Consider the following 115,343-nt stretch of genomic DNA (forward strand, 5'->3'; position numbering starts at 1 on the left):
ATGAACACCGTAGAAAAAAATTGGGAGCAGATCCTAAATAAGATGAAATTAGAGTACTGTTCATCGAATATTTCATACAATACGTGGATTGCACCACTTACTGTTTATGAAGTTACCGATGATACGGTATACATTCTTGTGAAATTAAAAGCAAGTCTGGAACACATTGAAGATAAATATCTTCTTCCTTTTAAGGTATGTATTGCAGAAGTGACCGGTACGGAATATGAGGTCTCTTTTGTAACTGAAGACAGTGTTATTATTAAGAAAAAGAAAGAAACAACAACAAAAAAACAACAGTCGAACGCTATTTTCGAGAATGCTAATCTAAATCCTCGCTATACTTTCGATACATTTGTTGTAGGAAGCAACAATAATTTTGCACATGCAGCTTCCCTTGCAGTAGCGGAATCACCTGGAGAAATCTATAACCCTCTCTTCTTATATGGAGGTGTTGGACTTGGAAAAACCCATTTGATGCACTCTATTGCACATTTTATATTAGAAAATGATCCATCAAAAAAGGTTCTTTACGTAACAAGTGAAACTTTTACGAACGAACTGATTGATGCTTTGAAAGTCGGTAAAAACGGAAATGAACTGGCAATGACCACGTTTCGCGAAAAATATAGGAATAATGACGTACTTTTAATCGATGATATCCAGTTTATTATAGGAAAGGAAAGTACGCAGGAAGAATTTTTCCACACATTTAACCATCTGCATGTAGCAGGAAAACAGATTATTATCTCCAGTGATAAGCCACCAAAAGACATTGAAACTTTGGAGGCTCGTTTGCGTACCCGTTTTGAATGGGGACTGATCGCAGACATTTCGTCTCCTGATTACGAAACCAGAATGGCGATTCTTCGCAAGAAAGAGGAATTGGACGGATTAGAGCGCTACCATATTCCGGATGATGTTATGCAATATATTGCCAATAACGTAAAATCCAATATTCGAGAACTGGAAGGTTCTTTAAATAAACTGATTGCTCTGGCTAATCTTGAGAAAAAAGAAATCGATATTCCTCTTGCAGCTGAAGCTCTTAAAGATATCGTATCTCCTGATAATAATAGAGAAATCACACCTGAATTGATCATTGATGTTGTTTCCGAGCACTTTAATGTACCGGTAACAGAAATCAAAGGTAAAAAAAGAAACGCTGAAATTGTACTTCCACGTCAGATTGTCATGTACCTCTGCCGTTGTATGACAGATACGCCATTGAAAGCAATCGGCGCTATCCTTGGAGGGAAAGATCATGCTTCTATCAGCCATGGAGTTAAAAAAATAGAACACGATATTACTACCGATGAAGCGTTAAATAATACTATCAATATTATAAAAAAGAAGATAAATCCCGTATAAATGTGAATAACTATGTTAAAACTCTGTGGATAAGCAGTGGAAAGCTTCATTTCTGTGGATAACGCAAAATTTTTATCCCCATTTACTTTCCACCTTATCCCATGGAATTCAACATAGTTATCAAAGTGGCTCAGCCCTTGTGTTTCAAGGCTTGCGGATAGTTATCCACTTTTCCACAGTCCCTACGACGATTACGGCGGAAAAGTTTTCTTTTTAAATACATAAATGCACACGCTGAAAGTTTTATCCACACTTTCACGAAAGGAGATCTCGACATGAAAATTATATGCAGTAAATCAAATCTCGTTAAAGGAGTTGGTATTGTATCTAAAGCAGTTCCTTCAAAAACAACAATGCCTATTCTTGAATGTATTCTGATTGATGCATCCATGAATGTTATTAAATTAACAGCTAATGATATGGAACTTGGAATCGAAACACGTATTGAAGGTGAGATTCTTGAACATGGAATTATAGCTTTGAATGCTAAGATTTTTTCAGAAATTGTTCGAAAACTTCCAGACAACGATGTAGTGATTGAAGTTGGTGCTGATAATCAGACATTAATCACTTGTGAAAAAGCAAAGTTTACGATTGCAGCTCAATCAGGTGAAGATTTTTCTTATTTACCGGCAATTGAAAAAGAGGATTCCATCACAATTTCTGAATTTACACTGAAAGAAGTAATCCGTCAGACCATTTTTTCTATCGCTGACAATGATACAAACAAGATGATGAGTGGTGAACTTTTTGAAATCCATGATAATTTATTGAAAGTTGTATCACTTGATGGTCATAGAATTTCCATTCGCAATATCGAATTGAAAAATTCTTATGGTTCTCGAAAAGTAATTGTTCCTGGGAAGACTCTTCAGGAAATAAGCAAAATTATTGGGGGCGAATCCGAGGCTGAAGTTGAAATTTCATTTACTCAAAATCATGTCGTCTTTGAATTTGGCAATACTTTGGTTGTATCGAGACTGATCGAAGGAGAATATTTCAGAATTGATCAGATGTTATCCAGTGATTATGAAACAAAAGTGACTGTAAATAAACGTGAACTTTTAGATTGTATCGACCGTGCAACTTTGTTGATAAAAGAAGGTGATAAAAAACCAATTATTATCAACATTGCGGATGGTTCAATGGAACTAAAAATCAAATCGCAGATTGGATCAATGGATGAAGAAATCATTATCTCGAAAGAGGGAAGAGATCTTTTGATCGGATTTAATCCTAAATTTTTGATCGATGCACTTCGTGTTATTGAGGATGAACAGGTTGATTTATATTTCATGAATGCAAAAGCACCTTGTTTTATCAAGGATGAACAGCAATCATATATTTATTTGATCCTGCCGGTTAACTTTAACGCTGTCGCATAAAAAATTAAAATGCATAAATATGCATAATACGCAGAATGCAAATTGTCAGATAATTCTAAAACGACAAAGTGTGTTTAAAAAGTGAACTATTAACGAAATTGCATGAAAGGAATAGAGATGGAACATATAAAAATCAGACAAAATGAAGAATTTATTAAACTTGGTCAGGCATTAAAGGCTGTTGGAGCAGTTGAGTCCGGCGTAGAAGCAAAAGAAGTGATCCAAGAAGGGCTTGTTTTAGTGAATGGCGAGATTGATACCAGAAGAGGACGCAAGTTATACGAGGGAGATTTAGTCGAATTTGATGGTATTCAAATAAAAATTGAAAAATAATGCAAAAGCGTGTAGAATAATTACGTACCTATACGCTTGGAACGTTAGGAAAAAATTATGATAATTAAGTCGTTAAAGCTTAAAAATTATAGAAACTACGAATTGTTGAATATGGCGTTTGATTCCAGAACCAATATTTTGTATGGGGATAATGCCCAGGGAAAGACCAATATCCTAGAGGCATTGTATTTATCCGGAACAACAAAATCTCATCGTGGGACAAAAGACCGGGATATGATCCGGTTTGGTGAGGAAGAATCTCACATTGAGACTATTGTTGAAAAAAATGGAGTGGATTTTCAAATCGACATGCATTTGAAAAAAAACAGTCCAAAGGGAATTGCAGTCAATAAAATACCAATCCGAAAAGCCAGTGAATTATTTGGCTTGATTCATTTTGTCTTTTTTTCACCGGAAGATTTGAATATTATCAAAGAGGGACCGGCTGGAAGAAGACGTTTTGTTGACTTGGAATTATCTCAGTTGGACAGGGTATACCTGAACAATCTGGCGAATTATAACCGGGCGGTTAATCAACGGAATTCCTTGCTCAAGGAAATTGCTTATCAGGAGCATCTGATCGATACATTGGATATATGGGATATGCAATTAGTTGAATACGGAACGAAAGTAATCGAAGCAAGGAAAAGATTTATAGAACAGGTGAATGATATTATTTCTGACATTCACTACAAGTTGACGGGTGGAAAAGAAACGCTTGTTTTGTCCTATGAATCTTCTATTGGGGACATGTCTTTTGAGGAGGCTGTAAAGAAAAACCGAAATCGGGATATTAAGTTTAAAAGCACTTCTGCGGGACCACATCGTGATGATGTGTGTTTTCGTACAGATGGGATTGATATTCGCAAATTTGGTTCTCAAGGGCAGCAAAGAACAGCCGCATTATCTTTGAAATTGTCAGAGATTGAGCTGGTGCGTATGCTGATCAAAGATACGCCGATTTTATTATTGGATGATGTGTTGTCTGAACTTGACAAACATAGGCAAAACTATTTATTGGATAGTATCCACGATATACAGACTGTCATTACCTGTACAGGGCTGGATGAGTTTGTAAATCACAGGTTTTCTATAAACAAAATATTCCATGTAGAGCATGGAACTGTAGCAAAAGAAAATTAGGAGGTTTTTAGATGGGTGCAACAGGTACAGAATTTGACGCTGAATATGGAGCGGATCAAATCCAGATTTTGGAAGGATTAGAAGCGGTTCGAAAAAGACCGGGTATGTACATCGGCAGCACCTCGGGGAGAGGACTTCATCATCTGGTATATGAGATTGTCGACAACTCTGTTGACGAGGCACTGGCAGGATATTGTGATATAATCACAGTTACGATCAACAAAGAAAACTCTATTACGGTTGTTGATAATGGTCGAGGTATTCCGGTTGGAATCAACCATAAGACAGGACTTCCGGCAGTAGAAGTTGTATTTACAGTCCTTCATGCCGGCGGTAAATTCGGTGGCGGAGGATACAAGGTATCCGGAGGTCTGCATGGAGTAGGTGCATCTGTTGTAAATGCACTTTCAGAATGGCTTGAAGTAGAAATTTATCACGAAGGAAAGATTTATAAACAGAGATATGAGCGTGGTAAAGTTATTTATAAATTAAAAGTGATCGGAGAATGTGACCCGGAATTATCAGGAACAAAAGTTACATTTTTGCCTGATAAAGAGATATTCGAGGAGACAATATTTGACTATGACACATTAAAACAGCGTTTCCGCGAGATGGCATTTTTGACAAAAGGACTGAAGATCATTCTTCGTGACGAACGTGAAGAGGAATTGGTTGAGCGGACATTCCATTACGAAGGCGGTATCAAGGAATTTGTTACTTACCTGAACAAAAGTAAGACACCGTTGTACGACCAGATCATTTATTGCGAAGGCATGAAAGATAATGTGTATGTAGAAGTTGCAATGCAGCACAATGATTCGTATAGCGATAATACGTATGGATTTGTTAATAACATTACAACGCCGGAAGGTGGAACCCATGTGGTTGGATTCCGTAATGCATTGACAAAGACATTTAATGATTATGCAAGAAAGAATAAGCTGCTTAAAGACAGCGAACCGAATCTGACAGGTGAGGATATCCGAGAGGGTCTTACAGCCATTATCAGTGTTAAGATTGAGGACCCTCAGTTTGAAGGACAGACAAAACAGAAATTAGGAAATAGCGAGGCAAGGGGGGCGGTAGATAATATCGTTAGTACTCAGCTTGGTATTTTCCTTGAGCAGAATCCGGCTGTCGGTAAAATGACAGTTGAGAAGTCTGTAATGGCACAGCGTGCAAGAGAAGCTGCCAGAAAGGCAAGGGACCTGACAAGAAGAAAATCCGCGTTGGAAGGCATGTCACTTCCTGGAAAGCTGGCTGACTGTTCGGATAAAGATCCGGTTAATTGTGAAATTTACATCGTCGAGGGAGATTCCGCCGGCGGTTCTGCAAAGACGGCAAGAGATCGTGCAACGCAGGCTATTTTGCCACTGCGAGGCAAGATTCTGAACGTAGAGAAAGCACGTCTGGATAAAATTTATGCAAATGCAGAGATCAAAGCGATGATCACAGCATTTGGAACAGGTATCCATGATGATTTTGATATTAGCAAACTGCGTTATCACAAAATTATTATCATGACCGATGCCGATGTGGATGGTGCCCATATTAGTACACTGCTGTTGACATTCCTGTATCGTTTTATGCCGGAACTGATCAAACAGGGATATGTATATCTGGCACAGCCTCCGTTGTATAAGCTGGAAAAAAATAAAAAAATCTGGTATGCATACAGCGATGAAGAATTGAATGATATTTTAGCTGAAGTAGGACGAGATGGAAATAATAAGATCCAGCGATACAAAGGTCTTGGAGAGATGGATGCAGAGCAGCTGTGGGATACAACAATGGATCCTGAGCATCGTGTACTGCTTAGAGTTACAATGGATGATGAGACATCATCAGAACTTGATTTGACGTTTACAACCCTGATGGGTGATAAGGTTGAACCGAGACGTGAGTTCATTGAAGAAAATGCAAAATTCGTCAAAAACTTAGATATCTAACAGAAGGAGATAAACGATGGAAGATAATATTTTTGATAAAGTTCATGAAGTCGATTTGAAAAAGACGATGGAAACATCTTATATCGACTATGCCATGAGCGTTATTGCCGCACGTGCGCTTCCGGATGTAAGAGATGGATTAAAACCGGTACAGAGAAGAATTCTGTATTCGATGATAGAATTGAATAATGGTCCGGATAAGCCGCATCGTAAATGTGCACGTATCGTCGGAGATACGATGGGAAAATATCACCCACATGGTGATAGTTCAATTTATGGTGCCTTGGTAAACCTTGCTCAGGAATGGTCTACCAGATATCCTCTGGTAGATGGTCACGGAAACTTCGGTTCAGTAGATGGTGATGGTGCTGCTGCCATGCGATACACAGAAGCTCGTTTGAGTAAGATTTCCATGGAGATGACAGCGGATATCAACAAAGATACTGTTGATTTCGTGCCGAACTTTGATGAGACAGAGAAAGAGCCAACTGTACTGCCATCAAGATTTCCAAATCTTTTGGTTAACGGAACATCAGGTATTGCAGTAGGTATGGCAACAAATATACCACCACACAATCTTCGTGAGGTTATCAGTGCTGTAGTAAGAATCATTGATGATCAGATTGAAGATCGTCCGGAGACAACGCTGGAAGAGATTCTCGAGATTGTAAAAGGTCCTGACTTCCCGACAGGAGCAGAAATTCTGGGAACAAAAGGAATCGAGGAATCTTATCGCACAGGACGTGGAAAGATTCGTGTACGTGCAATTTCTAATATTGAGCCAATGCAGAATGGAAAGAATCGTATTGTTGTAACAGAACTTCCATTCATGGTAAATAAAGCAAGATTAATTGAAAAAATCGCAGAGCTGGTAAGAGACAAAAAAATTGATGGAATTACAGATTTGAGTGATCAGTCAAGCAGAGAAGGTATGAGAATCTGTATTGAACTGCGTCGTGATGTAAATCCGAACATTATTTTGAATCAGTTATATAAACATACGCAGCTACAGGATACATTTGGTGTAATTATGCTTGCGCTGGTCAATAATCAGCCAAAAGTAATGAATCTGCTTGAGATGCTAAATTATTATCTGCAGCATCAAGAAGAGGTTGTTACAAGAAGAACCAAATATGATCTGAATAAAGCAGAAGAACGTGCGCATATTTTAGAGGGATTATTGATCGCCTTAGATAACATCGATGAAGTGATCCGTATTATCCGTGCGTCTAAAAATGTGCAGGAAGCAAAAGCAGAATTAATAGAAAAATTTGAACTGACAGAAGTACAGGCACAGGCTATCGTAGATATGCGTCTGAGAGCTCTGACAGGTTTGGAACGCGAAAAGATTGAAAATGAATACGCAGAATTGATGAAAAAGATTGAGGAATACAGAGCTATTTTGGCAGACCGTAAAGTTCTTCTTGGCGTTATCAAAAAAGAGATTCTTGTGATTTCTGAAAAATATGGTGATGATCGAAGAACACAGATTGGCTATGATGAATATGATATCTCGATGGAAGATATGATTCCAAGACAGGATGTCGTTATTACAATGACAAAATTGGGATACATTAAACGTATGACAATCGACACATTCAAGAGTCAGAATCGTGGAGGAAAAGGAATCAAGGGTATGCAGAAACTGGATGATGATTATATCCAGGAATTATTCATGACCTCTACACACGATTATATTATGTTCTTCACAAATACAGGACGTGTATATCGTTTGAAAGGATATGAAATCCCGGAAGCTTCCAGAACATCAAGAGGTACAGCAATCATTAATATGCTGCAGCTGATGCCGGAAGAAAAGATTACAGCAATGATCCCAATTAAGGCATATGATGATAATCTGTGCTTATTTATGGCAACAGAGCAGGGTCTTGTTAAGAAGACACCGCTTAGAGAATATGTCAATGTGCGCAAGAAAGGTCTTGCTGCAATCACGTTGCGTGATGACGATCAGTTGATCGAAGTAAAAATTACAGACAATGAAAAAGATATTATTCTTGTAACCAAATATGGTCAGTGTATCCGCTTTGACGAGAAAGATGTCCGTACTACAGGAAGAACTTCTATGGGTGTACGCGGTATTAATCTCAGTGATGGTGATGTAGTGATCGGTATGCAGGTAGACACACAGGGAGATTGTCTGTTGATTGTATCTGAAAAAGGTATGGGTAAACGTACAGCTATGGGTGAATTTACTGCACAAAACCGTGGCGGTAAAGGTGTAAAATGTTACAAGATTACAGAGAAAACAGGTAATGTAGTTGGTATGAAGGCTGTAAATGAAGACGATGAAATTATGATGATCAACAGCGATGGAATTATCATCCGTATGGCTTGTGATACAATTTCTAAGTATGGCAGAATTACATCCGGTGTGAAACTTATTAACCTGAAAGAAAATGAGACTGTAGTAAGCATTGCGAAAGTACGCAGAACATCTGCGGAAATTGATGGTGAAGAAGTGGAGATTTCTGAAGAAGAATCACAATAGGAAGAAGAAAATTAAAAAATGTATTGACAAATCAAAAGATTTGTACTAAATTGTGTGTATATTCATAAACCGTTGAGAAAGAGGAGTAAGCTTTTCATCAACATTTCAGAGAGCAGCAGGTGGTGGGATTGCTGTATGAAGAGAATTGCTGAATGGACTTTCGAGGGCAGCCTGAAATGTAATCTACAGAGTAGGCGTTGTCGGGAACCAAACCCGTTATCAATGAGGAGCGTATGACAGTACGTGGAAAGTGGACGATTCGTCAATTTGAGTGGTACCGCGATAATAATACATGATATTATTAGCGTCTCAAGCATAAGGCTTGGGGCGCTTTTCTTTATTTCATGAAGAATGAACCCTCAATCTTTCCTAAAATGTCAAGATTAAAAATCAAATCAAAAGGAGAGAACAAATTATGAAAAAGAAAGTATTAGCAGTTGTATTGGGAATGAGCATGGTAGTAGCAATGATGACAGGATGTGGAGCATCAAAAGAAACTTCTGATAGTGCAAACAGTGCTGAAAAGACATATACAATCGGAATCAGCCAGTTTGCTGAACATGGTTCGTTAGATAACTGTCGTGAAGGCTTTATTGAGGGTTTAAAGGAAGAGGGACTCGAAGAAGGAAAAAATTTAAAAATTGTAACAAATAACGCAGATGCAGATACAGGAACAGCAGCCCAGATCGCAGATCAGTTCGTAGCTGATAAAGTTGATATGATTTGTGCAATCGCAACACCAAGTGCACAGGCAGCATACAACGCAGCAATGGAAACGGATATCCCGGTTGTATACACAGCAGTTACAAATCCGGTTGCAGCAGAACTTGCAAATGATGATAAATCTCCAGTTGGAAATGTAACAGGAACAAGTGATGAACTGCCGGTTGAAGCACAGCTTAAGATGATTAGAGAAATCTTGCCGGATGCAAAAACAATCGGTATTCTCTACACAACAAGCGAAGCAAACTCTGTATACAGTATTGAACAATATGAAAAACTGGCTGACAAATATGGATTCAAAATTGAAAAAACAGGTATCACAAATACATCAGAAATTCAGCTTGCAGCATCTGATCTGCTCGGAAAAGTAGATTGTCTTACAAACCTGACAGATAATACAGTTGTAAGTGCACTTCCTACAGTTCTGGGATTGGCAAACGAAAAGGGAATCCCGGTATTTGGAAGTGAAATTGAGCAGGTTAAACTTGGATGTCTGGCTGCAGAAGGAATCGAGTATACACAGCTTGGAAAAGATACAGGAAAAATGGCAGCAAAAATCTTAAAAGGCGAAGCCAGTGCATCTGAAATGGATTATGAACTGATCACAGAAAGCAGCCTTTATGTAAATGAAAAAGTAGCAGAAAATCTTGGAATCACAGTACCGGATACAATGAAAGAGCGTGCTGTAGAATCATTCACAGAGATTACAGAAAATTAAAAAAAGAAAAAAGTTCCTGTTCAAAAAATGTGAGCAGGAACGATTTTTAAAGTTGTAAGGTAGAGAGGTTGACAGATATGGATTTTTTAATCAGTGTATTAGAACAAGGTATGATTTATGGAATCATGGCACTTGGAGTATATATCACATATAAAATTCTGGATTTTCCAGATTTAGGAGTAGACGGAACATTTCCAATGGGCGCGGCTGTTACGGCAGCATTATTGAAAGTTGGTGTCAATCCATATCTGACATTGATTATCGCATTTGCAGCAGGAATCGTTGCCGGAATATGTACAGGATTGATTCATGTAAAGTTTAAGGTAAGAGATTTGTTATCAGGTATCATTATGATGACAGGATTATATACAATTAATTTGTATATTGCAGGAACAAACAATGTGCCATTATTTTCCTGCAATACAATTTTCAGAAATGAAATGACAAAAAAACTGTTCGGAAACCAGGTTCCGGCATGGATGGATATTGTAATTATTTTGGTTCTTGTATTAATCTGTAAAATATTAATGGACTTGTACATGAAAACACAGTCAGGATATTTGCTTCGTGCGGTTGGCGATAATGATGTAATTGTAACATCTCTTGCCAAAGATAAGGGAAATGTAAAGATTCTTGGGCTTGCAATCTCAAATGGACTTGTTGCTTTGAGTGGATGTGTATTTGCACAGCAATCAAAAGTTTTTGATATTTCAATGGGAACCGGTGCACTTGTCATAGGTCTTGCCAGCGTTATCATCGGAATGAGTTTCTTTAAGAAAATGTCATTTGTAAAAGCAACAACAGCAGTTATTATAGGTTCTATATTTTATAAATTATGTGTTGCACTTGCTCTCAAATTCGCAGGAGCAACAGCAACAAAATTAGTTACAGCAATTCTGTTCCTTGTGATTTTAGTTGTTAGTGTAGACAGAAAGAAGAAGGTGAAAGTCAATGCTTGAGTTAAAAAATATTCATAAATTTTATAATCATGGAACAATCAATGAAATGTGTTTGTTTGAAAATTTCAACTTAACAATTGATGATGGCCAATTTGTTTCTGTGGTGGGAAGTAATGGCTCCGGAAAAACATCTATGCTGAATTTAATTTGTGGAAGCATTCCTCTTGATTCAGGAAGTATTATCATTGACGGAAAAGATATTGCAAAAGAGAAGGAATTTAAGAGAAATCAATATATTGGCCGAGTATTTCAGAATACGGCAATGGGAACATGTCCAAGTATGACCATTGCAGAGAATATGGCACTTGCAGATAATAAGGGTAAGATATATGGTCTTCGTATGGGAAAAAATAAAGCAAGACTGGATTTTTATCGCGAGCAGCTTAGTCAGTTAGGTCTTGGTCTTGAAGACAAGATGGATGTTAAAGTAGGTGTATTGTCGGGCGGACAGCGTCAGGCAATGGCACTTTTAATGGCAACCCTCACACCAATCCGTTTTTTGATCTTAGATGAGCACACTGCGGCATTAGATCCTAAAACAGCAGATTTGATTATGGAATTGACTGATAAGGTTGTGAAAGAGAAGCATTTGACAACAATTATGGTAACACACAATCTTCGATATGCAGTAGAGTATGGCGACAGACTGTTGATGTTACATCAGGGAAAAGCAGTTATGGATTACTCCGGAGAAGAAAAAAAGAAAATACAAATTGAGGATATTCTTGGAAAATTCAATGAAATCAGTATTGAATGTGGAAATTAAGAATAACGAGGGTGAGGATACGGGTGTGTACTCATCCTTTTTTCTTGCGAAGTGTATCAATGTGGTAGTATGATAGTAAAAGAAAAATACAAAAGCAAAGTGATTGGAGGAGCTATGGTGCGTACAATAAATGTAAATGAAATCACGAAAAATATAAAGGAAATGTGTATTGAAGCAAATCATTATCTGTCACCGGATATGGATAAAGCAATGAAACAGGCGGAGCAAACAGAAAAATCTCCACTTGGAAAACAAATCTTAGGGCAGTTACAGGAAAACCTAAAAATAGCAGCAGAGGACATGATTCCGATTTGTCAGGACACAGGAATGGCAGTTATATTTTTAGAAATTGGCCAGGATGTACATTTTGAAGGAGGTTTGCTTGAAGATGCGGTCAATGAAGGTGTGCGACAGGGCTATGTAGATGGATACTTGAGAAAATCTGTTGTGAAAGATCCATTGATTCGTGAAAATACAAAAGACAATACACCGGCAATTCTGCATACAAAAATCGTTGCCGGCAATAAGGTAAAAATAAAAGTCGCACCAAAAGGATTTGGAAGTGAGAATATGAGCCGAGTGTTCATGCTGAAACCGGCAGAAGGAATTGAAGGAGTGAAAGAGGCAATTCTTACAGCTGTGAAAGATGCTGGACCAAATGCATGCCCGCCAATGGTAGTTGGTGTTGGTATCGGTGGTACATTTGAAAAATGTGCATTGATGGCAAAAGAAGCACTGACTCGTGAAGTAGGAACACATTCGGATATTCCATATGTTAAAGAGATGGAAGAAGAAGTGTTGGAGAAAATTAATGGCCTGGGAATCGGACCAGGAGGACTTGGTGGTACAACGACAGCATTGGCTGTTAATATCAATACATATCCGACTCATATAGCAGGACTTCCGGTCGGGGTAAATATTTGTTGTCACGTAAACAGACATGCAATCCGGGAAATTTAATATTTTCATAGATAAAGAGAAAGGATATAAAAATGGATAAACATATAACAGCTCCGATTACAAAAGAAGTAGCAAGAACATTAAAAGCAGGAGATTATGTATACATAACAGGAACAATCTATACTGCACGTGATGCTGCACATAAAAGAATGTATGAAATCCTTGAAAAGGGTGAAGACTTACCAATAGATATTAAAGAACAGATAATCTATTATATGGGACCGTCTCCTGCAAGAGAAGGCAGACCAATTGGTTCAGCGGGTCCGACAACAGCAAGCCGTATGGACAAGTATGCACCGCAGCTATTAGATCTTGGACAAGGTGCAATGATAGGAAAAGGAAAACGTTCACAAGCTGTAATTGATGCAATTGTGAGAAATGATGCAGTATACTTTGCAGCAGTTGGAGGAGCAGGAGCATTATTATCAAAATGTATTACGAGTTCAGAAGTTGTTGCGTATGAAGATCTTGGAACAGAGGCTATTCGTAAATTAACAGTAGAAAATTTCCCTGTTATAGTAGTAATTGACAGCGAGGGTAATAATCTTTATGAAACAGCTATTAAACAGTATTGTGTTGAAAAATAGACAAAAATAAAATTAATGCAAAAATGAAGTAAAAAAATTTGAAAAAGACGTTGACAAGTGCAGGATTCTCTTATATAATAAATTCTGCGCTGTTGCGTTGAACTAAATAATCCTATTGGTATATAGGTGTTATTCAGTACTAGGAGAAATACTCAAGAGGCTGAAGAGGCGCCCCTGCTAAGGGTGTAGGTCGGGTGACCGGCGCGAGGGTTCAAATCCCTCTTTCTCCGTTTGATGCAAGACAATGCATCGAAAGAATATCAAACTTGAAAACATTAAAAAAGTTGTTGACAAGAGATGAAAAACATGATATTCTATTTTAGCTGTCGCAAACAAGACATCGAGAGAGTGACTTGAAGCGAAACAGAAAAAATAAAAAAGTTGTTGACAAACGACAAAAGATGTGATAATCTATTAAAGCTGTCGCTTGAGACGACAACAAAATAAAGAACATTGATAACTAAACAATAGACAACAGATCCTTGAAAATTTCTTTAAGAGAAAATTTTTTAAGAACGGTTTATAACAAACCAAAACAACAGTAAAAGGATAGATTAGCTAGAGTTAATCTTGACTAGAACAAACACTTTTAACGAGAGTTTGATCCTGGCTCAGGATGAACGCTGGCGGCGTGCTTAACACATGCAAGTCGAGCGAAGCGCTTTACTTGGATTTCTTCGGAATGACGAGTATTGTGACTGAGCGGCGGACGGGTGAGTAACGCGTGGGTAACCTGCCTCATACAGGGGGATAACAGTTAGAAATGACTGCTAATACCGCATAAGACCACAGCACCGCATGGTGCAGAGGTAAAAACTCCGGTGGTATGAGATGGACCCGCGTCTGATTAGCTGGTTGGTGGGGTAACGGCCTACCAAGGCGACGATCAGTAGCCGGCCTGAGAGGGCGACCGGCCACATTGGGACTGAGACACGGCCCAAACTCCTACGGGAGGCAGCAGTGGGGAATATTGCACAATGGGGGAAACCCTGATGCAGCGACGCCGCGTGAAGGAAGAAGTATTTCGGTATGTAAACTTCTATCAGCAGGGAAGAAAATGACGGTACCTGACTAAGAAGCCCCGGCTAACTACGTGCCAGCAGCCGCGGTAATACGTAGGGGGCAAGCGTTATCCGGATTTACTGGGTGTAAAGGGAGCGTAGACGGAGAGGCAAGTCTGATGTGAAAACCCGGGGCTCAACCCCGGGACTGCATTGGAAACTGTTTTTCTAGAGTGTCGGAGAGGTAAGCGGAATTCCTAGTGTAGCGGTGAAATGCGTAGATATTAGGAGGAACACCAGTGGCGAAGGCGGCTTACTGGACGATGACTGACGTTGAGGCTCGAAAGCGTGGGGAGCAAACAGGATTAGATACCCTGGTAGTCCACGCCGTAAACGATGACTACTAGGTGTCGGGTGGCAAAGCCATTCGGTGCCGCAGCAAACGCAATAAGTAGTCCACCTGGGGAGTACGTTCGCAAGAATGAAACTCAAAGGAATTGACGGGGACCCGCACAAGCGGTGGAGCATGTGGTTTAATTCGAAGCAACGCGAAGAACCTTACCTGCTCTTGACATCCCGGTGACCGCTCCGTAATGGGAGCTTTTCTTCGGAACACCGGAGACAGGTGGTGCATGGTTGTCGTCAGCTCGTGTCGTGAGATGTTGGGTTAAGTCCCGCAACGAGCGCAACCCCTATCTTCAGTAGCCAGCGGTTTGGCCGGGCACTCTGGAGAGACTGCCAGGGATAACCTGGAGGAAGGTGGGGATGACGTCAAATCATCATGCCCCTTATGAGCAGGGCTACACACGTGCTACAATGGCGTAAACAAAGGGAGGCAAACTCGCGAGGGTAAGCAAATCCCAAAAATAACGTCTCAGTTCGGATTGTAGTCTGCAACTCGACTACATGAAGCTGGAATCGCTAGTAATCGCGAATCAGAATGTCGCGGTGAATACGTTCCCGGGTCTTGTACACACCGCCCGTCACACCATGGGAGTCAGTAACGCCCGAAGTCAGTGACCCAACCGTAAGGAGGGAGCTGCCGAAGGTGGGACCGATAACTGGGGTGAAGTCGTAACAAGGTAGCCGTATCGGAAGGTGCGGCTGGATCACCTCCTTTCTAAGGAAGAAAAAAGTAAAGAGAACTGCTGTCTATTGTTTAGTTATCAAGAAACAACTTGATAATGAAACCTTTTGGTGGCGATGCGTTTAGGGGTAACACCCGTTCCCATCCCGAACACGATGGTTAAGACCTAAACGGCCGATGGTACTGCACTGGAGACGGTGTGGGAGAGTAGGTGGCCGCCAAATCTAAAAAAAGAAAACTGGATTTACCAGTGATCAGAGATAAAAAATGATTTTTGTTTCTGATGACTGATAAACATCAGTCAGAATTGTACCTTGAAAATTGCATACAAAGAAATATAGATGATAAGATTAAAAAATATCTAATCAAGACATCCGAGGTAATGTTAACAAACATTAACTAAAGTCTGAAGAAAACAGACTTAAAAGAAATTGACCTATTACCAACGCATACACGCTAGTATGTGTCGATGAGAAACCAACCCGTGTTTCTTGTCTGTTGGTTATGCTGATAAGAGCGTATGGTGGATGCCTTGGCACTAAGAGCCGATGAAAGACGTGATAAGCTGCGAAAAGCTTCGGGGAGGAGCAAATATCCATTGATCCGGAGATTTCTGAATGGGGAAACCTACTTGAGCAAACCTCAAGTATCCTAACGCCAATCCATAACGTTAGGAAGGGAACCCGGTGAACTGAAACATCTAAGTAGCCGGAGGAAGAGAAAACAACATGTGATTCTGTGAGTAGCGGCGAGCGAAAGCGGAAGAGCCCAAACCGGAGTGCGTGCACTCCGGGGTTCGGACCGTATAATTGATTCAATGAGTCTAGCAGAATGGTTTTGGGAAAGCCAGCCAGAGAGGGTGAAAGCCCCGTAAGCGAAAGACGAGTTGACATGGCGGTATCCAGAGTACCACGAGACACGAGAAACCTTGTGGGAATGAGCGGGGACCACCCCGTAAGGCTAAATACTTCTTAGTGACCGATAGCGCATAGTACTGTGAAGGAAAGGTGAAAAGGACCCCGGGAGGGGAGTGAAAGAGAACCTGAAACCATATGTTTACAAGCTGTGGAACATCTTTATATGATGAACCGCGTACTTTTTGTAGAACGGTCCGGCGAGTTACGCTGGCTGGCGAGGTTAAGCACTGAAGGTGTGGAGCCGAAGGGAAACCAAGTCTGAATAGGGCGTGAAGTCAGTCAGAGTAGACCCGAAACCGGGTGATCTATCCATGTCCAGGTTGAAGTTGCCGTAAAAGGCAATGGAGGACCGAACCCACATCCGTTGAAAAGGGTGGGGATGAGGTGTGGATAGGGGAGAAATTCCAATCGAACCCGGAGATAGCTGGTTCTCCTCGAAATAGCTTTAGGGCTAGCCTCATACGAGTCTTGCGGAGGTAGAGCACTGAATTCTTAAGGGGGCGTCAAAGCTTACTAAGAGATATCAAACTCCGAATGCCGCGTAGATGATGTATGGGAGTCAGACTGCACGAGATAAGTTGGGTAGTCAAAAGGGAAAGAGCCCAGACCTACAGCTAAGGTCCCAAAATGTGTGTTAAGTGGAAAAGGATGTGGGATTTCGAAGACAACTAGGATGTTGGCTCAGAAGCAGCCATCCATTAAAAGAGTGCGTAATAGCTCACTAGTCGAGAGGTCCTGCGCCGAAAATGTCCGGGGCTGAAACACACTACCGAAGCTTAGGAATTAACGAATGTTAATTGGTAGAGGAGCATTCTTAAAGAGACGAAGCTGTACCGAAAGGAGCAGTGGATTTTTAAGAAGAGAGAATGCCGGAATGAGTAGCGAGAGGAAGGTGAGAATCCTTCCGGCCGAATATCTAAGGTTTCCAGCGTAAAGCTGATCTGCGCTGGGTAAGTCGGGGCCTAAGGCGAGGTCGAAAGACGTAGTCGATGGATAACAGGTTGAAATTCCTGTACTATGATATAACAGAACTGTGGGGACGCAGGGAGAGAGCGCGAGCCGGGAACGGAAAGCCCGGCGCAAGCGAGGTACCGGTCTGTCAGGAAAATCCGGCAGGCAACGGGAAGACGTGATGCGGACCGAAAAAGAGTAGGGAAGAGCGTGAGCTAACTGCCAAGAAAAGCCGCTATTGTTTATATCATACCCGTACCGTAAACCGACACAGGTGGATGAGGAGAGAATCCTAAGGCCGACGGGAGAAGCATTGTTAAGGAACTCGGCAAAATGACTCCGTAACTTCGGGAGAAGGAGTGCCATGCGAATGGCCGCAGAGAATTGGCCCAAGCAACTGTTTAGCAAAAACACAGGTCTATGCAAAACCGAAAGGTGAGGTATATGGGCTGACGCCTGCCCGGTGCTGGAAGGTTAAGGGGAGAGGTTAGCGCAAGCGAAGCTTTGAACTTAAGCCCCAGTAAACGGCGGCCGTAACTATAACGGTCCTAAGGTAGCGAAATTCCTTGTCGGGTAAGTTCCGACCCGCACGAAAGGCGTAATGATTTGGGCACTGTCTCAACAATGCACCCGGTGAAATTGAAATACCAGTGAAGATGCTGGTTACCTGCGCCAGGACGGAAAGACCCCATGGAGCTTTACTCCAGCTTGATACTGGGATTCGATATTGCATGTACAGGATAGGTGGGAGACTAGGATACGGTAACGCCAGTTGCCGTGGAGTCGATGTTGGGATACCACCCTTGCAGTATTGGGTTTCTAACCAGCAGCCGTGATCCGGCTGGGGGACAATGTCAGGTGGGGAGTTTGACTGGGGCGGTCGCCTCCGAAAGGGTATCGGAGGCGCTCAAAGGTTCCCTCAGAATGGTTGGAAACCATTCGAAGAGTGCAAAGGCAGAAGGGAGCTTGACTGCGACACCGACGGGTGGAGCAGGTACGAAAGTAGGACTTAGTGATCCGGTGGTATAAAGTGGGATTGCCATCGCTCAACGGATAAAAGCTACCCTGGGGATAACAGGCTTATCACTCCCAAGAGTTCACATCGACGGAGTGGTTTGGCACCTCGATGTCGGCTCATCGCATCCTGGGGCTGAAGTAGGTCCCAAGGGTTGGGCTGTTCGCCCATTAAAGCGGTACGCGAGCTGGGTTCAGAACGTCGTGAGACAGTTCGGTCCCTATCCGGCGTGGGCGTAGGATATTTGAGAGGAGCTGTCCTTAGTACGAGAGGACCGGGATGGACTGGCCGCTGGTGTACCTGTTGCATCGCCAGATGCATGGCAGGGTAGCCAAGCCGGGAAGGGATAAACGCTGAAGGCATCTAAGCGTGAAGCCCCCCTCAAGATAAGATATCCCATAACGTCAAGTTAGTAAGACCCCTTGAAGACGACGAGGTAGATAGGGCAGAGGTGGAAGTGTGGTAACACATGGAGCTGACTGTTACTAATAGGTCGAGGGCATAACCAGAACAGGTGATAGGAACAAGATGGATGAAAAACTTTGTATGCAGTTTTGAAGGTACAACCTTCAATTTAATACGGCCTAGTGGCTCAGTTGGTTAGAGCGCCGCCCTGTCACGGCGGAGGTCGAGAGTTCGAGTCTCTTCTGGGTCGTTATGTGGGATCTTAGCTCAGCTGGGAGAGCATCTGCCTTACAAGCAGAGGGTCACAGGTTCGAGCCCTGTAGGTCCCACTTAAAAAAATAATATGGATGGATTCCCGAGTGGCCAAAGGGGACAGACTGTAAATCTGCTGCAAATTGCTTCGGTGGTTCGAATCCACCTCCATCCATTCCGATTTTTAATCGGACTTGCAAATGCAAGCCGATGTGGCTCAATTGGCAGAGCAGCTGATTTGTAATCAGCAGGTTATCGGTTCGAGTCCGATCATCGGCTTTCTCTTTTTGAGAGTTAACTTCATATCGCGGGGTGGAGCAGTCTGGAAGCTCGTCGGGCTCATAACCCGAAGGTCGTAGGTTCAAATCCTGCCCCCGCAATTCAAGACTTTTAAGTCTTATGCCCAGATAGCTCAGTCGGTAGAGCAGAGGACTGAAAATCCTCGTGTCGCTGGTTCGATTCCGGCTCTGGGCATTTTCACTGCAATAATAGCTGTGAATATGGGCGTGTAGCTCAGGTGGTAGAGCACTTGACTTTTAATCAAGTTGTCCGGGGTTCGAATCCCCGCACGCTCATTGTAAATGATCAACGTTGAATAGACGTTGATTTTTTTTTATTTAAGTTTAAGGAGCGCTAAAAACAATGTCAGAAACCTTATATAAAAGATTAAAAAAATACAGTGACTCTGATTATTATGGATTTCATATGCCGGGACATAAAAGAAATAAAGAGCTTATAAAAGCGGATATTCCATATGCATATGATATTACAGAAATTACAGGATTTGATGACCTTCATCATTCAAAAGAAATTTTAAAAGAAGAACAGGAACGAGCGGCAAAGATTTTTCATGCTGAAGAAACAGCTTTTTTAGTAAATGGAAGTACAGTCGGTATTTTAAGTGCTATTTTAGGATCGACAGAAAAAGGAGATCGGATTCTTGTTGCAAGAAATTGCCACAAATCGGTATATCATGCTATTTACATGAATGAATTGCATGTTGATTATATTTATCCTAATTATGATCCGGAAGTAGAATTGAATGGAGAAATAGATCCGGAAAAGATTCGGAAGAAGTTAGAGGAAAATTACAAATCTGATTGTGAAAATAAAATAAAAGCAGTTATGATAGTTTCGCCTACATATGATGGTGTTTTGTCAGATATAGAAACAATAGCGAAGATTGTTCATGAATATGGAATCCCATTGATCGTTGATGAAGCTCATGGAGCACATTTTGGATTTCATCCATATTTTCCAAGAAATGCGAATGAAAAAGGTGCCGATATTGTAATCCAGAGTATACATAAAACACTCCCTTCTTTGACACAGACAGCATTGATACATATGAATGGACAAATCGTAGATAGAGAATCGGTGAGAATGTATTTACATATGCTTCAGTCGAGCAGTCCATCTTATATATTAATGGCCTCTATAGATGAATGTATAGATATGCTGGAAAATTATAGAGATGCTTATTTTCAAAGCTATGTAGAAAATTTAGATAATGTGAGAAAAAATTTACGACATTTGAAACATTTGAAATTGGTAGAGACCGGCAAGGTAGAATATGATAAATCCAAATTAGTTATTTCTGTGAAAGATACCAAAATGACAGGAAAAGAATTGCATCGGATATTATTAAAGAATTATCATTTGGAAATGGAACTGTCAGCAGGAAGTTATGTACTGGCTATGACTTCTATAGGGGATAAGAAGGATGGAATGGATAGACTGGTGAAAGCCTTATATGAAATAGATGAAGAGTTAGATAAAAAAGAGTTATTCAATAAAAAAGGTGAAAAAGAACCGAATAATGTGGATAACATTTCAAAAAAAACAGACAGTTGTGAAAAAAACATTAAACTCCACAGTTATCAATTACCAGAATTAGAGCAGGTTTATCCGAGTGCTGAAGCAATAAAAAAAGCAAAGAATAAGGAAAATGTGGTATCGTTAGAATATAAAAATTGTGTGGGATATATTTCAACAGAGTATGCTTATCTATATCCGCCGGGGATTCCGATTATAGTTCCGGGAGAGCAAATTTCAAACAAAGCAATTAAAATTCTCATACAGTATGAATGTGCAGGTTTTGATATTGAGGGTGCAAAAGAAGAAGGTAAATTAGAAGTGTTAAAGTAAGTACCCAAAATGTAGTTATCTCAGTCGGAGATTGGACTCCCACTGAGATAAACGCTCCGCGAGGATGCGCAGTGATTCTGTAAAGAATGTGTCAGCTTACGCTGACCAGAATCACACGCCAAGTCTTGCGGTTGCTCGACTTGAATTTAGTAAAATAGAACAACTATAATGTATGTAACAGTGAGAGAGGAAAAAGCATGGGAAAGATTTTTTATTTAATGGGAAAAAGCTCATCTGGGAAAGATTCTCTTTTTAAGAAAATAAAAGAAAGAATACCGGAATTGAAAAATATAATTTTATATACAACAAGACCAATCCGCGAAGGAGAACAAGATGGGGTGGAATATCATTTTGTAGATGAAAATAAACTTCAGGAATTGGAAAAAAGAGGTTGTGTTATTGAGCAGCGTGCTTATCAGACAAAACATGGAATTTGGAAATATTTTACGGCAGACGATGGACAAGTTGATTTGTCGCAATATAGTTATCTGGTGATTGGCACGTTGGTGTCTTATAAGGAAATGTGTAAATATTTCGGAAAAGAAAATATGATTCCGTTATATGTAGAGGTAGAGGATGGATTGCGATTAAGCAGGGCTCTGGAAAGAGAGCGACAGCAGGCAGCACCTAAATATGCAGAAATGTGCAGAAGATTTTTAGCAGATTCAGAGGACTTTTCGGAGAAAAATTTACAGGATGCGGGAATTACAAAGCGTTTTCAAAATTTTGATTTTCAAAAATGTGTAAGTGAGATTTGTAATTATATTGGTATACAGGAAAACGGATTTACGTAAAATTAGATAGTATATAGTGAATATAAAAGAATGCTTTTTCGTATTTGCGGGTATGACTCCCTTAAAAACTATGTTATAATACGAATGTCGAAGTGGCTGAATGGCTGTGGGAATAAATTTAAAGAATGTGGGTGATAGAATGAGCGGATTTAAAGACGTTGTAGGACACAAAAATATAATACAGTACATTGGGAATGCTGTGACATCGGATACTGTCTCCCATGCTTATATACTCAACGGAGAAAGAGGGTCTGGAAAGAAACTACTGGCAAATCTATTTGCAATGAGTCTTCAGTGCCAGAACCGAGAGGCAGACGGAGATGCATGTGGAAAATGCCAGTCTTGTAAACAGGCAATGAATGGTAACCAGCCGGATATTATCCGTGTTGTTCATGAAAAACCGACGACGATCAGTGTAGATGATATTCGTGAACAGGTAAATAATGATATTGTGATAAAACCTTATAGTAGTAAATATAAGATTTATATTATTGATGATGCAGATATGATGAGTGTACAGGCTCAGAATGCGTTATTAAAGACGATTGAAGAGCCGCCGGAGTATGCAGTGATCATGCTTTTAACACAGAATGCAGAAGTATTATTGCCAACAATACGTTCTCGATGTGTTATGTTGAAATTGCGTAATATTAGAGATCAATTGGTGAAAAAATATCTTATGGAGCAGTTGGAGATTCCAGATTATAAAGCAGATATCTGCGTAGCATTTGCACAGGGGAATATGGGAAAAGCAATTTCACTTGCAACTTCTGAATATTTTAATGAGATTAAAGAAGAGGCAATCAGACTGCTTAGAAATATTGATGAGATGCAGGTAGAAGAGTTGATGGCTGCGGTGAAAAACTGTATGTCATATAAGCTGGAGATTCAGGATTATCTGGATATTATTGCAATCTGGTATCGTGATGTTTTATTATTTAAAGCAACAAAAGATCCGGACAGGGTTGTATTTTCAGATCAGCTGAAGTATATCAAGCAGCGTGCCAGTAAAAGTTCCTATGAAGGTATTGAAGTAATACTGGAGGGTATCGAGAAAGCAAAGGCAAGACTAAATGCAAATGTAAACTTTGAGCTGACAATGGAATTGCTTCTGCTGACAATAAAGGAGAACTAGAAGAATGATAAAAGTAATAGGTGTGCGTTTTCGAACTGCAGGAAAGATATATTTTTTTTCGCCGGGAGAACTGGAAATAAAGCAGGGAGAATATGTCATTGTTGAGACTGCGAGAGGCATAGAATACGGGCGTGTTGTAAGCGGTCCGAAGGAAGTGAGCGATGATGAAGTCGTACAGCCGTTAAAATCTGTTATTCGTATTGCAAATGAACAGGATAAAAAAACGGTTGAGAAGAATAAAGAAAAAGAAAAAGAAGCGTTTAAAATTTGTCTGGAAAAGATTCGCAAGCACAATTTGCAGATGAAACTGATTGATGTAGAATATACATTTGATAATAATAAAGTATTATTTTATTTTACAGCAGATGGAAGAATTGATTTTAGAGAGCTTGTCAAGGATTTGGCGGCAGTTTTCCGTACAAGAATTGAATTGCGTCAGATTGGTGTGAGAGATGAGACAAAGATCCGTGGAGGGATTGGAATCTGTGGCAGACCATTGTGCTGTAGCACATATTTATCTGAGTTTGCAGCAGTTTCAATTAAGATGGCAAAGGAACAGAATCTTTCACTTAATCCAACAAAGATTTCTGGTGTTTGCGGACGTTTGATGTGTTGTTTGACAAATGAAGAAGAAACGTATGAAGAGTTGAACAGTCAGCTTCCATCAGTCGGAGATATGGTGACAACACCGGATCAGTTAAGTGGAGTAGTGCATTCGTTAAGTGTTTTACGTAAGCAGGTTAAGGTGATTGTAAATCTTGAAAATGATGAGAAAGAGATTCGAGAGTATTCTGCTGATGAGTTGAAATTTAAACCGAGACGAAGAAAAACAAAGGTTTCAAAGGAAGAGATGAAACAATTTGCCAAATTGGAGAAAAATGAAGGAGCATCCAAGTTAGATGACAATTAAGAATCAGGATGTACATTTGTATCCGGGAGAGCGATTGGATGATTTGCAGTTAAAAGGTTACGAGATCATACAAGATCCGAAGCGTTTTTGTTTTGGAATCGATGCAGTACTTCTTTCTAATTTTGCAAAAGTAAAACCGGGAGAACGGGTGCTGGATCTTGGAACAGGAACAGGAATATTGCCAATTCTATTAGAAGGCAAGACAAAGGGAAGTCATTTTACCGGTCTTGAGATTCAGGAAGAGAGTGCAGATATGGCACGAAGAAGTGTGGCATATAACCGGTTGGAAGATAAGATTGAGATTGTAACAGGAGATATTAAAGAGGCAGCAACGATTTTTCCGCCTGCCTCTTTTGATGTTATCACTACGAATCCGCCTTACATGTTAAATCAGCATGGCCTGAAAAATGAGGGCGATGCAAAGACAATAGCAAGACATGAGATACTTTGTACTTTAGATGATATTTTAAGAGAGAGTGAAAAGATTCTTGCAGATAGCAAGGGACGTTTTTATATGATTCATAAACCATTCAGGCTTGCTGAGATTATGGCGAAGATGTGCCAGTATCGAATTGAGCCGAAACGTATTCAGTTTGTACATCCTTATATAGATAAGGAACCGACAATGGTTTTGATAGAGGGACTGCGAGGCGGAAAATCGCGTGTGACAGTTGAGCCGCCGATAATCATGTATGAGCATTAGAGAGGAATTATTATGTCAGGAACATTATATCTGTGTGCAACACCGATCGGTAATCTGGAAGATATGACATTTCGTGTGATACGGACGTTGAAAGAAGTAGATCTGATTGCAGCGGAAGATACAAGAAACAGTATTAAATTGCTGAATCATTTTGAGATACAGACGCCAATGACGAGCTACCATGAATATAACAAATATGAAAAAGGTCGTAAACTGGTTGAAAAATTGCAGGATGGTATGAACATTGCATTGATTACAGATGCGGGTACGCCAGGAATTTCAGATCCAGGGGAAGAACTTGTAAAGATGTGTTATGAAGCTGGAATTTCGGTTACGTCGCTTCCGGGGGCAGCAGCCTGTATTACAGCACTTACATTATCTGGATTATCGACAAGAAGATTTGCTTTTGAAGCGTTTCTTCCAACGGATAAGAAGGAAAAAGAGCTGGTGCTTCAGGAAATAGAGCGGGAAACAAGAACAATTATTATGTATGAGGCTCCACATCGCCTTTTAAAGACGTTAAAGATGTTAAGTGAACGATTGGGCAAGGAACGACGGATAACGGTCTGTAGGGAGCTTACAAAGCGTCACGAGACAGCATTTGCGACGACATTAGAAGAGGCGTGTGCATATTATAATGAGCAGCCGCCAAAAGGTGAGTGCGTACTTGTGATCGAAGGAAGAAGCCGTGAGCAGATTGCTCAGGAAGAAAAAGCTCAGTGGGAAGAAATGAGTATTGAAGAACATATGGAGCATTATCTCTCACAGGGGATTGATAAGAAAGAAGCTATGAAGAAGGTGGCTAAGGACAGAGGGGTGTCCAAGAGAGACATCTATAATACGTTGATATAAACAAGCGAGGGAAACCAATGGGGACGGGGAACCAGTAGGGACGGAGTTAATGGCTCTTTTTTAATAAAAAAAGCCATTAACTCCGTCCCTACTGGTTCCCCGTCCCTACTAGTTTCTAGCGCTGTACGCGTCCTGCCCCGTCACTATCCATCAGTGCAAGAACTTCATTTTCTGAGATAAAGTTTAAATCGCCAGGAATAGTGTGTTTGATTGCTGCGGCAGCAAGTCCGAATTCCAGAGCTTTTTCAGCACCCATATCGGATAGAATTCCATGAAGTACTCCAGAGGCAAAGGAATCTCCGCCGCCAACACGGTCGACAATATGAAGATTGTAATTGCTTCCCTGATAAAGTCCTGAACTGGTACATATAGCACCGGACCAACCATTATCAGAAGCGCTTATGCTGTTTCTGAGTGTTGTGATCAGGTGAGTAAATCCATAATGTTTCATTACGTTTGTCATGTGTTCTTCATCGACACAAATGCTGTAATCACCATTAATAAAGTCAGTATCACCTTCTGTATAACCAAGACATTTTGCAGCATCTCTTGCATTTCCAAAGCAAATATCTACATAAGGCATCATATCAGAAAGCATTTTCTGTTTTCCTTCTACATCTTCTGTCCAGAGTTTTGCACGATAGTTCAGATCAAAAGATACTGTAACACCATGGTCTTTTGCTTTCTTTAAAGCTGTCATAGTAAGTTCGGCAGCAGTATCGCTAAGAACAGGAGTTATACCGGATACATGAAACAAGTCAACTCTTTCGAAAATAGTGTCGAAATCGAATTCTTCTGCGAGTGCCTGAGTAATAGCCGAATCCGCTCGATCATAAACAACGCTGGAAGGGCGGACAGAAGCACCATTTTCCAGAAAATAAATTCCGAGACGTTTACCGCCTCTTACAATGTAGCGGCAGTCAACACCGAGCTTTTTCATTGTTGCAACTGCGGCATCACCGATTGCGTTAGCAGGAATCTTAGATACGAATGCAGCATCATTTCCAAATTGTGCTAAAGAAGCAGCAACATTGGCTTCAGCACCGCCGTAATTGATTTCAAAATCAGAAGCCTGTGCAAAACGCTGATATCCCGGAGGGGAAAGTCTCAGCATAATTTCTCCTAAAGTAACGACCTTAGCCATTATTTCACCTCCCGGGCAGAATGAACAAGTTCAACGGCCTCTTTTGTAAGAGCTGTAATTTCATTAAATTTTCCTTCAGAAACAAGACTTCCTTTTACCATCCAGCTTCCGCCGCAAGCGATGATTTTATTATACTGGAGATAAGGTGTGATGTTTTGTGGGTTTATTCCGCCGGTTGGCATGAATCTTAACATAGTGTATGGTGCTGCGACAGCTTTGATCATAGCCAGTCCGCCGGATGGTTCAGCAGGGAAAAATTTAACTACTTCTAATCCAAGTTCAATAGCCTGTTCCATTTCGCTAGGAGTAACAACTCCAGGTGTAACAGGAATATTTTTCTCCAGACAATATTTTACAACTTTTGGATTCAGTCCTGGGCTGACGATGAATTTAGCACCTGCAGAAACGGCACGGTCTACCTGTTCGGTTGTGAGAACAGTACCGGCTCCAACAACCATGTCAGGATATTCAGATGTCATGATGCGGATAGATTCTTCAGCAGCATCTGTGCGGAAAGTTACTTCCGCACAGGCAAGACCACCATCACAAAGTGCTTTTGCAAGAGGTGCTGCATCTTTTGCATCATCAAGTACAACAACAGGCACGATACCAAACTGTTCTAATTTTTCTAATGTTGAATTCATAATATATCTCCTTGATTTCATATATGATGATGAGTTATTTCTAAAAAATATTACAGAAGAGATTTCATAACCTCGTAAGTACCTTTTTCACGAATCTGTGTCAGATAATTGCAAACTGCAGCTTCAAATCCTTCCAGTGCTGTAAGATCTTCGCCCCAGAAATCTGTATTTGTGCAAACTGCGTGAACGAGATCTTCTACGGAATCATCTTTGTGTGCAAGATAGAATTCCAGTACATTTTTGTCATCTTTTACTGTGTAATCATTTCCTTTTCTGCTTGCTACAAGACCATCTTCTGTCAAGGTATGACCATTGAAGAAAGCAATGTAAAATGCAAAGGAAGCAGTAATGCAAGCAGGAAGAGAACCCTGGCGTTTGATGTACTCTTTTAATGATGGCATTACACGAGCTTTCCATTTAGATGTAGAGTTTAATGAAATTGCAAGTAAAGCGTGATCGATAAATGGGTTTTTGAAACGTTCTGTTACAGCTGATGCAAAATCAAGTAATTCTTCTTTTGGAAGATTCAGTGTAGGGATGATCTCATCATAAATTGTTTTGTTCATGAATCCGCAGATTACATCATCATGCATACAATCTCTTACAATATCCTGTCCTGCAAGGTAAGCACCGAGAACAAAGGAAGTGTGAGCTCCGTTTAAGATACGGACTTTACGCTGTTTGTAAGGTTTATGGTTATCTGTGATCAAGATAGGAAGTTCTGCTTTATCTACAGGGAACTCATCTTTGATAGACTGAGGACCTTCAATTACCCAGAATCCGAAAATCTCACCTGTATCAATTAAGTTGTCTTTGTATCCGAGTTCTTCGCAGATTGCATCTGCTTCATTTCTAGGATACCCTGTAACGATACGGTCAACTAATGTAGAACAGAAAGTATTTTCTTTTTTGATCCATGCAATAAAATCTTCACCGAGATTCCACTGCTCAGCATACTTCAGTACGCATTTTTCAAGCTCTTTTCCATTGTCATCAATCAGCTCACATGAAAGAATGATGAATCCTTTTCCTTCTTCCTGACCAAATTTCTGGAAACGACGATATAAGAACTGAGTCAGTTTTCCAGGATAAGAATTGGCAGGAGTATCTGTAAACTGGCAGGAAGGATCGTATGCGATTCCAGCCTCTGTTGTATTGCATGTGATAAATCTTAAATCAGGATTAGAAGCACATTCAAGAACAGCTTCGAAATCACTATATGGGTTCAGGCAGCGGCTAACGCATGAAATCACACGTTTTTTGTTTACTTCCTGTCCGTCCTGAAAACCTCTTAAGAAGAGAGTGTAAAGTCCTTCCTGTTCATTTATCATATCAGAAAGTCCGGATCTGATTGGCTGGCAGAGGACAACCTTGGAATTAAATCCAGCTTTTTCATTCATAACGTCGATGAAATAGTCAACAAATGCACGAAGGAAATTTCCTTCACCAAACTGGAGTACACGTTCAGGAGCATCCTCGAGAAGATATCCTGAATAATTTTGTTCTTTTAATGTTTCGTAAGAAAGTTTTTTCATGATTATTATATCCTTTCAATAAAGAGTGTTAAAAAATACTCGACTTGAATATTTGTTTTTTGTGTTTTTAGAGTGTTACGCCTTGTTTAAAAATTGCCATGTCGTGGAATCCTGCTTCTTCAGATTTTGATTTCTTACCGGATGCAATATCAATGACGAAATCAAGCAGTTGGTCTGCAAGCTCATCAGCCGGTGTATCATCAACGAGAACACCACAGTTAAAATCAATCCAGTTCTTCTTTTTCTGAGCAAGAAGATTATTGGAAGAAATCTTTACGGTTGGTACCGGACAGGCAAATGGTGTTCCGCGTCCTGTTGTGAAAAGGACAATGTGTGCTCCGGAAGCAGCCAGGGCAGTCGCGGCAACAAGATCATTTCCAGGGGCACTTAAAAGGTTTAACCCTTTTGTACATACAGGTTCTCCATAAGCAAGCACACCTTTAACGGCAGCAGTACCAGATTTCTGTGTGCATCCGAGAGATTTGTCTTCCAACGTAGAAATTCCACCTTTTTTATTTCCAGGGGATGGATTTTCGTAAATGGTTTGTCCGTGACGTTTGAAATATTCTTTAAAGTCATTAATGAGAGTTACTGTCTTATCAAAGAGTGCTTTGTCTTCACAACGATTCATCAGCAATGTCTCAGCACCAAACATCTCTGGAACCTCAGTGAGGATTGTAGAGCCTCCCATTGCAATCAGTCTGTCAGAGAATCCACCGACAGTTGGGTTGGCTGTGATGCCGGAAAGTCCGTCGGAACCTCCACATTTCATACCAATCACAAGCTCGCTGCAGCTGATAGGTTCTCTTTTGAATTGATTTGCATAAGCGGCAAGTTCACGTACAACTTCGATTCCGTCTGCAATTTCATCTTCACATTCCTGAGCAACAAGGAAACGGACACGCTTAGGATCGTATTCTCCGATATGTTTCTTTAATTCGTCAATGTTGCTGTTTTCACATCCAAGTCCGAGAACAAGAACGCCTCCTGCGTTTGGATGGTTGACAAGATCAGCCAGAATCTGGCGAGTGTGATCCTGATCATCGCCCATCTGGGAACATCCATAAGGATGAGTAAAGGCAATGACTCCTTCTACATTATCAGTTACAAATGCCTGAGAGCCTTTTTCAATTGCCTGAGCTACGTTGTTTACGCATCCGACAGTCGGAATAATCCAGACCTCATTGCGGACTCCGGCACGTCCGTCATTTCTTCTGTATCCATTGAAGAAACGGGATTCTTTTTCAGCAAGTGGAGCTGTTTCTTTGTTATATGTATAAGTAAGAAGATCTCCGAGTCCTGTTTTCATGTTATGAGTATGGATCCAGGAACCTTTCGTGATGTCAGTTTTAGCAACTCCGATGGAATTTCCATATTTAATGATTGAGTCCCCTTCGGTGATGTTTGTTAAAGCAAATTTGTGTCCCTGAGGGATGTCTTCTGTTAATACTATTATCTGATCGTCGATTTGAATTTCTGTTCCTTTCTTTAAAGGAGACAGTGCAACTGCGACTGTATCAGCAGGATGGATTTTAATAAATGGTTTCAAAGGTTAATTAGTCCTCCTTTCAATATTTTAGAACTGTTAAATGCAATTACTCACAAATATGTAAGAGCTTACATATAAAGTATAACGAAATAGGAAAAAGGTCAATATCAAAATGGAAAAAACAAGTGGATTTGTGAAAAAGAGACAAAAATAGAAGGAAAATATTGTGGAAAAATAAAGGGAAAATGTTTGCATTATGCAATTGGAAAGAGTATACTATAGCTGTCTGTGTAAGAGCTTACAAAAACAGAGACGAAATAGGAGAAAACAAACATGAAAGCATTTATGGATAAAGACTTTTTATTATCTTCAGAAACATCACAGAAACTTTTTCACGAGTATGCAGAGAATATGCCAATTGTAGACTATCACTGCCATATTAACCCACAGGAAATAGCAGAAGATAGAAAGTTTGAAAATATTACACAGGTATGGCTTGGCGGAGATCATTACAAATGGCGTCAGATGCGCTCAAATGGAGTGGATGAATATTATATTACAGGCGGTGCAAGCGACCGTGAAAAATTCCAGAAATGGGCAGAGACTCTTGAAAAGGCAATCGGAAACCCTCTGTATCATTGGAGTCATTTAGAGTTGCAGAGATATTTCGGATATACAGGACATTTGTGCGGAGAGACAGCAGAAGAAGTCTGGAATCTGTGTAATGCAAAATTACAGGAAGATGGAATGTCTGTAAGAAATCTGATCCGTCAGTCAAATGTGAAATTAATTTGTACTACAGATGATCCGGTAGATTCGCTGGAATGGCATAAAAAACTGGCAGAGGATGATACTTTTGAAGTTCAGGTACTTCCAGCATGGCGTCCGGATAAAGCTATGAATCTGGAAAAACCAGAATATGCAGATTATATGAAAACTCTTTCGGAAGTAAGCGGAATCGAAGTAAAAGATTTTGCTACTATGAAAGAAGCTATTTTGAACAGAATGGATTTCTTTGCTTCTATGGGCTGCTCTGTATCAGACCATGCGTTGGAGTATGTAATGTACGCACCTGCTACAGAAGAGGAAGTTGATGCGATTTTCAAAAAAGCATTGGCAGGTGAAAGTATCACAAGAGAAGAAGAAATGAAATTTAAGATGGCATTTATGCAGTTTGTTGCAAGAGCTTATCATAAGAGAAATTGGGTAATGCAGATTCATTATGGATGTAAACGTGATAATAATGCACTGATGTATGCAAAGCTTGGACCGGATACAGGATTCGATTGTATCAACAATTATGCTCCAAGTGCACAGACAGCGGATTTCCTGAATTCTTTGATCGCAACAGATGAACTTCCGAAGACAATCTTGTATTCGTTGAATCCTTGTGACAATGAAGCAATTGGAACAATTCTTGGATGTTTCCAGGGAACAGAGGCAGCAGGAAAGATCCAGCAGGGAAGTGCATGGTGGTTCAACGATCACAAGACTGGTATGATCGCTCAGATGACATCTCTTGCAAACTTAGGGCTTTTGTCTAACTTTGTAGGAATGCTTACAGATTCCAGAAGTTTCTTGTCTTACACAAGACATGAGTATTTCAGAAGAATTCTCTGCGAACTGATTGGAGGATGGGTTGAGAACGGAGAATATCCGGCAGATTATAAAGTGCTTGAGCAGATTGTAAAAGGAATTTCTTATAATAATGCAGTCAAATATTTCGGATTTGATATTTCTGAATAATTAAATTATAATAAATTTAGGCGTGGTGTCTATTTTGAAAGTTCAAGTCGAGCATCCGCGAGACTTGGCGCGTGATTCTGGGCAGCATAAGCTGACACATTCTTTACAGAATCACTGCGCATCCTCGCGGAGCGTTTATCTCAGTCGGAGATTGGACTCCCACTGAGACAAATTTGCTGTTACTCACCACCTGAAAGAGGTGGGAGTCTTCTCGACTGAGATAAAACTGTTGCGACGTTTACATATGAGGATACCATTTACGGATGACAGAAAATAGAAAGAGAGGACACGGCAATTAATATATATGATATAGCAAAACTTTCAGGTGTATCCATTGCGACCGTATCCAGAGTGGTAAATGGAAGTCCGAGAGTCAGCGAAAAAACAAAACAAAAAGTATTGGCTGTAATGAAGGAAAATGATTACACGCCGAATGTCTTCGCGAGAGGACTTGGACTTGATTCAATGAAAACAGTAGGAATTATTTGTCCGAATATTGCAGATAGTTATATGGCGAAAGCGGTTGCGTATCTTGAGAGTAGTTTACATAGTTATGGATATGACTGTATTTTAGGATGCAGCGGTTTTGGTCAGGAAGAAAAACAAAATTATGTGAATATGCTTTTGTCAAAAAGAATTGATACTCTGGTACTTGTCGGTTCTACTTATGCAGGAAATGGAAAAGATGAGTATGATACGGATTATATCCGGGAAGCAGCAAAAAAAACTCCTGTTTTTATGATTAATGGGCGTGTCAGAGGAGACAATATATATTGTGCATGTGCAGATGATTATCAGGCAACTTATGAGGTGACAAAATCCATGATCCGCAGAGGAAGAGAGAGAATCCTCTTTATGTATGATTCGGATTCCTTCAGTGGACGTCAGAAAATGAAAGGGTATGAGGCTGCACTCGCAGACGCAGGATATCCAATCAGAGGCGAGCTGAAATTCCGCACGAAGAATGATATCGAATATACGAAGAATCTTCTTTTGGAATACAGTAGAACGCTGGAGTTTGACGGAGTACTTGCAACAGAGGATGCGATGGCTATCGGAGCAGTGAAGTATGCCAAAGTAAAAGCTATTTCCGTTCCGGAAGAATTGTCGATCAGCGGATATAATGATTCTATTATGGCAATCAGCAGCGAACCAGAGCTGACTTCCGTGGACAGTAAACTTAACGTACTTTGCAAGACAACCGTAGATCATATGATCAGCCTTCTGGAGAAGCAGGAAGAGATTGAGAAAAATGTAGTTGTGCCGTGCGAGATCGTGAAGCGGTGCACAACAGATTTTTAGGACCATTGGGGACGGAGTTTTCCGGCTTTTTTTGTAGAAAAAAGCCGGAAAACTCCGTCCCCAATGGTCTCTTTGGTCTACTGATTGGTAATCTGTCCATCCTTCATCAATATAAGTTTTCCATCGAGGCTGGTTGCCTCTTCATAGTTGTTGGTGACGTAAAGCACGGTCAGATTTAGTTCTTTATTGATTCTTTGAATATCCTGTAGCATATCAGCACGAAGTTCGTCGCTGCCGTGAGCGAAATCTTCATCTACAAGTAAAACTTTTGGATGGCAGACAGTGGCACGGCAAAGTGCAATCTTCTGCTTTTGAGCATCTGTTAATTCTGTTACTTTTTTATTTAAAACATCCTCAATACCAAAAAATTTCACAGCGGTTTTTACGCGTGTGTCAATGACATTGCGAGGCATATTACGAAGTTTTAAGCCAAGTGCAATATTTTCATAAGCACTTAAGTAGCCGTAAAGACGATAATTTTGGAATGCCATTGCAAGTTTACGATCTCTAGGCAAAATGTCATTTAATAATTCATCACCGAGATAGATTTGACCGGAAGAAATATCTTCCAGACCTCCAATCATTCGTAAGATGGTAGATTTTCCGCATCCGCTTGGACCATGAAATGTTACAAATTCGCCGTCTTCAATTGTAAGAGAAACATCCTTGACGGACACAAAACCATTCGGATATATTTTATTTAAATTTTTTAGAGTAATACTTGCCATAAGGATTACCTCCCCAGTTAAAATAAATTTATTACTACATATAAATTTCGACCTGCAGTAATATAGAAAATGAGTAAAAACACTTGCATTTGATAGCTTTATTCTACTACAATCATGTAAGGAAGACAATTATGGAGTCTATATAAAAAATGAAAATTTGATTAACCAAGTCACCGCTTATAGAAAATAGGTAAATCAAGAGATACAAAAGAATGAACGAAGGGAAAGAGATAACGATGTTATACGATGAGATTATAAATATTGTGACACTTGCAGGGGAGATGATTTTACAGGCGCATGAAGAAGAATTAACGATATATGATAAAGCCGGAATATCTAATTTTGTGACAAAGCATGATAAAGATGTACAGTCTTATTTGATCCGTAATTTAAGAATTATTCTTCCAGAAGCAAATTTCCTGGCGGAAGAAGATGGAATTCAACAAGAATTGGGTGAAGGATATTGTTTTATTATTGATCCGATAGACGGGACAACTAATTTTATTTTTGACTATAAGCATAGCTGTATTTCGGTAGGGCTGGCATACCATGGAAAGATGCAGTTTGGTTGTGTATACAATCCATATACAAGAGAAATGTATACTGCGATAAAGGGAGAGGGAGCAAAACTCAACGGTAAGGAAATCCACAGTTCAGATAAAGGACTCTCAGAGAATCTTGCAGCCTTCGGTTGTGCTCGTTATCAGACAGAGGACACAGACAGAATATTTGATTATGCAAAGAAATTGTACTTAAACAGCCTTGGAATCCGAGAAGGTGGTTCAGCGGCACTTGATATTTGCAGGGTTGCTTCGGGAGCAAACGGAGTATATGTGGAATTAATGTTGCAGCCGTGGGATTATGCGGCGGCATCGTTGATCGTAATGGAAGCAGGTGGATTTATATCTACGGCAGAAGGTGGTTTGATTTCTTTGGAACAGCCAAGTTCGATTCTGGCAGCAGGACGCACATGCTGGAAAGAAGCGATGAAGTTGTTAAATTAAGTGGCAAGATGTTTTTAGCACAGGACATGAAATTGGAAGCAATCAATCCGATTTTGATAACAATAAAATAAATTTAAATACCGTAGAATATAGGGCTTATCCAATCCATAAGATAAAAATAACTCTATAGTCTGCGGTGTTTTTATGTCTTTTTTTAATGGAATACAAGAAAATAAAATAGAGAAAGGAAAAAAGAACGTTAATTATATAACAACTCAAAAAATAAGAGCATTTTCAGTAATCGCCGGCACAATAGGAATTCTGTTACTATCCGGCTGTCAATCTGAGACTTCTGCAGGGCAGAATCGACAATTCCGTCAATTTACGAAGCAATTGTTTTGCCAGGAATTGTCGTCAAATACGATAAGTTTACATTACACATTGAAAAATCCGAAAGAGTATGATATTCGGGAAAATGAAGTGACTTTTGGGACATTTCCGACAGATAATAAAAATCTACTTGCAGCGGTGGAAAACTTAGAAGAAGTGTTGAAAACTTTTGACTACAACAAGCTTTCGGTGAAAAACTCTTTAACTTATGATGTTTTGAAATGCTATTTAAATATGACCGAGCGTGATGCGGAGTATATTTTGTATGACGAGCCTATGGGATTGGTCAGTGGCGTGCAGACACAGTTGCCGGTTATTTTATCGGAATATCCGTTTTATGAGCAGTCTGATGTGGATACATATTTACAGTTGATGAAAACAACACCGGAGTATTTTGCGTCTTTGTTAAAATTCGAGCAGAAAAAATCAAAGGCTGGCTTATTTATGTCGGATAAAATGGCAGAGCAGGTAATCGAGCAGTGTAAGGCATTTCGAGATATGGGAGAAAATAATTATTTGTATTCTACATTTGCAGAGCGGGTTTGGACAGTAACTTCCCTTTCGGATAAACAAAAGAGTGACTATATACAGAAAAATGCAAGAATGATGAAGGCATATGTACTTCCGGCATATGACAATCTGATTTGTACGATAGAAAAATTAAAAGGAAGTGGAAAAAATGAGCAGGGCTTGTGTTATTTGCCAAAGGGAAAAGACTACTATGAACAGGTAGTTGAGGCTTCAACCGGTTCAACGCGTTCAGTCGAGGAAATCCGGGATATGACGAGGCGGCAAATGATGGAAGACTTAGAGGCAATGGAGCGGGTGATACAAAATTCCGAGCGAGAAGTGAATGCTGCGATCCCGCAGAATCCGGTATCGATTTTACAGGATCTTCAGACGAAAATATTGACCAGTTTTCCAGAACTTCCGGATACAACTTATGAGGTTAAATATGTTCCGAAAGCAATGCAGGAGCACTTAAGTCCGGCATTTTATATGATACCTGCAATTGATGCGTATAATGAAAATGTTATTTATGTAAATGAAGCACAGATAGGAAATACAATGGCTTTGTTTACGACATTGGCACACGAAGGATATCCGGGACATTTATATCAGACAGTTTATTTTGCAAATACAAATCCTGATCCTATCCGTACAATTTTAAATTTTGGAGGATATGTAGAAGGATGGGCAACTTATGCGGAAATGTGCAGTTATTATCTTGCACCGCTGACAAAGGATCAGGCAACGTTGTTGCAGAAAAATAGTTCAATCGTATTAGGGCTTTATACTCTGGCAGATATCGGAATACATTATGATGGATGGAGCAGGGAAGATGCAATTTCATTTTATAAAAAATATGGAATTGGTGATGAGGATAATATAAATCAAATTTATGATCTGATATTAGGAAGCCCGGGGAATTATTTGAAATATTATGTGGGTTATGTGGAATTTCTGGAATTAAAAAAAGACTGGGTGAAAGCATACGGAAGTCAGGCATCACAAAAAGAATTTCATAAGGCTGTGCTGGATGTTGGACCGGCACCATTTAAAGTAGTGGAAAAATATATTGGAAGGAAGCTCGATAAATGAATCGATTAGGGGAAGGGGTGATATTTATACAATAAAAAATGGTAAAAAAGGACATTTTTTAACCTCTAATAGACAATCTTGGCTAAATGCTGAAAATGGGGTGCATAAGACAGATTATGTGATACAATGTAGCCAATTAATAATCTGTGAAAGGCGGTAATAACATGTTAGAAGAACTGAAAAAACGAGTATATGAGGCCAATATGCTTTTGCCAAAGTATAAATTGATTACATTTACATGGGGAAATGTAAGTGAGATAGACCCGGAGACAGGATATTTTGCAATCAAGCCAAGTGGAGTGGAGTATGATGAACTGACACCTGACGATATGGTTATCATGGATCTGGAGGGAAATAAAATCGAAGGAAAATACAATCCATCTTCTGATACTGCTACACATATCGAAATTTATAAAGGAATGCCGGATGTAAAGGGAATTGTGCATACACATTCTCCATGGGCAACAAGCTGGGCACAAGCAGGAAGAGGAATTCCTTGTTATGGAACAACACATGCTGATTATATGTATGGAGAAATTCCATGTGTTCGAAATTTGACAAAGGAAGAAATCGAAGAAGCTTACGAGAAGAATACGGGAGTTTTGATCGTAGATCATTTTAAAGATACAGAATATATGGCAATGCCGGCAGTATTGTGCAAAAATCATGGAACATTTACATGGGGCAAGAATGCAAAAGATGCTGTACACAATGCGGTTGTATTGGAAGAGGTTGCGAAGATGGCGGCCAGAACAGAGATGTTGAATCCGCAGGTACAGCCGGCTCCACAGGAATTACAGGATAAGCATTATTATCGTAAGCATGGGGCGAATGCTTACTATGGACAGAAGTAGGTAAAATTGCTATTTAGTTCATTAAGTTGGATAAGCGTCCCTGAGAAAAATATTGGATATGAATTTCTGTTCAGACTCCGTCAGCGGGAAATACATAAAGGTCAGAATTATTACTAAAAAACAGAGCTTAGAAACCAGCAACTCGGGCTACGCCCTCAAACAGCAAGTTTCTAAGCTCTAACGTAAAATTCTGACCTTTTAGTATTTCCAATCGCTTCCTTTGTATTCACCGAAATTCATATCCAATATTTTTTCTCAGTGCGTTATCGTAAATCTAATGAATTAAAAAGCAAAACTTTACTGGGGAGTATCCGCAAGGTCTAGAAAGTGCAGGTTGAGGATGCAGAATTTCAATGAGAAGCATCCTCACGTTATCGAAAACGTGAGATGTAGATGCAAAATTTGCGAAGGAAGTATCTTTAAATCCCAGAAAAAGCAAGATGTAGATGCAATTGTGCATGACAGGCAGGCTGAAAAGTATCTGCAAGTTTAAAGAAAAGTAGGTTGCGGATACATCGGTCTCAAAAAAAGCATCTGCAACAGCGAATATCAAGCTAGTGCAGATACAACAGTTGTCAAAAAAGCATCTGCGACAGCAAATAAACCCAGGATATAGATACATCAGACACCAGAAAAGTAAATCCATCATCGCTTCACCTATTTCAATTACGGTACACCACAAAGCAAGAAAAAGACTATGCAATCCAGCGAATTGGAGTCGGGCTTGCCCGACGAAGCTCCCGCAGGAATGCATAGTCTTTTTCTTGCTTGGGGCTGTCGTGAACTAAATAGCAAGAAGCTCTTGACAATTCAAAAAAATTTGCTATAATAACTCACGTTGAAAAAATAATAATTTTAGTACAAATGGTAGTGAAATAACGGCGGGTGCTGTTCAAGCGAAAGTTTGGATCAGCATCCGTTTTTTGTCGAGAAAGTTTCATGGCAGAGATATCTGCATGAAAGAGTATCTGTAAAATGTCTGAAATGATACCGTGAAATAAGCTGTCTGCATTAGGAGGAGAAAAATGCCACAGAATAAGAGAGAGAGTTTGATTTTTACTGTCATGATGTGTTTCACAATGGTTTTTGTAATGAGTATTTACAATGTTTCACTTCACATGGGAGGGCTTTCTGTAGCGTCTGTACAGCAGGCATGGATGGGATTCCCAATCGCGTACATTTTCGCAATGTGCTGCGACTGGTTTGTTGTATCAAAAGCTGCGAAAGGCTTTGCATTCCGTTTTCTTGTGAAACCGGGCGATAACGGTTTGAAAATTGCAATCTGTGTATCTTGCTGTATGGTAATCCCAATGGTTATCATTATGTCTTTATATGGTGCGTTGGAAGTTGCAGTAAGTCAGGGGTTATGGAGTCAGGTAGGAATTATTTGGCTGACAAATATTCCGAAGAACTTTATAGTTGCACTGCCATTGCAGTTGCTGATCGCTGGACCACTTGTAAGAAAAGTATTCCGTACATTGTTCCCGGAAGGAAAAGTATTAGCTTAATAAAATAGTATGAGAATGGATAAAATGAGTCTGTAATTTTTAGGTGAAAATTGCAGGCTCATTTTCTTGTTATACATATAACAAGAAGGTGTAAGGGAATAAAATATTATCTAATAATATGTCGGATTCTCAAAAAGAAACAACATGGACTTTCTATATTTGTTTCGGTACACTTATTTTAGAGTAAACAATTGTATGAAACGAAAAGGAAGTATAACGGTATGAGAATCAGCCAATTAAGAGTAAATAACGTGGAACATCCATTGGGATTTCAAGTAGAATCACTGAGTTTTTCGTGGAAAGTGGAAGAGGCGGGAAGTGCAAAAAAAATGCAGTCAGCCAGAATACGAATCTTTCAGGGAGAAGAGCAAATCTATGACAGCGGAGAAGATGACAAGGCAGGCAGCATGGATTATCAGGTGAACTTGGAGCTACAACCGAGAACACGTTATACATGGAGTGTGGAAGTAAAAGCAGACAATGGAGAAAGTGCAAAAGCAGAGTCTTATTTTGAAACCGGTAAAATGAAAGAAAGCTGGACAGCCAAATGGATTGCACCGCAGATAGAGGATGAGGATATCCATCCGATTATGTGGAAAACTTTCGAAGCAGGTCTGGAGGATGTGAATAAATCCGCAAGATTATATATGTGTGGTCTGGGAGTATACGAAGTATATATCAATGGAAAAAAGGTCGGAAAAGAGTATTTGGCTCCGGGATATCACTCTTATGATTTTCATTTACAGGTACAGACTTATGATGTGGCAGAATATTTGCAGGAAGGTAAGAATGAGATTCAAATTTGGCTTGGAAAAGGGTGGTTCAAAGGCAGACTTGGATTTGATGGTGGCTATACGAATCTGTATGGAGAATATTGCTGTGCAATCGGAGAATTGTATATCGGAAACACAGCACAACCGACAATCTGCACTGACGAAGAGTGGAAATATCGTCAGTCACCGATTGTAGAGAGTAACATCTATGACGGAGAAGTTTACGATGCCAGAATAGAAACTTCTATAAAAGAAGAATTACAGCGAGAGGCAGAAGGCGGAGACTCTGCATGGAAAGCGGTTTCAGTTCGCAGACCACAGCGATGTGGAGAACTTAATGACAGATATAGTCTTCCGATAGTAAAACATGAAGAATTCCATCCGGAACTCATTCAGACACCGAAGAAGGAAATGGTATTGGATTTCGGACAGAATCTGACCGGTTGGGTGGAGATTGACGCAGAACTTTCAAAAGGAATGACAGTGACGTTGTCTGCATCGGAAATTCTTCAGGATGAATGTTTCTATCGGGAAAATTTAAGAACTGCAAAGGCAGAGTTTACTTATATCTCAAACGGGAAAAAAGCACATGTAAGGCCACATTTCACATTCTATGGATTCCGTTATATGAAAGTAGAAATTAAATCCTTGGATGGAAAAGATGTTACGGAAGAATGGATTACTAAGATTTCATTTGCAGCATATCATCTGAGAAGTGATTTTGAACAGATTGGAGAGATTACAACCGGTGACAGTAAAGTAAATCAGTTGTTCTCCAATGCATTGTGGGGACAGAAAGACAATTTTCTGGATGTACCGACAGACTGCCCGCAGCGTGATGAACGCCTCGGCTGGACAGGAGATGCACAAATCTTTTCAGAAACAGCATGCTACAATATGTATATGCCGGCATTTTATCGGAAATATTTGTGGGATATGCGTGCAGAACAGAGTGTATTGGAGGGTTCGGTTCCAAATGTTGTACCTCGTTTAAAGGAGGGAATGGTATCAGAACATGGTTCGTGCCCGTGGGCTGATGCAGGGGTGATTATCCCATGGAATGTATATCGACAGTATGGAAATCGGACATTACTTGCGGAGTGTTATCCGGGTATGAAAGCATGGGTGGATTGTCAGCGAAAGAAAGAAGAAGCACTTGGTGGTGCACATTTGATTAAGAATGGATTTCATTTTGCTGACTGGCTGGCACTGGACAATGAACAGCCGGGGCCATTTGGTGCTACAGATCCACTTTATATTGCAAGTGCTTATTATTATAAAGATGTTAGGATCGTTGCAGCGTCAGCGGAGATTATAGGTAAAGCCGAGGAGGCAGAAAAATATCAGAGATTATCAGGTGAGATTTTGAAAGCGATTCGGGCAACTTACTTTGATGAAAATGGACTGTGTAACTGCAAGACACAGACCGGTTCCGCAATTGCAATCATGTTTGAATTAAATCCAACCGAAGAGGCAAGACAGCAGGAAGGAAATGTACTGGCACAAAGAGTTGAGGAGAATCATGGACATCTGAATACCGGATTTGTCGGAACAACGATGTTGTGTCCGGCACTTACTGAGACAGGACATCATGATATAGCAGTACAATTATTGCTCAATGAGGAATATCCGGGCTGGTTGTATAGCGTGAACATGGGAGCTACTACAATCTGGGAGCGTTGGAATTCGGTTATGCCGGATGGACATTTAAATAAGGATGGTATGAATAGTCTAAATCATTATAGTTACGGAAGTATCGAAGCCTGGATGTATGGAGAAGTGTGTGGTATCAAACCTGTTGAAGCCGGATTTAAGAAAGCTGAGATTACACCTCATGCGGACAAACGTCTAGGATATGCAGAATGTATATTGGATACTGCAGCGGGATGTTATAAGAGTGGTTGGAAATATGAAGGTGATACAGTTGTATATCGCGTGGAAGTTCCATTTGATGCAGAGGCAGAATTCCGTGTAGAAGGAATGGATTTACAAAAACTGGGAGCCGGAACATATGTATTTGAAGTGAAGGAGTAGCAAAATGATGAAAACAACAGAAATCAATATTCGTGACCCATATATTCTTGTACAGGGAGGTAAATATTATTTATATGGAACAAGAAGTGCAACCTGTTGGGGAACGGCAGATGGGTTTGATTGTTACGTGAGTGAAGATAAGGAAAATTGGAAAGGACCGATTGAGATTTTCCACAGACCGGAAGGATTTTTTGCTGATCAGAATTACTGGGCACCGGAATGTATTTATTATGAAGGGGCATTTTATCTGATTACGACACTTGGCGGTTCAGACAGAAAAAAGGGGATTTATGTATTACGTTCAGAGCAGCCGACAGGACCTTTTGAAGTGTACAGTGAACGGATTACACCAGAGGATTGGGCATGTATTGATGGAACGGTATACATTGAACAGGGAGTACCATATTTGATTTTCTCGCATTCTTTTGAAGATACGCCGGATGGAGATATGTGTCTTTTGAAAATGTCATCGGATTTAAAACAGGCAGAGGGAGAGCCAGTGACATTATTCTCTGCAGCAGAGGCAGTGTGGGCGAAGCCGGTTCCATTTGCAAAAGCAGAGTTTGGAATGGACGGAGACGTATACTTTACGGATGGGCCATGTGTGATGAAGATGGAAGATGAGAAGCTCTATATGACATGGTCGAGCTGGAGCACTTGTGGATATGCGGTTGGAGTAGCAGTATCAGATAGCGGTAAGGTGGAAGGCCCTTGGAGACAGTTGGAAGAGCCACTGTTCCCGGAGAATGGTGGTCATGGCATGTTGTATAAAGATGATGACAGTATGAAATTTACGTTGCATTATCCGAATGATAAATATAAAGAGCGACCAATTTTCAGAACGGTTGTTTTAAAGGATGGAAAATTAAAGTTGGAGGAAAGATAGATGATAGAGCAGAAATGGAATGAAGATTGGAAGTTTTGGGTAGATAAAGACTCATTTGCATTGGTGTGGGACATCCCGGAAATTGCAAGAGATATCACTCTTCCTCATGATGCAATGATTGAAAAACCGGCGAATCCGGACAGCTTAAATGGCGGAAATACAGGATTCCGCGACGGAGATGTCTATACATATGTAAAAATGCTTCACGCACCGGAAGAATACAAAGAAAAAACAATCATGTTAAAATTCGAAGGCGTGTATATGAATGCATTTGTATATGTTAACGGACAGCTTGCGGCTAAGAGTCCGTTCGGGTATACAACATTTTATGCACCGCTCAATGACTTCTTAAAATATGGGGAAGACAATGAAATCCGTGTGCAGGTGCGTGCCGGAGCGATGACAAACAGCCGTTGGTATTCAGGTGCTGGAATTTATCGAGATGTGTATCTTCTGGAATCCGGTCTTACGCATATTGTGCCGGAAGGTGTTCAGGTTAAAACAGAAAATGCAGATGAGACATATGCGACATTAAAAGTTGCAACAGAACTGGAAAATAAAACAGCAGTGACACAGGATTTGGTTATAGAGACAGTAATTAAAGATAATGAGGAAAATGTAGTTGCGAAAGAGTGTACATTTGCAACAATATTTGCTGGAGAAAACAGAACACTGCAACAAAGAATTCTTGTAGATAATCCAAAGCTTTGGAGTGCAGAGAATCCAAAACTTTACACTTTTGAGACAAAAGTATATGAGAATACAGAAGCAAAAGAGCTGTTAGATGAGGCTGTTGATACTTTTGGTATCCGTACACTTGCGGTTGATGCAAAACGTGGATTCCGCGTTAATGACAAAAGTGTAAACTTACGAGGCGGCTGTATTCATCATGACAGTGGACTTCTCGGAGCAGCTACCTATGAAGATGCTCAGTATCGTCAGATTCTGAAAATGAAAGAGGCTGGATTTAATGCAATCCGTATGTCCCATCATCCAATGGCACCTGCTATGCTTCGTGCTTGTGACGAGATTGGTATGTATGTTATGGATGAAACATTTGATATGTGGAATCGTCTCAAATCCAACTACGATTATGGATTGTATTTCCAGGAATGGTGGGAAAAAGACGTGACTGCAATGGTGAGAAAAGATTATAACCATCCATCCGTTATTCTCTATTCTGTGGGAAATGAGATTCCGGAAATCGGAACAGATAAGGGCGCGCAGACTTGTCAGGAAATCAGTGACAAGATTCGTTCTCTGGATGATACAAGATATACGCTTGCATCTATCAATGGTGTATTTGCTGCAGGAGATGCGGTGGATCAGATTGTAGCTGATGTAGCTGCAAACTTAAGCGCGGAAGATAAAATTGACGGAAATGTAAATGACTTTATGTCCTTGATGGATGCACATATGGATGAAATCGTGGTACATGATGCAATCAGTAAACGACTGGAAAAAGCATGTGCAGGAATCGATGTTGCAGGATATAACTACATGACAGCGCGCTATGAAAAGGATGGAGAGACTTATCCGAACCGTGTTATTGTGGGAAGTGAGACATATCCACCGGAGATTGCAAGAAACTGGGAGCTCGTAGAACGTCTGCCACATGTAATCGGAGACTTTACATGGACAGGTTGGGATTATATCGGAGAAGCAGGTGTTGGTATTCCTGCATATAAATGGGGAGAAGGCGGATTTGGAGCCGGATTTCCTGCACAGTTAGCATATCCGGGAGATTTTGATATTACAGGTTTCCGACGTCCTGCGTCTTATTATAGAGAAGCAGTATTCGGACTTAGCAAGAAGCCATATATTGCAGTGCAGAACCCGACACATTATGGAGAATTCTTGATCAAAACTCCGTGGATAATCAGCGATTCTACAGCAAACTGGAACTGGAATGGTATGGAAGGAAAACCGGCCATTGTGGAAGTATATGCACAGGGAGATGAAGTTGAACTGTTCTTAAATGAAACTTCACTTGGCAAGAAACCAGCCGGAAAAGAAGCAGGATTCCGTACATTATTTGAGACAACATATGAACCAGGAACACTGGTGGCTGTTTCTTATGAAAATGGACAGGAAATCGGAAGAAGTGAACTTGCAACTGCGGGAGCAGAGAGAGTACTTGCCGTAGAGCAGGAAGCATACGCCGGATTGAAACATTCAGAGCAGGAGCTGGTTTACGTTCAGGTTGAAATGCGTGATCAGAATGGCGTGCTGGCAGCTGATGACAACCAGAAGATTACATTGTCTGTTGATGGTGAAGTGGAAGTGCTTGGATTTGGAAGCGGTAATCCAAAACCGAACTATAACTTCAATGAAGGAGTGACAGAACTGTTCGGAGGACGTGCACAGATTATTATAAAGAAACCGGAAGAAGACGTAACATTAACAGTAACCACTGGGGACGGAGTTTGTGGCTCGATTCGTGTTCCGGGTGGAGCAAACTTTTAGACATTTGGTGGAACCATTTGGAGACGGAGATTAGGAGGCCATTTGGGGATGGTATGATTCCCCTTAAGTAGACAAGGTAAATAACCAAAATCTACTTAAGGGGGTTTTTTATGTCTAAATATTCAAAAGAAATAATTATAAAAGTATGTGAAGAATACTTATATGGAAACCTTTCAGAAATGGAATTATGTGATAAATATGGCATTCATTTCAAAAATGGCAATTCTATTATCACTGATTGGATTCCAAGATATCTTCAGGATGGAGTTGATGCATTTCTTCCTTCTAGTGGTAACAGAAATTATTTATCATCTGATAAGATTTCGGCGGTTGAAGATTATATTGCTGGAAAAGGTAGTTTAAGAACGATTGCTGCTCGATACGGAATTCCTTCAAAAGAAACACTTAGACGATGGGTTTTATTGTATAATGCTAATAGAAAACTTCGGGATTATAATCCTAAACGGGAGGTTTATATGGCAGAATCAAGAAAAAAAACAACCATTGAAGAACGTAAGAAAATCGTGGATTACTGTATTAATCACAACCACGATTATAAAGGAACAGCAAGTATTTATGGTGTTTCTTATAATCAGGTCTATTCTTGGGTAAGAAAGTATATTACACAAGGTGAAGAAGGATTAACTGATAGGCGAGGACAACATAAAACAGATGAAGAAGTAGATGAATTAGAACGCCTTCGTAGAGAAAATGCTCGCCTAAAAAGACAATTACAAGAAAAGGATATGTTGGCTGAATTATTAAAAAAAGTACAGGATTTCGAAAGGATGTGAGGCTTGGAAAACTCCGCTATGATTCAAAATTTATGGCAATAAAGTTTTTTTATGAAACAAAGAACTGGAGTATTAATTGGATGTGTAAGCAACTTGAAATATCAAGATCTGCCTACTATAAATGGTTGCATCGCGAGATTCCTGAACAAGAAGCAGAAAATATGAAATTGGCAGAACTTATAAAGGAGTATGACGAATGCTTTAATCATATCTTAGGATATAGAAGAATGACTTCATGGATTAACCATTTCAACCATACAAGCTATAATCCTAAACGAGTACATAGAATCATGAAAAAGTTAGGAATTCATTCTGCAATTAGAAGGAAAAAGAAGAACTATACTCCCTCGACACCAGAATCTGTTTCAGAAAATAAGTTAGGCAGAGATTTTTATGCGGATGCTCCTAATAAAAAGTGGACTACGGATGTGACTGAATTTAAAGTTCCAGGTACAAACAAAAAATTGTATTTGAGCGCAATACTTGATTTATATGACAGATATCCGGTTGCATATGTAATTGGCATACGAAATGACAGTAGGCTTGTGTTTAAAACCTTTGATAAAGCACTGGCTGCCAATCCTGAAGCAAGACCACTCTTTCATAGCGATAGAGGATTCCAATACACTAGTAAAATGTTTCAAAAAAAGCTCAACGAACATGAAATAGAACATTCTATGTCACGTGTTGGGCATTGTATAGATAATGGTCCAACGGAAGGGTTTTGGGGGATTATAAAAACGGAAATGTATCAAATGTACGAGATAACAGATGAGACATCATTAAGATTTGCAATATCAGATTACATTAAATTTTATAGTGAGAAACGACCTCAGGATAGGTATCATTGTAAAACCCCACTAGAAATAAGAACGGAAGCCCTTTCCACCGGACAACCAGTTGAATATTTAATTCCACGTAACAAACGAATTGAGAAATATAAAGAAAAATGGTGTGCATAGAAAAACGACCGCGCATTTCGTACGATCGTTCATCAGCACTTTATTTTAGTTATTTAACTTGTCTACTTGACAGGAATCAGATCAGGACGGAGTTAGTGGCTTTTTCGTAAGCAAAAAGCCACTAACTCCGTCCCCAAATGGCCCACGTCCCCAAATGGCCTCCTCCATGGTCCTGCAATGTCGCAATTTCCACTTTCAAATGTCCTCTGGTGCGCTGTTTACCAGAAATAATATTTGCTATGCTAAGCGCAGATACAACAAAAGTATACGGACGTGAGATGAAATATTTCTTAAAAAAGAAAGAATGTCGGATGTATATGAAAATATGTCGGGAATAAAAGATGAACAATAAAAAATGTCGTATTTCACTTAATTTTTTACATGTGAATATATGTCGGGTTGTAATACAATAAAGACATCTTAAGGGAGAGAAAGAAATCTCAACGTAAGTAAGTAAAATGAAAAGGAGTGTAGTAAAATGGCTAAAGAAAAGACAGTAAACACAGTCGTAAAAGACGAAATTAGCACAGCGTTTAAATGGTTCCATGCAACATCGGCAAACGGGGGAGCTATGTTGATGGCAGCTGTAATTGCCAGTTATTTCTCTGTGTATATGACAGATACATTGAAAATTCCGGCAGCAGCAGCGTCTGCTATTATGTTTGTAGCAACTTTATGGGATGCAATCAATGACCCAATGATGGGAGTTATTGCAGATAGAACAAAATCAAGATGGGGACGTTATCGCCCATATTTCATTTTTGCTCCAATCTTGTTGACATTCTTCGCAACAATGATTTGGATTGATTGGGGATTTGCATCAACAAGTACAAAAGTTGCATATGTATTAATTATGTATATCGGTTATGGAATGACAGTAACAATGTACTCAATGCCACATATGGCAATCCTTCCTGCAGCAGTTCGAAGCAATGAACAGAGAAATATGATCATTTCTTTAGGTGCAGGTGTATGTGCAACAGTATTTACAATTGGTAATACATTTACAGCAAATATTACAGGATTCTTCAATAATATCGGATTCAAAAATGGATATGTTCCATTTATGTTAATTTGTGGCGTGTTTGCATTTATCTCATTCTGGGGATTATTTGCAACATCAAAAGGAAAAGAAAAATATTTAGTAGAGCCAGAAAAAGGACATCCGTTAAAAGAAATCGGACGTGTGTTGAAATACAAAGAAGTATGGCCAAACTTAATTGCATGGGTTATGGCATCTATGGGATATGGAATGATGTTCTCAACATCGGTATATTACATAATGTATTACTGGGCAAGACCGGATCTTATCCCTGTATACATGGGAGTTATCTCTATCGGAGCTTTAATTTCAATGGTTGTATTAATGCCAATCTTCTTGAAAGTATTTAAGACAGGACAGAAAGCATTACTTGTATCACAGGCATTATCAATCGTATTGTATGTGATCTTATTCTTCGCTGGAAAAACAAACTTTGTATTCTTGTGCGTACTGACATTTATTTCAGCTTGTACAGCATCTATGCAGAATGCATTGGTTAACGTATTAGTAAATGATACAATCGACTTTATTATGTTAAAAGAAGGTAAATCTTCTAATGGAGTTATCTCTTCCATCAAAGGATTTGCACAGAAATGCGGTAACACAATTGTAAGTTCAGGTATTCTTGCAGTACTTTCTATCTCAGGATATATTGCAGGTGCAATTGGACAGCAGCCAGAATCAGCAATGTTCGCATTGAACTTCCTGAAATTCGGTGCACCATCTCTGACAGGTATTATCTTGATTATCTGTGTTGCTAAGAGCCCGATGAACAAATATGCAGAAGATATTGTAGATATGAAAGTGAAAATGGGTGAGAAGTAGACCAAACAGGTAGACCAAACAGGGACGGAGAAAAGTGGCTTTTAACCACTTTTCTCCGTCCTAATTAACATTATAGGAGATGTAGAGTATGAAAACATTCGGATTGAATCCATATTTACCATATTGGGAAAATGTACCTGACGGGGAGCCACATGTATTTGGAGACCGTGTATATATATTCGGAAGCCATGACAAACAAGACGGCAATTCATTTTGTGAAGAAGACTATGTAGGCTGGAGTGCATCGATAAATGATTTGGGAAACTGGAGATGCGAAGGCGTTATCTATAAGAAAGAACAAGATCCGATAAATGGGGCATCTTATGATAAAGAGATTCCTGCATATGATGATGCAATGGATGCAGAAGGAATGCTGCATAATTTGTATGCACCGGATGTGGCACAGGGACCGGATGGAAGATATTATCTATATTATGCTCTGGATTTTGTGAATGTGATTTCGGTTGCAGTGTGTGATACTCCGGCTGGACAATATGAATTTTTAGGATATGTGACAAGAGCAGACGGAAGTGTTCCGAATATCGGACGCTGGTTTGATCCGGCAATTTTATCGGAAGAAAGCGGCAATTACCTGTACTATGGATTCTCACCATCATTCAGATTTCCAGGAATGGAAACGTTGGAAATTCCGGGAGCAATGATGGTGAAACTGGCGGATGATATGCATACAATTATCAGTGAACCGGTTTGTGTTGCTAATGGATATGATACAGCGAAGGGAACAGACTATGAGGAACACCCTTTCTTTGAGGCATCCAGTATTCGTAAATTTGGTGAATGGTATTATTTTGTATATTCGAGTCAGCAAATGCATGAACTGTGTTATGGAATGTCAAAAACTCCGGAGGGTCCGTTTGAATTCAAAGGTGTGATCGTATCAAACGGAGATATCGGATATCAAGGAAATGAGCTGGCTACAAGCTATTATGGAAATAATCATGGCGGATTGGTTGAAATAAATGGAAAACATTATATTTTCTGGCACAGACATACACATGGAAGAGCATTTTCAAGACAGGGCTGTGCAGATGAAGTGCAGATACTAGAAGATGGTACAATCCCGCAGATAGAGATGACAAGCTGCGGATTGAACGATGGAGCATTGCCTGCAAGAGGAAAATACGAATCTTATATCGCATGCCATTTGACAGAGGCGGATAGAGAAAAAGTAGGACTTGTACTTGGAATGGGTGGAGGCCCTGGCGATTCCAGACCAGAACTTCCGGAGTCTATGCCATATATTACAGAGGAACGGGATGAAAACTATGAGCATGGATGCAAGCCGTATATTTGCAATATGAGAACAGGTGTGGTTGCAGGATTCAAGTGTTTTGAATTTGATGGAACGGAAAGAGAAATCGTACTGGAACTTCGTGGAGTCGGTAAAGTAGAAGTATCAGTTGACGCGCCGGATGGAAAAATTGTTGCAGAAGCAGAGAATACAAGTGAAATGTGGAATACTGTTTCAGTAGAATTGAAAAAGACAAAGGGAGTGCATGCGTTGTATGTGAAATGTGTGGATGGCAAGCTGGATTTTGCAAGTGTTGAGATGAAGTAGAGCAGTGATTTGAAGTAATGGGAGCTAAGTCGTTTGGCAGCTCCCATTTTTATGTTAATATACATCTTATCTCAAAGACAATCTTCCCTGTTGCTCTCGGATTTTTTTCCTGAATTCAGACGGGCTACAATGATTATATTGTTTGAAAGAACGACTAAAGTGATCGGTTGAATTATATCCGACTTCGATTCCAATTTCTTCAATTGTTTTTTCGGTATTTGCCAGAAAATCAAGCGCATGTCTCATCTTAATATTACGTAGAACATTTACAAAAGTCTGATTCATATTTTTCTTAAACAAACTGCTAAGATACGGCTTGCTGTAGTGGAAAAATTCAGAGAGTTCATCTAAAGTAACGGTTCGATAATGTTGGGTAATGTATTCCAGAATAAAAGTAAAATCAGTATCAATGGAATCTTGTTCATTGAATCCATAGTATAATGCAGATTTACCATATTTTCTTAAAAGTGTGCTGAACAGAATTTGAACATATCCATTGCAACAAGTACTGCTGTAGTTATCATCTGTATTTGCTTCGCGGACAATATTTTGTATTAACATTTTAATATTGTCGTTGTTGTCGGTATGAAAATAAAGATAGTTTGATTGATTTGTTTCATATAAAGTATTCTTAAAAAAGATGGCAAGTAAATCAGTTTTTGCAAGAAATGAGCCAAAAATAGCATCAAAAGTTGTTTTTCTTAGCTGGATACTGAGAACAAGACTGTCTTTTGCCGCAAGCACAGAGTGTTGCGTAAACGGAGAGATAATGCAAAAGTCTCCTTCGTTCATCAGTCGAGTTTCGTTTGAAATAATTTGTGTCAGTGCCCCGCGATATACATAGTTGATCTCAAAATAGTTGTGTTCGTGAAGAATATCGTTTTGGTAAGGAAGGTGAATAAAAGCAAAAACATCTCGTCCATATGGAATCAAAACTTTTTCAGTAATCTCAGAAGGTTTTTCGTTATTTAGGATATAGTCAACTTCGACCGGAAGTTGATTAATGTAAGATTCAAAGACCGAATCATCCCATTTTTCGGGCAGTTTGTTCCAGGAGTTTCTTGTTTTCTCGTCTGTGAGCATCCCGTTCTTTTTTAAAATTTTCAGAGCCTGAACAAAGTTTAGATTTGAGTGATGCACCTGATGATGTTGTTCGAGTGTGTGTGCAATGTCTTGAATGGTAGTGTATAGCATGGGGTCAACTCCTTTGAATTAAGGTTTTGTAATTCAGAGCATTATCATTTGCTCATAAATAGTTCAAGATTATTGTTGTAAAAGTTTTAGTATGATATAATTGGCGTGTTGTCGCACCCAATCTGGCAACAGAAAGGGGGTGCTTGCGTGGAATTTCTTATTTCTTTTCTTGTTTCCGTTATAGCAAGTGTAGTTGGCTACTATATTTGCAAATGGCTAGACGGAGACGATAGCGGCAACTAGCCTAAACGGATACTCAACCGTAAAAATGAGAAGAACCCTCAGTAGTTGCAGCTACTGGGGGTTCGTTTTTGCTTGCGCATTCTCATTTCTTTTCTTAGCTACTAAATAGTATAGCATACAAAAGTAGCTAAGACAAGTATATGATTTATAAAGGGCAAAAATGCATATCAAGAAAAACTTATAAGCTGTAAAAAGGGGCAATTCTTTGGCTATTTCCAGTCGGCATTCATAAATAATATCTGTATATGTTGTTCCTGTAAATTGATGAATCAGTTTACAGGAACAAGTCTTCATACTGAAAAGGAATGAGAAAGATGTTCAATATTAACAAAGGGATAGGTGGAGACGATAGTAATAACTGGTTTATATGGATAAAATATAGTATAATGAAATTAAAATTTTAGGGATAACAAGACAATAATAGTGTTATGGATCAAGTCTAAAGATTTATGGCATAGCTTTCAAGTTGAATATTGCACTGTGATTAACGGAAGAAAAATTATAATTTAAATGAGGGAGATTAACGAAGAAATGGAAGAAATGGAAGACATGGAAGAAATTATAAAAATCAAAGAATCCATATCAACGGCAAATAAGTTTCACTCCTCGGAGCTTTTTTATATAGAAGAGGAAAAATTACCATTTTCAGCAGGGGTGTATACTTTGGCAGGGTGTGCAATGCACTGGCATCACTCATGGGAAATTTTATGTCAGTTAGAGGGTGAAGCATATGTAAGATTTGGAGGAGAAAAAATTATTTCAAGACCAGGAGATATCACTGTTATTTCGGGTGAGGAACCTCATGAAACGGAAAAGATTACCAAGAGGCATAAAATATTATTGTTGCAGTTCCAAATGGAACCAATTTTACCCTATTTTTCTGTGGCCAAGGAATATCAGCACATTCCAAGCATATTACTAGATCCATTTCGAAAAGTTGGGCATTTTAATTTAAGAAGCAAAAAAGTGGAATCTATTATGTGGAAAATAGAGGAAGAATATAAAAAGAAGATTTTAGGATATGAGATTAGAATACCTGCATATATTATGGAATTAATAGTATATTTTATGCGAAATGATTATATTTACGTTAAAAGGCCTGAAACGGAAGTTATGGTGGCATTAGAAAAAATTAGGCCAGCATTGTCTTATGTAGAGGATAATTATAAAAATCATATAGAATTGCAAAGCGTGGCAGAATTGTGTTGTATGAGTATATATACATTTTGCAGAGTGTTTAAACAGGCAACGGATTGTACATTTGTAGAGTATTTAAATCATATTCGGTTAAAATCGGCAGAAAAATTATTACTTTCCACAAAATTACCTATTAGTGAAGTGGCATATGAGTCGGGGTTTTCAGGATTGAGTTATTTTAACCGAAAATTTAAAGAAGTATATTCTATGGGTCCAAGCAAATATCGAAAGATAAGTGGAAATGAAGAATTAAATTGTGAAGGTTATAATCATTCTAGAATCTAAAATACAGTGGTATATATAAGAGTCGAAAACACAAAATTATTAGTGGTTTTCGACTTATTTTTTTGAAAATAAAAAACTATCTGGCAAAATAGTGCAAAAATAAAGCAAAAATGGAATTGAATCAAGAATATAAAATCATTATATTAAAACTATAAGAGTAAGGAGAATATTAAAAAAAGGCGCCGAGAAGAAAAACAAAAAAGTATAAGTGTAAAAGGAGGAAAAAATGAAGAGATTAGTTGCAGCATTTTTATGTATGACGATGGTAGGAACAATGACAGCTTGTGGTAGCTCTGAAAAAGAAAATAATAAAGCAACAGGAGATAAACCAGAAAGTATTAATGTTATTTGTACAACAGATGAAGAAGGTCTTTATGAGTACGCAGGAAAAAAGTATGAAGAAATGTATGGTGTTAAAGTAAATTTGATTTGTCAGTCCTATGATAGCACGCACGAAAAAATAACTACAACATGGACTGGTGGAGGAGATGCAGATGTTTGTTATGTAGATATTCCATGGGTTGCAGAATTTGAAAGCAAGGGAGTAACCATAGATTTAAGTGATTATATGGACGAAGATGTGAAAAACAGTTTGATTGAGAGTTCGTTAAATCAGATGGTTTATAATGGAAAAACAGAAGCAATTCCATTTGCAAATGGTGGAAAATGGATGTTTTATAATAAACAGATGTTAGCAGATGCTGGATATGAGGAACCACCGAAAACTTGGGACGAATTAAAAGAAATGTCTAAAGATATGATAGACAAAGGTATTTGCAAGTATGGTATTGCGTGGGGAGCGTCTCAGGCAGAAGGGTTAATTTGTGATCTTACAACTATGATTTACAGTTTTGGAGGAACATGGCAGAAAGAAGATGCTTCATTTGATATTAATAGTGAAAGTGCAAATGATGCAGTACAGTTTATGTATGATTCAATGCAGGAGGGCTGGGCAGATCCAGCATCAATTACTTATACAGACAGAGATTGTTTAGATCCGTTCATGGCTGGAGATACCGCATTTGTTATGAATTGGGCTTATGTGTATGGATATGCAAATAATCCAGAAAATTCAACAGTTGCAGGAAATGTAGATATATGTTTAATGCCTGGAACTGATAAGGCAGAAAGTGCTTCAGTAACTGGCGGTGGTGGATTTGGAGTATTGTCTACGTCAAAATATCCAGATTATGCATATAAATATATTGAGCTATTCACTAATGAAGATATTCAGAAATATGCATATGAGAATTATAATGTGTTACCGACAATTGATGCATTATATAAAGATGAGAATCTGGTGGCTGAACATGAAGAGCTGGCTAAGTTTTATCCACAGTTTGCAACAGCACATCCAAGACCGCAGCTTGCTGATTACAGTGAATGGTCTAATACGGTACAGCCATTATTCTCAGCAGCACTATCAGGAGCAACTTCAATTGAAGATGCATTAAATCAGGCAGAAGAAGTATCAGAACGTTTTGTGAATTAAATAGAGAATGGCAGGTAGGTAAGCTTCCTGCCATTTTAAATATGAGGGTAAGAATATGAAGATGAATAAATCAAATATATCACAAGCACGAACTGCGTATGGAATGATTGCCCCTGCGATGCTGATTATTATGGGTTTAGGATTATTCCCTGCTTTGTTCACACTGTGGTTTAGTTTAAATGATGTAAATCCTGGAAGTCTGGCAATGAAATTTGTTGGGTTAAAAAATTATACAGAAGTTATGAGTACTAGTGCATTCTGGAACTCTTTAAAAATAACATTATATTTTTCTCTGGTATCAGTTGTTGTACAGATTATCATGGGAACATTAGTAAGTTTGCTTTTGAATCAGAATTTCAAAGGAAGAGGTTTTGTACGAGGGATTATTTTGATTCCATGGGCAGTTCCAACAATTGTAAATGCAAATTTGTGGAAGTGGATTTTTAATGCGAATGCAGGAGTTTTGAACAAGGTATTATTAAAATTACATTTGATAGATGACAATATAGTCTGGCTTGGAAGTGGTAAGCTTGCCATTAATATGATTATATTATCGGATACATGGAAAATGCTTCCTCTTGTTATAATAATGCTACTTGCTGGACTTCAGACCGTTTCTAATGATGCTAAAGAAGCAGCAATTATGGATGGAGCAAATGCATGGCAGAGATTTAAAGCGGTGTATTTTCAAGCATTGAAGCCAATGTACATAGTGGTTCTTGTTTTACGAACAATTCAGACGATTCGAGTTTTCGATATTGTATATTCGTTGACGTCAGGTGGACCAAATGATAGTACACAGGTAATAAGCTTTTATGCATATCATGAAATCTTTGATTATTTGCATTATGGAAAAGGATCGGCAATATGTGTAATTATAGCAGTTATTATATTGTTATTGAGTATTCTTTACCTGAAAGCAGGAAAAACGGAGGATTAGGATATGAATCGAATGATAAAAAGAAGAATAGGACGGATATTATTATATTTAGCAGTGACACTATTGTTGCTTTGGACATTATTGCCAATTATCTGGATGTTCATATCAAGTATTATATCAGAGAATGAATTATTAAGCAGTGACAAAATATTGCCTACATTAATTACATGGGAACGATACAAAACATTGCTATGGGATCAAAATCCAACAAAACAGGTTGAAGTATTTCGAATGGCAATAAAAAACAGTTGCATCGTTGCAGGGGTAACAACAATAATCAGTCTTGTGTTTGGTGCTGTAGCATCCTACGCATTTGCAAGATTACATTTTCGGATGAAAAGACCAATGTTATTTGGAGTAATGTTTTTTCAATTGTTACCACCAATTGCATTGGTAATACCATATTATATTATGATTAGTCGAATGGGACTGTTAGATCATTTGGGAACATTAATATTAATTAATACAAATGCGGTTCTGGCTTATGTAATCTGGGTTTTGAACGGATATTTTAAATCGGTTCCATTTGAACTTGAAGAAGCAGGAAGAGTAGATGGGTGTAGTTGGAATCAAGTGTTTTGGAAAATTATTATGCCAACAGCACTACCAGGATATGTTGCAGTAGGTGTTCTTGCCTTCCTTATGGCATGGGATGAATTTTTGTATGCATTAATTTTTACAACATCAAAAACTTCAAAGACGCTAACAGTTGCGGTATCGGAGTTTGGAACAAAGTATGGTATCGATTATGGAATGATGATGACAGCAGGACTGTTGGCAACGGTTATACCAATGGTATTAGCACTGATTTTTCAACGATATATCGTAGGAGGACTAACTGCAGGAGCAGTCAAGGGATAACAAGGAGTAAAGTATGGAACACGAATTTAATTGGAAATTTATTGATAAAAATGGAACGTTCATTTGTGAAAATGCTAGCGAAGTGAATCAATTATATTTTCCTATATGCAATGAGGCTGGAATGAAAGCTTCAGTGACACCTTTTTTAAATGGAGATGCGAAAAAGAATCAAAACGAATTTTTATATCTGCCTGTTTCAGTTGAGGACTTACATAACAACCGTTCTGCAAGAAATTTCTGGGTTTATACAAAAGAGCAAGGAGCTTTTTCAGTGGCAGGAAATTCTGCAAAACAGAGAGCAGAGCATTGTTTTAAGGAGGAAGAAAAAAGGGATAAAGTTGAGTGTGGATTACTTTATCACAGTTTATATTATACAATACCAGAATTGAAATTAAATTGTAGTTTCACCACATTTTGTCCGGCAAATGATGACGTAGTAGAAATTAATAGAGTAATTTTGGAAAATTATGGTTCGGAAATTCTAGAATTTGTACCAACAGCAGCATTTCCTATTTTTGGACGGTCGGCAGATAATTTAAGAGATCATAGACATGCAACTTCATTGATGCAGAGAGTAACAATGGAAAAAAATGGGATTGTTGTAAAGCCAACGATACATCATGATGAAAGAGGTCATGAACCAAATGATACGAGTTATTTTGTATATGGTTCAGATGAAAATGGGCAGGCACCAGTGGAAATGTTTCCGACAGTAGAGGAATTTATAGGAAAGGGGGGAACATTGGACTGGCCTGAAACTGTAGTAAAAAATAGTATACCAAAGCATGATTTTACATATCGAAAAGATGGTATGGAATGTATTGGTGCAATGCGTTTTGCACAAGTGAGATTAGCACCGGGAGAAAAAATAGAATATATTATTTGTGCTGGAATTACAGAAAAAGAAAATTTTAATAAAGAATTTGAAAAGTATAACAGTAAAGAAAAAGTTGAAGTTGCATGGAAGAAAAATGAAGAGTATTGGAATGGAGAAGCAGATAAGATAAAATTTCAGGGCAATTCAGACAAGTTTGATGGCTGGCTAAGATGGGTAGGTATACAGCCTGTTTTAAGAAAAATATATGGTTGTTCATTTCTTCCGTACCATGATTATGGAAGAGGGGGGCGCGGATGGAGAGATTTGTGGCAGGATTATCTGACTTTACTGTTGCAAAATCCAATGTCAGTTCGCAGCGCTTTTGTTCATAATATGAAAGGTGTTAGGCTGGATGGAAGTAATGCGACTATTATATTAGAAGGAAATGGTAATTTTCAGGCAGATAGAAACAAAATCTCTCGAGTTTGGATGGATCATGGTGTTTGGCCATTATTTACACTACTATTATATATCAATCAAACAGGAGATATTTCCATTTTAGATGAAGAGGTGACATATTGGAAAGATGCACAAATAGAGAGAGCGAAAAATATCGATATAAACTGGAAAAAAGAAGATGGAAATAATCAAAAGACGAAGAATGATATATGCTATGTAGGAACAATATTAGAACATTTGATTTTAGAAAACTTGATTTGTAGCTTAAATATTGGAGAACATGGGAATATAAAACTTGAAGATGGGGATTGGAATGACCAATTGGATATGGCTTCAGATAAAGGAGAAACAATACCATTTACAGCTTTTTATGGAAAAAATATGTGTGATATAGCAGATTTGTTAGAAATTCAAATGGAGAAAGAAGAAAGGAAAACGATTTCTGTATTTGAAGAAATGGAAATATTGCTTGATGGATTAACTGAAGAGTCTCAAAAAGAAATGGAAGTGTTAAAAAAATATTATGAACGCATAAGATATGGAATAAGTGGGGAAAAGAAAGAAATACCAATTTTGCAATTAGAAGCTATGTTGCGTCGAAAAGGAAAACAATTATTGCAACAAGTACGTGAAAATGAATGGATTGAATTATCGTCAAAAGAAGGTTTTTTTAATGGTTATTATAACAATGATGGAAAGAGAGTAGATGGAATTTTTACAGATGGAAAATTAAGATTTGGATTGACAGACCAGACCTTTTCTGTTATGTCAGGGGCGGCAACAGATGAGCAGATTCAAAAAATAATACATGCTGTAAATAATTATCTTCCAGATGAAAATACTGGAGGAATTAGATTGACTTTACCATTGGGAGATAATACTTGGAATTTTGGAAGAGGATTTGCACTTATTTACGGAGAAAAAGAAAATGGTGGTATGTTTAGCCATATGACAACTATGTATGCTTATGCATTATATAGTAGAGGATATGCAAAGGAAGGTTATAAGGTTCTAAAATCCATTTATGAGCTTTCTACAAATACTAAACTAGCACAAATATATCCTGGTGTACCAGAATATATCAGCAGCAGAGGAAGGGGGATGTATTCTTATGTCACGGGTGCGGGAAGTTGGACAATTTTTCTGATGTTAACACAAGTATATGGAATACGAGGAAAACTTGGAGATTTATTAATAGAACCCAAACTTGTAAAGGAACAGTATGATACAAGAGAAGTTTTGACGGTAGACATGTTATTTATGGAAAAAGAAGTGAGTATTTATTTTTATAATAGAAAACGTTTAGATTATGGGAAATATCAGTTGGGTGAACTTAGCATAAATGGAGAAGTATGGAAGAAACAGATAAATAGCACATCTGTTGTGCTGCATCAGTCTGAGCTAGAAGAAAAACTCGTAACAGGTAGAAAAAATAAAATTTGTATTGAATTAGAAGAAAGGAAGCGATGATGTAATGGGACTTAAATTTCCGCTGGGATTAGAAAAAAAAGAAGTTTTAATAGAAAGAAATGGAATAAAAATTGAAGCACCATGGCCTGTTCAGATTCAAATTTTAAAGGGAAGAAATAAGAAAGTAAAGTATGATAGTATAAGAAATCAAAAAAATACGTATATTGCAGAAGCAGAAGTAGAAATAAATAAAAAGAATAGATTCCACATTACTGATATATGGGAAGAAAATTTAAATAGTATAAAATTGAGCAGAAAGGTGACTTGCATTTTAGCAGAAGAGGAGACAGCTATTAGGGTATCCACGGAATTTCATTGTGGAGCAAAACAAGCAAAGAACTTTGAAGATTATCAATTTGTAATACCAGGTGCTTTTTATAATAAGAACGATACAGATCAGGATGGGCAGGACGATTATCTTGGAACTTTTGAACAAGATTATAAGGATGATAGAAATCCTAATTTGTCAGTCACAGGATTTTCAAAAAAAGACAAACAGTTTATTTCATTAATCCGAGCAGATATTCCAAAACTTGATACTACAATAACTAGAAAACAGATAGAGGAAAGACATTTCATTCATAACACAGATATTGGATCACTTGGAATTGCACCATCTGTAAACAGAATGGAAGAATTTTTACTGCGCTGTGATTATCCGTTTTATGAGAGAAATTCATTTTGCTTAAATGTAGATGGATCGGAGTGGGCTGCGTATCGAAAGATAAAACAAGGAGAAGAATTGGAGGTTTCATATATTCTACTGTTCGGGGAGGCTGAAAATCTGACTGAAGCATCATGGAAGACGAGTACATTTCAGATGGAGAGAATTCTTGATGATAATATAAAACATCCATTTAGCCTAGAAGAGACAATACCATATAGAAGAGAATTATTGCATAATAGTTTTAGAGATTTTCCGGAAAAAAAGAATCATCCGTGCGGTTATGTATGTCATTTCTCGCCTAGAGAAAATTATGGAAATCAGAACGTGTTGGAATATGGATTCTCGGGGAATCAGACGATGATTTGCTATGAAATGCTTCGAGGGACGGAAGAAACAGAAAATGAAGAATATAGAGAACGAGCATTAAAAACAATACAATTTTTTGTGGAACATTGTATTGCAGAGAGTGGTCTGCCAAATGCAATGTATAGTGTAGAAAAAGAAGATTTTGTATATTGGTGGACAGGGGTATTAATGCCATTTCAGTATTCAGAAAATAGGGAAGAATTAGAAAAATTTCTAGGTAATCAGGTTGTAGGTGCAATGATTGGAATTGCAGAAAAATTAAAGGGAACAAAAGGAAATTATTGCCGGACTATGACAGAGGCGATGTATTATTTAATGCTCTGTTTTCTTGAGGAAAAGGAGAATGGCACTTTACACAAAGACTGGGTAGATGTGGTGGTAGCTTTTTGTGATAAAATGATTGAAATTCAGAATGCAGATGGTTCTTGGTATCGGGCATATACGATGGAAGGTGTTCCAATGACATATCCAGAAGAATGGTTTGGAAGTAATGCTATTGAACAAGGATCAGGAACAATTTTCCCAGGAGAAGTATTAGCGTTAGTACATGAATATACAGGTAATGAGAAGTATAGGAGTGCATTGTGTAAAGCAGCTGACTTTATAATGAAGTATTATGTAGAAGACGTTTTATACCTGGGAGGGTTAAATGATACAACACATAAAAAGTCTGTAAAAATAGATGCTGTTGGAGTAATGTATAATATGCGGACATTGTTGTTGGCTTATGAAACAACAAAAAAAGAACGATATTTATATGGAGCAAAATCAGCAGCACAGATTCTTGCATCATGGACTTATCTTTGGAATATTCCGTTTGATGAAAATACACTTTTAGGAAAGAATGGTTTTGGAACGACTGGATGGGCTGGATGTGATGTTATTCCTGGGTGTAGCTATGTGGATGATGAATTTGTAGAGTTTGTACCGGATTTAATGAGAATTGCAGAGTATAGCAGGAATAAGCAGCTAGCTATCTTGGGGAAAATTGTGACATTAGGAATGCAACATGGTTTATCTATGCCGCAAAGGATGTATGGATATACGATGCCGGGTATTCAGTGTGAAGGATTTTTAACATCTCTATGGCTTTCAGATACAGAAGATTTAGAATTTTCAGGTGCTGTGGCAAAAAATAAAGGTGATGATAATGATACTTGTAACGGATTGATAAACGGGCAGGCACTGTACAATCTTGATTCATTAAAAAGGAGATATTATACGTTAGATTTTGATAAAATAATTGAGCAGGTTTTTGCAGAATAAAGGCATAATGGTTTATAGATATTTTATATGGCTATTAAATAGTTACTTTAGAAGTTTGTATTTCATGGATTAGTATTAGTAGTGTTCCTAAAATCTCAAATGAAGTTAGGAACATCCACTTAAAGAGAGTGCACTGACCAATTTAAAACATATAATAGAGGATATAGAAATTACGGCAAACCAAAATGCCGTAAGACCTATATCCTTATTTGATTTTTAGGGCAAGTGCATAGTTTGGTGGTGTTTCAAAAACAAATTTCAAAGTAAACACCGAACAAGGATGGATTTTTTTAAAATGAAAAAGTGTCGGATAAAGAGAAAGATACTACATAGAAAAAAACGGACAATTTAATTAAAATAACAGTATAAGAATTCAGATACTCGGAAGATATGAAAGGGAATTACAGCTATGAAAATCGAAACATTAAAACTATGGGAAGGAAGAGACGATGTGGAACTTACCACATTTCTTACCATGCCGGATTCATTTATTAAAAATCCAACACCGAAACCGGCGATTATCGTGTGTCCGGGAGGGGCATACCAGACTTGTCCAAGACATGGGAACGAAGGTGATCCGGTAGCAATGACATTTGCAGCGGATGGCTACCAGGCGTTTGTTTTGGAATACAGTGTTGCTACAAAAACTTCTCAGGAGAATACGACGTTTCCGGCACAGATTTTAGATTTGGGAAAGGCAATGCTTACGATTCGCGAACATGCAGAAGCGTGGAGTGTCGATGTAGATAAAATCAGCATCATTGGATTCTCGGCAGGAGCACATCTGTGCGGAATGTATGCATCTACATGGCATGAAGGATTGCTGGCAGATACATTTGGAGTAGAAAAAGAAGTCTTTAAACCATTATCTGCACTTTTGATGTATGGTGTGTTAGATTATGTGATTCAAGATGAATTTACGGCAAGCAATCAGAACCCGATGCTTCCGGATGATATGAATGTTCCTGTGATGGGGGCTGTCAGACCATCGAAAGAAGTATTGGAAAAATGGAGTCCAATCTGCCATGTGACAAAAGAAATGCCGCCGACATTTTTAGGGGCAGCAGTGGATGATGGCATGGTTCCGTCAATTCAGTCTGTAAAAATGGCGGAAAAATTACATATGGCAGGGGTTCCATATGAATTACATATGTTCCAGTATGGAGACCATGGATTTTCGTTGGGAAGAAATCTGTTTGAACCATTCAGAGAAGATAAAGCACATGCATGTGCACAGTGGGTATCACTTGCAAAGACATTTTTGATGCATCAGATTGCGGAAGAAAGTACAGAAAAAGAGAGGAATCCGTTTTCACAGTAAAGGAATAGAACCATTTAGGGACGGAGTTTTTATAAGTGAAAAAGTGTCGGATAGAGAGAAAAATATTACATAGAAAAAAGAGGACAATTTAATTAAAATCATAATATAAGGATTTAGATACTAGGAAGATGTCAAAGGAGGAAGTCAGACATGAGTGATTCATATTACAAAATAGAAGAAATGAATGGATACTATCGAATCGGCAGTCCAGAAGCGGTATTTTGTTATGTGATAGTCGGAAAAGAAAAGGCGATGCTGATTGATACAGGCCATGGGTATGGAAATTTAAAACAGGTTGTGAAATCAATTACAGATAAACCATTATATATCGTAAATACGCATGGACATCTAGATCATACTTCAGGCAATGCACAGTTTGAAGAAAAAGTATATATACATAAAAAAGATATGGAGCTTTGTAGAGAGCATACAGGAAAAATGATGAGGGAACAGTCGGTAGAACGTGCAATGCATAGTGTTAATTATGAAACACAGGAAGAATATAATGCATTGCCGGACAAGTTTGATAAGGAGAATTACATTAATCAAGGAACAGGGAATCTGGTAGAAGTAGCAGGTGGTCAGATATTTGATCTGGGTGGAGCAACACTTGAGATTGTTGAGACTCCGGGACATACACAAGGAGGTATTTCCGTTTGGTATAAGGAAAAGAAACTTGCATTTACTGGTGACACGACAGGATTTTTTGTCTGGCTGTTTGCTCCGGAAACAACCAGTAGAGAAATATATATTGATACATTAAATCGTCTGTTGAAATTACCGGTTGACTTTTATATCGGAGGTCATAATGAAAATGTTATGACAAAAGAAGATTTGGAACTATATATGCGAGCGGCAAAGGAAGCAGATTTTGAAAAAGGACAGAAGTTTGAATCTTTTGCGAATGGAGAGGAAGAAGTTCGCGTCTGTGCATTAGATGGCAAGACATTAGATGATATGTTCGAACCGGGATTTGCGGCATTGGTAATTACAAAAGATAAATAATGACCATTTGGGGACGGAGATTAGTGGCTTTTTTGCTACGCAAAAAAGCCACTAAACTCCGTGCCCCAAATGGTCCCCGGGGGGGGGGGGGTGGGGGCGGGGAGGGGGGAAGAGGGGGGGAGGGGGGGGGGGGGGGGGGGGGGGGGGGGGGGGGGGGGGGTGGGGGGGGGCGGGGGGGGGGGGGGGGTGGAATGGGCAAGAAGGGGGTGGGGGGGGGGGGGGGGGGAGGGGGGGGGGGGGGGGGGGGGGGGGGGGGGGGGGGGGGGGGGGGGGGGGGGGGGGGGGGGGGGGTGGGGGGGGTGGGGGGGGGGGGGGGGGGGGGGGGGGGGGGGGGTGGGGTGGGGGGGTCGTGGGGGGATTTGGGGCCGGTCTTTCTTTGTTTTGTTTCCACCCAAAAAACCCCACTAATCTCCGTCCCCAAATGGTCCCCTGTTCGGTTCTATTTTGTCGCAAATGGCACAAATGCGGGTTCTTTATCTTTATGCTGTTTTCGATACTCCTGCGGTGACATTTTATAAGCAGAGCGGAAAACTCTGGAAAAATGGTCTGCGGAGTTATATCCGATTCGCTCTGCGATTTCTCCGACTTTCATGGAAGTGTTCACAAGATAATCAATGGCATCGGATAAACGGAGTCGTTTAATTAATTCTGTGAAGGTGAGTCCTGTATTCTGCTTGATCAATGTACACAGATGAGGTTCGCTGTAATGAAACAAATCCGCCAGGGATGACAGTGTCAAAGTTTGGTAGTTATGCTGGATATACTGCAGTACAAGAGAAAAGTCAGCCCCCATCTCATAGTTGTAGAATTGAATTGTCTGACTGTAACTGCGTAGCAGTGCAGAAAACATCAGATTCACATAACTGATACAGCAGGCATTACTGTACATGTCTTTCTTGCTGCTTTCAATCATCATATTACGAATATATTTTTTTATAACAGAATTATTGTTCGTAAAGAACATGAGGTAATTCGCATGGTTATCTCCCTGTAAAATAGTTCGGAAGAAGTAGGATAGTAAATCCTTTCGCGTCATAAGCGAAAAGAATGTCGTATCAAACGTGCTCTTTCGAATACAAATGGTAAATACGGTTGAGTCATCTTCAATAAGAAAATCATGTTTGGAATTTGGAGCGATAATGCAAAGTTCTCCTTCTTTCATAAGATGCTCTTCCTGTTCGAATATAAATTTCCCTTGTCCATTGGCAACAAAGTTAATTTCAAAATAAGTATGTCTATGTAAATTCGGGCGTGTATATCGAGGATGCCGGATAACAAAAACATCCCTTGCATTTGGAATCAAATCCGCTTCTTCAACAGTTGGAGCCAGCGGAGAACCATCGTACATAGTAAGTGTTACCGGCAAAGAATCTACTACTTTATCAAAATCGGCATCGGTCATATTATCGTAATCCCCAGTTAAATCGGGAGCAGAAATAGAATCATACAGCATACCTTTGTTATATAAATATTCGGTCATTTCTGGAAATTGTAAACGATTTCCAGTTCTATAATAATATGCTTTCATGTGAGATTGAAATTCACCATAGGTCATATAGTAAGCCATCAAAACACCTCCAAGATAATAGTAAGTAATGAGCTATGATATGGATAAAAATATCCGGATGCGATATTTATATTGTAGCAGAGGGGGAGGTGGTTGACAAGAATAGAATCTGAAAAAAAGTCGGGTGGAGCCGAAAAAGGACGGAGATTAATGGCTTTTTTGCTCGCAAAAAAGCCATTAATCTCCGTCCCTTTCTGGTTATCTGAGCTGTTCTCTATAAGTAATAATACTTCCGTTTTTACCACGCACACGACAAAGTTTTGAGGCTTGAGGGTCCATTTCGATATAGCGGTGATTTAGTTTCTCATCTGGTTCTACTTCTTTGTTATAAATAGCGTGAATCAAATCAATATAATCGTTCAGATAACTTTTGGCAATTGGAGTGCCGTTATGGTTTGGAAGAAGATAATCGAATTCATTAGAAAGAGATAGGATTCGTTCTGTGTTTTCCAAAAAGTTATCAAGTATGGTTTTTAAATCATAATTAATGTATGGGTTGTGAGAGTTATCAAATAAATTGACCTGTGCAGCTTCCATATCATCTCCACAGAAGAACATACGATGACTTCTGTCTAGGAAGAATAAGCTGCTGTTACAGTGAGCCGGTTTAACATCCAGAATCTCGATTGTACGATTACCAAGTTCGATGGTGTCGCCATCACCAACATAGACTTTTTTATAATCTGCATGTGGTAGTTTAGTAATATCAAATGGAACCATGCCAGGATTTTCTACAGATGCCTTGTCGAGTTCAGCTCCTTTACTCATGTAGACCTGTTCAAATTCTCCATTACCTGCGGCGTGATCTGGGTGATAGTGTGTATTGGCGACAACAATAGGTTTATCAGTCAGTTTTTCAACATAAGCACGCAGATTACCGACACCATATCCTGTATCGATCAGGAGCGCTTTTTCGTCCCCTTCTAATAAATACATGTTTTCAGTTCCGTTCATAAAATTAATGATCCATGTCTGGTCGTCCAGCTTCCAGGACATATAACTCCCAAAGATTTCTTCTAATGATGGTTCCATAAAAATTTCCTCACTTTCTGATTTAAAATTATAGAGAAAATAGAAAGAAAATGCCATGTAGGATTTTATGGGAAATCCGGCATATTTTTAATTTATATCTGGGGTGCGGGGGAGAATATAAAAAATTATAAACATGTTTGCGGGACTTCTATTCATATGATAAAATAACTGTACGAAACATATGAGAGAAAATTTATGTTATGATAAAAAAGAATAGATTATATTATATAATGCTGTTTTGATTGTAAAAAACAAATTGGGGGATAGTTATATGAATGAAGATAAAGAACAATTGTTTTGGGGGATTTGGAATGAACAAGAAATTGCATCTTCTTACATCGCGGAATATGATTCTATACCGCACTTATATGGAGAATATGTAATGTATCAAGCAGAAGGGCAAATAATTGATTTAATCGCTCAAAATCATAATATTACATGTTCCGAGTTAGCTGAAATAACAAAAAAGACACCAAGTGCATGCTCACAAATTGTTAGAAAATTAAAAGATCGTGGTTTTGTAATACAGACAAGAAATGAAAAAAATAATCGAAAATATAATTTATCATTGAGCGATGTAGGGGAAAAAATTTATGAAGAAAGAAAGCATTTTACCAAGAACTGTCAGCTTATTATGATGAAAATGCTGGATCGATTTACAGAAGAAGAATTAATACATCACATAAAAGTACAACAAGTTATAAATGAAGCTTATGCTGGCGATGTGATTAGAAGTAAAGAACAATTAAAATAAGAAAATAGGATTTCATATTTTTTAGAAGAAAAGAATATGAAATCTTTTTTTGTCTAAAATCACAAATTATATATTAATAATATATAAAAAAGAGCAAGTAAAAATGTATATAATGACAAAATTAAACAAAAAACTTGAAAATAATAATTAACCATGTATAATTGTAAGTAACTTAATACTTTAGCACCTTAACAATTAAAAAGAGGGGGTGTACAATTGTTTAAAAATATAGAAAAGAAAATATTTATTCCGACATTTTTAACACTGATTATTTTTATATTATTAATACGTTTTTTTCCGAAAGAAACTAAAAATATAATTTCGTATCTATTTAATGTGTGTACTGAAAAGTTTGGATGGTTATATTTAGTAGTATGCCTGTTAGCATTTGTTTTTATGTTTTGCTTAACATTTAGTAAATATGGAAATGTAAAGCTTGGTGATCCAGGTGAAGTACCAAGATATAACAATATGTCATGGATTGCAATGCTATTTACATCAGGTGTTGGAAGTAGCCTTGTTATTTTAGGATTTTTAGAACCAATTTATTATGTCAGTAGTCCACCATTTCAAATAGAACCATTTAGTCAAAAAGCTTTTGAATATGCGCATATGTATGGACAATTTCATTGGGGACCAAGTGCTTGGGCACTTTATAATCCTGCAATTATAGCTATTGCATATATGTTATTCGTAAAAAAAGAAAACAAATTACGATTAAGCACAGCATGTAAATGTGTTCTGGGAAAACGAGTAGATGGTTTAATTGGAAATATCATTGATATATTAGTTGTATTTGGTGTTGTTGGTGGCATTTCAACCTCTTTAGGAATAAGTGCTCCTGTTATAGCAGATATTATAAGGCATGTATTTAAGATTCCTAACCAATATGAATTAATTGTACAGATAACTGTTCTTTTGATTTGGGTTGTATTATTTGGATCAGCTGTTTATTTAGGACTTGATAAAGGAATTCAAAAATTAAGTAATATTAATGTTATATTAGCATTTGGTTTTATGGTCATTTTATTATTAGTTGGACCAACCGTTGATATATTCAAAATGGAAGTTTCATCAATAGGACTTTACCTACAGGATTTTTGGAAAATGAGTACTTATGCCGATCCTTTTGGAGATGGTATATTTACAAAAAATTGGACTGTATTTTATTGGGGATGGTGGCTTGCATTTATGCCTATGATGGGAATGTTCGTAGGAAACATTTCTCGTGGTAGAACGATTCGAAATGTTATGTGGGGACAATTGATATGGGGCTCACTTGGTTGTTGTGTTAGTTTTATGATTTTTGGCGGTTACTCTTTATATTTACAATATACAGGAACTGTTGATTTAGCATTCATTTTAGAAACACAAGGACAAAGTGCAGCACTTATGGCAATTTTAGAGACGCTTCCATTGAAAAATGTAATGATGGTTTATTTGTGTATCGTGTGTTTTGTATATTTAGCAACTACTGTTGATTCTTGCGCTTATGTATTAGCTGGAACAACAACCAAAAATTTATCATGTACAGACGAACCAGCAAGATGGAATCGTATTCTTTGGGCTATTCTATTTTGCACATTATCAATTGGCTTAATGATGATAGACGGATTAGAAGCAGTAAAAACTATGTCAATCTTAACCGGATTACCATTAATTGGAGTTTTGATCTTATTAATGGTATCAGTAAGACGCATGTTAATAAATTCAGACAATCATTAAAAAAAGATAAGTGATTTCATTGATTGTTGATAGGAGAGGTGATGTAAAAAAGAAAATAGTTGTTTTCATTCATAAATTTTATGAATGAATAGTGTGACAGTATTATCTAAAAGTGAAGAAAGAGAGGAAAAAAAGTGAAGAAAAAAAACGAGAAAAATGTAAAGAAATATTTAGCGTTAATCCTCATGATGTTTGCTATGAGTACAATTTACACATTACCATATTTGCGATATTCATTCTTTACAGCTTTGCAAGATGCAATGGGATTATCAAATGATGCAACCAAATATGGAAACTTAATGTCTGTCTATGGAATTATGAATCTATTAATGTATTTACCGGGTGGAATTATTGCAGACAAATTTGATTCCAAAAAGTTGCTTGTATTCTCAATGGTTGGAACAGGAGCGCTAGGACTTTGGATGGCAACATGGCCTTCCTACAATGGATTATTAATTATCCATTTGTTATTTGGTATTACCACAGTTTTGACATTCTGGTCCTCATCTGTCAAAGTTGTAAATTTATTAGCATCTTCTGGTGAACAAGGAGAAACATTCGGATTCCTGGAAAGCGGACGAAATGTTATTGGTTTAGCTCTTAGTGCTATTACATTAGCATTATTCGCATATTTATCAAAAAAAGTTAATGAAGTAGCAGGAATTACTTTTGTTATTGTACTTTATTCTATTATTATGATTCTTGTAGGTATTGTACTTTATTTTATGCTCCCTAATTTTGCAAAAGACCCAGAAACAACAAATGCAAGTGTCAAAGATAGTTTGATTGCTATGGGGAAATGTTTCAAAATGCCAATTACATGGTGCTTATCCGCATTCATTTTTACATGTAGTATTATGACAGGATCTGGTTCTTATTATGCACCTTATTTACAGGAATTTTGTGGAATGACTGTTGCGGCAGCATCTACATATGCAGTAGTACGAACAACAGTAGCTCCTATTTTGGCCGGTCCTGTTGCTGGTAAAGCTTCTAAGAAATTTGGAAGATCTACACCAGTTATTATGTTTGGATGTATTGGGTTGATTATTACAAATATTTTGCTTCGCTTAGTACCAGGAAAGACAAATGTACTATTTTTGATAATGGTAATTATGGTTCTAACTGCATTTTCATATTCATGTAATAGATCTGTGTATTGGGCAACAATTGATGAAGTTGGAGCTCCAAAGAATGTAGTTGGAAGTATTACTGGTATTGCATCTATGATAGGATTTTTACCTGATGCATTTCTCGGAACATTATATGGTAGTTGGATTGATAATTTTGGTATGGAAATAGCATATAATAAAATCTTTACTTTCTGCGTTATTGTATCAGTACTTGGACTTTTTGTAGCACTATGTGGTGATCGTATTATTAAAAAGGCTCAGAAGACTCAAAAGACAATAGAAAAAAAATAATAACTCTGAAACAATATTAATATTTAATTTAAAGGAGTAAGATCGATATGAAATATAATTTTGATGAATACAAACTTAGAAACAATATGGAAGCTGCTAAATGGGATTCTATGGGACCTAATGCAAAAGAAGGTATTGTCCCACTATCTGTAGCGGATATGGAATTGTTAAGCCCACCGGAAATTATTAATGAACTTGTAAAGACAGCAGAATTTGGTATGTATGGATACACATGGTGGGGTGAGCGTTATGCTAATGCTGTACAGCATTGGATGAAGACAAGACACGATTGGGATATTCAGAAAGATTGGATTGTTCAGTTAAATGGTGTTGTTCAAGGATTAGCTTGTGCATGTAGAGCTTTTACAGAACCAGGAGATAATATTCTCTTATTAACACCTATTTACTATCCATTTTATACTGTTATTGCAAGAAACAAAAGAACATTAGTTGAAAGTACTGTTCAATTAAAAGATGGACATTATGAAATTGATTTTGAAGATTTTGAAGAAAAAGCAAAAACTGCAAAAATGTTTATGCTTTGTAATCCACATAATCCATTAGGACGTGTTTGGACAGAAGAAGAATTAAGAAAAATTGGTGATATCTGTCGCAAATATAATGTACTTGTTGTGAGTGATGAAATCCATTTTGACTTAATTATGCCAGGTCATAAACATACGGTATACGCAGCATTGGGTGAAGAATATGCTGATAATTGTGTGATTTTAAATGCGCCAAGTAAGACATTCTCACTTGCAGCATTATGTTTAGCAAATGCATTTATTCCAAATAAAGAATTAAGAGAAAAATTTGATTTTGAAGTAAATAATTCTGGTGCATATACATATAGTATTTTTGGAATCCGTGCTTTAGAAGTAGGATATACAGAATGTGCTGATTGGGTAGATCAGTTAAATGAACATTTATATGGAAACTATCAGTATTTTAAAAACTTCATGAAAGAAAAATATCCTGAGGTATGGGTAGCTGATCTCGAAGGAACATATCTTGTATGGTTCGATTGTAAATGTTTTGGATTGGATGGAAAAACACTTGGAGAATACTTACGAAACGAAGCTTCCTTATATTTGGATGATGGATATATTTTCGGGGATATAGGAGATGGATTTGAGCGTATTAATATTGCATGTACAAGACAAGTGCTAGTTGATGCATTGGATCGTTTTGATAAAGCAATGCAGAAGTTAAAAAACAACGCATAAAAAAGATACAAATAAAAAAGAAGCAAGGTGCTGTCAAATGATGATATGCTCCCTTCTAGGCAGACAAGTGAAATAATAAAAACTTGTCACTTAGGAGGGGGCATGCTTTATGTTCAGGGTGCCATTTGGGGACGGGGGTTAGTGGCTTTTTTTGCTCGCAAAAAAGCCACTAACCCCCGTCCCCAAAAGCTCTCTAAAAATGAAAATAAGTCGGATTAATAAGAAAATTCTACATGGAAGAAATGGTATTATTTAGATAAAATGATAGTGTAAAAACAGTACTGTTCATGGATATAGCAGTACACAAGCTTGAAATAATATGAAAAACAAAAAGCATAAAATAAGTAGAATAAAAACGGAGGTTTGAGAGATGTTTGATTACAAAGCAAAGCCATTTCATTTGACAGATGAAGAAGCAAAATGGGTGGAAGATACATATGAGGGAATGAGTCTGGAAGAAAAAATAGGACAATTATTTTGTCCGATTGTATTTACAAAAGATGAAAATGAGTTAAGAGAATTGGTTCAGACAAAACATATTGGTGGGATGTTATATCGAGAAGGTCCTGGAGAAGAACTTCGTCAGGCACATAAAATATTGCAGGATGCATCAAAGATTCCGCTTCTTACAGCATCAAATCTGGAGTATGGCGGAAATGGTTCTGCTATAGAGGGAACTTATTTTGGACGTGAGATGCTTGTCGCTGCAACTCAGGATGCAGAAAAAGCATATCAGCTTGGTAAAGTAAGCTGCAGTGAGGGTGCAGCAGTTGGTGTAAATTGGTCTTTCGCACCGGTAGTGGATTTGGATCAGAACTATCGCAATCCGATTACAAATGTTCGTACATTTGGGGATGATCTGCAGACAGTCATTAATATGGGTAAAGCCTATATTAAAGCTGCACAGGAAGAAGGTGTTGCAACTTCTGTAAAACATTTCCCAGGAGATGGAGTGGACGAGCGTGACCAGCACCTTTTAACCAGTGTGAATTACTTAAGCTGTGAAGAGTGGGACAAGACATATGGTAAAATTTATGAAGAAATGATTGATGCCGGAACTTTGACAGTGATGGCGGCACATATTGCGATGCCAGCATATGAAGAATATTTTGACAAGAAACCATGTGAGAAAATTATTCCGGCAACATTGTCTGAAAATCTGATGAAGCGTCTGCTTCGTGAAAAGTTAGGTTTCAATGGACTGATTACAACAGATGCAACACCTATGGTCGGATTTTGTAGTGCAGAAGAACGTGCTAAGGCAGTACCACTTTGTATTGAAAATGGATGCGATGTGATTCTTTTCAACCGCAACATGGACGAAGATATGCAGTACATGTTTGATGGCTATAAAAATGGACTTCTTTCAGAAGCGCGATTGGAAGAAGCAGTAAAACGTATTCTTGCTACGAAATCGGCAATGAAGCTGCCACAGAAAAAAGCCGAAGGAGCTCTAGTTCCGGGACCGGAAGCTCTGGATATCTTAAAATGTGAGAAGCATGATACATGGGCAAAAGAATGCGCAGATCAGGGCGTAACGCTTGTAAAAGATACACAGAATCTGCTTCCGTTAAATCCTGAAAAACAGAAACGTGTGTTATTGGAAATCATGGGAGATTTTCCATCCAATGAGCGAGTGACAGCATATTTTAAAGGAAAATTAGAAGCAGAAGGATTTGAAGTTACGGTATATGAAAAAGAAGGATTTGAAGTTATGGAAGATACCGTAGAAAGCTTCAAGAGTCGTTATGATCTCGTGCTGTATCTGGCAAATATTGAGACAGCTTCAAACAAAACAGTATCTCGTCTGAACTGGCATACAATGTTCGGTCTTGGAAACAACATGCCTTGGATGGTGCATGAGCTTCCTGTTGCATTTGTCAGCGTTGGAAACCCATATCATTTGCTGGATGCACCAATGGTAAAAACATACATCAACGGATATTGCAATTCTGAATATGTAATGGATGCTGTTGTGGATAAAATGATGGGAAGAAGTGAGTTTAAGGGAACATCACCGATTGATCCATTCTGTGGTAAGATTGATTTGAAATTCTAAGCATTAAAGCAAAACCAAAATCTAGCGGGTAAAAGCCGGCGGGGATGGGAACAGAGCCACTGTACCCGTCCCCGCTGGTTTTCTTTATCTGAAAAAAAGTCGGATAGATAATAAAAAACTACATAGCAGAAATCCTTTGATTTCGATACAATAAGTATTGTAAGAAGTCTATTATCGAGAAGTAATAGGAGGAAATAAATTTGACGATCACAAATGTAAGAATCAATGGAATAGAAAATCCAGTTGGGTTTGCTTATGATTATCTACTTTGTTCATGGAACGTGGAAGAAGCACAAGGAAAGAAACAGACAAATGTAGTCATTGAAGTTAGCGAGTCAGAAGATTTTGAAGAAATTTTATATAAAAAAGAAGCAGCGGATTTAAAGCAGAACGGTGAAAAACTGGATGTCGAATTAAAGCCTCGTACAACATATTATTATCGCGTGACAGTGACAACTGACGCAGGAGAATGTGTAACTAGTGATATCGCAACATTTGAAACAGGTAAAATGGATGAAGTATGGACTGGAAAATGGATTGCTCCGGCAAAAGAAGACACGATTCATCCAGTATTAGAGAAAACATTTGCGATAGAAAAAGAGGTGAAACGTGCTAGATTATATATGACAGGAGTTGGACTGTTTGAGACATATTTGGACGGAACAAAAATTGGAGAAGAGTATCTGGCACCATATATTAATGATTATGAGTCAGAAATCCAGGTGCTCACATTTCCAATGGAAGGTATTTTAAAAGAAGCAAAAGAATATACTTTGTCTGTAATGCTTGGAAAAGGCTGGTACATGGGTACGTTTGGGCTTGGGATGTCAGAGAAAAATTACGGAAGTAGAATGGCGGCAATCGGAGAATTACATCTGGAATACGAGGATGGAACAGAAGAGCTTATTGTGACGGATGAAAGTTGGAATTACTATGGTTCAGATATTGAAGATTCTGGAATCTATTTTGGTGAAATCCTGAATCGTCAGTTGTGGGATGGCAAAGAAAATGAGAAGAAACAGGTTGAAGTTTTAGAGCATCCGGAAGAACAAGAAGAGACAAAGAACCTTTCAGTAGAAAAATTGCAGGATCGTCTGAGCCTTCCGGTAGTTGAGAAAGAAACCCTTTCTGTACAGGATATTATCTATACACCTGCCGAGGAAATCGTGCTGGATATGGGGCAGAATTTTGCGGGATTTCTAGAATTTAAAGCAAACTTTCCAAAGGGGACAAAGGTTGTATTAGATTTTGGGGAAATTCTTCAGCAGGGTAATTTCTACAATAAAAATTATCGAGATGCAAAATCACAGTTCGTATATATTTCTGACGGAAGAGAAGAAGTGGTACGTCCACATTTTACATTTTTCGGATTCCGTTATGTACGTGTAACAGGATGGCCGGGCGAGTTGGATAAAGAAGATTTTGTGGGAAAAGTGATTTATTCAGATCTTCGCAGAACAGGTTCTCTTGAAACATCCGATGCAAAGATTAATCGTCTTTACCAGAATACGGTCTGGGGTCAGAAATCGAATTTTATTGATATGCCGACAGACTGTCCGCAGAGAAGTGAGAGACTTGGTTGGACCGGAGACGCACAGGTATTTGCACCAACGGCAAGCTATCATATGGACACAAGAGCGTTTTTCCATAAGTTCATCAAAGATTTAAGAGATGAGCAGAAAGTTCTGGATGGTGGTATGCCGAACTTTCTTCCAAACATTGGACATACAGAGAAGGCAGGTAGTGTATGGGGAGATATCGCAACATTTTTACCAAATACACTGTATACTTATTTTGGAAATGCAGAAGAAATGGAATACTGTTACCCGCTAATGAAGGATTGGGTAGACTTTATTGATAGAGGCGATGCGGCGAGGGGAGAACGCAAATATCTTTTTGATTTTATGGATACCTTTGGCGATTGGCTTGCATTGGATGGACCGACACCGACCAGTTTTAAAGGAAGTACAAATGATACATTTATTTCTTCAGTATATTACTATCGTTCCGTACAGATTGTGCGCCAGATGGCAGAAGTTTTAAATAAAGCAGAAGATGCGGTACATTATTGTGAGCTGGAAGAGAAAATTAAGAAGGCAGTATTGGATGAATTTTTTACACCGACAGGAAGACTTGCGATTGATACACAGGCAGCGTATGTGATTGCATTGAAATTTAAAGTTTATCTGGATCGTGAGCGAATTGTAGAACAGTTCAAGGCAAGATTGAAGCAGGACATGTATCAGATTAAATGTGGCTTCGTAGGAGCACCGCTTCTGTGTACAGTACTTGCAGAAGCAGGAGAATATGAATTGGCATATGATTTTCTGTTAAAAGAAGGATTCCCAAGTTGGCTTTACAGTGTAAATCTTGGAGCAACAACCATTTGGGAGCGATGGAATTCTGTTATGCCGGATGGAACAATCAGTGATACAGGAATGAATTCATTGAATCATTACGCATATGGTTCAGTCATGGAATTTGTTTATGCATACGTAGCAGGAATCCGTCCGTTAGAGGCAGGATTTGGAAAAGTTGCAATCGCACCGCATCCGGATGTGCGTATTCCGGAAATCGCATGCAGTTATGATTCTGTCAGCGGTCGTTATGTATGTAACTGGAAAATTGAAAAAGATGGAACATTTACAGTTCATGTTGAAGTTCCGTTTAATTGTGAAGCAGTAGTGGAACTTCCGGGCTATGAGAAGGAGCAGATGACATTGTCAGCAGGAAGTTATGACTTTTCATATGAACCAAAAGAAGATTTGAGAAAACCATACGGAAGAAATACCACCTTGTCGAGAATCGCAAAAGATGGACAGGCAATGGGAATTCTTGGGAAATATACACCTGCATTAGCAGGAATTGCAGCATCGGGAGATCCGGAAATGGGGGCTAATTCATTGGAAGATTTGTCACATATCGGATTCTTACCATTTGACCCGGCTGCGCTTGAGACAGCGATTGGAGAAATTTCCAATATTGTCGTGGAATAAATTTTGTGTAACTCCCACTGTTATGTGGGTAACGGAAAGAAAACAAGAGTGATATTCTGTTTTCTTTCTTGCATATAGAAGAAACAAGGAGTAACAAAATGGAAAGAAATTTGAAAGAACTGATTAGTCAGATGACACTGGAAGAAAAGGCGGGGATGTGTTCCGGACTTGACTTCTGGCATCTGAAAGGTGTGGAGAGACTCGGAATCCCGAGTACCACGGTAAGTGATGGTCCTCACGGACTGCGTAAGCAGGATGACAAGGCAGATCATCTTGGAATCAATGACAGTATCAAGGCAGTATGTTTTCCACCGGCTGTTCTTAGTGCATGTTCTTTCGATAGAGACTTGCTGGAAACTTTAGGAGAGACAGTTGGAGATGAAGCGCAGGCAACAGATTTGTCAGTTGTATTAGGACCAGCGGTAAATATCAAGCGCTCGCCACTTTGCGGAAGAAACTTTGAATATTATTCCGAAGATCCATATCTTGCAGGAGAATCCGCGGCAGCATTTATCAAAGGTGTACAGTCCAGACATGTTGGAACATCTATCAAACATTTTGCGGCAAATAATCAGGAATTTAATCGTATGAGTGCGTCATCGGAAGTAGACGAAAGAACAATGCGTGAGATTTATTTGCCAGCTTTTGAGACTGCTGTAAAGAAATCACAGCCATATACCGTGATGTGTTCCTATAACAAAATCAACGGAACTTATGCATCCGAAAATCCATGGCTTTTAACGAAAGTACTTCGCGATGAGTGGGGATTTAAAGGATATGTAATGTCTGACTGGGGTGCTGTAAATGATCGTGTAGAAGGCTTGAAAGCAGGACTGGAGCTGGAGATGCCTTCTTCAAATGGAATCAATGATGCAGAGATTGTGAAGGCTGTTCAGGAAGGAACATTGGATGAAGCTATTCTGGATCGTGCGGTAGAGCGTATCTTAAATATTGTATTTGAGTATGTGGATAACCGAAAAGAACAACCATTGACTTTAGAAGAAGATCATGAATTTGCACAGCATGTAGCAGAAGAATCCATTGTACTTCTAAAAAATGAAGAAAAAGTATTACCGCTTGAGAAAAATGAAAAGGTTGCATTTATCGGCGGATTCGTGAAGAATCCACGTTATCAGGGTGGCGGAAGCTCTCATGTAAATTCTTTCAAAGTAACAAGCGTCTGGGATGCACTGACAGAAAAAGAAAATGTTATTTATGCGGAAGGATTTTCATCAGAGACAGATGTATATGATGAGAAGCTGGCAGCAGAAGCGATCGAGGCAGCAAAACAGGTAGATAAAGCAGTTGTTTTTGCAGGACTTCCAGAATCCTTCGAGTCAGAAGGATATGACCGCAAACATATGCATTTGCCGGAGTGTCAGGATAAACTGATCGCAGAAATCGTAAAAGCACAGCCAAATACAATCGTTGTACTTCATAATGGTGCAGCGGTGGAGATGCCGTGGTTAAAAGATGTCAAAGGTCTGGTAGAGGCTTACCTTGGCGGGCAGGCTGTCGGACAGGCAGAGGCAAATATTTTGTATGGAAATGTAAATCCGTCCGGAAAGCTGGCAGAAACATTGCCGATTAAGTTAGAAGACAATCCATCATATTTGAATTTTGGAGATGGCGACAAGGTGGAATATAGCGAAGGCATTTTTGTAGGATACCGCTATTATGATAAAAAGAAAATGGAAGTAGCATTTCCGTTTGGATATGGACTGTCTTATACGACATTCGAGTACAGTAATGTCAAGACGGATAAAGATACACTGACAGAAGGTGAAACTTTACAAGTATCAGTAGATGTGACAAATACCGGGGACAAATTTGGAAAAGAAATCGTTCAGTTGTATGTGGCAGATAAGACTGAAGCAATCAGAAGACCAGAAAAAGAACTGAAAGGTTTTGAAAAGGTTGCATTGAATCCAGGAGAAACAAAGAGAGTAACATTTACGGTAGATAAGAGAAGCCTTGCATGGTATAACACGGAGATTCAGGATTGGTATGCAGCAAGTGGAGCGTATGAACTCCTGATCGCAGCATCCTCCCAGGATGTACGTCTGACAAAAACAATCCAGTGGAAGAGTACACAGGTACTGCCACTTCATCTGCATATGAATTCTACGTTAGGTGAGCTGCAGGCAGATGAAAGATCCAGAGACTTTGGAATTGAGTTGAAACTTAAAATGAATGCATTATTCGGACTGGGTTCATCAGAAGATTCAACGGACGCTGTTTCCGATGAAATGGGGGATGCAATCGCTTTCTCCATACCAGTTCGAAATGCAGTCGGCTTTGGATTATGTACAAAAGAAGAATTACAGAAGAAGCTGGATGAGCTGAATAAGAGATAGAAAAAGAAATGAAAGAGGAACTAATACTCGCGAGTGTGAGTGGCAGTTCCTCTTTTTCGTATTTAAAAACGTCGGTTCTTTGCGGCTTGCTTTCGAAATGCAGAAGGCGTGATACCGGTGTGCTTCTTGAACTGGCGAATATAATGTTCAGGGGTATCGTATCCAATTGCTTCGGCAATATTAGCGACCGTCATGGTTGTATTTGTCAAAAAGTCTTGTGAGCGTTCGATTCGAACGGTTCGTACAATTTCTGTGTAAGTCATCCCCATAAGATCTTTAATCAGGCGGGAGGTATATTCGTTAGAATAATGAAAGCGTTTAGCTACTGTGGATAAAGTTACATCACGATAATTATCTTGAATATATTGAATAATAGCATATCGCTGTACATCCATACGATCATTAAAAAGTGGCATTTGTACAGATTCTGAATAATTTCTCACCAATAGATAAAAGACTAACAAAAGAGTATTCGTAATGCAGTGATAAAAATATTCTTGTTTGTTTATGTTTTCCCAGAGCATCCAGATAAAAGACTCACGAAGTGTAGGGTCTATACCTGAATGAAAGAGGATGTAGTCATTTGCACGTTTTGCATAAATATTATTTAGAAAGAAAGACGACAATTTATTTGGTGTGTTCAGAAAATTATAAAACATACTGTGAAGCGTACTTCTACGCAGCATGATATTAATAACAATACTGTCATCAAATACGGAGATAGAGTGATCCACACCAGGGGGAACTACACAGAAATCTCCTGTTTTCATAGAAATTGTTTGTTCGGAAATTGTTTGCTTACATGTCCCATCATATATATATACAAGTTCAAAAAAAGTATGTGAATGGACAATGGCGGGACTATAACGATTATGCTTTTGAACCACAATACTATCTTTATCAGTTACATCAAAAAAGAAAGAGTCTAGAAATTCTGGAGGGATTGTTTCTGGAACTTCAGGAATTAATAGATGTCGTTTCGTAATTTCTTTAATATTCTGTCTGGCAATATAAGCATGAATCTGCCCTGCCTGTCTTGCTTCATACTGTTCTTTGTAAAATAATTCTTCACTATTCAATTGATAAATACAATGTCTTAATTCAGTAACATCCATTTAGAAATGATCCTCCACTTTAAAAATTTCTCATCTAAAATATCAAAATAATTCAATTTATATGACTTATTTTAATAAATAGAATCAAATAAGTCAACAAAACTGGGATGAATTGTGAATTTGAAAATAAAATAATCAGAATATAATTGAGACATAAACAGTTTTCAAGTGAACGGAGGGAAAAACATGAGTGGAGCAATTCTTGAGATGAAAAATATTTCCAAGAATTTTGGAAGTGTGATTGCGCTTAAGAATGTTAATCTGGAGGTATATCCGGGAGAAATCAGGGGATTGATTGGCGAAAATGGATCAGGAAAATCAACCATATCTTCAATCGCAGCAGGTATGCAAAAAGCAACAGTTGGAGAAATGTTTTTCAAAGGAAAATCCTGGGAGCCAACCAGTATGATTGATGCCTTGCAACATGGAATCGGAATGGTGGTTCAGGAAAGCGGTACAATTGGTGGAGTAACAGTAGCAGAAAATATTTTTCTGGCAGAGCTTGGACAGTTTAAGAACAGATTGGGTTTGATTAATAAAAGGCAAATGAATGCGAAAGCAACAGAAGCAATGAAAGCAATTGGTGTAGATTATGTGACAGGTGATATGCCAATGGTATCATTGGACTTTCAGACGAGAAAGTTAGTTGAGATTGCAAAGGTAATTATGAAAAATCCAGAAATTCTGGTCATTGATGAGACAAGTACAGCGCTTTCACAGGATGGACGGCTTCTTATGTACAAACTGATCAAAAAGCTTCGCGACGATGGAAAAGCAGTGATTTTCATCTCGCATGATCTTGAAGAAATTATGGAAGTATGTGATACACTTACCGTTTTGCGTGATGGGAACCTGATTCGCACTTTTAAGAAAGAGGACTTTGATGCTGATGCTATTCGAACAAGTATGATTGGACGCGAACTGGAAGGTGATTATTACCGAAGTGATTTTATACCAAGTAGTCAGCAGGAAACCGCGCTTGAAGCGAAGAACCTCTGTTGTGGAGAACAGCTTAAGGATGTCAGTGTTACTTTGAAAAAGGGTGAAATTGTTGGTGTTGGAGGATTGTCATCTTGTGGAATGCATGCATTAGGAAAAGCAATGTTTGGAGCACTTGCATTGGAATCAGGCAATGTACTGACAGGAGAGGGAGAAGCGATTACAACACCGCATATGGCGATTGAGAAAAAAATTGGATATGTATCAAAAGACAGAGATGTAGAATCTCTTTGTTTGTCAGCAAGCATCAAAGATAATATAGCGATTGCCGGAATGGAACAATTTGCAGTAGGAGGACATCTTATTACAAATGCGAATGAGAAAAAATATGTAAGAAAGCAAATACAAGATCTTTCTATTAAATGTTCAGATGAAAATCAGCTGACTGGACAGTTGTCAGGAGGAAATAAGCAAAAGGTTGTATTTGGAAAATGGATTGGCTGTGGAAGTGAGATTCTGATCCTGGATTGTCCTACAAGAGGGGTAGACATAGGGGTAAAACAGGCAATGTATCAGCTCATGATACAACTAAAGAAAGAAGGTCGGGCAATTTTATTGATTAGCGAGGAGTTGCCGGAATTATTAGGAATGAGTGATCGAATTTTAATTATGAAAGATGGACAGATTTCCCATGAATTTATGCGTAGTGAAAATCTGACAGATGCAGATGTAATTGGATATATGATATAAGGAGGTTCATTGTGAGTACAGAAAAAGAAAAGAAAAACGAGATAAATAAACATAAAATCTCACAGATTATTATCACTGTTCTTCCTTTTGTAGCTTTAGCAGTCTTGTTTGTTGTATTTGTGGCTGTGGTAACAATGAAAGGATATCGGTTGGATATGTATCTGAAGATTGTTTTTAATGAAGGTGTTGTATTAGCAGTAGTAGCGACCGGGGCAATTTTCATCTATACACTTGGAACGTTTGATATCAGTCTTGGTGCAGCAACATTATTTGCGGCAACGATGGGAGTTGTTACATATAACAAAACAGAAAAGTTTGTTTTGATGATTTTGGTGATTTTTGTAGTGGGAATTGCCTGTTCACTGTTTAACTCTGTATTAGCATCAATATTCCATATACCGGCATTTGTCACTACTGTTGCAATGATGTCTGTATTATCAGCCAGTGCAGCACAGATCATTACAACGAAAGGTGGAGCACTTGGTGGCATCAGTATCCCAAGTGTGGTGGTGAAACCATATGACAATATGGTATTTAAAATCATAATGCTGGTTGTATTTTATGTGATTTGTTTCTTTATATTTAATCTTACAAAAGCAGGAAGAAGACAAAAATTTATAGGAGGCAATCCAATATGTGCAGCGTTAACAGGAATTGAATATAACAAATATACGATTATTGCCTTTGTTATGGCTGGAATTGGTGTAGGACTTGGCGCATTGTTGACGTTAATTTATACGCCATCCGTTACGACAACGACTGCATCAAGCATTGGAATGAATATTTTTATAGCGATTGTATTCGGTGGAATGCCAATATCAGGAGGAGCCCGCTCCAGAATTCATGCAGCATTGGTCGGAGGATTTTCATTTATGCTTTTAAACGACATACTGGAACTCGTGATTGATGGAAGTGCGGCGTATGGAATTACACAGTTGATCAGTGCGATATTTTTCCTGGTCGTTGTATATGTGACAAGTATGAATTATAGATCAGCAATGTTACCAAGATAAAAATTTTTAACAAAGAATTTAACGCATTCGCGTTAGAGAAAGACGACACAAAAAGAAACGGGTTTTAGATGTGTAGTCGGTATAAAGAAGATAGGATTCAAGGAGGAAAAGAAGATGAAGCAAAGAACAAAAAAACTTGTAAGTATGTTAATTGTTGGAACTATGGCAGTGTCTATGCTTGCAGGATGTGGGGTAAAAAAGGAGACTGGTTCTGATAAGTCGGAGAAAAAAGAAAGCGCAAAGATAGGAGTCCTGGTTGCAGACGTAAGTGGGGAAGAAGCGCAGGGATTTCGTTCTTATTATGAGAACTATATTGCAGATAATTACGATGTAGAATTTTCTTATACAGATGCGCTTGAGAGTGCAGAAGATGAAAAGGCAGCAATTGAGAAATTCGCATCACAGGGATGTCAGGCGATTATTTCTTTCTCAAGCAGTGATCGTGCACAGCAGATAGAAACTTGCGAAAAATATGGGGTATATTATGCGGTTGCATCAGGAGTGCTTGATGACCAGCAGTATGAGACATATAAAACATATGAACATTTTGTAGGACAAGTAGGACCAAGTAACGAGACTGAATTCGAAGCCGGAAAAGATATGGGAGCTTACTATAAAGAAGAGGGAGTTTCTAAAGTTGCACTTTATGGGGCATTCGTTCCAAATCCAATGCATGTTTATCGAGTTGCAGGAGTTCTTGCAGGCTTGGGTTGTACATATGGCGGAGCAAGTGATATGGATGCAATTGTAGGACAGATTTTCCAGGATCAGACAGTAGATTTGTCAAAAGTTGGCGGAGATGTTGAGGTTGTAGCATATCTTCAGGGATATGGGGATACAACAACGGATGAGTTAAATGCAGCAATTCAGAAAACCCCGGATGCATTTATTTCTGTTGGTATGGCAACTACATTTTTCGCACAGTCTTTAAATGAAGCTGGAATTTCATTCTCAGATATCGATTCTTTTACAGCGACAAATGAAACTGCAATGAAAGAAGGAAAACTGACATATCTTTCAGGAAAATATTCTTCTTCTATCGGACCTGTCTTTGCACTTGTTATGAATGCGATCGATGGTAATGTGATTCGTGATGAGGATGGAAACGCACCATCTATCAGTCAGAAGTATCTTGTTGCAACAGATGTTGAGACTTTTGACAAATATTATGTATCAGACAATGGTGATTCACCAATTTATGACAAAGAAACGTTGGATAATATCATTGGAGAAAATGTGACTTTTGATGATGTAAAAACATTGGTTGAGTCTAAATAGGAATAAAAGTGGAGGCTGTAAATCATGAGTACCCCTAAGAAAATAGCAGGAACTATGGTGATTCCAGTGCTGACATTTCTTATACTTGAAATGATTTGTATGGCACATGGAAATAATATAATAACAAATATGAAGAGTTTCGATAATTTTGTCGTTTATACAGCGATTGTTATGCTAACAACGATTGCTCTGTCAATTAATCTAAACAGTGGAAGATTCGATTTCTCCCTTGGGTCTATGGCGGCTCTGGCATCCATTATCGGAGCAAAATTAAGCTATGCGGTATTGGGTGGAGGCTCAGGAAGTGCAGTGTTGATGCTGTTTGTTACGATTGTAGCAGGAGCTGTATTGGGGCTGATATCCGGAGGGATTTATGTTTTACTTAGAATTCCTCCAATCATTACATCGCTTGGCGTGACATTGATCTATGAAGGAATCATGTATACGATAACAAATGGAAAGTATGTAATGGCAGAAGTACAGAATCCATCAATGTCAGGGTTCGTAGGGACATGGATCTATGCGGCTACAATCATTGTGGTCGTATTGATCCTAAGCATTGTGATTTTTGATTATACACGTTTTGGGTATGATTATAAGGCGTTGAAAGATGGGCAAAAAGTAGCTGTTAATACAGGAATTCGCGAAATTCCAAATGCACTTATCTGTTACACAATCTGTGGTGCGTTGATGGGAACAGTCGGCTTTTTAAATGCGGCAAGAAATACGACAATTAATGGTGGACAATTGAACTTCAGTTCCATTGCAATCATGTTTACAGCATTTCTTCCAATGTTTATTGGATCCTATATAAGCAGATACAGTAATGAGAAAGTTGGATTTTTGTTAGCAGCGGTGTGTATGTCTCTTCTGAATTCCACATTCGCAGTTTTATCCAATGTGGTGACAGCGTCCATGCAGTCCATTATCAATGCGGTATTACTGGTAGTTTTTCTGATTTATCTGAATAATGAAAAATTATTGGTGAAGATTCTCTTCGGAAGAAGAAACTGAGAAAGTCGTTGAAGCCCTATTGGAATAAACCATTAGGGCTTCATTTATTATATATTAGGAAAGTCCTTTCCTAATATATAATAAACGCTCCGCTAAGGATGCGCACTGCAGCGTGCAAGGTAGATGTCGCAAGCGACCGCTGCAGGCACCAGAATGTGCCAAAGCACATTCTTTGTTCTAAATAAATCTAATATAAGGAAATGATATCAGACATGAGAAATCAAGAATTTTTAAATAAAGCATTAAGTCTTCTGCCTGCATTAAAAGAAACAAAAGTTGAGGTAGCACAGACAGTTGAAGTATATAAAGAAGACAGTGAAATAAAAATCGAAAAAACGGAAACATATTCAAACAAACAATTAAATAAAGGAAGCCGAATTTATTTAGATTTTGGAGATCATCAGGTGGGATATTTGCACTTGAAATTGGGATATACAGGAAGTCATCCAGACGCTCCAGTATGGATGCGGATTCATTTTGCAGAAAATCCTGTCGAGCTTTTTGAAAATGCGAAAAATTACAGTGGATGGATTTGTTCATCCTGGATTGAAGAAGAGCAGATTCATATTGATACGATACCATCAGAAATAAAACTTCCGAGGAGATATGCATTTCGGTATGTAATGATTGAAATACTTGATCTTAGCAACAAATTTAATTTGATTGTTGAAGATGCTTTTTGCACAGCAGTTTCTTCTGTAGATGATGAAGAATTATGTGAATTTCAGGCACAGAGTAAACAGCTTGCCAGACTCGATCAGATTGCATGTCGTACACTTCATAATTGTATGCAGACGGTGTTTGAAGATGGACCGAAAAGGGATCGAAGACTTTGGATGGGAGATTTAAGAATGCAGGCGTTGGCAAATTATGAGACGTATCAAAAAAATGATATGGTGAAAGCATGTCTGTATTTATTTGCAGCCCTTCCTATGCAAGATGGAAAAGTTGGCGCGTGTCTGTTTTTAGAACCCGAGCCGGAAGTTGATGATACACAAATGTTTGATTACTCTTTATTTTTTATCAATACTCTTTGGGATTATTATGAAGCGACAAATGACAGGGAGACACTAGAAGAGCTATGGCCAACGGCATTAAGGCAGATTGAACTTGCAAAAGAGCATCTGGATGAAGAATATCTGGTTCGAGATTCAGATGTTTTGGGATGGTGCTTTGTTGACTGGAATTTAAATCTGAATAAGCAGGCTTCAGCGCAGGGAATTCTGTTATATGCTCTGTCAGCAGCAATTCGAATCACTCAAGTATTGGGAGAGGTTCTGGAAGAAGAAAAATTAGCAGAGTTGTATTGCGAATGTAGAAATGCGGCAAATGTACGGCTGTGGGATAAAGAAAAACAGTGTTATATCAGTGGAAAAGACAGGCAAGTATCGGTTGCATCACAGGTTTGGATGGTACTCGGAGAAGCAGTGGAAGATTCAGCAGCACAGCAGCTTATGGATCGGGTAGAGAATCTGGATAATGCAGAAGGCATGGTCACTCCGTATATGTATCATAATTATATAGATGCTCTGTTGCATGTGGGAGAAAAGAACAAGGCATTACAAAAGCTGGAAACATATTGGGGTGGAATGGTACGTCTGGGAGCGGACACATTCTGGGAGTTATATAATCCAGAAAATGCTGATGAATCTCCGTATGGAGGAACGATTGTGAATAGTTATTGTCATGCGTGGAGCTGTGGACCGGCATATTTTTTGAGAAAATATTTTAAGATGAAAGAGGAATAGAATATGGCGAAAATAAATATGAAAGAAAATCCGTTCTTTTTGGATGAAGAAGCACAGGAGTGGGTACTGGATACATGGAAGAAGATGAGCCTGGAGCAGAAATGTGGGCAGGTATTCTGTCCTATGGGATTAGGAAATGATCCAGAATTATTGAAGCATTTGACACAGGATATTGGTGTGGGAGGATTAATGTATCGTGCGGATACTACGAAAAATATTCAGCAGACGCACAGGATGCTTCAGGAATTTTCGGATATACCACTTCTGTTGGCAGCAAATACAGAAGCAGGCGGAGATGGTCTTGCGCTGGAAGGAACATCATTTGGTAAGCCGATGGCAGTTGCAGCGACAAATAATCCAGAAAATGGATATCGTATGGGACTTACAGCATGCAAAGAAGGAGCTGCGCTTGGATTGAACTGGTCGTTTGCACCAATTGTTGACATTAATTATGACTTCCACAATCCAATTACGAATGTACGTACATTTGGAAGTGATCCAGAGAAAGTGTTGGCATTTGCATCAAGATATCTGGATGCAGCAGATGAGTGTGACGTAGCAGTTGCAATCAAACACTTTCCAGGTGATGGAGTGGATGAAAGAGACCAGCATATATTGACCAGTGTAAACTCATTTTCTACAGAAAAATGGGATGAAACTTTCGGTTATGTGTATAGCAATTTGATTCAGAAAGGTGCAAAGACTGTGATGGTAGGTCATATTGCACAGCCGGCTTATGTAAAAGCAATCAATCCGAATGCAACAAGAAAAGAGATGCTGCGTCCGGCATCTCTATCACCGGAACTTTTAACGGGATTGCTGAGAGGTAAGCTGGGATTTAATGGTTTGATCAGTACAGATGCAACGCCGATGGTAGGATTTACAGCAGCAATGAAAAGATGCGAGGCAATTCCACAGGCAATTGCAGCAGGATGCGATATGATTTTGTTTAATAAGAGTCTGGAAGAAGATTATGGATATTTACTGACGGCAGTAAAAGAAGGAAAAGTCAGCGAGGAACGTTTGGACGAAGCTGTACTTCGGATTCTTGCAACAAAAGCTTCCTTACATTTACATGAGAAGAAGAGAACTAAGACACTGGTTCCGGGAGAAGAGGCAATAAAGATTGTAGGGTGCCAGACACATAAAACATGGGCGAAAGAAGTGGCAGATCAGGCAATTACGTTAGTTCGGGATAATCAGAATCTTCTTCCGATTTCTCCGAAAAAATATAAGAGAGTGTATCTGAATGTAATTCAAAAAGACTCGAATCCGGATAGCCCTTTTGTTCAGAAGTGGAAAGCACAGTTTGAAAAAGAAGGGTTTGAGGTTACGGTAAGAGATCGGCGTACTGCAATTACAGTAGAAGATTTCATAGAGCCAGAAAGAATGACACCGGAAAAAGGAAAATTGATGCATGAGATGTACCGCAGTGTGGAAGAAATGAAACAGGATTATGATTTGTATGTTTACATTTGTAATATGGAAAATGCATCGAATAATACAACTTTGAGACTGAATTGGAATGTTTGTTTTGGTTTGGGAGATGATGCTCCATGGTTTGTATCAGAAATCCCGACAATGATGATTTCAACAGCATATCCGTTTCATTTATTTGATGCACCAATGATAGATACTTATATTAACAGTTACAGTGGAAATCCGGAGTTTATTCAGGTAACGATGGAAAAAATTATGGGGCGTTCAGAATTTTGTGGGGTAAGCCCTGTGGATGCGTTATGCGGAAAGGATTATATCTGATTTGGAGGCGGAAGAAGTGAAGATAAAAGGATTGATTTTTGACCTGGATGGGGTTCTTGTATTTACAGATAAATTTCATTATCAGGCATGGAAAACTATGGCAGACGAACTTGGGGTATATTTTGATGAGACGATTAATCATCGGCTTAGAGGTGTAAGCCGTATGGACTCTCTGGAAATTATTCTGGAACGTTACGAAGGACCAGACTTAAGTTTACGTGAAAAGGAAAAACTGGCTGAAAAGAAAAATGAAATTTACAGGACGTTACTAGAGTCAATGACACCAGACGATGTGACAAAAGAAGTAAGAGATACATTGACAAAACTTCGAGAAAAAGGATATAAATTAGCGATTGGGTCATCCAGTAAGAATGCAAAATTTATTCTGGAAAAGGTAGAATTGAAAGATGCTTTTGATGCAATTTCGGACGGAAATAATATTACAAAGTCAAAACCGGATCCGGAGGTATTCTTAAAAGCGGCAGAGTATTTGGGATTACCGCCAAAAGCGTGTATGGTTGTGGAAGATGCGGAAGCAGGAATCAAAGCTGCCAAAAAAGGCGGTATGTACGCAGCAGGAATTGGAGAGGCGGCAAAAAGTATAAATGCCGATGAGTCTTTAAAAACATTTTCGGAGTTGCTAGATATTGTAGACAAATGAAATAGTGAGAATGTATGTTGCAGAAAATGATTCCGGTAATAGACGATATAATCCTTTGGAATCAAAGTGTGCTCTGAATAAAAAGAGGACAAAAAAGCAGCCTGTTTGTAATAAATGTGACTTTCTGTAATATTCTCATATGGGAAGCTTATATATGCATACAACTGATGAAATTGAAGGAATGCATAGAATTTGGTCAATGTCTTTTCGCTGAATGGCCGGTAGGAATCGCACGGCAAAAAGATGGTCAGGTTTCCGTAAAAGAACACCGCCATACTGTTTGGCAGGATTGTTAAAATCTGTTGATATAAGTTCTTTAACTGAATCCCGGATAGACCAGACAGGGACGGACCATTTAGGGACGGAGTTTAGTGGCTTTTTTGCAAAAAAGCCACTAAACTCCGTCCCTAAATGGTATTATATAAGAGAGGTGACGAAAATGGATTTTAAATATTGTAAACTGGAAATTTTTATTCCGGAAACTCATATTACACAACTACAGAAAGCTCTACAATCGGTAGATGCCGGTCATATAGGAAAGTATGATTCGTGTATGTCATGTTCGCAGCTTATCAGTTATTGGAGACCGTTAGATGGAACAGATCCGTATATAGGAAAAGCAGGAGAAATCAGTTGTGAGCGGGAAGTGAAAGTGGAAGTAACAGTATATACGGAGAAGGTTGAGGAGACAATTCGTGCAATCAAGGAGGTGCATCCATACGAAGAACCAGTGATCAATGCACTTCCGATTTATAGGGTGAGCTTTTTGTAGAAAAATTTATAGTAGTTCAAATGGAAAATCGCCAGCCGACAGTGAGATGCTGTTGACTGGCGATTTTTTTATAATGGATTCTCAAAGTTTGCTCTTCTCCAGATAATCCATCAAAATAAAAGAATACTCGTAAGCAACCATCGTTTCTTCCCGTATCATATCCAGATCAAAAAGTTCTTCCATTTTATTTAACCGATAAAAAAAGGTACTTTTATGAATATGTAGTTCATTCGCGGTGCGTACAGCATTTCTTCCGTTCATCAGATAAGTCCGGAGTGTATTGGCATAATCCGTGTTCTGCTCCTGGTCATGGCGGATGATTTTATAGATATCCGGATGAATGGTTGATTTCAAAGTCGTAAAGTCTTTACACAGCGAAAACGTATGCTGCAGAAAATGATTCCGGTAATAGACGATATAATCCTCTGGAATCAAAGTGTGCTCTGAATAAAATGAGGACAGAAAAGCAGCCTGTTTGTAATAAATATGACTTTCTGTAATATTCTCATAAGGAAAGCTTACATATGCATACAACTGATGAAATTGAAGGAATGCATAGAATTTGGTCAATGTCTTTTCGCTGAATGGCCGGTAGGAATCGCACGGCAAAAAGACGGTCAGTTTTCCGTAAAAGAACACCGCCATACTGTTTGGCAGGATTGTTAAAATCTGTTGATATAAGTTCTTTAACTGAATCCCGGAATTATGGTTTGTTGGTGCTTCATCGATGATGAGAAGAAAGTAATATTTCCCCGGTTGGTGTCCCAGTTGCACCATGTTGTTTACAATATATTCTTTCTGACTGAAATGTCCTTCTAAAAGTTCTGTTAAAAAATATTCGTAATTTAATCGTGTATTCGTCTGGAAACTCATTTCACGTTGCATTTCAATCGCAATTACATGACAGAACATATTGATATAGTCTAAATCTTCTTCTACAAAATCTTTTTGTGTTTCACGAATGCAAACATATCCGACAACAGAGTGTTGAATACGAATGCTTTGAAAGACCCATTTGAATGGGTAGTCTTCAATGTAAGTGATAAAAGGTACTGTTGTGGAATAAATCTTTTTTACTAATTTTGTATCAAGCATATTTTGCAGTTTGGAATCTCTTACAAAAAAGCGCCCATCTTTTTCTTCAAGGTTATTATCATTGGTGACTTGTGGGCTGGCTGCTAAGATCGAAAAACTTGTATCACAGACCGTAATTGGATTATGCAGATGCATATATGCGATATTTGTGATTCCTTGAAGTCCGCTGTTATGCTGCAGTGTCTGGAAAAGTTCTTCTTCTTTTTGTTTTAGCAAATGATGTTCTAGTATGACCGTCTGAATCTGGTTAAAAACTTCATCCAGAGCGATTTTTTGCGGAATACAGAGACAGCTGGCAGGAAGCTCACAATCTGGATAATTTACAATGAGTATGTATTCATCAATAGGGGCTCCCTGAAAATGAGCAGCATCACATAAATATAAAATGTTTCCGCCCGGATGTGGTGCATGACTTTGTTTTGAATTCCAAAATAAGACGGAGTCAATCTCGGCGCGGGCGTGATAAGTTCCATGAACATGGATCTTCAAAGTAGACTCCAATCGGTTGATAATGTTTTCTAAATATGCCATGGTTTCCTCCATCAGACAAATGTCTGAAAATCAATCTCGTATTGATAAAAAGTTTCGATTACTGTAGCGTGCCTGTTAAAAAAATAACTGATATAGTTAACATAATAACAATATAACAAGAATTTCGTGCGCCTTCAATGGAAAATTAAAAAGGTCACAAAGTTCAAATAAGATTCAAGCTATATAGGAGGAAAATTATGAGCTATAAAGTAATGGGGATTACTGCAGGAAGAAAGAACAGCAACAGTGAGATTTTGCTGAAAGAGGCGCTTTTAGCCTGTCAGGAGGCGGGAGCCGACGTAACAATGATCAATTTGAAAGATTATCATATTGAGGATTGTACAGGATGTACATCATGTACTGCAGGAATGTCACAGGGAAAAAATGTGGGATGCGTCCTGGATGATAAAGACGATAAGAAGAAAATTATGGACGTAATGTTAGATCAGGATGCTGTTATTATTTCTGTTCCGACATATGACTTAATGCCAAGTGCACAGTACCTTACATTTGCACAGAGAAGTTTAAGCTACGAGACTGCTTTCCTTGAGACAATCGGAGCAATCGAACATAAAGATCGAGTAGCAGGATTGATTTCTGTCGGAGGCTCTACAAGAGCATGGCAGTCTATGGCACTGGAAGGACTTCAGGCAACAATGTTTACAACAGATATGAAAGTTGTTGATATGCTTCTTGCTACAAGAGTTCCTGGAGCAGCACAGTGTCTTTTGGATGACGAGTTAATCGAAAGAGCTCATAAGATGGGTGAGAATATTATGAAAGCAGTAGAGACACCTGCCGAGGAGCGTACATGGCTTGGTGATGAAGACATGGGATGGTGCCCGAACTGTCACAGCAATGCTTTAGTATTGGGAGAAAAACAGTGGGATGGTCTGTATTATCCAGTAGAATGTCAGGTATGTGGAGCCGGCGGTAATCTGGAGCAGACAGAAGATGGAAAATGGAAATTCGTGATCCAGAAAGATGGTCTGATCAAAGATCGTACAACTGTAGAAGGAAGAGCAAAACATCTCGAAGAGATCGGAGCAACACAAGGTGGATTCTATGCAAATCCAGAAAACAGACAGATTGTCCAGAAGAAAATTGCAAAATATAAAAATCTTCAGTTCAAGACAATTTAATTGAAACAGGAAACGTTCTGAAAAGATTGCAAGGAGACGAAATGATTACAATAACAATTGATGGAAAGCAGATTCAGACAGAGCAGGGAACGAGTGTCTTAGAAGCTGCACTTCAAAATAATATCTATATTCCGCATATTTGCCATCATCCGGATTTGAAAGATATTTCTGCCTGTAAACTGTGTTATGTACAGGTAGAAGGTCAGGATAAGCCAGTGACATCGTGTATGTTGAAGGCAGAAGACGGAATGAATATCGTTACAACAAACGAAGAAATCCAGCATTTACGAAATGTTGCGATGGAGCTGATTCTGGCAGCACATCCAGAAGACTGTTCAACTTGTCCAAAGTATGGAAATTGTGAGTTACAGAATCTGATTCAGTATATGGGTGTATCTGCGGCGAGAATGCGTACACGAGTAAAAGGCTTTGCGTGTGAGAGCGGGAATCCATTATATGAACATGACATGAACCGATGCATTTTATGCGGACGCTGTGTAAGAGCATGTAATGATTTAAGAGAAGTAAAGGTATTGCAGTACAAGAAAAAAGGTATGGAAACTTATATCGGAACATTGCATGAAAAATTATTAGAAGATGCAAACTGCAGATTCTGTGGAGCCTGTGCGGAAGTCTGTCCGACTGGAACTATCCGGGATAAAATCAATTATCCGGCAGCGGAGCGAAAAGAAAAGCTTGTTCCGTGTAGAAGTACTTGTCCGGCCAACACAGATGTTCCTCGTTATATTCGGTTTGTAAAAGAAGGAAAATATGATGAAGCAGCAGCTGTAATCCGAGAAAAAGTACCATTTCCACTGGCACTTGGACATGTCTGTTCACATGTTTGTGAGACAGAGTGCAGACGTTGTGCGGTAAATGAGCCAATTTCGATTCGTAATATCAAACGATATGCGGCAGAAAAAGATACGGGGAAATATTGGAGAAATAAAGGCAAACAACTGCCGGATACAGGAAAAAATATTTGTGTAGTCGGAGCCGGCCCAGCCGGATTGACAGCCGCTTATTATCTGAGAAAACAGGGACATAGCGTGACAGTAAAAGAAGCGCTTCCGAAAGCCGGAGGAATGTTACAGTATGGTATCCCTTCTTACAGAATGCCGAGAGAAGAATTGGACCAGGAGATTGCATACATTCTGGAATCAGGAATTAAGTTGGAAACAGGAGTCAGAGTTCAGAATGTCACAGAGTTAAAAGCACAGTACGATGCGGTTTTGGTTGCAATCGGAAATCATGAAGGCACTTTACTTCCGATGGAAGGAAATGATGCGGAAGGCATTTTACTGAATATTGACTTCCTGAGAAACGCATCAATGGGAAATGAGACCGGAATCGGTAAGCGTGTAATCGTGCTTGGTGGCGGTAATGTAGCATTTGACTGTGCAAGAACGGCAAAGAGACTCGGTGCAGAAGAAATTCATGTAGACTGTCTAGAGGCCCGGGATAAGATGACTGCAGACGAGGAAGAAATCGAACAGGCGCAGGAAGAAGGTATCCAGGTACATCCGGCACAGAGCTTTGAGAAGATTTTGAAGGATTCAAATAATAAAGTAAGCGGTGTTGCATTCAGCGATATTTTGTCATTTACATTTGATGAAAATAGAAAAGCAATTATTGAAAAAGCGGAAGATTCTTATCATGAGATTCAGGCAGACACCGTTATTTTTGCTGTAGGGCAGAGATGTGGTTTGAGTCCAGAAGCAGGAATGGAACGTGGAAGAGCAAATTCTATCAAAGCAGATGAGAAGACACTTGAGACAGATATCCACGGAGTATTCGCCTGTGGTGATGTGACTTATGGAACAAAATCTGTTATCCTTGCGATTGCAGATGGAAGAAAAGCGGCAGAATCCATTGATAAATATCTTGGCGGAGATGGTGATATTTCCGAGGTGCTGGCACCGGTTGAAGAACATCCGACAGCAATCGGACAGGTGGAAGGATTTGGTTATGAACCGAGAAGAAATCCACAGATATTAAGTGCAAAAGAGAGAAAAGATAATTTCGATATGGTTGACCGTGGAATCTGTGATGCAGATATTTGCCAAGAAGCATCCAGATGTTTGCAGTGCGATCTGAGAATGGATATTACAAGATCAAAAATCTGGAGTGACTATGACGGAGAGGAGGGAGAAGAAACATGTTAAAGTACATAGAAAATAAAGAAGCAGAAGAAAAAATTGCAGAGATGAATGCAGAACAGATTCTGGATAAGATTGTAGAAATAAAAGATCCGGTTACAAATATGACAGTCGGAGAAATGATTTCAAACTTAAAAGCTACTGCTCGGAATGAAAAGATGAATGTTGTTGTTTCTTTAGCAAATGGTGATATCGATCAGATGCTTGCCTGTCTGTATCAGGACAATGCACAGGGAATCCTGTACGGAGCAGAAGCACTTGCCAAGATTCTCGGAGCAGAAAAAATCGTGTTAATTCTCCCGGAACCTTTAAAAGAACAGGAAGTAGAAAAGAATTTTAGCTCAAGTGAATGTCCGACAGAAATTTTATACGGAATGTGTTCGCGTATGTCTTACATAACGGATTTGCTTGTACATCCAATCATTTGTGCGAAATGTTTTGAAGCATTAAAGGGAGAAAATGTTCATAAAACCATTCTTTCCGTGAACGGACAAGCACCGCAGGAAGTGGAGTATGGTACAACATTTGCGCAGATTATTCCGGAAGCGAAGGCAGTTAGAATCGGAAACCGAATCTGGGGAGAAGAAGTAAGAACACAGATATTAGACGAAACATTTCCAATTGAAAATGGTGTGATTGAAACATATTCGGAAACAGAATGTGTAGTGAAAAAGGTCGAAGAATTTATTGGAAAACTGCGAGCAACATGTTGTGGAAAATGTGTTTTCTGCCGAGAAGGTCTTGTTCAGATTCATGAAGGGTTAAAAGATTTGACAGCAGGAAAAGCAAAACTGACAGATATCGAGCTGATGAAAGAATTAGCAGAGATCATGCAGCAGCAGAGCAACTGCAGTTTAGGTCAGACAGCCGCAGGTATGATGCTGGGCTTACAGGAATATTTTGCAGATGATATAAAAGAACATCTGGCAGGAAGATGCCATACTTTGACATGCAAAGCACTGGTTCATTACTATATTGATCCCAAAATGTGTAAAGGTGATGGGCATTGTGTGGAAAACTGTCCGAAAAAAGCAATCGATGGTGGAAAAGATTTTGTTGGTGTTATTGATGAATTCGAATGTGACAAGTGTGGTAAGTGTATGGACATTTGTGCGAATGGCGCAATTAAGCGTGTAACCGGAAGATTACCGAAATTACCGGATGAACCAATCGCATTGAAGAAATCGAAAGACGCATCTGAAACGCAGGAAAGAAAAACAAGAAAACGAGTAAAACCAAAAGCACTGTTATATAAGAAAAAAGTATCCGGTTTTACAGAAGATTCCAATAGTCAGACAGTTAAAGTGAAAGGAAATTTACCTATGAGAGAAATGAATGCAGACGTTATTATCGTAGCAGCCGGACCGGCAGGACTTGCAGCAGCAGTTACAGTTGGAGAGCATAATTTATCATCTATCGTATTTGAAAAATCAAATACAACAGGCGGAGCAGCCAATATGGGAATGGGACCACTTGGTATTGATACAAAGGTTCAGAGACGTGGATTCAATCAGATTACAGTAGAAAAAGCACTGGATCTTCATATGGATTATACCCATTGGAGAGTCGATGCAGACTTGGTTTCTACATATTTCCATAAATCAGCAGACACGATTGAATGGTTGGAAAGTATGGGTGTAGAGTTTGCCGGAGCGTTCAAATATTTCGCAGAGTCCGAGGCAACATGGCATATCGTAAAACCAGAAAACGGAGTGATTGGACCTCGTGCAGCCGGCGGTATGATCAAAGCTTTGACAAATCGAGCAAAAGAACTTGGTGCACAATTTGAAATGGAAACAAGTGTTGTGGAGCTAATCAAAGAAGGCGATAAAGTCTGCGGAGTGATTGCAGTAGATAAAGACGGACAGCAGATTAAAGCAATGGCAAAATCGGTTATTGTTGCAACAGGTGGATTTGGAAATAATAAAGAAATGCTTGCAAAAGAATTCAATCTGCATCTGTGTAAAGATTTTTATCCATTCATGGTTCCGGGAATTGTCGGAGATGGTCTGAACATGATGTGGAAAGCAGGAGCTATGAAGTATGGTGCCGGTATCGAGGCAATTTATCAACTTCCGGATAACCTGAACTGGTTCTTGCTGGATGCAGTTCTTCGTCAGCCAAACCTTCTTATCAACCAGCTTGGAGAACGTTTCATGAACGAGGACCGTATGGGTAATACAACTTTTACAGGAAATGCAATTGCATTACAGCCGGGAAATTACGCATACTGCATTATGGATGGAAATATCCTGAAACATTACAAGAAAAACGGACCGGATATTGAAGACATCGTACATCCACAGGAAGCATTCTTTGGATTTGAGCAGCAGGCAGCATTGGCTGTAGAACAGGGATATGAGGCATATTTCGAAGCTGAGACATTAGATGAGCTTGCAGAAAAATTACAGATGGATCCGGAAGTATTGAAAAATACAGTGGATGAATATAATGAGATGTGCGATCTGCATTGCGATACACAGTTCAATAAAAATCCAAAATTCCTGCATAAGCTCACAGGAAAAGGAAAATATCTGGTTGGTAAGTTCTATCTTGGAGCATATGGAACAATCGGAGGAATCCGTATTAACAAATACTGTGAAGTATTGGATGATAACTTTATGCCAATCGAAGGTCTGTATTCCGCAGGCTCTGATGCAAACACAATTTATGGCGACAGCTATAACTTTACACTTCCGGGAAATACAATGGGATTTGCAGTGAATTCAGGAAGAATGGCAGGAGAATCTGTGGCTGAGTATATTCAGGAACAGATTTAGAAGAAATAAAAATACAATGGATACTATTATTTCTTGAAAAAATATAAATTTCGGGAAATATAGATGGAAAATCGCGAAATAACCTCTCTTTTCGGGAAATAGAGAATGGTAATTTCGCGATTTCTTGTTATATTTCTCGAAATCGTGTAATATAAGATTTATAAGAATGTATATTTCGGGAAACATGTGGCTGTGAAATATGAAAATAATGTGGAGGGCGTGTAAATGGGAATATATTTAAATCCAGATAGTAGTAAATTTGAAGAAGCGGTAAATTCTGCTATTTACATCGATAAAACAGGATTATTGACATACACCAATTCTGTATTGCATACGATGCAGAAGTATATTTGCATTAGCCGTCCAAGACGTTTTGGTAAGTCGATCGCAGCGAATATGATTACGGCATATTATAGCCGGGGATGTGATGCAAGACAATTATTTTCAAAATTTGAAATTGCAAAAAGCGATGAATTTGAAAAGCATTTGAATCAATATAATACGATTTCTGTTAATATGCAGGAAATTTTAAGCAGAAGCAATGATATCTGCGAACTGATTGATCGATTTAAGAGACTGATTATTCGTGAACTTAAAGGAGAATATCCAGATGTAGATTATTTTGACGAGACAGATCTTATTGAGTGCATGCAGGATGTATATGCACAGAAAAAGCAGTCATTTATAGTGATTATCGATGAGTGGGATTGTATTTTCAGAGAGTATAAGGAAGACAAAGAAGCACAGGAAAAATATCTTGATTTTTTGAGAGACTTATTAAAAGATAAATCTTACATTCATCTTGCATACATGACTGGAATTCTCCCGATAAAAAAATATGGAACGCATTCTGCTTTAAATATGTTTGATGAATTTTCAATGATCAATCCAGGACCGTTAGCTCGTTATGTTGGCTTTACGGAAGATGAGGTTCGGATGTTATGTGAACAGTATCACATGGATATGACAGAAATGAAAAACTGGTATGATGGATATTTATTTGAAAATGAAATATCTATTTACAGTCCGCGTTCGGTTGTAAGTTGTATGAGATTTGGAAAGATAGGAAATTACTGGAACCAAACGGAAACTTTTGAGGCTTTGAGGATTTATATAGATATGAATTTTGAGGGGTTGAAAGATGATGTTTTAAGTATGATCGCAGGAAAATCAGTACCGGTAAATATTGGAAGTTTTGCAAATGATATGGCTACATTTCATACAGAAGATGATGTTTTGACACTTTTGATACATCTGGGATATGTGTCCTATGATTATGATAGTAAAACAGTAAAAATTCCAAATGAAGAAGTCAGGTCAGAATATGTAAACAGTGTTTCTACATCCAATTGGGGAGAAGTGTCAAAATCACTAAAAAATTCAGCAGACACATTGGAAGCTATTTGGCAGAATCGTCCGGCACAAGTGGCAGAAGCTATCAGGCAAGCACATTTTGAAACGTCACATATTCAGTATAATGATGAAAATGCTTTGAGTTATACGATTTCACTTGCATTGTATGCAGCAAGAAATTTCTACACAGTTTATCGCGAATTTGCAAGTGGAAAAGAATTTGCAGATTTAGTTTTTCTTCCGAGAAAAAATTTTCCAGAGAAACCGGCACTTGTGGTGGAATTAAAATGGGATAAAAGTGCCAGAGGAGCACTCGTACAGATTAAGAATAAAGAATATTGTAGGAGTTTGGAAGAGTATCAAGGAAATCTGATTTTGGTTGGAGTCAACTATGATAAGAAGACGAAAGAACATGAATGTGTGATAGAAAAAGTGCAGTTATAATGGGATGTGAAAGTATTTTTTCAAACAATGTGGATATAGCAAAACAGCCGGCAGAATTATCTGCCGGCTGTTTTGCATTCTTTTCGATATTTTGATGGGGCCATTCCATATTTTCGCTTGAATATCCGGGAAAAATGATCGACGGAATTATACCCTATCATTTCTGAAATTTTATCTAAATTATAATCCGTATTTTCTAATAAATTCTTTGACTGTTCCAACCGAAGATTCTGAACAACGTTCGAAAAATTCTCATTGAGATATTTCTTAAAAAGTAAAGAAATATAGGATTCATTATAGTGAAAAATCTGCGACATCATCGGCAAAGTAATCGTCTGGTAATTAGATTGTACATATTTTAACATCAACGGGAAGGAACGATTGTATGTCGTATTATTGACGTCACTGTATAAATGAATCGTTCTACCAAAATCCTGTAATAATTTTCCAAAAAATAAATTTAAAAGGCTGACGCAGATCATATTACTATGATTTTCTGTACAGTTCGATTCATCGAAAATCTGTTGAATCAAATAATTAAATTCCGGAGTGTTTTCGATGTCGAAAGTAATGTAGTTTGAAGTCTCCGCATCATAAAAGGTATGTGCGAAAAAGTCGGATAAAAGATTGTGCTCATTTAAGAGTGTTTGAAAGGTATCCTGAAACGTACTTTTTCGAATGTTAATCGTTAAACCAAATCCGTCTTTGTCCATTTCAATGTGATGTATGGTATTAGGGGAGAGAATCTCGGAACCTTTCTTGCACTGGGAATTACAACAATATCGAAAATGGTTATGCATGCAGAAACAGCGGCATCCCGATTTGCATTTGCAGGAATTGTAACGGGTATCCTGACATGCGTGTCATTTGTATGGGTTCAGGTAAGTAATCGCAGAAAAAAAGCATAAATTGAGAAGGAGAAGATGAGTATGAAAATTGCAGTAATCGGAGCAAATGGAAATCTCGGTTCAAGAGTCACAAGACAGGCTCTGGAAAGAGGAATGACAGTAAAAGGGTTTGTTTATGCAGGAAACGTGGAAGATGAAAGAGTAGAGATTGTAAATAAAAGTTTATTTGATGTTACAAAAGAAGACATTGCAGATTGTGATGTTATGATCAGTGCCTATGGAAGCGGATTTGATGCAGATCCAACATTAAATCATAAAGCGTTCCTCAAATATATTGAGCTGAACGAAGGAACAAAACGTCATCTGCTCGCAATTGGTGGAGCAGGAAGCTTATTTACAGACAGTACACACACAACATACTGTTATGAGACACCAGAGCATCCAGATTTCCTGAGAGAAATCTCAAAGAACATTAAACTTGGAATTGATGAACTTAAAAAGACAAGCAATGTAAACTGGACAGTTGTCTGCCCTTCTTCATTTTTTGATTCAGAGGGTGCGCTGACTGGAAACTATGAGATTGGAACAGAGGAACAGGTAATCTTTAATGAAGTCGGCGAGAGCAGAGTGACTTACGAAGATCTTGCAATGGCAATGTTAGATATCGCAGAGGCAGATAATTATAATCAGAAACAGATTACGGTTTTGACAAAACAAAAACATATAAAAATATGCCGGATTTTTCTAAAGAACCTACATGGAGAAGTTAAACACTGCACATTAAAATAGAATTATAAGCAATGAAAGAATGTAGTGTTGAATGGAGGAAATAGAGAAGATGAAGGCATTTATTTTTGATCTTGACGGAGTGATTGTATTTACAGATAAATTTCATTATCAGGCATGGAAGAAAATGGCAGACAGAATGGGAATTTATTTTGATGAGACAATCAATAACAGACTTCGTGGTGTAAGCCGTGCAGAGAGTCTGGAAATCATTCTGGAGAAATATGAAGGAGAACCTCTGAGTGCAGAGAAAAAAGCGGAATTGATGGAGGAAAAGAACAATACTTACAGAGAGCTTCTGAAAACGATGACAGCAGCAGATGTAACAGATCAGGTTCGTGCTACACTCAAGAAACTTCATGAAGCTGGATTCAAACTGGCAATTGGTTCTTCCAGCAAGAATGCGAAATTTATTCTGGAAAAGGTTGAATTGTTGGATGCATTTGATGCAATTTCAGACGGAAATAATATTACACATTCAAAACCAGATCCGGAAGTATTCTTAAAAGCGGGGGAATTCCTCGGAGAGAAACCGGAAGATTGTGTTGTTGTAGAAGATGCTTATGCGGGAATCGATGCGGCTAAGGCAGCAGAAATGGAAGCTGTTGGAATCGGTGATGCATCGGGATATAATAAAGCGGATTATAAGATTCAGAAATTTGAAGAGTTGCTGAAGATTGCAGGAATTGAATAAAGGTAAAAAAACAGGGCTGTACTTTCATGGGAATCTTGTGAAAGTGCAGCCCTTGTTTTGCGTTTGAAGGAAGTTGCTGGTCTTGATTAGTCTGTTTATCTCAGTCGAGAAGACTCCCACCTTTTCAGGTGGTGAGTAATAGCAAATTTGTCTCAGTGGGAGTCCAATCTCCGACTGAGATAAACGCTCCGCGAGGATGCGCAGTGATTCTGATAGGAATATGTCAGCTTCGCTGACCAGAATCACGCGCCAAGTCTCACGGACGTTCGACTTGAATCTAAAGATGAAAAATGACTGGAATCTTTTCTGTATTTTTGTGGTGATATTCCGTAATATTGACGAAAAACTCTGGAAAAATGATCTGCGCTATTATACCCGGTTTCTTCAGAAATCTTCTCAATTGAATTTTTTGTTTTCAGAAGTAAATGTCTTGCTTTTTCCATTTTTTGTTTTCGAATCATTTTTGTGAAATTTTCTCCGGTCATCTCTTTGATAATCTTTGACAGATAAGGAACAGAATAATTAAATTTATTCGATAGTTGTTCTAAAGTAATTGTCTGATAATGCGACTGTATATACCGAAGAAGTGGCGCATAGTCGGGACCGGATTCAGAACTTGAAAACTGACTGTATTCATAGGAATCCCGAAGTGCATTGACGAAAAGGAGGTTTAGCCAATATACATCACAACGATTTACATATTTATCATATCGGAAGCGCTCTAAAAAGAGATTCTTTACCAGAGTTCGTATTTCAAAAGAATCATTTGTGTGAAACACTTAATTCCCCAAAACTCTGTTATAGTTGCTATATCTTCAAATGGAAGTATGAAATCATATTCGCTTTCAAATTGTTCAGAAGAAAAAGGATAATAAAGCTTATCTATTTCGTGTAAAAAACTCGTATCATTTAATTGCTTTAAAGTTGCAAGATCGGGAATGTCAGGCGCACTTTCAGAAAAATGATGTTGTTCATACATTCTTTTCAGGAGTGAATCGAAATCAGGACTATAGTGATACTCGTTAATAAAATGGGTGATTTCGTCTTTGATTTCTTTGATTGTTATATAAAATTGTATAATACCCTCCGTAAAAAATATGGCAAAGTGTTTTGATTGATAAATTAAACGTTATTAGAATTGTAACATTTTATAAAGTGAAAATAAAGAATAAATGTAGGAAAAATAATATCGGTAATCAATAGTGGGGAAAATGTAAAAATGGAATATTAAAAAATGTCGGAAATGAGGATAATTTTTTGCATGGAGAAGAAAAAGAGTATGTGCTAATATGAGAAAGAATTCATGAGAAGGTAACAAACATTATCATATGATAAAAGTACAAAGGTATTTTGAGGAAGGGGGAAGTAATGAGTGAAGAAAGAGTAAGATATGATGCATTTCATCCTGGAAAGCTATGGCTTGACACAGAGGGAAAAAGAATACAGGCTCATGGGGGATCAGTGATTCAGATTGACGGAGTCTATTACTGGTATGGAGAAAATAAAGAAAAAACAGATGGACAAAATGGAATCTGGCACTGGGGGGTTCGTTGTTACAAATCAACGGATCTGTATAACTGGGAAGATCTTGGTCTGATTATTCCGCCAGAGCCAGAAGATCCACAGTCACCATTATATCCGAACAACTGTATGGACAGACCGCACATTATATACAACAAAAAAACAAAGAAGTATGTATGCTGGTTGAAGATTATGAATTCAGCAAATATACAGTCTGAGACGATTCTGACAGCAGATTCGATTCTTGGACCATATGAAAAGGTAAAAGTTGGATTTAAACCATTAGGAATGAATGCGGGGGATTTTGATCTGGCAGTAGCGGAAGATGGAAAAGCTTATTACTATTTTGAACGTATACATAGTGAGTTGATTTGTGCTGATTTGACAGAGGATTATACGGATGTAACAGGATATTATAGCACACATTTCCCACGAATCGCTCCGCCTTATGTGAGAGAAGCGCCGGCACATTTTATGAGAAATGGTAAACATTATTTGTTTACATCAGGAACAACGGCTTATTTGCCGAATCCTTCGGAAGTGGCAGTTGCAGATACATGGCATGGACCATATACAGTTCTGGGTAATCCGCATGTGGATGATAAGAGCGAAACTTCTTTTCACTCACAGATTTCATCTGTGTTTAAAGTTGAAGGAAAGAAAGATCTTTATATCGCATGTGCAGATCGTTGGCTGCCTGAAATGATGGATAAGCAGTATTCCAGATATAAGAGAATCTTTGAATGTATCTTTTTACAAAATGGAAAAGGAATGGAAGAATTTGAAGGGGATGAGCCAATAGTGGAAAACACATCCATTTCAGAATATGTATGGCTTCCGATAAGGTTTGATGGAGAGATGGCTTATATAGACTGGAAGGACTCATGGCGCCTGGAAGATTATCCGGATGAAGAATAAAGTTGGAATATAAACAAGATGAAAGGATGAGAAGAATGAAAAATCAATACGGAAAAAAACAGGAGAGCAGTAAAGCATTTAAATGGTTTCATGCCACTTCGGTCAGTGGTGGAGCTATGATGATATCTGCTGTCATATCAAGTTATTTTTCACCTTATATGACAGATACAATGATGATTCCAGCTGCATTTGCATCTGTAATCATGTTTATCTGTTCTTTTTGGGATGCTATTAATGATCCGATGATGGGGGTAATTGCTGACAGAACGAATACGAAATGGGGACGTTATCGTCCATATTTGATTCCGGCTCCAATCCTACTTACACTGTTTTCAACATTGTTGTGGGTAAATCCGAATTTCCCGATGGCAGGAAAAATTGCGTGGGTATTAATCTGTAACATTGGTGTTGGAATGACTGTTACAATGTACACAATGCCACAGATGTCTCTGCTTCCGGCATGTGTAAAAGGAACAGAAGAGAGAAATACGATCATTGCTATGGGGGCAGGAGTGACAGCGGTTGCATTTACAATCGCAAACACATTTACATTGCAGATCAAAGCATTCCTTGAGAGTGCACTTGGAGTGAGCAACGGCTATATTCCGATGATGCTTATCTGTGGCGGTCTTGCATGCTTCTCCTTCTGGGGACTTTTTGCGACATCAAAAGAGAAATACATCGAGAAGAGTACAGACAGAAATGCAATGCAGGATCTGAAAGCAATTTTGAAACATAAAGAACTTGCACCATATATTATCGTATGGATTATGGCCTCTATGGGATATGGTCTGATGTTTGCAAGCTCTGTTTATTACGTAATGTATTACCTTGCACGTCCGGATCTGATTCCAGTTTATATGGGAATCGTGTCTATCGGAGCACTGGTTTCCATGACAGTTCTGATGCCAATCTTCCTGAAAATATTTAAGACAGGAGAAAAAGCACTTGTTGTATCACAGACGGCAACGATTATCTGCTATGTAATTCTTCTTTTCTTCGGAAAGAGTAGCCTGATGCTTCTTTATGTAGTGACATTTATCGCAACAGCAGTTGCTTCCATGCAGAATGGTCTGGTTAACGTACTTGTAAATGACGCGATTGATTATATTCAATTGAAAGAAGGATTTTCAGCAAATGGGGTAATTTCTTCTATTAAAGGATTTGCACAGAAATGTGGTGGAACAGTTACAAACTCAGGTATTCTTGCAGTCCTTGCTGCATCTGGATACATTGCAGGAGCAATCGGACAGCAGCCGGAGAGTACACTGATCGCATTGAATTTCCTTCGTTTCGGTGCACCGGCACTGACAGGAATAATTCTTCTAATCTGCTTGAAATTTAATCCAATTGATAAGTACAGAGATGAGATTGAAGAGATGAAGAAGAAAATGACAGTAGAAGAGTAATTTTTGAAATTAAGAGAAAAAAGATCGGAGTTTATGCTGGTGATGGCATAAACCCCGATCTTTTTAGCAGGAATTCCAACAGGAAGAAACATAGGTCTTCCGATATTGTGAAAGCGTAGCATATGTTTACTTAATTAGTAAGCAGAGAAAATGGGTTGTGATCGTTACTACAATCCATTTTTTTAGTGTAGTGCTTTCCTATACTGAGCAGGTGTGCTCCCATAATATTTTTTAAAACTACGAATCAAATTCGTTGTGTCCTGATAGCCAAGATATTCCGCGATCGAACTGACAGAAAGATTCGTGGAGGTCAGTAGGGAAGCAGCTTTTTGCATTTTCAGGTTTAATAAAGTTTCGCCTATCGTGTGAGAAGTCGTCTTTTTAAAAAGCTGATTGAGATAATCGGGCGAGTATCCAAAATGCTGTGCAATTCTTTGCGCAGAGGAAGTGGTATAGTTTTGCTCGATATATTGCATGATGGCAGGAAGCTTTTCTGTGATACTTCCACTGGTATTAGCTATTTTTGTGTTATAGCTGTAGTCCTGAAGCAGATTCATGAAAAGGATACTTAACTGAAGATTTAGAATCTGCTGTGAGTAGAGCGTATTGGTACAGTAGGTCAGCGAAAGCTGCTGAATCTGCTGCAGAATCATGGCATTCCCATTTGTGTGGAAGACAAGATACCGGATAGAATCGCCATCCGGGGTGAGTAGAGAGGAGAAAAAATCGCCAAGTATAGAACCATCAGGAATATTGTGTGAGAAAGCCTGTGTAAAAGTACTTGCCCGGACTCCGATATTCAGCAGAATGCTATCAGAATCAATGGTGATTGAATGTTTTTGTGCCACCGGGATAAAAATAAAATCTCCAGGCTTTAATCGGATGGTCTCGCAGGTGTCATCGACAGATAAAGTCTGTATGCTTGTGCCGGAATACTGATAACAAATCTCATAATACTGATGATCCTGAGTGGGAGAGCAAGAATAACGAGGCTGCTTCTGGATGTAAATATCATAGCCGGGAGAAAAATACTGTGGCTCTAAAAATGTTTCTGCTGTTTGAAATGTGTTTGTAGGGGATAGCGTCACATCACTTGCGCCGGTAAGACTTCTTAAGTCGATTGGCGGAATTGAAAAAGGCTGCAGAAGTTCCTCCGGAAACTCTGCGATTGGCATGAATCGATGATGTTCCAGATAATAGGAACGAAGCATATTTTCAAAAGGAGAATACCAGTGAAGTGCATCTTCCAACGCATCAATCGTGATGGGCGTAAAGTGTTGTTTTTGTGTATCAGAATTGGAATTATTCATAAATACCTCCTGAAATTGATTTGTTATATTTAAGATATCGGAAAAAGCTGATTTTATCAAGGTAATGGTTACATATTTATAAAAAAATACACGTTATAATCGAGGTAAGCGAGATAGTTCTAAGACTCAAAATTATGGTGAGACGAAAGGAGACTGGAAATATGAAAAGGAAGAGAACTGGCATCCTTTGATGCAGAGCGTGCGGCATGGATCTGCGAGGCAGGAACTTATGAACTGGAAGCAGGAAATTCACTGGAACAAAGCAGTAGTATCGCAAAAGTAGAAATAAAAGAAGAAAAGCTCTTGAAACAGAGCAAGCACTATATGCCGACTCCGAAAGAAATTCCACTGGTAACTTTATCAAAGAAGGCAGAGCAGGAGACTTATCCAAAGGGCAGATATACGAAAATGACCGGAGAAGATCACATCACACCGGTCGTAGAAAAGGTATATGGCAAGGAGAAGAATCCGATTCATCCGGAAAAATCAGAGCGGTTGATCCAGTGGAAGGAAGTTGTAGAGAATCCAAAGCTTCTGGAAGATTTTGTCGGACAATTTACAGATTACGAACTGGCACGTATTTCCGTCTGCGCGAAAAATGGATGGGGCATGGAAGCAAAAGGAGAAGCCGGAATGCTCTATGTATCTGAAAAATATAATACACCGGAATTCGTTGTCGCAGATGGAAATAATGGTGTAAATCTGAGAATAGAAAATATCGGTTTTCCGACTTCAGTTACAGTATGTGCAACCTTTAATGAAGAGCTGGCTTACAAGACGGGAGCAACGATTGCAGAGGAAGCAAAAGAGCATGAGATCAATGAAATCCTTGCCCCGGCAATCAACCTTCATCGCAACCCATTGTGTGGAAGAGCAGCGGAGTATTTCAGTGAGGATCCACTGCTGGCAGGAAGAATGGGAGGACAGCAGAGCAGAGGTCTGGAAGAGCATGGAGTTGTAAGTTGTATGAAGCATCTGCTTGCAAATAACTGCGAATCTTCAAGACTACGTAACAACAGTATTATGGATGAGAGAACGCTCAGAGAATTGTATCTGAAAACGTTTGAAGAGGCATTCCAGGTACAGATCCCATCTACTGTTATGACGGCCTACAATGCGGTGAACAGTGTCTATTGTGCAGAAAGCGAAGATATGTTACAGGGAATCTTTGTGGAAGAACTTGGATTTGACGGATTTGTCATGACAGACTGGACATCCAGTGATACCTGCGATATCGTCAACGCAATGGCAGCCGGAAATGGCTGGATCACACCGGGCGGAATGGATGACACACAGACGATGCAGCTTGTAGAAGGTATACAGAACGGACGAATTGACCGAAAACGTCTGGAGAAGAGTGTGTATCGTATGATGAAAGTAATTTTAAAGTTTTATTAGATCCCTCAGTATAGTATGGGGTGGGACTTTTCTCCCAACTATATTTGAATTGACAGGGAGAGAAATAAACCATCTTGAGAAAGGAGAAAGAGATGAAGAAAATTAAATTTAATACGGGTTGGAATTTTTATATGGGAAGTGGAAGTGCGCTGCAGACGATGGAAGAGGGAAATCCAGAAGAAACAGCAGTTACGCTTCCGCATGATGCGTCTATTCTTCGCCCGCGCGATTCAAAAGAAGCAGGTGGAAGTGGAAACGGTTTCTTTCGGGAAGAAAACTATCACTATATAAAAGAATTTCAGCTTCCGGCAGAGGATGCAGGAAAATGTGTATGGCTGGAATTTGAAGGAATCTATCAAAATGCATTTGTATATATCAATAACTCATTCGCAGGAAAAAATCCATATGGATATGGAAATTTTTATGTGGATGCTACCAAATATGTGCATGCCGGACAGAAGAATACGATTAAAGTTGTTGTAAAAAATGCAGTACCGAGTGGACGCTGGTATACCGGCGGTGGAATCTACAGAGATGTAAATATTATGGTTTCAGAACCGCTGCATCTGGCACCACAGGGAGTCCGCCTTGCGACAGTAGAGGCAGAAAAGGATCTGGCGGTGATTCGTGTAGAACTTCCGGTGGAATACCATGGTACACAAGTCCGAGAGGCTGAGATAAAATTGCAGCTGATAGATGCACAGGGAAAAGTGGCAGCAGAAAATAAGATGCCGGTTACAATCGATGAATATGGAGAAAAATCATATCGGATGATGTTGTATGTGGATCAGCCGAATCTCTGGAATGTTGAGCATCCGTATCTGTATCAGTATAAAGTGCAGCTGACAGAACAGGGAGAAGTACTGGATGAAGAAAGCGGAAGTTTTGGAATCCGTAAACTTCAGTTAGATGTGAAACATGGTTTGCGAGTTAATGGTAAAAGCGTAAAACTTCGGGGTGGATGTATTCATCACGACAATGGCATTATCGGGGCGGCAGAATTTCCTCATGCGGAGGAGATGCGTGTCAGAAGATTAAAAGAGGCAGGATATAACGCAATCCGAAGCTCCCACTATCCAATGAGCCGGGTTCTTCTTGAAGCCTGCGACAGACTTGGTATGTACGTCATGGACGAATTCAGTGACGTATGGACCACGACGAAAGGTGAGTTTGATTACGGAATGGTCATGACAGAATGGTGGGAGAAAGATGTTACAAACATGGTCTGGAAGGATTATAACCATCCGTGTGTAGTAATGTATTCTATAGGAAATGAGATTCCGGAATGTGGAAATAAACTGGATATACAAATGGGAAAGAAAATCGCAGACAAGATTCGTTCTCTGGATGACACCAGATATGCGACAAACAGCGTGAACTTTGTGTTGAGTATACAAGATCGAATGGGCGAGATCATGGCTGGCATGGCAGCAGAAAATGCACAGGAAGTGCAGAAAAAAGAAGAAGCTTCTGGTGCAGAACAGCAGGAAATTAACAGCATGATGACAGATTTTGCTGCATTTATGGACCGGATTGTTGCTGGAGAAACTGCAGGAAAAGCGACAGAAGAAGCATTTGGCCAGGTGGATATAGCGGGCTACAATTATGCTGCATGCAGATACGAAAGTGATCGGGAAAAGTATCCGGATCGAATTATTGTTGGATCAGAGACAACACCGCAGAGTCTGGATATGAACTGGCCGTTGGTAGAAAAATATTCAAATGTTATTGGAGATTTCTCATGGACTGCGTGGGACTATCTAGGGGAAGCTGGTATTGGAAAAATCACATATGGAGAGAAAAAAGAAATGGAATTCTACGCTCCATACCCTTATAAAGCGGCTTACTGTGGTGACATGAACCTTTTGGGAGACAGAAGAGTGATTTCTTACTGGAGAGAAATTATATGGGGACTGAGAAAGACGCCATATATTGCTGTACAGCCACCACAGCATCATGGAGAAAGGAAAAACCTTACAAACTGGACGATGACAGATGCTGTAAATAGCTGGAACTGGAAAGGTTACGAGGGAAAAACGGTAACAGTTGAAGTTTATGCAGATGCTCAGGAGGCAGAACTGTATGTAAACGGAACTTGTGTGGAACGGAAAAAAGTAGGGGAACAGAAGAAAGCAGTCACATATTTTGAGACAACGTACGAACCGGGAGTTCTGGAAACCATTGTATATACAGACGGAAAAGAAGTCGGAAGAAACAAGATTATAACGGCGGAAAATAATCTTCGTCTGGAAGCATTTAACGATCGTACTCAGATTCCGGCAGACGGAAGTGATATCTGTTATGTGGAAATCAGTGTAAAGGATGGAAATGGCAACATAGATCCAAGTGCAAATGAGCCAGTCTGCATTACGATTGAAGGAGCAGGAAGCATACTTGGCTATGGAAGCGCAGATCCAGAATCGGAAGAAAATTATTTCGATACAGAAGCACGACCATTTGAGGGAAGATTGCGGGCAGCTGTCAGAGGAAATGGTGAAAAAGGAAAGATTACAGTGTCACTTACATCAAAGGCTTATGGAAATGCCAAAGTGGAGATTGAGACTGTATAGTTACTGTTCACGCGTAGTGCGAACAATAAAGCTGTATAAAAATGCAGGATTTATAGAAAAATCTACATGGTAAAGAGAAAGGTCTCAGATTAAAATAAGAAAAGAAGGAATGTCATTGCCAGGAAAAATTCCGTAAAAACATTCCTTCTTTGCAATTACAAAATGTATCTATGCTTTAGAAGAATCTGAAAGGTACGTACGCAACATGTTTATAATTTCATCAATATAATCTTGCAGTTCATCTTTCTGATTTCGAAACTCCCGTGCCGATAAAAGGCCAATGTGCTGCAAGGTAGAAAGTACCAGACGATGAACAAATGACAGTGAGAGAGGAAGGTCAATACCTTGCCGTAGTTCTCCGTTCTGTTGAGCTTCTGTTAGAAGAAGTTCCGCCTGTTTGTCAAGAGCTTCTGAATATAGAGTAATCGTATCAGACTGCCTTTTAGAAACAGGAGTATCCTGTGTATATGTTTCGATTAAAAGCAGTAAAGTGAGGTCATCTTTGTGTTTAAAAATCTCATTTAAAAAGGAATGAAACAGCAATAGAAATTGTTCTAAAGCAGAGCCTTTTGTCTGAGAAAGTGCTAAGGAATCATTTGCATCTAAAGTCTGTGCAACTGTGTGCGGAATAATTTCATCTTTGAGTGTAGACATGACATCGTCCATATTTTTAAAATATTTATATAAAGTTACGGTGGAAATATCCAGCTTTTTGGCAAGATTCTGCATGGTAAATGAAGCTGGTCCATCCTTTAACAGCATCTTCCGCGCAGCAGATAGTATTTCTTTTTTACGTTTTTCACGCATTTGATTAAAATAAGCAGTCTGATCCATAATATCGTCTCTTTTCTATAGTTTCTATTTTTTATTATAACAGTAAAGAAAGTTATTCGTAAAGTAGAAAAGTGCTTGTATTTCAAGAAAAAACGAGTTAACATAATGTTAAGTGATTTAACAGTGCAAAAACAAGCTAAAAAGAATAGAGATTTCCTATTCGGACAGGAGGAAAAAGTGTTAAAGACGGCAAAGATATTTCAAAATGGAATGACGCTCCAGCGAGGAAAAGAAGTTTGTGTCTGGGGACAAAGTGATTCAAGAACGACTGTGAATGTAGAAATTCAAGGACAGAGAGGCAGCTCTGTCGCAGGTGAGGATGGTGTGTGGTCAGTTATGATTCCGGCGCTTCAGGCTTCAGAGGGCGAAGTGATGCGTATCTTTACAGAGACAGAACAGTTGCAGTATGAAGATGTTGCAATCGGTGAAGTATGGGTGGCAGGCGGCCAGTCTAATATGGAGTTCTGGATGCGTTATGAGAAGTACAAAGAAGAGACGATGAAAGAACTGCCGAAGAATAGACTTCGTTTTTATGATGTTCCAGAAATCAGCTATGATGGTCAGATAGAAGAATTTGACTATAGTAGACAGGCTATTTGGAGAAAGGCGACAAATGAGGACCTCGAGTACTTTTCGGCAGTCGGCTATTATTTCCAAAGGGAACTGGAATCAGCGTTAGATGTGCCAGTTGCAATCATAGGTTGTAATTGGGGCGGTACGGTTGCGTGTGCGTGGATGAATCCAGAGACTGTGAAGAAAGTTGGACCGGCATGGATAGAAGATTATGAGAATCAGGTTGCAAAATTGGACATGGAAGAGTATTGGAAAAAGCAGCATGGGAATCCGATGAATGACAGAGGAAATATGTTTGCGGATCCGTTTACAGAATTCGTACTCCCAAGAACAAGAAGTGAGGAAGAGGTACAGGCGTTTTTCTCACAATTTGCCAATTCTATGGACTTGCAGGAATATCTTTCGATAATGATGCCGCAAAGCATACCGGGAAGTCTGTATGAGCACATGGTAAAGACAATTGCGCCATATGGAATCAGCGGATTTTTATGGTATCAGGGAGAAAGTGATGACGATACTCCGGGGATGAATGTATTTTACAAAGACATGCTGTCCGGCTTGATCTCAGACTGGAGAACACTGTGGGGAGATGATACATTACCGTTTATGGTTGTGCAGCTTCCGGGCTTTGAAAAATGGATGGACAATGACAGAAAAAATGAATATCCGATTATTCGTCAGTGTCAGCAGGATACTGCCGATACGGTAGCGAATGTTCATCTTTGTTCAATCTCAGATGCAGGAGAGCAGATTGATATCCATCCAAAGAATAAGAAAGTAGTTGGAGAGAGACTGGCACTTCTTGCAAGAAAATATGCATATGGAGAGGACATTCTTGCCGATGCACCGCGGATGGAATCTGTCACACGTAAGAAAAATATTGTTACGATTACATGGAACAATGCTGGTGACGGAATCGTGGTAAAAGGTAATAAGGTGGAAGGACTTCATGTATTTGCAGGAGAGGAAGAAAAAGCTTATTCATTTACAGTAGCAGAAAATAAACTGGTATTGCAGATGGAACAGGTTGAGGACGAACCATTACAGGTGAAATTTGCCAGAACTTCATGGTATCAGGTGAATTTATATAATTCAGCAGGAATTCCGGCTATTCCATTTGAAACGGATGGAGATATTTGAGGTTTGTTATGAGTAAATGTGTGTAGGATATGGAATATAAGACAATGCAAAAAAATGTCGGATTTACAAAAAGAATCTACATAGTATAAAGATATATTTTTAATTAAAATGAAAGAAAAAGGGAGGAATGTGTTACAATGAAAACAGAAGTGATCAAATTATATGAAAATCGAGAAGACGTTACATTAACAACATATGTATTGGAAGATTCACCGGAGATGCTTGCCGGAAAATCCAGACCTGCAATTTTAATTTGTCCGGGTGGCGGATATATGAGCTGTTCTGATCGTGAGGCAGAGCCAATTGCCATGAAATTTGCATCGATGGGATATCATACATTTGTTCTGAGATATTCTACCTATATGGGTGGGAATGCAGGTGGATTCCCAGATATCTCAAAACCACTTCCGGTAAAAGAAGAGTGTTTGTACCCGACACAGATGAGAGAGATTGGACAGGCGATGTTGATCATCCGTGAACATGCTAAAGCGTGGAAAGTTGATGCAGATCGTATTGCAGTGTGCGGATTCTCAGCAGGAGCACATAATGCGGCGATGTATGCGACAAACTGGCATACAGATACAATCAGTGAATACTTCCATGAAGACAAAGAAAAATTCCGTCCGGCGGCAGCAATTCTTGGCTATACATTAAGCGACTATATTTTCATGAGAGATAATACAGAAAAAAGAAGTCCGATGGATGTGGCATTTTTCAAAGCGTCAAACACAGCATTTTTGGGAACGGGCGAACCATCCGAGGAACTGTTGGATGAAGTTAGTCCGGCAAGACATGTGACGGAGAATACACCACCGATGTATCTGTGGGCAACTGCATCGGATGAACTGGTTCCGGTACAGCACTCACTTCGTATGGCACATGCATTGGCAGAACACAAGATTCCATTTGAATTGCATGTATTTGAGGAAGGTCCTCATGGATTGGGACTTTCTACACAGGCAACGGCAGCGGCAAAATCACAGATATATCCAGATGCTGCAAAATGGGCAGACCTGGCAGGTTGCTGGCTGGAGAAGAGATTTGCGTTTGATTTGCCGGAAAAAACAGCTTTTGAGGAAATGTTGGAAAAGGGAATAATTGGATAATTTCAACTGGAATAAGATTGTGAGAGCAGTAAGTTTGCGTTAGAAACCAGATAGGGACGGAGTTTAATGGCTTTTGAAAAAAGCCATTAAACTCCGTCCCTATCTGGTTCTATTGCGATATTCCAAAGGGGTCATCCC

At 38.8% G+C, this 115,343-nt stretch carries 81 protein-coding genes, 8 tRNA genes, 3 rRNA genes and 1 other annotated feature (1 of these 93 running past the window's edge); of the genes, 76 read left to right on the forward strand and 16 right to left on the reverse strand.

The annotated features are described in order from the left end of the window. From dnaA to rsmI, 28 genes are all read left to right on the forward strand, one after another. The coding region (dnaA, locus tag H8S40_RS00005) for a chromosomal replication initiator protein DnaA (protein WP_117990341.1) at nt 1-1,371 on the forward strand (1,371 nt) is incomplete at its 5' end. Between the two features lie 275 nt (nt 1,372-1,646). Beyond that, complete coding sequence (gene dnaN / locus H8S40_RS00010) at nt 1,647-2,756, forward strand: DNA polymerase III subunit beta (RefSeq protein ID WP_022074916.1); 1,110 nt, start codon at nt 1,647-1,649, stop codon at nt 2,754-2,756. Between the two features lie 102 nt (nt 2,757-2,858). Next, the gene (locus tag H8S40_RS00015) at nt 2,859-3,089 is read left to right on the forward strand and encodes an RNA-binding S4 domain-containing protein (RefSeq protein WP_330514658.1); all 231 of its coding nucleotides are present in this window, start codon (nt 2,859-2,861) and stop codon (nt 3,087-3,089) included. Between the two features lie 57 nt (nt 3,090-3,146). After that, on the forward strand, nt 3,147-4,232 hold the full coding sequence (gene recF, locus H8S40_RS00020; protein WP_022074918.1) for a DNA replication/repair protein RecF: 1,086 nt from the start codon (nt 3,147-3,149) through the stop codon (nt 4,230-4,232). Between the two features lie 11 nt (nt 4,233-4,243). Then, nucleotides 4,244-6,181, forward strand: coding sequence for a DNA topoisomerase (ATP-hydrolyzing) subunit B (gene gyrB, locus H8S40_RS00025; RefSeq protein WP_118725184.1), 1,938 nt, complete (start codon nt 4,244-4,246; stop codon nt 6,179-6,181). A gap of 16 nt (nt 6,182-6,197) precedes the next feature. Continuing rightward, nucleotides 6,198-8,690, forward strand: a complete 2,493-nt coding sequence (gene gyrA / locus H8S40_RS00030; RefSeq protein ID WP_186864250.1) for a DNA gyrase subunit A — start codon at nt 6,198-6,200, stop codon at nt 8,688-8,690. 63 nt (nt 8,691-8,753) lie between these two features. Further along, nucleotides 8,754-9,005, forward strand: a binding site (T-box leader). A 100-nt stretch (nt 9,006-9,105) separates the two neighbouring features. Next, nucleotides 9,106-10,131 (forward strand): ABC transporter substrate-binding protein, encoded by a 1,026-nt coding sequence (locus H8S40_RS00035; RefSeq protein ID WP_186864251.1) that lies wholly within the window; start codon nt 9,106-9,108, stop codon nt 10,129-10,131. Between the two features lie 77 nt (nt 10,132-10,208). Then, nucleotides 10,209-11,090: an ABC transporter permease gene (locus H8S40_RS00040; RefSeq protein ID WP_118725187.1), complete on the forward strand. Its 882-nt coding sequence runs from the start codon at nt 10,209-10,211 to the stop codon at nt 11,088-11,090. Then, nucleotides 11,083-11,856, forward strand: coding sequence for an ABC transporter ATP-binding protein (locus tag H8S40_RS00045; RefSeq protein ID WP_022074923.1), 774 nt, complete (start codon nt 11,083-11,085; stop codon nt 11,854-11,856). The genes H8S40_RS00040 and H8S40_RS00045 overlap by 8 nt, the downstream gene beginning before the upstream one ends. Before the next feature lie 114 nt (nt 11,857-11,970). Next, nucleotides 11,971-12,816, forward strand: coding sequence for a fumarate hydratase (locus tag H8S40_RS00050; protein WP_022074924.1), 846 nt, complete (start codon nt 11,971-11,973; stop codon nt 12,814-12,816). 32 nt (nt 12,817-12,848) lie between these two features. Then, nucleotides 12,849-13,403 (forward strand): Fe-S-containing hydro-lyase, encoded by a 555-nt coding sequence (locus tag H8S40_RS00055; protein ID WP_022074925.1) that lies wholly within the window; start codon nt 12,849-12,851, stop codon nt 13,401-13,403. A gap of 142 nt (nt 13,404-13,545) precedes the next feature. Beyond that, nucleotides 13,546-13,633: transfer RNA gene (locus H8S40_RS00060), tRNA-Ser, on the forward strand. A gap of 358 nt (nt 13,634-13,991) precedes the next feature. Beyond that, nucleotides 13,992-15,524: ribosomal RNA gene (locus H8S40_RS00065) — 16S ribosomal RNA — on the forward strand. Nucleotides 15,525-15,597: 73 nt separating this feature from the next. Continuing rightward, a 5S ribosomal RNA gene (gene rrf / locus H8S40_RS00070) occupies nt 15,598-15,715 on the forward strand. A 276-nt stretch (nt 15,716-15,991) separates the two neighbouring features. Next, nucleotides 15,992-18,883 (forward strand): 23S ribosomal RNA (locus H8S40_RS00075). Together the 16S, 23S and 5S rRNA genes with 8 tRNA genes alongside form the textbook arrangement of a ribosomal RNA operon. Nucleotides 18,884-18,955: 72 nt before the next feature. Further along, nucleotides 18,956-19,029, forward strand: a tRNA-Asp gene (locus tag H8S40_RS00080). Between the two features lie 6 nt (nt 19,030-19,035). Continuing rightward, nucleotides 19,036-19,108, forward strand: a tRNA-Val gene (locus H8S40_RS00085). A gap of 16 nt (nt 19,109-19,124) precedes the next feature. Further along, nucleotides 19,125-19,206: transfer RNA gene (locus tag H8S40_RS00090), tRNA-Tyr, on the forward strand. A 31-nt stretch (nt 19,207-19,237) separates the two neighbouring features. After that, nucleotides 19,238-19,310: transfer RNA gene (locus H8S40_RS00095), tRNA-Thr, on the forward strand. A 27-nt stretch (nt 19,311-19,337) separates the two neighbouring features. Then, nucleotides 19,338-19,411: transfer RNA gene (locus H8S40_RS00100), tRNA-Met, on the forward strand. 21 nt (nt 19,412-19,432) lie between these two features. Then, nucleotides 19,433-19,505: transfer RNA gene (locus tag H8S40_RS00105), tRNA-Phe, on the forward strand. Between the two features lie 28 nt (nt 19,506-19,533). Continuing rightward, nucleotides 19,534-19,606 (forward strand) — tRNA-Lys (locus H8S40_RS00110). Nucleotides 19,607-19,673: 67 nt separating this feature from the next. Then, nucleotides 19,674-21,179, forward strand: a complete 1,506-nt coding sequence (locus H8S40_RS00115; protein WP_186864252.1) for an aminotransferase class I/II-fold pyridoxal phosphate-dependent enzyme — start codon at nt 19,674-19,676, stop codon at nt 21,177-21,179. A gap of 197 nt (nt 21,180-21,376) precedes the next feature. Next, the gene (locus tag H8S40_RS00120) at nt 21,377-21,973 is read left to right on the forward strand and encodes a guanylate kinase (RefSeq protein WP_186864253.1); all 597 of its coding nucleotides are present in this window, start codon (nt 21,377-21,379) and stop codon (nt 21,971-21,973) included. Nucleotides 21,974-22,112: 139 nt separating this feature from the next. Continuing rightward, nucleotides 22,113-23,108 (forward strand): DNA polymerase III subunit delta', encoded by a 996-nt coding sequence (gene holB, locus H8S40_RS00125; RefSeq protein WP_117991747.1) that lies wholly within the window; start codon nt 22,113-22,115, stop codon nt 23,106-23,108. Nucleotides 23,109-23,112: 4 nt separating this feature from the next. Then, on the forward strand, nt 23,113-24,018 hold the full coding sequence (locus H8S40_RS00130) for a PSP1 domain-containing protein (RefSeq protein WP_022075354.1): 906 nt from the start codon (nt 23,113-23,115) through the stop codon (nt 24,016-24,018). Continuing rightward, the gene (locus H8S40_RS00135; RefSeq protein ID WP_186864254.1) at nt 24,008-24,721 is read left to right on the forward strand and encodes a tRNA1(Val) (adenine(37)-N6)-methyltransferase; all 714 of its coding nucleotides are present in this window, start codon (nt 24,008-24,010) and stop codon (nt 24,719-24,721) included. The genes H8S40_RS00130 and H8S40_RS00135 overlap by 11 nt, the downstream gene beginning before the upstream one ends. 12 nt (nt 24,722-24,733) lie before the next feature. Beyond that, nucleotides 24,734-25,573: a 16S rRNA (cytidine(1402)-2'-O)-methyltransferase gene (gene rsmI / locus H8S40_RS00140; RefSeq protein ID WP_186864255.1), complete on the forward strand. Its 840-nt coding sequence runs from the start codon at nt 24,734-24,736 to the stop codon at nt 25,571-25,573. Between the two features lie 115 nt (nt 25,574-25,688). On the opposite strand, the gene H8S40_RS00145 is transcribed toward rsmI, so the two are convergent. The 4 genes from H8S40_RS00145 to H8S40_RS00160 all read right to left on the reverse strand — a co-directional run bounded on the left by H8S40_RS00145 (nt 25,689) and on the right by H8S40_RS00160 (nt 30,445). Continuing rightward, nucleotides 25,689-26,717, reverse strand: coding sequence for a sugar kinase (locus tag H8S40_RS00145; RefSeq protein WP_186864256.1), 1,029 nt, complete (start codon nt 26,715-26,717; stop codon nt 25,689-25,691). Beyond that, nucleotides 26,717-27,361 (reverse strand): bifunctional 4-hydroxy-2-oxoglutarate aldolase/2-dehydro-3-deoxy-phosphogluconate aldolase, encoded by a 645-nt coding sequence (locus tag H8S40_RS00150; protein ID WP_186864257.1) that lies wholly within the window; start codon nt 27,359-27,361, stop codon nt 26,717-26,719. Before H8S40_RS00150 ends, H8S40_RS00145 begins: the two co-directional genes overlap by 1 nt. A gap of 50 nt (nt 27,362-27,411) precedes the next feature. Beyond that, nucleotides 27,412-28,896 carry a tagaturonate reductase gene (locus H8S40_RS00155; protein WP_186864258.1) on the reverse strand — a complete coding sequence of 495 codons (1,485 nt, stop codon included), beginning with the start codon at nt 28,894-28,896 and terminating at the stop codon, nt 27,412-27,414. A gap of 67 nt (nt 28,897-28,963) precedes the next feature. Beyond that, entirely contained in the window at nt 28,964-30,445 is a 1,482-nt protein-coding gene (locus H8S40_RS00160; protein ID WP_186864259.1) for a UxaA family hydrolase, read from the reverse strand. Between the two features lie 273 nt (nt 30,446-30,718). Between H8S40_RS00160 and uxaC the strand changes: the two genes are divergently transcribed. Both uxaC and H8S40_RS00170 read left to right on the forward strand, forming a co-directional pair. Beyond that, nucleotides 30,719-32,131 (forward strand): glucuronate isomerase, encoded by a 1,413-nt coding sequence (gene uxaC / locus H8S40_RS00165; RefSeq protein WP_118738421.1) that lies wholly within the window; start codon nt 30,719-30,721, stop codon nt 32,129-32,131. Between the two features lie 309 nt (nt 32,132-32,440). Beyond that, a complete protein-coding gene (locus H8S40_RS00170; protein ID WP_366482660.1) occupies nt 32,441-33,433 on the forward strand; it encodes a LacI family DNA-binding transcriptional regulator in 993 nt (330 codons plus the stop codon). 77 nt (nt 33,434-33,510) lie between these two features. On the opposite strand, the gene H8S40_RS00175 is transcribed toward H8S40_RS00170, so the two are convergent. Then, nucleotides 33,511-34,161, reverse strand: a complete 651-nt coding sequence (locus tag H8S40_RS00175; protein WP_186864260.1) for an ABC transporter ATP-binding protein — start codon at nt 34,159-34,161, stop codon at nt 33,511-33,513. A gap of 212 nt (nt 34,162-34,373) precedes the next feature. On the opposite strand from H8S40_RS00175, the gene H8S40_RS00180 reads away from it, so the two are divergent. From H8S40_RS00180 to H8S40_RS00230, 11 genes are all read left to right on the forward strand, one after another. Next, nucleotides 34,374-35,165, forward strand: a complete 792-nt coding sequence (locus H8S40_RS00180; RefSeq protein ID WP_022074597.1) for an inositol monophosphatase family protein — start codon at nt 34,374-34,376, stop codon at nt 35,163-35,165. A 144-nt stretch (nt 35,166-35,309) separates the two neighbouring features. Beyond that, entirely contained in the window at nt 35,310-37,097 is a 1,788-nt protein-coding gene (locus H8S40_RS00185; protein ID WP_186864261.1) for a DUF885 domain-containing protein, read from the forward strand. Nucleotides 37,098-37,261: 164 nt separating this feature from the next. Then, nucleotides 37,262-37,951 (forward strand): L-ribulose-5-phosphate 4-epimerase, encoded by a 690-nt coding sequence (locus H8S40_RS00190; RefSeq protein ID WP_022074599.1) that lies wholly within the window; start codon nt 37,262-37,264, stop codon nt 37,949-37,951. Nucleotides 37,952-38,976: 1,025 nt separating this feature from the next. After that, entirely contained in the window at nt 38,977-39,459 is a 483-nt protein-coding gene (locus H8S40_RS00195; protein WP_186864262.1) for a DUF2798 domain-containing protein, read from the forward strand. A 221-nt stretch (nt 39,460-39,680) separates the two neighbouring features. Then, on the forward strand, nt 39,681-42,266 hold the full coding sequence (locus H8S40_RS00200; RefSeq protein ID WP_186864263.1) for an alpha-L-rhamnosidase: 2,586 nt from the start codon (nt 39,681-39,683) through the stop codon (nt 42,264-42,266). A gap of 4 nt (nt 42,267-42,270) precedes the next feature. Then, nucleotides 42,271-43,152 carry a glycoside hydrolase family 43 protein gene (locus H8S40_RS00205; protein WP_243238131.1) on the forward strand — a complete coding sequence of 294 codons (882 nt, stop codon included), beginning with the start codon at nt 42,271-42,273 and terminating at the stop codon, nt 43,150-43,152. After that, nucleotides 43,153-45,618: a glycoside hydrolase family 2 TIM barrel-domain containing protein gene (locus tag H8S40_RS00210; protein WP_186864264.1), complete on the forward strand. Its 2,466-nt coding sequence runs from the start codon at nt 43,153-43,155 to the stop codon at nt 45,616-45,618. Between the two features lie 110 nt (nt 45,619-45,728). Next, a complete protein-coding gene (locus H8S40_RS00215; RefSeq protein WP_117992213.1) occupies nt 45,729-46,412 on the forward strand; it encodes a helix-turn-helix domain-containing protein in 684 nt (227 codons plus the stop codon). Nucleotides 46,413-46,444: 32 nt separating this feature from the next. Next, a complete protein-coding gene (locus tag H8S40_RS00220; RefSeq protein ID WP_186864265.1) occupies nt 46,445-47,374 on the forward strand; it encodes an IS3 family transposase in 930 nt (309 codons plus the stop codon). A 478-nt stretch (nt 47,375-47,852) separates the two neighbouring features. After that, a complete protein-coding gene (locus H8S40_RS00225; protein WP_186864266.1) occupies nt 47,853-49,241 on the forward strand; it encodes an MFS transporter in 1,389 nt (462 codons plus the stop codon). 88 nt (nt 49,242-49,329) lie between these two features. Beyond that, nucleotides 49,330-50,820 carry a family 43 glycosylhydrolase gene (locus tag H8S40_RS00230; RefSeq protein WP_186864267.1) on the forward strand — a complete coding sequence of 497 codons (1,491 nt, stop codon included), beginning with the start codon at nt 49,330-49,332 and terminating at the stop codon, nt 50,818-50,820. A gap of 66 nt (nt 50,821-50,886) precedes the next feature. Here the strand turns inward: H8S40_RS00230 and H8S40_RS00235 are convergent, their stop codons facing one another. Next, nucleotides 50,887-52,014 carry an AraC family transcriptional regulator gene (locus H8S40_RS00235; RefSeq protein WP_121056441.1) on the reverse strand — a complete coding sequence of 376 codons (1,128 nt, stop codon included), beginning with the start codon at nt 52,012-52,014 and terminating at the stop codon, nt 50,887-50,889. A 774-nt stretch (nt 52,015-52,788) separates the two neighbouring features. Between H8S40_RS00235 and H8S40_RS00240 the strand changes: the two genes are divergently transcribed. The 8 genes from H8S40_RS00240 (at nt 52,789) to H8S40_RS00275 (ending at nt 64,403) form a co-directional block, all read left to right on the forward strand. Beyond that, nucleotides 52,789-53,739, forward strand: a complete 951-nt coding sequence (locus H8S40_RS00240) for an AraC family transcriptional regulator (protein ID WP_186864268.1) — start codon at nt 52,789-52,791, stop codon at nt 53,737-53,739. A gap of 226 nt (nt 53,740-53,965) precedes the next feature. Continuing rightward, on the forward strand, nt 53,966-55,231 hold the full coding sequence (locus H8S40_RS00245) for an ABC transporter substrate-binding protein (protein WP_121056442.1): 1,266 nt from the start codon (nt 53,966-53,968) through the stop codon (nt 55,229-55,231). Nucleotides 55,232-55,286: 55 nt separating this feature from the next. Next, on the forward strand, nt 55,287-56,171 hold the full coding sequence (locus H8S40_RS00250) for a carbohydrate ABC transporter permease (protein WP_022074425.1): 885 nt from the start codon (nt 55,287-55,289) through the stop codon (nt 56,169-56,171). A gap of 3 nt (nt 56,172-56,174) precedes the next feature. Then, nucleotides 56,175-57,032: a carbohydrate ABC transporter permease gene (locus tag H8S40_RS00255; protein WP_022074426.1), complete on the forward strand. Its 858-nt coding sequence runs from the start codon at nt 56,175-56,177 to the stop codon at nt 57,030-57,032. A gap of 13 nt (nt 57,033-57,045) precedes the next feature. Further along, nucleotides 57,046-59,778 carry a GH36-type glycosyl hydrolase domain-containing protein gene (locus tag H8S40_RS00260; protein WP_186864269.1) on the forward strand — a complete coding sequence of 911 codons (2,733 nt, stop codon included), beginning with the start codon at nt 57,046-57,048 and terminating at the stop codon, nt 59,776-59,778. A 4-nt stretch (nt 59,779-59,782) separates the two neighbouring features. Further along, nucleotides 59,783-62,077, forward strand: a complete 2,295-nt coding sequence (locus tag H8S40_RS00265; protein WP_186864270.1) for a glycoside hydrolase family 88 protein — start codon at nt 59,783-59,785, stop codon at nt 62,075-62,077. A 409-nt stretch (nt 62,078-62,486) separates the two neighbouring features. Further along, the gene (locus H8S40_RS00270) at nt 62,487-63,398 is read left to right on the forward strand and encodes an alpha/beta hydrolase (RefSeq protein ID WP_186864271.1); all 912 of its coding nucleotides are present in this window, start codon (nt 62,487-62,489) and stop codon (nt 63,396-63,398) included. A 150-nt stretch (nt 63,399-63,548) separates the two neighbouring features. After that, on the forward strand, nt 63,549-64,403 hold the full coding sequence (locus H8S40_RS00275; protein ID WP_117991288.1) for an MBL fold metallo-hydrolase: 855 nt from the start codon (nt 63,549-63,551) through the stop codon (nt 64,401-64,403). Nucleotides 64,404-64,842: 439 nt separating this feature from the next. Here H8S40_RS00275 and H8S40_RS00280 read toward each other — a convergent pair whose 3' ends face one another. Beyond that, on the reverse strand, nt 64,843-65,970 hold the full coding sequence (locus tag H8S40_RS00280; RefSeq protein ID WP_118738507.1) for an AraC family transcriptional regulator: 1,128 nt from the start codon (nt 65,968-65,970) through the stop codon (nt 64,843-64,845). A 198-nt stretch (nt 65,971-66,168) separates the two neighbouring features. Next, entirely contained in the window at nt 66,169-67,002 is an 834-nt protein-coding gene (locus H8S40_RS00285) for an MBL fold metallo-hydrolase (RefSeq protein ID WP_118738508.1), read from the reverse strand. Between the two features lie 271 nt (nt 67,003-67,273). On the opposite strand from H8S40_RS00285, the gene H8S40_RS00290 reads away from it, so the two are divergent. The 7 genes from H8S40_RS00290 (at nt 67,274) to H8S40_RS00320 (ending at nt 79,543) form a co-directional block, all read left to right on the forward strand. Beyond that, complete coding sequence (locus H8S40_RS00290) at nt 67,274-67,756, forward strand: MarR family winged helix-turn-helix transcriptional regulator (RefSeq protein WP_117991295.1); 483 nt, start codon at nt 67,274-67,276, stop codon at nt 67,754-67,756. Between the two features lie 216 nt (nt 67,757-67,972). Continuing rightward, nucleotides 67,973-69,481 carry a BCCT family transporter gene (locus H8S40_RS00295; RefSeq protein ID WP_117991298.1) on the forward strand — a complete coding sequence of 503 codons (1,509 nt, stop codon included), beginning with the start codon at nt 67,973-67,975 and terminating at the stop codon, nt 69,479-69,481. Nucleotides 69,482-69,615: 134 nt separating this feature from the next. Further along, nucleotides 69,616-70,905 carry an MFS transporter gene (locus tag H8S40_RS00300; RefSeq protein ID WP_117991301.1) on the forward strand — a complete coding sequence of 430 codons (1,290 nt, stop codon included), beginning with the start codon at nt 69,616-69,618 and terminating at the stop codon, nt 70,903-70,905. Between the two features lie 47 nt (nt 70,906-70,952). Further along, on the forward strand, nt 70,953-72,131 hold the full coding sequence (locus H8S40_RS00305; protein WP_117991303.1) for a MalY/PatB family protein: 1,179 nt from the start codon (nt 70,953-70,955) through the stop codon (nt 72,129-72,131). 370 nt (nt 72,132-72,501) lie between these two features. Then, a complete protein-coding gene (locus tag H8S40_RS00310; RefSeq protein WP_186864272.1) occupies nt 72,502-74,190 on the forward strand; it encodes a glycoside hydrolase family 3 protein in 1,689 nt (562 codons plus the stop codon). A gap of 200 nt (nt 74,191-74,390) precedes the next feature. Further along, nucleotides 74,391-77,186 (forward strand): alpha-L-rhamnosidase, encoded by a 2,796-nt coding sequence (locus tag H8S40_RS00315; RefSeq protein WP_186864273.1) that lies wholly within the window; start codon nt 74,391-74,393, stop codon nt 77,184-77,186. Nucleotides 77,187-77,284: 98 nt separating this feature from the next. Then, on the forward strand, nt 77,285-79,543 hold the full coding sequence (locus H8S40_RS00320) for a glycoside hydrolase family 3 C-terminal domain-containing protein (protein WP_186864274.1): 2,259 nt from the start codon (nt 77,285-77,287) through the stop codon (nt 79,541-79,543). Nucleotides 79,544-79,605: 62 nt separating this feature from the next. On the opposite strand, the gene H8S40_RS00325 is transcribed toward H8S40_RS00320, so the two are convergent. Continuing rightward, nucleotides 79,606-80,658 carry an AraC family transcriptional regulator gene (locus H8S40_RS00325; protein ID WP_118724157.1) on the reverse strand — a complete coding sequence of 351 codons (1,053 nt, stop codon included), beginning with the start codon at nt 80,656-80,658 and terminating at the stop codon, nt 79,606-79,608. A gap of 186 nt (nt 80,659-80,844) precedes the next feature. Between H8S40_RS00325 and H8S40_RS00330 the strand changes: the two genes are divergently transcribed. The 8 genes from H8S40_RS00330 to cutA all read left to right on the forward strand — a co-directional run bounded on the left by H8S40_RS00330 (nt 80,845) and on the right by cutA (nt 90,594). Beyond that, nucleotides 80,845-82,347 (forward strand): sugar ABC transporter ATP-binding protein, encoded by a 1,503-nt coding sequence (locus H8S40_RS00330; protein WP_117991315.1) that lies wholly within the window; start codon nt 80,845-80,847, stop codon nt 82,345-82,347. Between the two features lie 11 nt (nt 82,348-82,358). Further along, nucleotides 82,359-83,360 carry an ABC transporter permease subunit gene (locus tag H8S40_RS00335; protein WP_227165621.1) on the forward strand — a complete coding sequence of 334 codons (1,002 nt, stop codon included), beginning with the start codon at nt 82,359-82,361 and terminating at the stop codon, nt 83,358-83,360. 114 nt (nt 83,361-83,474) lie between these two features. Then, entirely contained in the window at nt 83,475-84,638 is a 1,164-nt protein-coding gene (locus H8S40_RS00340) for a type 1 periplasmic-binding domain-containing protein (protein ID WP_118724155.1), read from the forward strand. A 24-nt stretch (nt 84,639-84,662) separates the two neighbouring features. Continuing rightward, nucleotides 84,663-85,652: an ABC transporter permease gene (locus H8S40_RS00345; RefSeq protein WP_117991321.1), complete on the forward strand. Its 990-nt coding sequence runs from the start codon at nt 84,663-84,665 to the stop codon at nt 85,650-85,652. Nucleotides 85,653-85,864: 212 nt separating this feature from the next. After that, a complete protein-coding gene (locus H8S40_RS00350; protein WP_243238134.1) occupies nt 85,865-87,400 on the forward strand; it encodes an alpha-L-rhamnosidase-related protein in 1,536 nt (511 codons plus the stop codon). Nucleotides 87,401-87,403: 3 nt separating this feature from the next. Then, nucleotides 87,404-89,161, forward strand: a complete 1,758-nt coding sequence (locus tag H8S40_RS00355) for a glycoside hydrolase family 3 protein (protein WP_117499475.1) — start codon at nt 87,404-87,406, stop codon at nt 89,159-89,161. A 16-nt stretch (nt 89,162-89,177) separates the two neighbouring features. Next, complete coding sequence (pgmB, locus tag H8S40_RS00360) at nt 89,178-89,822, forward strand: beta-phosphoglucomutase (RefSeq protein ID WP_366482088.1); 645 nt, start codon at nt 89,178-89,180, stop codon at nt 89,820-89,822. Between the two features lie 439 nt (nt 89,823-90,261). Beyond that, nucleotides 90,262-90,594 (forward strand): divalent cation tolerance protein CutA, encoded by a 333-nt coding sequence (gene cutA, locus H8S40_RS00365; protein WP_118688444.1) that lies wholly within the window; start codon nt 90,262-90,264, stop codon nt 90,592-90,594. A gap of 81 nt (nt 90,595-90,675) precedes the next feature. Here the strand turns inward: cutA and H8S40_RS00370 are convergent, their stop codons facing one another. After that, on the reverse strand, nt 90,676-92,220 hold the full coding sequence (locus H8S40_RS00370) for a PucR family transcriptional regulator (RefSeq protein ID WP_186864277.1): 1,545 nt from the start codon (nt 92,218-92,220) through the stop codon (nt 90,676-90,678). 197 nt (nt 92,221-92,417) lie between these two features. Here H8S40_RS00370 and H8S40_RS00375 point away from each other — a divergent pair, with 197 nt between their 5' ends. From H8S40_RS00375 to H8S40_RS00390, 4 genes are all read left to right on the forward strand, one after another. Then, the gene (locus H8S40_RS00375) at nt 92,418-93,362 is read left to right on the forward strand and encodes a flavodoxin family protein (protein ID WP_118688446.1); all 945 of its coding nucleotides are present in this window, start codon (nt 92,418-92,420) and stop codon (nt 93,360-93,362) included. A 41-nt stretch (nt 93,363-93,403) separates the two neighbouring features. After that, nucleotides 93,404-95,527, forward strand: coding sequence for an FAD-dependent oxidoreductase (locus H8S40_RS00380; RefSeq protein WP_186864278.1), 2,124 nt, complete (start codon nt 93,404-93,406; stop codon nt 95,525-95,527). After that, nucleotides 95,521-98,301 carry an FAD-binding protein gene (locus H8S40_RS00385; RefSeq protein ID WP_186864279.1) on the forward strand — a complete coding sequence of 927 codons (2,781 nt, stop codon included), beginning with the start codon at nt 95,521-95,523 and terminating at the stop codon, nt 98,299-98,301. Before H8S40_RS00380 ends, H8S40_RS00385 begins: the two co-directional genes overlap by 7 nt. Before the next feature lie 225 nt (nt 98,302-98,526). After that, complete coding sequence (locus H8S40_RS00390; protein ID WP_186864280.1) at nt 98,527-100,098, forward strand: AAA family ATPase; 1,572 nt, start codon at nt 98,527-98,529, stop codon at nt 100,096-100,098. A 56-nt stretch (nt 100,099-100,154) separates the two neighbouring features. Here the strand turns inward: H8S40_RS00390 and H8S40_RS00395 are convergent, their stop codons facing one another. Continuing rightward, nucleotides 100,155-100,631 (reverse strand): helix-turn-helix transcriptional regulator, encoded by a 477-nt coding sequence (locus H8S40_RS00395; RefSeq protein ID WP_186864281.1) that lies wholly within the window; start codon nt 100,629-100,631, stop codon nt 100,155-100,157. Between the two features lie 396 nt (nt 100,632-101,027). Between H8S40_RS00395 and H8S40_RS00400 the strand changes: the two genes are divergently transcribed. Together H8S40_RS00400 and pgmB (H8S40_RS00405) are read left to right on the forward strand one after the other, a co-directional pair. Beyond that, complete coding sequence (locus H8S40_RS00400) at nt 101,028-101,735, forward strand: NAD(P)-dependent oxidoreductase (RefSeq protein ID WP_186864282.1); 708 nt, start codon at nt 101,028-101,030, stop codon at nt 101,733-101,735. Between the two features lie 49 nt (nt 101,736-101,784). Further along, entirely contained in the window at nt 101,785-102,426 is a 642-nt protein-coding gene (pgmB, locus tag H8S40_RS00405; RefSeq protein WP_118724145.1) for a beta-phosphoglucomutase, read from the forward strand. Between the two features lie 242 nt (nt 102,427-102,668). Here the strand turns inward: pgmB (H8S40_RS00405) and H8S40_RS16355 are convergent, their stop codons facing one another. Both H8S40_RS16355 and H8S40_RS00415 read right to left on the reverse strand, forming a co-directional pair. Next, on the reverse strand, nt 102,669-103,205 hold the full coding sequence (locus H8S40_RS16355) for a helix-turn-helix domain-containing protein (RefSeq protein WP_186864283.1): 537 nt from the start codon (nt 103,203-103,205) through the stop codon (nt 102,669-102,671). Next, nucleotides 103,163-103,405: a hypothetical protein gene (locus H8S40_RS00415; RefSeq protein WP_186865701.1), complete on the reverse strand. Its 243-nt coding sequence runs from the start codon at nt 103,403-103,405 to the stop codon at nt 103,163-103,165. Before H8S40_RS00415 ends, H8S40_RS16355 begins: the two co-directional genes overlap by 43 nt. A 389-nt stretch (nt 103,406-103,794) precedes the next feature. Between H8S40_RS00415 and H8S40_RS00420 the strand changes: the two genes are divergently transcribed. Both H8S40_RS00420 and H8S40_RS00425 read left to right on the forward strand, forming a co-directional pair. Then, on the forward strand, nt 103,795-104,865 hold the full coding sequence (locus tag H8S40_RS00420; protein WP_117991351.1) for a family 43 glycosylhydrolase: 1,071 nt from the start codon (nt 103,795-103,797) through the stop codon (nt 104,863-104,865). A 35-nt stretch (nt 104,866-104,900) separates the two neighbouring features. Next, nucleotides 104,901-106,274 carry an MFS transporter gene (locus H8S40_RS00425; protein ID WP_118724237.1) on the forward strand — a complete coding sequence of 458 codons (1,374 nt, stop codon included), beginning with the start codon at nt 104,901-104,903 and terminating at the stop codon, nt 106,272-106,274. Nucleotides 106,275-106,456: 182 nt separating this feature from the next. On the opposite strand, the gene H8S40_RS00430 is transcribed toward H8S40_RS00425, so the two are convergent. Continuing rightward, the gene (locus H8S40_RS00430; protein WP_186864284.1) at nt 106,457-107,584 is read right to left on the reverse strand and encodes an AraC family transcriptional regulator; all 1,128 of its coding nucleotides are present in this window, start codon (nt 107,582-107,584) and stop codon (nt 106,457-106,459) included. A gap of 303 nt (nt 107,585-107,887) precedes the next feature. Between H8S40_RS00430 and H8S40_RS00435 the strand changes: the two genes are divergently transcribed. Together H8S40_RS00435 and H8S40_RS00440 are read left to right on the forward strand one after the other, a co-directional pair. Then, nucleotides 107,888-108,982, forward strand: coding sequence for a glycoside hydrolase family 3 protein (locus H8S40_RS00435; RefSeq protein ID WP_186864285.1), 1,095 nt, complete (start codon nt 107,888-107,890; stop codon nt 108,980-108,982). Nucleotides 108,983-109,074: 92 nt separating this feature from the next. Beyond that, entirely contained in the window at nt 109,075-111,552 is a 2,478-nt protein-coding gene (locus H8S40_RS00440; RefSeq protein ID WP_186864286.1) for a glycoside hydrolase family 2 TIM barrel-domain containing protein, read from the forward strand. Nucleotides 111,553-111,720: 168 nt separating this feature from the next. Here H8S40_RS00440 and H8S40_RS00445 read toward each other — a convergent pair whose 3' ends face one another. Then, nucleotides 111,721-112,386 (reverse strand): TetR/AcrR family transcriptional regulator, encoded by a 666-nt coding sequence (locus tag H8S40_RS00445; RefSeq protein ID WP_186864287.1) that lies wholly within the window; start codon nt 112,384-112,386, stop codon nt 111,721-111,723. Nucleotides 112,387-112,563: 177 nt separating this feature from the next. On the opposite strand from H8S40_RS00445, the gene H8S40_RS16360 reads away from it, so the two are divergent. Both H8S40_RS16360 and H8S40_RS00455 read left to right on the forward strand, forming a co-directional pair. Next, on the forward strand, nt 112,564-114,099 hold the full coding sequence (locus H8S40_RS16360; protein WP_186864288.1) for a sialate O-acetylesterase: 1,536 nt from the start codon (nt 112,564-112,566) through the stop codon (nt 114,097-114,099). A gap of 137 nt (nt 114,100-114,236) precedes the next feature. After that, nucleotides 114,237-115,205, forward strand: coding sequence for an alpha/beta hydrolase (locus tag H8S40_RS00455; protein ID WP_186864289.1), 969 nt, complete (start codon nt 114,237-114,239; stop codon nt 115,203-115,205). A 99-nt stretch (nt 115,206-115,304) separates the two neighbouring features. Here the strand turns inward: H8S40_RS00455 and H8S40_RS00460 are convergent, their stop codons facing one another. Then, nucleotides 115,305-115,343 carry the 3' end of a helix-turn-helix domain-containing protein gene (locus tag H8S40_RS00460; RefSeq protein WP_186864290.1) on the reverse strand. 1,011 nt of this gene lie beyond the right edge of the window, so only the last 39 of its 1,050 coding nucleotides appear in the window; its start codon lies off the right edge, out of view; its stop codon occupies nt 115,305-115,307.

The sequence above is a fragment of the Ruminococcus hominis genome (assembly GCF_014287355.1).
Classification (GTDB): Bacteria; Bacillota; Clostridia; order Lachnospirales; family Lachnospiraceae; genus Schaedlerella; species Schaedlerella hominis.

Bases quoted from the DNA above. Each gene is read 5' to 3' on its own strand.
- H8S40_RS00350 (WP_243238134.1), top strand. From the start codon at position 85,865: ATGAGAAATCAAGAATTTTTAAATAAAGCATTAAGTCTTCTGCCTGCA.
- recF (WP_022074918.1), top strand. From the start codon at position 3,147: ATGATAATTAAGTCGTTAAAGCTTAAAAATTATAGAAACTACGAATTG.
- H8S40_RS00455 (WP_186864289.1), top strand. From the start codon at position 114,237: ATGAAAACAGAAGTGATCAAATTATATGAAAATCGAGAAGACGTTACA.
- gyrA (WP_186864250.1), top strand. From the start codon at position 6,198: ATGGAAGATAATATTTTTGATAAAGTTCATGAAGTCGATTTGAAAAAG.
- H8S40_RS00240 (WP_186864268.1), top strand. From the start codon at position 52,789: ATGGAAGAAATGGAAGACATGGAAGAAATTATAAAAATCAAAGAATCC.
- H8S40_RS00120 (WP_186864253.1), top strand. From the start codon at position 21,377: ATGGGAAAGATTTTTTATTTAATGGGAAAAAGCTCATCTGGGAAAGAT.
- cutA (WP_118688444.1), top strand. From the start codon at position 90,262: ATGGATTTTAAATATTGTAAACTGGAAATTTTTATTCCGGAAACTCAT.
- H8S40_RS00270 (WP_186864271.1), top strand. From the start codon at position 62,487: ATGAAAATCGAAACATTAAAACTATGGGAAGGAAGAGACGATGTGGAA.
- H8S40_RS00245 (WP_121056442.1), top strand. From the start codon at position 53,966: ATGAAGAGATTAGTTGCAGCATTTTTATGTATGACGATGGTAGGAACA.
- H8S40_RS00330 (WP_117991315.1), top strand. From the start codon at position 80,845: ATGAGTGGAGCAATTCTTGAGATGAAAAATATTTCCAAGAATTTTGGA.
- holB (WP_117991747.1), top strand. From the start codon at position 22,113: ATGAGCGGATTTAAAGACGTTGTAGGACACAAAAATATAATACAGTAC.
- H8S40_RS00265 (WP_186864270.1), top strand. From the start codon at position 59,783: ATGGGACTTAAATTTCCGCTGGGATTAGAAAAAAAAGAAGTTTTAATA.
- H8S40_RS00320 (WP_186864274.1), top strand. From the start codon at position 77,285: ATGGAAAGAAATTTGAAAGAACTGATTAGTCAGATGACACTGGAAGAA.
- H8S40_RS00040 (WP_118725187.1), top strand. From the start codon at position 10,209: ATGGATTTTTTAATCAGTGTATTAGAACAAGGTATGATTTATGGAATC.
- H8S40_RS00380 (WP_186864278.1), top strand. From the start codon at position 93,404: ATGATTACAATAACAATTGATGGAAAGCAGATTCAGACAGAGCAGGGA.
- H8S40_RS00390 (WP_186864280.1), top strand. From the start codon at position 98,527: ATGGGAATATATTTAAATCCAGATAGTAGTAAATTTGAAGAAGCGGTA.
- H8S40_RS00215 (WP_117992213.1), top strand. From the start codon at position 45,729: ATGTCTAAATATTCAAAAGAAATAATTATAAAAGTATGTGAAGAATAC.
- H8S40_RS00145 (WP_186864256.1), bottom strand. From the start codon at position 26,717: ATGGCTAAGGTCGTTACTTTAGGAGAAATTATGCTGAGACTTTCCCCT.
- H8S40_RS00180 (WP_022074597.1), top strand. From the start codon at position 34,374: ATGAACGAAGGGAAAGAGATAACGATGTTATACGATGAGATTATAAAT.
- H8S40_RS00285 (WP_118738508.1), bottom strand. From the start codon at position 67,002: ATGGAACCATCATTAGAAGAAATCTTTGGGAGTTATATGTCCTGGAAG.
- H8S40_RS00210 (WP_186864264.1), top strand. From the start codon at position 43,153: ATGATAGAGCAGAAATGGAATGAAGATTGGAAGTTTTGGGTAGATAAA.
- H8S40_RS00035 (WP_186864251.1), top strand. From the start codon at position 9,106: ATGAAAAAGAAAGTATTAGCAGTTGTATTGGGAATGAGCATGGTAGTA.
- H8S40_RS00415 (WP_186865701.1), bottom strand. From the start codon at position 103,405: ATGTATGAACAACATCATTTTTCTGAAAGTGCGCCTGACATTCCCGAT.
- H8S40_RS00220 (WP_186864265.1), top strand. From the start codon at position 46,445: ATGGCAATAAAGTTTTTTTATGAAACAAAGAACTGGAGTATTAATTGG.
- uxaC (WP_118738421.1), top strand. From the start codon at position 30,719: ATGAAAGCATTTATGGATAAAGACTTTTTATTATCTTCAGAAACATCA.
- H8S40_RS00280 (WP_118738507.1), bottom strand. From the start codon at position 65,970: ATGGCTTACTATATGACCTATGGTGAATTTCAATCTCACATGAAAGCA.
- H8S40_RS00290 (WP_117991295.1), top strand. From the start codon at position 67,274: ATGAATGAAGATAAAGAACAATTGTTTTGGGGGATTTGGAATGAACAA.
- H8S40_RS00420 (WP_117991351.1), top strand. From the start codon at position 103,795: ATGAGTGAAGAAAGAGTAAGATATGATGCATTTCATCCTGGAAAGCTA.
- H8S40_RS00190 (WP_022074599.1), top strand. From the start codon at position 37,262: ATGTTAGAAGAACTGAAAAAACGAGTATATGAGGCCAATATGCTTTTG.
- H8S40_RS00275 (WP_117991288.1), top strand. From the start codon at position 63,549: ATGAGTGATTCATATTACAAAATAGAAGAAATGAATGGATACTATCGA.
- H8S40_RS00050 (WP_022074924.1), top strand. From the start codon at position 11,971: ATGGTGCGTACAATAAATGTAAATGAAATCACGAAAAATATAAAGGAA.
- pgmB (WP_118724145.1), top strand. From the start codon at position 101,785: ATGAAGGCATTTATTTTTGATCTTGACGGAGTGATTGTATTTACAGAT.
- dnaN (WP_022074916.1), top strand. From the start codon at position 1,647: ATGAAAATTATATGCAGTAAATCAAATCTCGTTAAAGGAGTTGGTATT.
- H8S40_RS00015 (WP_330514658.1), top strand. From the start codon at position 2,859: ATGAAAGGAATAGAGATGGAACATATAAAAATCAGACAAAATGAAGAA.
- H8S40_RS00370 (WP_186864277.1), bottom strand. From the start codon at position 92,220: ATGGCATATTTAGAAAACATTATCAACCGATTGGAGTCTACTTTGAAG.
- H8S40_RS00235 (WP_121056441.1), bottom strand. From the start codon at position 52,014: ATGCTATACACTACCATTCAAGACATTGCACACACACTCGAACAACAT.
- H8S40_RS00175 (WP_186864260.1), bottom strand. From the start codon at position 34,161: ATGGCAAGTATTACTCTAAAAAATTTAAATAAAATATATCCGAATGGT.
- H8S40_RS00355 (WP_117499475.1), top strand. From the start codon at position 87,404: ATGGCGAAAATAAATATGAAAGAAAATCCGTTCTTTTTGGATGAAGAA.
- H8S40_RS00250 (WP_022074425.1), top strand. From the start codon at position 55,287: ATGAAGATGAATAAATCAAATATATCACAAGCACGAACTGCGTATGGA.
- H8S40_RS00340 (WP_118724155.1), top strand. From the start codon at position 83,475: ATGAAGCAAAGAACAAAAAAACTTGTAAGTATGTTAATTGTTGGAACT.
- H8S40_RS00115 (WP_186864252.1), top strand. From the start codon at position 19,674: ATGTCAGAAACCTTATATAAAAGATTAAAAAAATACAGTGACTCTGAT.
- H8S40_RS00195 (WP_186864262.1), top strand. From the start codon at position 38,977: ATGCCACAGAATAAGAGAGAGAGTTTGATTTTTACTGTCATGATGTGT.
- H8S40_RS00150 (WP_186864257.1), bottom strand. From the start codon at position 27,361: ATGAATTCAACATTAGAAAAATTAGAACAGTTTGGTATCGTGCCTGTT.
- H8S40_RS00345 (WP_117991321.1), top strand. From the start codon at position 84,663: ATGAGTACCCCTAAGAAAATAGCAGGAACTATGGTGATTCCAGTGCTG.
- H8S40_RS00400 (WP_186864282.1), top strand. From the start codon at position 101,028: ATGAAAATTGCAGTAATCGGAGCAAATGGAAATCTCGGTTCAAGAGTC.
- H8S40_RS00255 (WP_022074426.1), top strand. From the start codon at position 56,175: ATGAATCGAATGATAAAAAGAAGAATAGGACGGATATTATTATATTTA.
- H8S40_RS00430 (WP_186864284.1), bottom strand. From the start codon at position 107,584: ATGAATAATTCCAATTCTGATACACAAAAACAACACTTTACGCCCATC.
- H8S40_RS00385 (WP_186864279.1), top strand. From the start codon at position 95,521: ATGTTAAAGTACATAGAAAATAAAGAAGCAGAAGAAAAAATTGCAGAG.
- H8S40_RS00310 (WP_186864272.1), top strand. From the start codon at position 72,502: ATGTTTGATTACAAAGCAAAGCCATTTCATTTGACAGATGAAGAAGCA.
- H8S40_RS00425 (WP_118724237.1), top strand. From the start codon at position 104,901: ATGAAAAATCAATACGGAAAAAAACAGGAGAGCAGTAAAGCATTTAAA.
- H8S40_RS00135 (WP_186864254.1), top strand. From the start codon at position 24,008: ATGACAATTAAGAATCAGGATGTACATTTGTATCCGGGAGAGCGATTG.
- H8S40_RS00325 (WP_118724157.1), bottom strand. From the start codon at position 80,658: ATGGATGTTACTGAATTAAGACATTGTATTTATCAATTGAATAGTGAA.
- H8S40_RS00375 (WP_118688446.1), top strand. From the start codon at position 92,418: ATGAGCTATAAAGTAATGGGGATTACTGCAGGAAGAAAGAACAGCAAC.
- H8S40_RS00055 (WP_022074925.1), top strand. From the start codon at position 12,849: ATGGATAAACATATAACAGCTCCGATTACAAAAGAAGTAGCAAGAACA.
- H8S40_RS00045 (WP_022074923.1), top strand. From the start codon at position 11,083: ATGCTTGAGTTAAAAAATATTCATAAATTTTATAATCATGGAACAATC.
- H8S40_RS00440 (WP_186864286.1), top strand. From the start codon at position 109,075: ATGAAGAAAATTAAATTTAATACGGGTTGGAATTTTTATATGGGAAGT.
- rsmI (WP_186864255.1), top strand. From the start codon at position 24,734: ATGTCAGGAACATTATATCTGTGTGCAACACCGATCGGTAATCTGGAA.
- H8S40_RS00230 (WP_186864267.1), top strand. From the start codon at position 49,330: ATGAAAACATTCGGATTGAATCCATATTTACCATATTGGGAAAATGTA.
- H8S40_RS00155 (WP_186864258.1), bottom strand. From the start codon at position 28,896: ATGAAAAAACTTTCTTACGAAACATTAAAAGAACAAAATTATTCAGGA.
- H8S40_RS00200 (WP_186864263.1), top strand. From the start codon at position 39,681: ATGAGAATCAGCCAATTAAGAGTAAATAACGTGGAACATCCATTGGGA.
- H8S40_RS00260 (WP_186864269.1), top strand. From the start codon at position 57,046: ATGGAACACGAATTTAATTGGAAATTTATTGATAAAAATGGAACGTTC.
- H8S40_RS00225 (WP_186864266.1), top strand. From the start codon at position 47,853: ATGGCTAAAGAAAAGACAGTAAACACAGTCGTAAAAGACGAAATTAGC.
- H8S40_RS00185 (WP_186864261.1), top strand. From the start codon at position 35,310: ATGTCTTTTTTTAATGGAATACAAGAAAATAAAATAGAGAAAGGAAAA.
- H8S40_RS00130 (WP_022075354.1), top strand. From the start codon at position 23,113: ATGATAAAAGTAATAGGTGTGCGTTTTCGAACTGCAGGAAAGATATAT.
- H8S40_RS00445 (WP_186864287.1), bottom strand. From the start codon at position 112,386: ATGGATCAGACTGCTTATTTTAATCAAATGCGTGAAAAACGTAAAAAA.
- H8S40_RS00305 (WP_117991303.1), top strand. From the start codon at position 70,953: ATGAAATATAATTTTGATGAATACAAACTTAGAAACAATATGGAAGCT.
- gyrB (WP_118725184.1), top strand. From the start codon at position 4,244: ATGGGTGCAACAGGTACAGAATTTGACGCTGAATATGGAGCGGATCAA.
- H8S40_RS00205 (WP_243238131.1), top strand. From the start codon at position 42,271: ATGATGAAAACAACAGAAATCAATATTCGTGACCCATATATTCTTGTA.